The sequence below is a fragment of the Hymenobacter sp. J193 genome, assembly GCF_024700075.1.
Lineage (GTDB): Bacteria > Bacteroidota > Bacteroidia > Cytophagales > Hymenobacteraceae > Hymenobacter.
The window spans coordinates 1-115343 of sequence record NZ_JAJONE010000003.1 but is presented as its reverse complement, the minus strand read 5'-3'; the positions used below and the strand labels follow the sequence as shown (position 1 = coordinate 115343).

99 protein-coding genes and 1 pseudogene (1 of these 100 running past the window's edge) are annotated in these 115343 nt (G+C 55.4%); 45 read left to right on the top strand and 55 right to left on the bottom strand.

The features are described from left to right. Positions 1-8065 carry the 5' portion of a PKD domain-containing protein gene (locus LRS06_RS21950; RefSeq protein ID WP_257873623.1) on the bottom strand. Its footprint begins 3065 nt before the window's first position, so only the first 8065 of its 11130 coding nucleotides appear in the window; the start codon lies at positions 8063-8065; its stop codon lies off the left edge, out of view. Between the two features lie 334 nt (positions 8066-8399). Between LRS06_RS21950 and LRS06_RS21945 the strand changes: the two genes are divergently transcribed. Genes LRS06_RS21945 through LRS06_RS21930 form a run of 4 tightly spaced genes read left to right on the top strand, consistent with a single transcriptional unit; the run spans position 8400 to position 9548 of the window. After that, entirely contained in the window at positions 8400-8672 is a 273-nt protein-coding gene (locus LRS06_RS21945) for a transposase (RefSeq protein ID WP_257873543.1), read from the top strand. A 44-nt stretch (positions 8673-8716) separates the two neighbouring features. Further along, complete coding sequence (locus tag LRS06_RS21940) at positions 8717-9130, top strand: hypothetical protein (RefSeq protein WP_257873542.1); 414 nt, start codon at positions 8717-8719, stop codon at positions 9128-9130. A gap of 42 nt (positions 9131-9172) precedes the next feature. After that, the gene (locus LRS06_RS21935; RefSeq protein WP_257873541.1) at positions 9173-9337 is read left to right on the top strand and encodes a hypothetical protein; all 165 of its coding nucleotides are present in this window, start codon (positions 9173-9175) and stop codon (positions 9335-9337) included. Further along, positions 9312-9548, top strand: coding sequence for an integrase core domain-containing protein (locus LRS06_RS21930; RefSeq protein WP_257873540.1), 237 nt, complete (start codon positions 9312-9314; stop codon positions 9546-9548). The genes LRS06_RS21935 and LRS06_RS21930 overlap by 26 nt, the downstream gene beginning before the upstream one ends. Before the next feature lie 825 nt (positions 9549-10373). On the opposite strand, the gene LRS06_RS21925 is transcribed toward LRS06_RS21930, so the two are convergent. Together LRS06_RS21925 and LRS06_RS21920 are read right to left on the bottom strand one after the other, a co-directional pair. Continuing rightward, on the bottom strand, positions 10374-10709 hold the full coding sequence (locus LRS06_RS21925) for a hypothetical protein (protein ID WP_257873539.1): 336 nt from the start codon (positions 10707-10709) through the stop codon (positions 10374-10376). Positions 10710-11219: 510 nt separating this feature from the next. Then, a complete protein-coding gene (locus LRS06_RS21920; protein ID WP_257873538.1) occupies positions 11220-12350 on the bottom strand; it encodes a hypothetical protein in 1131 nt (376 codons plus the stop codon). 603 nt (positions 12351-12953) lie between these two features. Here LRS06_RS21920 and LRS06_RS21915 point away from each other — a divergent pair. The 7 genes from LRS06_RS21915 to LRS06_RS21885 all read left to right on the top strand — a co-directional run bounded on the left by LRS06_RS21915 (position 12954) and on the right by LRS06_RS21885 (position 20594). Next, positions 12954-13856 carry an Abi family protein gene (locus LRS06_RS21915; RefSeq protein ID WP_257873537.1) on the top strand — a complete coding sequence of 301 codons (903 nt, stop codon included), beginning with the start codon at positions 12954-12956 and terminating at the stop codon, positions 13854-13856. Between the two features lie 1536 nt (positions 13857-15392). After that, complete coding sequence (locus LRS06_RS21910) at positions 15393-15635, top strand: hypothetical protein (protein ID WP_257873536.1); 243 nt, start codon at positions 15393-15395, stop codon at positions 15633-15635. A 92-nt stretch (positions 15636-15727) separates the two neighbouring features. Then, positions 15728-16288, top strand: coding sequence for a hypothetical protein (locus tag LRS06_RS21905; RefSeq protein WP_257873535.1), 561 nt, complete (start codon positions 15728-15730; stop codon positions 16286-16288). Between the two features lie 368 nt (positions 16289-16656). Beyond that, the gene (locus tag LRS06_RS21900) at positions 16657-17538 is read left to right on the top strand and encodes a DUF2971 domain-containing protein (RefSeq protein WP_257873534.1); all 882 of its coding nucleotides are present in this window, start codon (positions 16657-16659) and stop codon (positions 17536-17538) included. Positions 17539-17901: 363 nt separating this feature from the next. Continuing rightward, positions 17902-18384: a hypothetical protein gene (locus LRS06_RS21895; RefSeq protein WP_257873533.1), complete on the top strand. Its 483-nt coding sequence runs from the start codon at positions 17902-17904 to the stop codon at positions 18382-18384. Between the two features lie 36 nt (positions 18385-18420). After that, complete coding sequence (locus LRS06_RS21890; protein WP_257873532.1) at positions 18421-18720, top strand: hypothetical protein; 300 nt, start codon at positions 18421-18423, stop codon at positions 18718-18720. A 134-nt stretch (positions 18721-18854) separates the two neighbouring features. Next, the gene (locus LRS06_RS21885) at positions 18855-20594 is read left to right on the top strand and encodes a DUF4942 domain-containing protein (RefSeq protein WP_257873531.1); all 1740 of its coding nucleotides are present in this window, start codon (positions 18855-18857) and stop codon (positions 20592-20594) included. A gap of 35 nt (positions 20595-20629) precedes the next feature. On the opposite strand, the gene LRS06_RS21880 is transcribed toward LRS06_RS21885, so the two are convergent. Continuing rightward, complete coding sequence (locus LRS06_RS21880) at positions 20630-21250, bottom strand: hypothetical protein (RefSeq protein WP_257873530.1); 621 nt, start codon at positions 21248-21250, stop codon at positions 20630-20632. A 332-nt stretch (positions 21251-21582) separates the two neighbouring features. Here LRS06_RS21880 and LRS06_RS21875 point away from each other — a divergent pair, with 332 nt between their 5' ends. From LRS06_RS21875 to LRS06_RS21830, 10 genes are all read left to right on the top strand, one after another. After that, positions 21583-22353: a hypothetical protein gene (locus tag LRS06_RS21875; RefSeq protein ID WP_257873529.1), complete on the top strand. Its 771-nt coding sequence runs from the start codon at positions 21583-21585 to the stop codon at positions 22351-22353. A 268-nt stretch (positions 22354-22621) separates the two neighbouring features. Beyond that, a complete protein-coding gene (locus LRS06_RS21870) occupies positions 22622-22969 on the top strand; it encodes a hypothetical protein (RefSeq protein ID WP_257873528.1) in 348 nt (115 codons plus the stop codon). A gap of 48 nt (positions 22970-23017) precedes the next feature. Continuing rightward, the gene (locus tag LRS06_RS21865) at positions 23018-23383 is read left to right on the top strand and encodes a hypothetical protein (RefSeq protein ID WP_257873527.1); all 366 of its coding nucleotides are present in this window, start codon (positions 23018-23020) and stop codon (positions 23381-23383) included. Positions 23384-23739: 356 nt separating this feature from the next. Continuing rightward, positions 23740-24165 (top strand): hypothetical protein, encoded by a 426-nt coding sequence (locus LRS06_RS21860; protein ID WP_257873526.1) that lies wholly within the window; start codon positions 23740-23742, stop codon positions 24163-24165. 27 nt (positions 24166-24192) lie between these two features. Then, positions 24193-25479: a DNA phosphorothioation system sulfurtransferase DndC gene (gene dndC, locus LRS06_RS21855; protein ID WP_257873525.1), complete on the top strand. Its 1287-nt coding sequence runs from the start codon at positions 24193-24195 to the stop codon at positions 25477-25479. Positions 25480-25514: 35 nt separating this feature from the next. Further along, the gene (locus tag LRS06_RS21850; RefSeq protein WP_257873524.1) at positions 25515-25814 is read left to right on the top strand and encodes a hypothetical protein; all 300 of its coding nucleotides are present in this window, start codon (positions 25515-25517) and stop codon (positions 25812-25814) included. A gap of 121 nt (positions 25815-25935) precedes the next feature. Beyond that, positions 25936-26178, top strand: a complete 243-nt coding sequence (locus LRS06_RS21845) for a hypothetical protein (RefSeq protein WP_257873523.1) — start codon at positions 25936-25938, stop codon at positions 26176-26178. Between the two features lie 10 nt (positions 26179-26188). After that, positions 26189-26356, top strand: a complete 168-nt coding sequence (locus LRS06_RS21840) for a hypothetical protein (RefSeq protein ID WP_257873522.1) — start codon at positions 26189-26191, stop codon at positions 26354-26356. Positions 26357-26631: 275 nt separating this feature from the next. Further along, a complete protein-coding gene (locus tag LRS06_RS21835; RefSeq protein ID WP_257873521.1) occupies positions 26632-27297 on the top strand; it encodes a hypothetical protein in 666 nt (221 codons plus the stop codon). 163 nt (positions 27298-27460) lie between these two features. Further along, positions 27461-27775, top strand: coding sequence for a helix-turn-helix domain-containing protein (locus LRS06_RS21830; RefSeq protein ID WP_257873520.1), 315 nt, complete (start codon positions 27461-27463; stop codon positions 27773-27775). Between the two features lie 105 nt (positions 27776-27880). On the opposite strand, the gene LRS06_RS21825 is transcribed toward LRS06_RS21830, so the two are convergent. Then, complete coding sequence (locus tag LRS06_RS21825; RefSeq protein ID WP_257873519.1) at positions 27881-30976, bottom strand: T9SS type A sorting domain-containing protein; 3096 nt, start codon at positions 30974-30976, stop codon at positions 27881-27883. 25 nt (positions 30977-31001) lie between these two features. Beyond that, on the bottom strand, positions 31002-31589 hold the full coding sequence (locus tag LRS06_RS21820) for a DUF6252 family protein (RefSeq protein WP_257873518.1): 588 nt from the start codon (positions 31587-31589) through the stop codon (positions 31002-31004). Between the two features lie 842 nt (positions 31590-32431). Between LRS06_RS21820 and LRS06_RS21815 the strand changes: the two genes are divergently transcribed. After that, positions 32432-35152, top strand: coding sequence for a TonB-dependent receptor (locus LRS06_RS21815; protein WP_257873517.1), 2721 nt, complete (start codon positions 32432-32434; stop codon positions 35150-35152). A gap of 13 nt (positions 35153-35165) precedes the next feature. Continuing rightward, on the top strand, positions 35166-37124 hold the full coding sequence (locus tag LRS06_RS21810; RefSeq protein ID WP_257873516.1) for a histidine kinase dimerization/phosphoacceptor domain -containing protein: 1959 nt from the start codon (positions 35166-35168) through the stop codon (positions 37122-37124). A gap of 594 nt (positions 37125-37718) precedes the next feature. Here LRS06_RS21810 and LRS06_RS21805 read toward each other — a convergent pair. The 5 genes from LRS06_RS21805 to LRS06_RS21785 all read right to left on the bottom strand — a co-directional run bounded on the left by LRS06_RS21805 (position 37719) and on the right by LRS06_RS21785 (position 42934). Then, positions 37719-38021 (bottom strand): hypothetical protein, encoded by a 303-nt coding sequence (locus tag LRS06_RS21805; RefSeq protein ID WP_257873515.1) that lies wholly within the window; start codon positions 38019-38021, stop codon positions 37719-37721. 284 nt (positions 38022-38305) lie between these two features. Next, entirely contained in the window at positions 38306-39073 is a 768-nt protein-coding gene (locus tag LRS06_RS21800) for a response regulator (RefSeq protein WP_257873514.1), read from the bottom strand. Positions 39074-39750: 677 nt separating this feature from the next. Continuing rightward, positions 39751-40584, bottom strand: coding sequence for a ParA family protein (locus LRS06_RS21795; RefSeq protein WP_257873513.1), 834 nt, complete (start codon positions 40582-40584; stop codon positions 39751-39753). 670 nt (positions 40585-41254) lie between these two features. Further along, complete coding sequence (locus tag LRS06_RS21790) at positions 41255-41926, bottom strand: replication initiation protein (protein WP_257873512.1); 672 nt, start codon at positions 41924-41926, stop codon at positions 41255-41257. Between the two features lie 885 nt (positions 41927-42811). Further along, positions 42812-42934, bottom strand: coding sequence for a hypothetical protein (locus tag LRS06_RS21785; RefSeq protein ID WP_257873511.1), 123 nt, complete (start codon positions 42932-42934; stop codon positions 42812-42814). Between the two features lie 1860 nt (positions 42935-44794). Between LRS06_RS21785 and LRS06_RS21780 the strand changes: the two genes are divergently transcribed. The 5 genes from LRS06_RS21780 to LRS06_RS21760 all read left to right on the top strand — a co-directional run bounded on the left by LRS06_RS21780 (position 44795) and on the right by LRS06_RS21760 (position 52218). After that, a complete protein-coding gene (locus LRS06_RS21780) occupies positions 44795-45586 on the top strand; it encodes a hypothetical protein (RefSeq protein ID WP_257873510.1) in 792 nt (263 codons plus the stop codon). A gap of 17 nt (positions 45587-45603) precedes the next feature. Continuing rightward, the gene (locus LRS06_RS21775) at positions 45604-47103 is read left to right on the top strand and encodes a DUF5712 family protein (RefSeq protein ID WP_257873509.1); all 1500 of its coding nucleotides are present in this window, start codon (positions 45604-45606) and stop codon (positions 47101-47103) included. Between the two features lie 78 nt (positions 47104-47181). Then, positions 47182-49887 carry a TraM recognition domain-containing protein gene (locus tag LRS06_RS21770; RefSeq protein ID WP_257873508.1) on the top strand — a complete coding sequence of 902 codons (2706 nt, stop codon included), beginning with the start codon at positions 47182-47184 and terminating at the stop codon, positions 49885-49887. Positions 49888-50373: 486 nt separating this feature from the next. Continuing rightward, entirely contained in the window at positions 50374-51000 is a 627-nt protein-coding gene (locus LRS06_RS21765) for a hypothetical protein (RefSeq protein WP_257873507.1), read from the top strand. Between the two features lie 186 nt (positions 51001-51186). Then, positions 51187-52218 carry a Fic family protein gene (locus LRS06_RS21760; RefSeq protein WP_257873506.1) on the top strand — a complete coding sequence of 344 codons (1032 nt, stop codon included), beginning with the start codon at positions 51187-51189 and terminating at the stop codon, positions 52216-52218. Between the two features lie 111 nt (positions 52219-52329). Here the strand turns inward: LRS06_RS21760 and LRS06_RS21755 are convergent, their stop codons facing one another. The 15 genes from LRS06_RS21755 to LRS06_RS21685 form a co-directional block, all read right to left on the bottom strand. Then, a complete protein-coding gene (locus LRS06_RS21755; RefSeq protein ID WP_257873505.1) occupies positions 52330-54858 on the bottom strand; it encodes a T9SS type A sorting domain-containing protein in 2529 nt (842 codons plus the stop codon). Between the two features lie 35 nt (positions 54859-54893). Continuing rightward, on the bottom strand, positions 54894-55193 hold the full coding sequence (locus tag LRS06_RS21750) for a hypothetical protein (RefSeq protein WP_257873504.1): 300 nt from the start codon (positions 55191-55193) through the stop codon (positions 54894-54896). 7 nt (positions 55194-55200) lie between these two features. Further along, entirely contained in the window at positions 55201-56211 is a 1011-nt protein-coding gene (locus LRS06_RS21745; RefSeq protein WP_257873503.1) for a hypothetical protein, read from the bottom strand. Positions 56212-56500: 289 nt separating this feature from the next. Continuing rightward, a complete protein-coding gene (locus tag LRS06_RS21740; protein ID WP_257873502.1) occupies positions 56501-57265 on the bottom strand; it encodes a helix-turn-helix domain-containing protein in 765 nt (254 codons plus the stop codon). Between the two features lie 225 nt (positions 57266-57490). After that, the gene (locus LRS06_RS21735) at positions 57491-58060 is read right to left on the bottom strand and encodes a hypothetical protein (protein ID WP_257873501.1); all 570 of its coding nucleotides are present in this window, start codon (positions 58058-58060) and stop codon (positions 57491-57493) included. Between the two features lie 57 nt (positions 58061-58117). Continuing rightward, a complete protein-coding gene (locus tag LRS06_RS21730; protein WP_196957331.1) occupies positions 58118-59023 on the bottom strand; it encodes a hypothetical protein in 906 nt (301 codons plus the stop codon). Between the two features lie 84 nt (positions 59024-59107). After that, positions 59108-60007: a conjugative transposon protein TraM gene (traM, locus tag LRS06_RS21725; protein WP_257873500.1), complete on the bottom strand. Its 900-nt coding sequence runs from the start codon at positions 60005-60007 to the stop codon at positions 59108-59110. Beyond that, a complete protein-coding gene (locus tag LRS06_RS21720) occupies positions 60004-60753 on the bottom strand; it encodes a hypothetical protein (RefSeq protein ID WP_257873499.1) in 750 nt (249 codons plus the stop codon). The genes traM and LRS06_RS21720 overlap by 4 nt, the downstream gene beginning before the upstream one ends. A gap of 6 nt (positions 60754-60759) precedes the next feature. Then, positions 60760-61911: a conjugative transposon protein TraN gene (locus LRS06_RS21715; protein WP_257873498.1), complete on the bottom strand. Its 1152-nt coding sequence runs from the start codon at positions 61909-61911 to the stop codon at positions 60760-60762. Positions 61912-61973: 62 nt separating this feature from the next. Then, a complete protein-coding gene (locus LRS06_RS21710) occupies positions 61974-62684 on the bottom strand; it encodes a hypothetical protein (RefSeq protein ID WP_196957334.1) in 711 nt (236 codons plus the stop codon). Positions 62685-62766: 82 nt separating this feature from the next. Continuing rightward, positions 62767-64356: a hypothetical protein gene (locus LRS06_RS21705; protein WP_257873497.1), complete on the bottom strand. Its 1590-nt coding sequence runs from the start codon at positions 64354-64356 to the stop codon at positions 62767-62769. 6 nt (positions 64357-64362) lie between these two features. After that, a complete protein-coding gene (locus LRS06_RS21700; RefSeq protein WP_257873496.1) occupies positions 64363-67002 on the bottom strand; it encodes a VirB4 family type IV secretion system protein in 2640 nt (879 codons plus the stop codon). Further along, complete coding sequence (locus tag LRS06_RS21695; protein ID WP_257873495.1) at positions 66962-67240, bottom strand: hypothetical protein; 279 nt, start codon at positions 67238-67240, stop codon at positions 66962-66964. The genes LRS06_RS21700 and LRS06_RS21695 overlap by 41 nt, the downstream gene beginning before the upstream one ends. Positions 67241-67346: 106 nt before the next feature. Next, the gene (locus LRS06_RS21690) at positions 67347-67790 is read right to left on the bottom strand and encodes a hypothetical protein (RefSeq protein WP_196957338.1); all 444 of its coding nucleotides are present in this window, start codon (positions 67788-67790) and stop codon (positions 67347-67349) included. Positions 67791-67858: 68 nt separating this feature from the next. Next, the gene (locus tag LRS06_RS21685; RefSeq protein ID WP_257873494.1) at positions 67859-68164 is read right to left on the bottom strand and encodes a hypothetical protein; all 306 of its coding nucleotides are present in this window, start codon (positions 68162-68164) and stop codon (positions 67859-67861) included. Between the two features lie 186 nt (positions 68165-68350). Here LRS06_RS21685 and LRS06_RS21680 point away from each other — a divergent pair, with 186 nt between their 5' ends. The 6 genes from LRS06_RS21680 (at position 68351) to LRS06_RS21655 (ending at position 74939) form a co-directional block, all read left to right on the top strand. Next, a complete protein-coding gene (locus LRS06_RS21680; RefSeq protein WP_257873493.1) occupies positions 68351-70462 on the top strand; it encodes a DUF3991 and toprim domain-containing protein in 2112 nt (703 codons plus the stop codon). Beyond that, positions 70444-70926, top strand: coding sequence for a hypothetical protein (locus LRS06_RS21675; RefSeq protein WP_257873492.1), 483 nt, complete (start codon positions 70444-70446; stop codon positions 70924-70926). Before LRS06_RS21680 ends, LRS06_RS21675 begins: the two co-directional genes overlap by 19 nt. Next, positions 70871-73336, top strand: coding sequence for a hypothetical protein (locus LRS06_RS21670; RefSeq protein WP_257873491.1), 2466 nt, complete (start codon positions 70871-70873; stop codon positions 73334-73336). Before LRS06_RS21675 ends, LRS06_RS21670 begins: the two co-directional genes overlap by 56 nt. Before the next feature lie 5 nt (positions 73337-73341). Next, complete coding sequence (locus tag LRS06_RS21665; protein WP_257873490.1) at positions 73342-73758, top strand: hypothetical protein; 417 nt, start codon at positions 73342-73344, stop codon at positions 73756-73758. Between the two features lie 42 nt (positions 73759-73800). Further along, positions 73801-74046, top strand: a complete 246-nt coding sequence (locus LRS06_RS21660; RefSeq protein ID WP_257873489.1) for a hypothetical protein — start codon at positions 73801-73803, stop codon at positions 74044-74046. Positions 74047-74285: 239 nt separating this feature from the next. Continuing rightward, positions 74286-74939, top strand: a complete 654-nt coding sequence (locus LRS06_RS21655) for an immunity 26/phosphotriesterase HocA family protein (protein WP_257873488.1) — start codon at positions 74286-74288, stop codon at positions 74937-74939. 784 nt (positions 74940-75723) lie between these two features. Here LRS06_RS21655 and LRS06_RS21650 read toward each other — a convergent pair. From LRS06_RS21650 to LRS06_RS21620, 7 genes are all read right to left on the bottom strand, one after another. Next, a complete protein-coding gene (locus LRS06_RS21650; RefSeq protein WP_257873487.1) occupies positions 75724-76623 on the bottom strand; it encodes an IS3 family transposase in 900 nt (299 codons plus the stop codon). Continuing rightward, positions 76620-76928, bottom strand: a complete 309-nt coding sequence (locus LRS06_RS21645; RefSeq protein WP_257873486.1) for a transposase — start codon at positions 76926-76928, stop codon at positions 76620-76622. Before LRS06_RS21645 ends, LRS06_RS21650 begins: the two co-directional genes overlap by 4 nt. 103 nt (positions 76929-77031) lie before the next feature. Then, positions 77032-77541, bottom strand: coding sequence for a hypothetical protein (locus tag LRS06_RS21640; protein ID WP_257873485.1), 510 nt, complete (start codon positions 77539-77541; stop codon positions 77032-77034). Positions 77542-77636: 95 nt separating this feature from the next. Further along, positions 77637-78845 carry a gliding motility-associated C-terminal domain-containing protein gene (locus tag LRS06_RS21635; protein WP_257873484.1) on the bottom strand — a complete coding sequence of 403 codons (1209 nt, stop codon included), beginning with the start codon at positions 78843-78845 and terminating at the stop codon, positions 77637-77639. A 467-nt stretch (positions 78846-79312) separates the two neighbouring features. Next, positions 79313-80185 (bottom strand): hypothetical protein, encoded by an 873-nt coding sequence (locus LRS06_RS21630; RefSeq protein ID WP_257873483.1) that lies wholly within the window; start codon positions 80183-80185, stop codon positions 79313-79315. 209 nt (positions 80186-80394) lie between these two features. Then, positions 80395-81294, bottom strand: coding sequence for an IS3 family transposase (locus LRS06_RS21625; protein ID WP_196956052.1), 900 nt, complete (start codon positions 81292-81294; stop codon positions 80395-80397). Next, positions 81291-81599: a transposase gene (locus LRS06_RS21620; protein ID WP_257873482.1), complete on the bottom strand. Its 309-nt coding sequence runs from the start codon at positions 81597-81599 to the stop codon at positions 81291-81293. Before LRS06_RS21620 ends, LRS06_RS21625 begins: the two co-directional genes overlap by 4 nt. 410 nt (positions 81600-82009) lie before the next feature. Between LRS06_RS21620 and LRS06_RS21615 the strand changes: the two genes are divergently transcribed. Then, on the top strand, positions 82010-82672 hold the full coding sequence (locus tag LRS06_RS21615; RefSeq protein WP_257873481.1) for a recombinase family protein: 663 nt from the start codon (positions 82010-82012) through the stop codon (positions 82670-82672). 187 nt (positions 82673-82859) lie between these two features. On the opposite strand, the gene LRS06_RS21610 is transcribed toward LRS06_RS21615, so the two are convergent. Both LRS06_RS21610 and LRS06_RS21605 read right to left on the bottom strand, forming a co-directional pair. Then, complete coding sequence (locus LRS06_RS21610; protein WP_257873480.1) at positions 82860-83786, bottom strand: Abi family protein; 927 nt, start codon at positions 83784-83786, stop codon at positions 82860-82862. Between the two features lie 270 nt (positions 83787-84056). Next, complete coding sequence (locus LRS06_RS21605; protein WP_257873479.1) at positions 84057-84920, bottom strand: nucleotide-binding protein; 864 nt, start codon at positions 84918-84920, stop codon at positions 84057-84059. A gap of 56 nt (positions 84921-84976) precedes the next feature. On the opposite strand from LRS06_RS21605, the gene LRS06_RS21600 reads away from it, so the two are divergent. The 3 genes from LRS06_RS21600 (at position 84977) to LRS06_RS21590 (ending at position 93232) form a co-directional block, all read left to right on the top strand. Then, positions 84977-88327 carry a type ISP restriction/modification enzyme gene (locus tag LRS06_RS21600; RefSeq protein ID WP_257873478.1) on the top strand — a complete coding sequence of 1117 codons (3351 nt, stop codon included), beginning with the start codon at positions 84977-84979 and terminating at the stop codon, positions 88325-88327. A 286-nt stretch (positions 88328-88613) separates the two neighbouring features. Beyond that, positions 88614-92237, top strand: coding sequence for an NACHT domain-containing NTPase (locus LRS06_RS21595; protein ID WP_257873477.1), 3624 nt, complete (start codon positions 88614-88616; stop codon positions 92235-92237). Positions 92238-92242: 5 nt separating this feature from the next. Then, positions 92243-93232, top strand: coding sequence for a hypothetical protein (locus LRS06_RS21590; RefSeq protein WP_257873476.1), 990 nt, complete (start codon positions 92243-92245; stop codon positions 93230-93232). 248 nt (positions 93233-93480) lie between these two features. Here LRS06_RS21590 and LRS06_RS21585 read toward each other — a convergent pair whose 3' ends face one another. The 3 genes from LRS06_RS21585 to LRS06_RS21575 all read right to left on the bottom strand — a co-directional run bounded on the left by LRS06_RS21585 (position 93481) and on the right by LRS06_RS21575 (position 95983). Beyond that, positions 93481-94068: a hypothetical protein gene (locus tag LRS06_RS21585; protein ID WP_257873475.1), complete on the bottom strand. Its 588-nt coding sequence runs from the start codon at positions 94066-94068 to the stop codon at positions 93481-93483. Between the two features lie 181 nt (positions 94069-94249). Continuing rightward, entirely contained in the window at positions 94250-95182 is a 933-nt protein-coding gene (locus LRS06_RS21580) for an IS3 family transposase (RefSeq protein WP_257873621.1), read from the bottom strand. A 438-nt stretch (positions 95183-95620) separates the two neighbouring features. After that, positions 95621-95983 carry a hypothetical protein gene (locus LRS06_RS21575; RefSeq protein ID WP_257873474.1) on the bottom strand — a complete coding sequence of 121 codons (363 nt, stop codon included), beginning with the start codon at positions 95981-95983 and terminating at the stop codon, positions 95621-95623. A 238-nt stretch (positions 95984-96221) separates the two neighbouring features. Between LRS06_RS21575 and LRS06_RS21570 the strand changes: the two genes are divergently transcribed. Further along, entirely contained in the window at positions 96222-97037 is an 816-nt protein-coding gene (locus tag LRS06_RS21570) for an IS5 family transposase (RefSeq protein ID WP_257873473.1), read from the top strand. A 29-nt stretch (positions 97038-97066) separates the two neighbouring features. Here LRS06_RS21570 and LRS06_RS21565 read toward each other — a convergent pair whose 3' ends face one another. The 11 genes and pseudogenes from LRS06_RS21565 to LRS06_RS21520 form a co-directional block, all read right to left on the bottom strand. Then, positions 97067-97540 (bottom strand): hypothetical protein, encoded by a 474-nt coding sequence (locus tag LRS06_RS21565; protein WP_257873472.1) that lies wholly within the window; start codon positions 97538-97540, stop codon positions 97067-97069. Between the two features lie 80 nt (positions 97541-97620). Continuing rightward, complete coding sequence (locus tag LRS06_RS21560) at positions 97621-98013, bottom strand: hypothetical protein (protein WP_257873471.1); 393 nt, start codon at positions 98011-98013, stop codon at positions 97621-97623. Between the two features lie 85 nt (positions 98014-98098). Beyond that, positions 98099-98452, bottom strand: coding sequence for a hypothetical protein (locus tag LRS06_RS21555; protein WP_257873470.1), 354 nt, complete (start codon positions 98450-98452; stop codon positions 98099-98101). A 351-nt stretch (positions 98453-98803) separates the two neighbouring features. Further along, positions 98804-99541, bottom strand: a complete 738-nt coding sequence (locus LRS06_RS21550) for a hypothetical protein (RefSeq protein ID WP_257873620.1) — start codon at positions 99539-99541, stop codon at positions 98804-98806. Further along, positions 99514-99984: a hypothetical protein gene (locus LRS06_RS21545; RefSeq protein ID WP_257873469.1), complete on the bottom strand. Its 471-nt coding sequence runs from the start codon at positions 99982-99984 to the stop codon at positions 99514-99516. Before LRS06_RS21545 ends, LRS06_RS21550 begins: the two co-directional genes overlap by 28 nt. Continuing rightward, positions 99960-100460: a hypothetical protein gene (locus tag LRS06_RS21540; protein WP_257873468.1), complete on the bottom strand. Its 501-nt coding sequence runs from the start codon at positions 100458-100460 to the stop codon at positions 99960-99962. The genes LRS06_RS21545 and LRS06_RS21540 overlap by 25 nt, the downstream gene beginning before the upstream one ends. Then, positions 100433-100582 carry a hypothetical protein gene (locus LRS06_RS25640; protein WP_374679457.1) on the bottom strand — a complete coding sequence of 50 codons (150 nt, stop codon included), beginning with the start codon at positions 100580-100582 and terminating at the stop codon, positions 100433-100435. Before LRS06_RS25640 ends, LRS06_RS21540 begins: the two co-directional genes overlap by 28 nt. A gap of 23 nt (positions 100583-100605) precedes the next feature. Beyond that, positions 100606-101373 (bottom strand): annotated as a pseudogene (locus LRS06_RS21535) (RCC1 domain-containing protein); the annotation flags it as partial. Positions 101374-101573: 200 nt separating this feature from the next. After that, entirely contained in the window at positions 101574-101939 is a 366-nt protein-coding gene (locus tag LRS06_RS21530; RefSeq protein WP_257873466.1) for a hypothetical protein, read from the bottom strand. Further along, positions 101921-102223: a recombinase family protein gene (locus LRS06_RS21525; RefSeq protein WP_257873465.1), complete on the bottom strand. Its 303-nt coding sequence runs from the start codon at positions 102221-102223 to the stop codon at positions 101921-101923. The genes LRS06_RS21530 and LRS06_RS21525 overlap by 19 nt, the downstream gene beginning before the upstream one ends. A gap of 270 nt (positions 102224-102493) precedes the next feature. Beyond that, positions 102494-102904 (bottom strand): DUF6331 family protein, encoded by a 411-nt coding sequence (locus LRS06_RS21520; RefSeq protein ID WP_257873464.1) that lies wholly within the window; start codon positions 102902-102904, stop codon positions 102494-102496. 564 nt (positions 102905-103468) lie between these two features. On the opposite strand from LRS06_RS21520, the gene LRS06_RS21515 reads away from it, so the two are divergent. From LRS06_RS21515 to LRS06_RS21490, 6 genes are all read left to right on the top strand, one after another. Further along, positions 103469-105721, top strand: a complete 2253-nt coding sequence (locus tag LRS06_RS21515; RefSeq protein ID WP_257873463.1) for a hypothetical protein — start codon at positions 103469-103471, stop codon at positions 105719-105721. 48 nt (positions 105722-105769) lie between these two features. Further along, entirely contained in the window at positions 105770-106009 is a 240-nt protein-coding gene (locus LRS06_RS21510; RefSeq protein WP_257873462.1) for a T9SS type A sorting domain-containing protein, read from the top strand. Between the two features lie 359 nt (positions 106010-106368). Continuing rightward, positions 106369-107661, top strand: coding sequence for a hypothetical protein (locus LRS06_RS21505; protein ID WP_257873461.1), 1293 nt, complete (start codon positions 106369-106371; stop codon positions 107659-107661). Positions 107662-108082: 421 nt separating this feature from the next. Continuing rightward, positions 108083-108649 (top strand): hypothetical protein, encoded by a 567-nt coding sequence (locus tag LRS06_RS21500; protein WP_257873460.1) that lies wholly within the window; start codon positions 108083-108085, stop codon positions 108647-108649. Between the two features lie 281 nt (positions 108650-108930). Next, the gene (locus LRS06_RS21495; RefSeq protein ID WP_257873459.1) at positions 108931-109323 is read left to right on the top strand and encodes a hypothetical protein; all 393 of its coding nucleotides are present in this window, start codon (positions 108931-108933) and stop codon (positions 109321-109323) included. Between the two features lie 782 nt (positions 109324-110105). Beyond that, on the top strand, positions 110106-110639 hold the full coding sequence (locus LRS06_RS21490; RefSeq protein ID WP_257873458.1) for a hypothetical protein: 534 nt from the start codon (positions 110106-110108) through the stop codon (positions 110637-110639). 84 nt (positions 110640-110723) lie between these two features. Here LRS06_RS21490 and LRS06_RS21485 read toward each other — a convergent pair whose 3' ends face one another. From LRS06_RS21485 to LRS06_RS21460, 6 genes are all read right to left on the bottom strand, one after another. Next, on the bottom strand, positions 110724-112070 hold the full coding sequence (locus LRS06_RS21485; protein ID WP_257873457.1) for a M20/M25/M40 family metallo-hydrolase: 1347 nt from the start codon (positions 112068-112070) through the stop codon (positions 110724-110726). A gap of 114 nt (positions 112071-112184) precedes the next feature. Next, complete coding sequence (locus LRS06_RS21480) at positions 112185-112415, bottom strand: hypothetical protein (RefSeq protein WP_257873456.1); 231 nt, start codon at positions 112413-112415, stop codon at positions 112185-112187. 116 nt (positions 112416-112531) lie between these two features. Next, entirely contained in the window at positions 112532-113209 is a 678-nt protein-coding gene (locus LRS06_RS21475; protein WP_257873455.1) for a hypothetical protein, read from the bottom strand. A gap of 96 nt (positions 113210-113305) precedes the next feature. Then, positions 113306-113923 (bottom strand): TonB-dependent receptor domain-containing protein, encoded by a 618-nt coding sequence (locus LRS06_RS21470; RefSeq protein ID WP_257873454.1) that lies wholly within the window; start codon positions 113921-113923, stop codon positions 113306-113308. Positions 113924-113993: 70 nt separating this feature from the next. Further along, positions 113994-114770 carry a hypothetical protein gene (locus LRS06_RS21465; protein WP_257873453.1) on the bottom strand — a complete coding sequence of 259 codons (777 nt, stop codon included), beginning with the start codon at positions 114768-114770 and terminating at the stop codon, positions 113994-113996. A 292-nt stretch (positions 114771-115062) separates the two neighbouring features. Then, positions 115063-115343: hypothetical protein (locus LRS06_RS21460; protein ID WP_257873452.1), on the bottom strand; the 281-nt coding region annotated here is incomplete at its 5' end.

The window sequence follows — 115343 nt, the reverse complement described above, 5'->3', positions numbered from 1 at the left end:
CGGTTACCGTCACCGTGTAGGTGCCTGGCGTCGAAATCACCACTTCCTGGTAGGGCTGCCCATCAGACCAGCGGTAGGACGTAAATCCATCATTAGCCTTCAGGGTTGTCTTCGATCCTTTTACAATGATAATGGTCCCGGTAGGCGTGGTCGTAACCACGGGGGCCGGATATACCGTCACCATCGTAGCACTGGTGGTGCTGCAGCCGGTGCTGCCAGTGGTCGTCAGCTCTACCTTATAAGTACCAGCTTTGGCATAAGTGTGCGTAGGATGCTGCGCCGTGGAGGTCTGGCCATCCCCAAACTTCCAGCTGTAGCTCATGGTACCCGAGCCAATGGTGCTGGTATTGGTAAACGTGATGCCCGAGCCGAAGCAGGAGTTGCTCGCCGTGAAGGCCGCCTGGGGCGTTTCAATTACCGTCACAGCTTTGCTAATAGCGCTGTAGCAACCTTCTTTGGAGTAAGCCCGCATCGTCACGGTGTAGGTACCGGACTTAGCATAAGCATGGATTGGGCTTTTCACCGAGGCGGAGTCCCCATCCCCAAACAACCACTCATACCGAGAAATGCTGCCTGTGCTGATGCTGGCCGAACCAGAGAACTTTACAGGCTGGTTTGCGCAGTCCGTTACGTAGGTGAAGTTCACACTGGGGCTCGGCTTCTTGTAGCGGTCAATGCGCAGTGTGTCGTTGTTGATGTTGTCATCGTTGGCATCCACCAGCCAGATCTTGAAGCTATACACCCCATCTGTACCCAAATCCTGAGGCTGCTTGAAGGTGTAAGCAATATCATTGTCTGTGCTACCCGGAATGACATCCGTATAGATGGTGCCTTTGTTGACCTGATAGGCCACCTTCAGATTGAGGAGTGGAATATCCCCGTACTGAGCAATGTTCACCGTCACCGGCTCACTGCTGCCCAGGTTGCAGTCCAGCGTTGGGCTTACCAGGCGGGTAATGCCGAAGTCTACCGTAAACTCATCCCCCCCTACGTCGGGTGCGGAACCGTTACGTAACTCTCCATCAATATCCAAGGTTATACCATCCGCCGGAATACCTGCACCGTTTATTTCACGTTGTAAAGGTCGTAGTTCGGTATTCGATTGATAAAAAGGATTTGATGATTTTGAGTTAGGGTCTGCTTTTGTTACCTGTTGCCAAGAGGAAAGGGTATTATAAGCCGTGCCGTTGAAGGATCCAAGTTTGCCGTTGGCGGCGAAGTAGTCGTTGTAATCCCAGTCCCAGATTTTTTTCTCAGGGGCATAGGCATAGACCGCTCGGCCGGTGCCGGTATTGGCAAAAATGTTGTTTTTAACTACCGCTTTGTTGGTGATGCCGAAGCTATAGTAACTGTAATGGTTGTAGGCTGTTCCTGTGCCGGTAACTAGCACGGAGTTAAAGAGAATACGCGTGTCATTGCCGTAGTTGGTGATGCCGCCGTCTGTGGCCTGAACGAAGTTGTTGGCTACCAGTCCATCAGCCGCCTCCAGGTTGATCCCATTGGTGGTGCCACTGATTCGGTTGGCCAGCAATTGAGCTTGGGTATGGGTCAGGTTATAATTGGCGTCCCGTGCCAGCAGATAGATGCCTGTGCCAGGCTGGTCATTGGTAGTGACAGCGGCTAGGGTGATGGTATTGTAGCGTACTAGGGTCTTGCTGTTATGGCGTAAGGTTAGATAAATACCGTTTTGTCCACTAACCTGGTTGCTGTCAATAATGGACTCACTGTTCGCTGCCAGGGCTAGATTCATGCCCGTGCCGGTTTGGCGGATTGTGTTGCCCACTAAATGTACATTGCTGGATGGGGCATATATTTGGTCATAATAAGGGTAGTCTCGTTGGATCTGAGCTGAATCAGCATGAACGCCGATGTGGCCTCCTGTGAGCGTATTATGTTCCATCCAGACACTGTCACTACCGGATATCTGCACATTGGCACTGCTATAATAGCTGTATCCCGAATACACAGGCTGGGTAAGCGTGTTTTTCTGCAGGGCGATGCGTTTGCTGGTAAGCACGCTCACCACTGTGCCGTAAGAGCTACTGTTCTTGAGCGTATTTGACACAAAGGTCACATCTTCGCTCTGCTCAATAGTTACAGGCAAAGAATACGAGCCTGTCGCAGGCGTCGTATTCTGCTCGACCTGGGCTGTACGTACCTTGCTCAGACGTAAGCTGCCTTGTAATTGGTTTTGCTGAACCATTAACCGCTTTCCGCTGATAGTCAGCGAGCCAGTAACTTTATTACGTCGCACGGTCAGCACGGAGTCGCGGTAGCTCAACGAGCCGAGGCTGGCATAGCCCAATATGTTGCTCTCCACCCGGGCGTAGTGCATCGGATAGTAAAGAGCTTGCCCAGTTGCTTGCTGATAATAAGCACCTCCATACATATATAATGAGCCAAGGTTGAGCTTGCGCACCGTGATGTAAGAGTTGCCACGAATCGTGAGACCATCTATACTTACGCGGGTACTGTCCCCGCTTTCGGACTCGAAGGTGAGTGTATTCACTTTCGAATTGCCAGCCACTGTATCTAACTGTACACTCTCCTTGTATAGGCCGTTACGCAGTCGAAAGGTTACCGCGCAGGTCTGCCCGGCTACATTCAAGGCTGTAACGGCTTCCTTAACCGTCGTAAAATCCGGGTTAGTGCCCCCCACTGTGTATATACCACACATGGGAGTAGCTAAATCCTTAACAATAATAGTGTCATTGGCAGCTTGGCAGGCTAGCTGCCCATTAGGCGTGTTAGCCCAGGCTTTCACAGAATAATATTTTCCGCCAACGAAATTGTAGCTTCCGATAGAAATAGTAGCATTAGCTGACCCCGTGAGTGAGCCGGTCCAAGAATAGGGCTTCTGTGTTACACCATTCACCTGCCACTGCACTACGGCCGAACTCATTGAAGTCGTGCTTTGGTTTTGCAGCACAACTTGGATATTCCGGTTACCAATGGGGAGTTGCTGTGGTAGATCTACAAAAGCGTTCAAGCCGACGTCAGGTGTGCATGGGGTATACTCTTGAGCACCAATGTCGGCAGCACTGCCCCGGGTTACTCCATCAATATCTTTAGGAAACTCAGTGAGAGATATGCCAGCGTTGCGCAGCAGAATCTGGCTGATGCCAGGCGCGGTTTTGCTGATAAAATATGGGTTCACGGCTTGGCTGTGTGCATCCATATTGGTTGCCTGCTGCCACTCCTTCAGCGTAGAGTAGGTTTTGTCGAACGTTCCAAGTTTACCACTAGCAGCAAAATAGTCGTTGAAGTCCCAATCCCAGGTTTTGTTTTGGGGAGCATAGACGTAGATAGCTTGGCCCGCACCGGTATTCGCGAACACATTATTCTTGACTACAGCTTTGTTGCTCACACCGTAGCTATAGTATGCTTGGTGATTGTAGGCGGTGCCTGCGCCGGTAACTAACACAGAGTTGAAGAGGATACGCGTATCGTTACCGTAGTTAGTAATACCGCCATTTGTGGCCTGCACGAAGTTGTTGGCCACTAGGCCGTCAGCTGCAGACAGCGTAATACCGGTGCTTGCGCCGCTGATTCTGTTAGCTAGTACTTGCGTTTGGGCACTAATTGGGTTATAATTTGTGTCTCGGGCACTAAGACTAATGCCAGTACCTGCCGAATAATTGGTGGTACTTTTTAGCTTAAGGGTATTATAACGCACCAACGCTTTACTGTTGTGCCTCAGGGAGAGTTCGATGCCACTTTGTCCACTTACCTGATTACTGTCAATGACGGCCCCGCTATTTTCCCAGAGGTTGAGGCTGATGGCGGTGCCACTGGCCGCCTGGGTAATGGTATTGTTCTTGACCACCAGCTGGCTGACACTGCGGTACGTGTTGCGATAAGTAGACGTTCCTGTTTCGCTGTCATACTCACTGCTAGCACTTACCACGGCGGAATCGGCCCGTACTCCATAGCCACCTCCAGCCATGGTGAGTTGGTTGCCTTCTATTCGTACCGTGTCACTGGCCGAGAGCTGCACGGCTGCCAAGTAGGAATAGTTGTTGTTGCTGCTGCCATCCTGGGGAGGGGGAACAACGGCATTGGCTACGGCCCGCGGGAAGACGTTATTGAGCAGCTCCACGCGCCGGCTGCCCGTCACGCCCACGCTGGTGGCGGCTGTTGTGTTGTTGGAGCGGTTCTTTACCAGGCTAACCCGTAAGCTTCTCTCCACTGCGACTCCCCGGTTGAGCTCATTGTCCTCCACGCGGGCATCTGCCGTCTCGCGCACGGTAAGTTCCTGGAGCACATTGCCTGTAATCTGCACATTGCGGGTTGAAATACGGGTGTAGTCGAAAGGGCTACTACTGCCGTAGTAATAGTTATTCGTGCCTACATAGAGAGTGCCCAGGGTATTCTTGGTGGCCACAATCTGGCGGCCACTTAGATAAGCCGATCCTGGATACGAGGTCGTGGTGCCACGCGTGCGCAGCAAGCTCAGCACCGAGTCGACCTGCAATGAGAGACTGCCATAGGTTGTTGCTGTACCTACCTGGCAGCTTTCTACCCGCAGATGGTGGGCGCTTTTCTTGGTGCCAAACTGATAAGCATTCGCATTCCCTACCGATAACTGCCCTACGCGCAGTTTGCGCACGGTCAGGTAGGCCGTGCCGTAGGCCGTTATTCCCTTCACTTGCACCCGGGTGCTATCCCCACTCTCGGATTCAAGGGTGATGGAGTTCGAGGCACTCGTGTTGCCGGCTACGGGTGATAGTGTGGCCGACTCATCATAAATGCCATTGCGCAGCCGCAGGGTCACGGCGCAGGTCTGTCCGCCCACGCTCAGCGCGGTCAGTGCTTCGCTCACGGTAGGGAAGTCTGGCGCTGTGCCCCCTACTGTGTATACCCCGCACATGGGCGCTGCCAAATCCTTAACAGTTATAGTATCGTTGGCTGTGCTGCAGGCCGGTTGCCCATTAGGGTGATTCGCCCACGCTTTAATCGTGTAGTAGCGCCCCCCACGAAACTCATAGTTGCCGACAGTCACCACCGCATTGGCTGCGCCAGCCAGCGAACCTCTCCAAGTATAGACAGGCTGCATTACACCGTTGACCTGCCAGTATACCGTGGCCGAAGTCATAGCTGTTAAGCTCTGGTTTTGTAGTAGCACCTGTATTGGCTTACTGCCAGTAGGCAGGGGATTTTGCAACCCAACAAATGCATCTAGTCCTACATCTGGAGTGCAGGGCGTATATACTTTGGCGCCCATGTCAGGCACTGCCGCGCGCGTTACCTCATCAATATCTTTTCCTAACCCAGCTACTGCTACACCAGAGGCACGCAGCGCAATGTGGTTTATGGACAGATCAGTGCGGGAGGTGAAGCGTGGGTTTACATTTTTGGAATGGGAGTCCAAGCTGCTGGTTTGTTGCCATGCAGCCAGAGTCGCTTGGGTATTGACTAACTTACCAGAAGCTGCGAAGTAGTCGTTGTAGTCCCAGTCCCATGCTCGCTGGGTGTCCAGGCTCACTGTGGCGGATACACCGGTTCCTGTGTTAACAAACAAGTTGTTCTTAACCGTGGCTGTATTTACACCTGAGCCACCGGAATAGGTGCTATAGTAGTTATTGGAAAAATTGAAGCTAGGCTCGCTACCAGTAACTAGCACCGAGTTAAAGATGATGCGATTATTGTTGCCAGTGCAGTTCAGACCAGTTCTTGATGCCTGCACGAAGTTGTTGGCAATGGTACCACTGTTATCAGTAATGCTCATGCCGCTACCAGCCCCGCTAATCCGGTTGTTTAGTACCTGGACTTGGCCACTTCCTGGTATCCAACTATATTGATTGAAGGGATTCTGGGACTGAATCAGCAGACCTGTTCCGGCATAAGGCGTGCTATCATAGTAACCGTAGCGTAAGGCCAAAATGCGTAAAGAATTGCCCTGGACTAGTGGACGAAGACTAGTTTTGGTAGTTGGCCGTAGATAAAGCTCAATGCCATTCTGCGCCGCGATGGAATTGTTTTGCACAATAACTCCGCTATTTTCCCAGAGGTTGAGGCTGATGGCGGTGCCACTGGCCGCCTGGGTAATGGTATTGTTCTTGACCACCAGCTGGCTGACACTGCGGTACGTGTTGCGATAAGTAGACGTTCCTGTTTCGCTGTCATACTCACTGCTAGCACTTACCACGGCGGAATCGGCCCGTACTCCATAGCCACCTCCAGCCATGGTGAGTTGGTTGCCTTCTATTCGTACCGTGTCACTGGCCGAGAGCTGCACGGCTGCCAAGTAGGAATAGTTGTTGTTGCTGCTGCCATCCTGGGGAGGGGGAACAACGGCATTGGCTACGGCCCGCGGGAAGACGTTATTGAGCAGCTCCACGCGCCGGCTGCCCGTCACGCCCACGCTGGTGGCGGCTGTTGTGTTGTTGGAGCGGTTCTTTACCAGGCTAACCCGTAAGCTTCTCTCCACTGCGACTCCCCGGTTGAGCTCATTGTCCTCCACGCGGGCATCTGCCGTCTCGCGCACGGTAAGTTCCTGGAGCACATTGCCTGTAATCTGCACATTGCGGGTTGAAATACGGGTGTAGTCGAAAGGGCTACTACTGCCGTAGTAATAGTTATTCGTGCCTACATAGAGAGTGCCCAGGGTATTCTTGGTGGCCACAATCTGGCGGCCACTTAGATAAGCCGATCCTGGATACGAGGTCGTGGTGCCACGCGTGCGCAGCAAGCTCAGCACCGAGTCGACCTGCAATGAGAGACTGCCATAGGTTGTTGCTGTACCTACCTGGCAGCTTTCTACCCGCAGATGGTGGGCGCTTTTCTTGGTGCCAAACTGATAAGCATTCGCATTCCCTACCGATAACTGCCCTACGCGCAGTTTGCGCACGGTCAGGTAGGCCGTGCCGTAGGCCGTTATTCCCTTCACTTGCACCCGGGTGCTATCCCCACTCTCGGATTCAAGGGTGATGGAGTTCGAGGCACTCGTGTTGCCGGCTACGGGTGATAGTGTGGCCGACTCATCATAAATGCCATTGCGCAGCCGCAGGGTCACGGCGCAGGTCTGTCCGCCCACGCTCAGCGCGGTCAGTGCTTCGCTCACGGTAGGGAAGTCTGGTGCTGTGCCCCCTACTGTGTATACCCCGCACATGGGGTCGTATGCATATAAGGTGGTCTTAATAGTATCATTAAATGCATTCGGATCAATCTTGCCATTAGGATTGCTCTGCCACACTTTTAGTTTGACAGGTTTACCCATAGGGAAGTTATAGCTACCAATTTGTATATCATTAGCCGATGCCCCGAGGGATAAAGCACCTGTCCAGTTATAATTTGGCTGTACTACATTATTTATTGCCCAGCCAATGGTGGTGTTAGTGAGAAGAGTAGCTCCAAAATTGGTTAATCTTATCTGGATAGGCCTTACACCTGATCTGAAAGGCATTGATGGTCCTTCTAGAGCACTAATACCGGCATCAAGTGACAAGGGAGCATATACTCTTATGTTATCAACCGCCCAATAGTGGGAGCTATTGCCCTCCCAGCGAAACCGTATTTTGGCGGCCGATGCTCCTCGCACATAGCTAGAAATATTATATACCTCACTTTGGGGATTAGCTGTGCTATCGGAATACGAAGCCACAAATTGCCAGATGAAACCGTTGTAGACTTCCACAGTCCCAGTACCGCCTTTGCCACCCGCAAAAAAATGGTCAAAGTACAGTATTGTATTTTGGCTTACAGAGGCATCAAAGAAGCGAGTCTCCAGTGTAGATGTCTCCTTTTTACCATCTGGAGAGTAATTTTCACTGTCAAAAATGGCGAAGCTGCCGGAGAAAGGGTAGTTGATATTCCGCCCTCCGGGGTTATCGAAGTGCCACTTATCGGTGGCAGGCCCGGAACCGGCACTGTTGAGCCAGCCGGTAGGCGGCGTAGTGCCCGAGGCGGAGGAAAAGTCTTCGTTCAGGATATAGGTCTGAGCAAAGGTGCGGCCCGTATCTCCCAGAATGAGAAACAAGCACAACAGCAAAGCCCGGTGCCAGGACCGGGTAGCAGTAAATTGACCAACAAAGGAATAATTAACCGCGCGTAGGGGTGTCACCATAGATAAAATGGCAAGTGGGATGAAACACAAGAAATTGCAAGAGGGCAGAGTACTATCTAGCCAGCTACTAGAAGATAATTAGCTACTCACTAATAGTATACTAGTACACGTAGGTATAGGACAATGACTATACAAAGCACAGTGTTTTATCTGACTTAAACAACTTCCTAAAGTTATATCTAACAAGTCTCTTTAACGCCGCAAGACTTTATGCAGGTGCTCAACCTGCTACCGCGTATCAGGCAGTAGTCGATAGCTCGACTTGCGGTACTGGACGGCATCTTGGGGTGGTCTAGCTGAAACGGACAGCGCGAAGTCTTAACTTCCGCTGCCCATGAACGAAAAATTGAATCCTAGTGGGTTGCTCACCACCCGCAAGAAATACACGCCCGCCTTTAAGGGCGAGTGCGTGCGCCAAGTGGCCGCCGGTGCTCGGCAAACGGACGTGGCCCGCGCCCAAGGCATTTCGCCGGCCTTGCTTGGCCGTTGGCAGCGCCAGGCGCTGGAACAGGCCGTGCCCAGCAGCGCGGAGCGCGACGAAGTCAAACGGATACGCGCCGAACTCAAGCGCGTGGAAATGGAGCGCGATATGTTAAAAAAGTCGTGACCAGTTGCCTGCTATAGACGTAGGATCTCCCAACCGCCTCAGTCATGAGCCGCTACGCGTTTGTTCAGGCCTGTACGGAGCCCTGGCCCGTGCAAGTGCTCTGCCGCGTGCTCGGCGTCAGCTGCGCTGGTTATTACCAGTGGCGGAGCCGTCCCCAGCCCACACCCGCCCCGTGGCAGGTGGCCGCACCCGCTGCCTTCACCCGCCACGCCCGGCGCTACGGCACCCGCCGTCTGCGGGCGGAATTGCGCGCCGTGGGGCGCTATGCGCTGCGCTCCTGGCTGCACCGGCACGGACTGCGGGCGCTGAGCACCCGTCCCCAACGGCCCCGCACGACCGTGGCTGCCCCCGCCACCGTGGTAGCCGAAAACCAGTTACTGGGCCAGCCGGCTCCCACCGCCCCGAACCAGGTCTGGGTCGGCGACATCACCTACTTGCCCCTGCTGGGCGGACGCTGATGCTACTTAGCCACTTGGCGTGATACCTGCTCGCGCCGGGTCGTGGGCTGGCACCTGGCCGCGCAGATGCCCACCGAACTCGTGTTGCTGGCCTTGGAACAAGCCTTGACGTTACGCCAACCCGCGCCGGGTTTGATTATTCACGCCGACCCCGGCAGCCAATATACCAGCGCCGCCTGCCGTGCCCAGCTTCAGTCGGCCCGGTAATCCGTACGACAACGCCCAGGCCGAAGCCGGCTGGAGCACGCTCAAAACCGAACTGTCGCCCGGTGGCAGCCCTTTTGCCTCCCTCGAAGAAGCTCGCCTCGAAGTAGCCCACTACCTCGATACGTACTTCAACCTGGACCGCCGTCACTCCGCTCTGGGCTATCGCGCGCCCCACCAATTCGAACACGACCTGAAAACCATCCTATCTTAGCTCACTGTCTGTTTTTACTGGACCACCCCAATCGGTAGCCTTTGAACTTTCGCTCTGCGTCTAAAATGTGTATCTCCTGGCCATCAGGAGTAAAAGCAAAGTCGCATTCAACGGCCATTGGAGAAGACCCTGTTAGAGATAAAGCTACCTAGCATCATCTAGCGCGAACAGTGCTATTTTAAAATCAGGCGGTTAGGCCAAATTTTTTCCTAAGACGCCCTCTCTCGCTGGCATAGTCCCACTCGACTAGCAGGAAATTCTTTGGCTGCAAGCCCACTTGCAAGCCTGCCTCCAACCATCGCGGCTGCGTAGCCCGGATTCGGTCTTTTTTTAGGCGTTTGAGTTCGGCAAACACAATGGTTTCGCCATTCCAACCCACTACATCCCAACACCCAGCGTAGCTGTTGCCGTTGGCCAACGCGATCTTTTCAGCAAGCCCTGAATCCTGAGGTCCGTGATTGGCTCCTGTTGCTGGCCGGCCAGCCCGGCATCGGCCCACGTCGTGAAGTGGTGAGGCGTCATCGCGCCGGCCCCGTAGGTTTCCACCCAAAGAATTTCCTGCCAGCCGGATAGCCGGACTAGCTCGTACACGCAGAGTTCCTCAAAAACCGGCCGGCCACCAAAGTCAATCAGCGGTTTGTTGCCGAAGGTGTTGTTGAGGGGGGCACCGGCCCACCGTCATAGCTGCAGTTCAACTTTTGGCACGGTCAGTTCCCGGCCCGCGCACATCAGGGCTTCCGTTGTAGTCGGCCTTAACAGGCTGGGATAAGTTAAGCTCATAGAAGGTGTCAGGATTTCGGTCAAACTATAAGTCCTTAGTGGAGTTTAGTCTTTACGCCAACGACGGGCGGGTCGGGGCTTTCCTACCCACATGCCATATTCCTTCCGCAAGAGCTGCAGCGCCTCCTGGTCAAACACCATGTCAAAGTAAGGGTCAAACTTCAGCAACCGACCAAGCAACACCGGTTTGTCGCCGGGAGCATCCTGCCGGTCGATGATGAGTGCCTCCACCGTCCGCGGTTCTAGGGTATTGTGCAGACCCAACGCAACGATTGCTAATCCCTCCTTGGTTTTGCCTAAAAACAGCGGGGTATTGAACCAGGTATTTTCCTCTGAGCGCGACTTACGGTAGTTGGGGTATGGCGTATCGAAGCTGGTCATAGAAGGGCAATAAGAAGGAAACGATGCTGTACTGTCCGGCTGGCTCCTTAAATTTACCATGCTCGTAGGAGCGCCCCGAAAGTCCGACGCGCTGTTATGGTGCGGCGGGCTTTCTTTTCCATTTTAGCTCAAGGCCTGCCGTGCCCAATAGGGAGCATTACTGCTGGGCTTATTCCGGTTACTTGGAACAAAAAGAGCCGCCCTTTCGAGCGGCTCTTTCAATCTGTTGGTACCTGCTGTTGCGCGTCTACCCCGCGTTTCAGTGGTATAACATGCCACAAGTATACTTCTGCCACTTTTACGCCTAGCAGGAGGGCCTAGCTCACCCTCAGCCGGTACACCGCTGGGCGGGATAATCACCACTTCGTAGCGGTCAGGGCTGTATTCGGCGAGATGCGGTTTTGGGCCGCTACCATGGTTTCCTCGGTACTGCTTACGCCCGATACGGTGGCATTAGAGCTTGGACCGGGACTATCAAAATACACTTTCATAATGGATGATAGAACTGATTTACTTCTGCACTGTGCGCCAGGTGTCATACCCCTCAAGCCGACGGTACTTAAGAATTGGCTTGCTCACTTCCCGCGCTGCAATCGGTATAAACTCACCGCAATCATTGTCATTGGAACCGCGGACCGTTATTTGGGCCATCACTTTTTGCTCTAAATACTGAAGCTCGTATTCTCCGTTTGGACGCTCAGCCAAAAGCCACTCAAAATTGACCATCCCTTTTACCTTCGATTGCAGTTCAGGAGCAGCGGTCGAGGTAACTTCCAAGCGAATACCTTTCTTCTTCACGATGAAGGATGCTACCATCGTTTCGGGCGAACTGGTTTTAGTAGCTGAGAATACCATCGTGGTAGAGGATTTCACGCTGAAGGTGTCCCGGCCTACGGCGATACGGCCAGGCCTAAACTTCAGCAGCGTTTCCAACGTGGATTCGTTGTAACCAGCATAGCTAGGGTTCTTCACAACTACTGCCCCGGTTTCATCGATCATCAGGAGAGCACTAAAGTGAGTGGCTTTAGTATTGGTGTAAAACGCTAGTAGGTCCTGAGGCTCGCCGGTGAAGTGATAGCAAGTGCTTAGGTCCGAAGATGGAAACACATAGCCGTTTTTAATCTGTTCCTCTAACTCTGCTTTTTGCGCTGCGCGGGCACTTACCAGCGCGCTTTGTCGCATTTTCTCCGCTGCAACCCTCTCCGTCGCAGTTAAGGTCGTGGTCGTAATGAACAGCGTTCGACGGACGTGAAGCTTTACGGTGGCTTCCCAATCATCATCATACTGAATCTGCTGACGGCTTACCATCTGGTCGGTATCAAGCTCCGATTTGAACACAACTAGGCGCGAGGTTCCACTGTGGTACGTGGTCTTGTCAGTAGTTGCTTCTATCCGCGTTATCGGCTTCACCACGTCGGGACGAGCTGCGCCCCGCTGCAGGGTAATGGAAAAGTTGGACTTGGAGATAACAATCTTACCACCGCCGTACTGTTGCCCCCCATTTCGATACAGTCCCATGCCGTTGCGCACGGGAACGCGCAAATCCAAAATATTCGAATTCCAGAGCATAATGGTGTAGGTGCGCTGAGCGGTTGCAACCAAAGGCAGCACCAAAGCGCAGATTAGTAGCAGTAGCTTCATAAAAGCAAAATCAGTGAGGGCAAGCCGGTAAAGCTAGTAGGTTCGAGTTGATAGAAAAAAGCGGGAAGCGTTACTGGACTACCTGGAAATAAGCAACCTGCGCTTGAAACGTAGCCGTCGGTAACTGCTAATCGGTAACTGCTAATACAATGAAAACATGTGGGCTGTCGGGGAAAACGGATTAGCTGAGTAGGTATGCTCAGGCTCAATAGCCCCCGCTACATCAAGCGGGGTGCCTCCCATTGTAAGGTCCGGTTTTTTAAGCCCACAATGTTGGTGTAAGTGAACTCCTACGTTTCACAAAATGGCTTCAAATCGACCCATCCAAACATTGCAAGTGGCCCTGCACGTAAGTTAGCGTATTTGCGTAGGGAGCCATCAAAAACAGGGGTTCTGGCACCATTAGCGCAATATCTTGTGAAAAATCCCTTTCTAAGGAGAATTTTTCACAAGATATTGCGTACATTTGTGTCATTAATCCTTCGCACGCCACTGACTCAAGCGCATCTGCGAAGCTATTTTTAACGACATCACGGCGCCTCTGGCTTAACTGCTAGGGGCGTTGCTGTTTCCTAACCTTTGGCCGCTGCCGCCTCTCGCTGCATGAACTACTACACGAAACAGCCCCAAACAAGCGAGGCGCTCATTCAACTACTTCAAAGCCGAGGCCTATTGATTCCGGACCACGCACGGGCCATTAAGTACTTGGAAAGCATCGGGTACTACCGTCTTAGCGGCTACATGTACCCCTTGCAGGTGCCCGGCAAGTTGCATCACTTTGTGGAAGGTACAAGTTTCGATGATGTTGTGTGCATGTACAAATTCGATAAGCGCCTGCGGGCAATCGTTATGGAGTATATGGAACGTATTGAAGTAGCCTTGAGGGCCAAATTGACTAACTATTATAGCGCGGTCCACGGCTTCTTTTGGTACGCCGATGCTTCCTTATTCAGTGATAAGTCGACAGCAACAGCTATCCTCTACGGCATTCAGGAAGACTTTAAGCTACCCAAAGAACAGTTTCTGAGGGCATTTAAAAACAATTACCCGAGGGAGCCACTCCCGCCGTCGCAGATGGCGTTGGAAACTTTGTCGCTGGGGGAGTTGGCCCGCTTGTACAAAGCGCTCACCACTGACCCCATAAAATTGCAAATCGCCTCGGATTTCCGCGTAGCCGCTTCCTCGCTGGAGACCTGGTTTGTTTGGTTAACCAATGTGCGCAACGTATGTGCGCACCACTCCCGGCTCTGGAACCGAAACATGTCCGCGCTACGCCCGAACATGCCTTCGCGCAAGGCCTATAAGTTTGCGGTATCGATGCCCGATGATGCCAACACGAATATGTACGGCGTCGTGGCGCTAATGCATCGGCTGCTTAAGTCCTTCAATCCGAACAACACTTTTGCCATCCAGGTCGAGGCGCTGATTCAACTCCATAGGGTGGACGCGACGCTCATGGGATTTCCGCCAGTTTGGCAAACCGCCGCGGTTTGGCACCACGAATAAGGTAAAACGGTGATAATAAACACGGACGTATTGTGAGGCACTGGCCTGATAAAACCTGTATATATTAGTAGTCCGGGGGTGATATACATCAAGGTGATGCCGTATAAGCCACTATGTTAATGATTCATCATGTGAGCGGCCGGTGCGCAAGCCAGCAGTTTCGCAAAAACGGCAATAGCTGCGGCCGGGCCAAGTACCAGTGCAGGTGTTGCGACCATCAAGGCTATTTTTAGCCAGCGACGCGGGCTCGGGCCACACGCTACGCCCAAGTGGAATGCTGCTGGCGGAACGCGTCTAGCAACGCGCGATTGTGCGTTTGACTGGTGTCTCGCGCATGACGGTGGCCAAGCTGGCAAAAAAAGTGCACACCACACTGCGCCTTCTGCCTCAGCCCAACTGGCCCTGCTTGCTAGAACTTGACGAGATGTGAACGTTTGTGGGACGTAAGCGGCGAAAATTCTGGCTAGGGCTGGCCGTATAGCGCCGCACTCGACGCATTGTCGCTTGGATGCTGGGCTGGCGTGGAACGGCTACGCCTTGCAGTTCACGTTAGAGCAGGAGCTGTGCAAAAGAATAGCGGCGTGATGCCTAGAAAAAATGGCTTATAAAAAGTGGTTTTAATATTGAAAAACGGCCCTCGGCGAAACCGGAGCCGTCTTTTGCCTATAATAAGCACCGAAAAAGGCCCAAATTACTCTACTGCAATGCTCATTTCCTTACCCATGCTGAGCACTGCGGCCGAATTATTCATGATGGGCAGCCTAACCAGCAGCACCCGCGGCGAGGCCAGCACAGGCCTGGGTATCGCCATCCGAGCCACCGGCAACGGACACAGTCTCGAACTGAATGGTCGAGCATTTCAGGCTGGAAGCCGACCCAGAGTCGGTGGCCCATACCTTGACACCTTGCTATATTAGCCTAACCAAGGCATTGCATCCAGGGCCTTTGAGGTGCGGCTACCAGGTAAAAATGCCCGCATCATCTTCTGCAATACCCTGGAAGAAGTTATCGCCGTGCTGGCCTCGCCGAGGAAGTAGCCTGCCTTACCCAAGCCATGCACTACGGGGCACTGGACGAGAAGCGCTGGCGGGGCTCCTTTGGCATCGTCGGCCAGTTGGCCTACTTGAGCAGCGGAAGGAAGCGGCCTGCCCCCCGCTTTGCCGTAGGCCAGACAATCAGCACCTTTTCTCCCCTAAGCGCCTACCAGGTCGAAGGTATTCAACTTTTATGCGATGTGTATAATCGGCGCGGGTTTGGGCCACTGGGCGAATGGCACTACCTGGTTGGCTGCCCACACAGTGCTTACCCAATAGCGGAAACTAACGCCGCCGCCGTGCCCCCTGACCTGCTCAAAGCCAGACCTAAGGCAGCTTGCTGACTCCCCTTTGCCGGCAGGGCACCAGGGAGTCAGGCCAGCTCAAATAAAAGACATAGCAACTAAATTTAGTTGCTATGTTTGAGGCGTGGCCGGTATTCAGCCTCCGCGTAAGCCGAAAAGCGAGTAGAGTAGGCATCTGTATTTTCTCTTTCGATACCATGAAAAAAAAATTCACAAACATCCTGCACTCTGTGCGCCAAAAGGGTAAAAAGGTAGCCGTGGTGGGCGCTTTGTCCGCCGGCATGATGGTGGCCGTAGCGCCAGCGAACAAGGCGGAGGCTAAGTGGTTTGGCACTGCCGTAGAGTGTGACGGCTTCGGCGACGCCCGCAGCGTAACCCGCTTCTTCGGCATTGCCATTTCCGAAGGCGGTACGGTTCCTAACTCGGCCATGTGCCAGTAACCATAGCCATTGTAGTAGTAAAAAAGGTCAATACCGGGTAGCGATGCCCGGTATTGCTTTTGTTTCCGACCTTGTAGGTTCACAAAGCTATTATGCTCGCAGCTCTGCTCCTTTTTAGCGGTTCGTTGCTTACCAGCAACCCCGACTCTATCAAGCCCATCGCCCCGCAAACCTTAGCTGGCGTAACTATTCGACCAGGTCAGGAAGTCACCGTTACGCCCTTTGGGGAGAAGGTTAAACCCCTACGTACGTACTACCTGATTGCAGGCACTAACATTGCCGTACAACTGCCGGCCAGCACCAGAGGTACCCTCCGTCGCATTCAGATCCAGCTGAAGCCAACGGACGTGCGCGCCGGGCGCCTGCGCGTGCAGCTGCTGGCCGCTCCGGAAGGAATTGTCAGCACAGTACCGGAAGAAGCCCAGCTACTGCCGGCACCGATTTACGTTACCCCACAACAGATTAAAGAAGCCCCTAAGGGCTTGCTGACGCTGGATGTAACGGAGTATAATATCCCTATGCCGAACGGCGGCGTTTTCGTCCTGGTAGAAGGGCTGGGCTCCCCCCAGGGCACCGAATTATGTGGCCATGACGATGCCAGCGAAAGGCTCGGGAGCTGCCACGGTCGTGACGGGTGGCGACGACGGCTATGAAACAACCAGGCTAACGGAGTGGGCAGAGCTGGAGCTGGCCACCTCCAACACCGAGCCCCGAACGTGGATAAAAGGTACCGACGGCCGCGGCTGGACGTTGCGCAAGCCTCGGGAGGACCCTAAGAAAGTAATCAACAGCCGCGTTTCCGTGGTAGTAGCAAAGGATTAAACTAGCCTGTAGAGCCTGACATTAGTCAATTGAATGAAAGCCCTCTGGCTGCGTAGCCAGGGGGCTTTCGATTTTAATCAGACATGACTTTCAAAGTTCCTCTCGCTGTTCCTCGCTCTGCCAGAACGTCCGAAACGGTTTTTGCCAGTAGGTTGGCTTTATAATAGCTCTGGCAGGATCACACCATTTCCTTTCATATATGAATCCGTTTGACCTTGAACAGCACATCCGAAACAACCGACGCCTGGACGTGCTCAAAAACTTCGAGCACAAAACGCTACAGGAGTTAAAGCCCGAGTATATCGATAACAACGTCTTGAACGTGGACCTGGACACGCCCATTTACCGGCTGTTCAACGAGGAGTACTTCTACCAGATGCTGGAGCAGCAGCAGCTGACGTTGGTGCGCACCAGCTGCTGGCAAGACCCCTTCGAGAATTTCCTGCTGGGCGCCCGGTGGGAGACGGTCAACGGTACGCCCATCAACGTGGCCTCGACCCGCGATCGGTACTACGGCCAGTGCTGGACGTTGCGAAAGGAATGCGACGGGATGTGGCGCAATTACCGAGGCGCCCGCAAGGACAAGGACGGACCGGAGCCATTCGCCTTCAAGGTAGCCACGACGGTGCGGAAGCTGATGGATCAATTCTACAACATTTCCGAGCAGTTTCACGAGTTGAGCTACTTCATGGGCAAAGTCCAGTACTGTACGGATGAGCAAATCCAGCAGTTCTTTTCCGAGCCCGAACACATGAACACGGCGGCGCACCAGGCAAACCTGCGGTACACCGAAACACTATTCATCAAACGCATGCCGTTCAGCTACGAAGAAGAAGTGCGGTTGATCTACAGCGACAACCTGGAAAGCACGCGGCACGCGGTTGACAAAGGAAAGTTGTACCCCGTGCTAATTGACGCCAACACGCTCTACGATTTCATTGAGTTGGACCCGTGGATGAAAGAGCCAGAGCGTGAAGCGGCGGAGGCAAGGATAAAAGCGGCGGGCTACGGCGGCCTCATAACCCAATCTGGTCTGTACACCAATCCCAACTTCGTTGTGAAACTGGCGGTAAACTTCTAGCCACCTCCATCCGGCAAAAGCCCTGGTCTGACAAGGCCGGGGCTTTTGGTTTTTCTAGAGGGCTGCAGGGCTGATAAAAAGCCTTTATATTGCATATAAATAGCAACAAAATAGGCCTTAAAGCGTTAAAATAGCACAACGCAAGCTTTCCTGAATGCCTCTTCACCACCCGCTCGACTTCATCCAGCCCGAGGAGCCGGGCATGATCAAATTTAACGGCACGCCCATCGGCGGATGCTTGGCGGACGCGGAGCAGGCCCTACGCGGCCGTTATGCGCTGGTCAGCTACGAGCGGCCGGACCAGCTGCGCCTCGTGCTGGAGGTGTGCCGGGGTTTCGTGCTCGACAATGGCGCCTTTAGCCAGTGGCGCAGAACGACGCCTACCTGGGCCGCTGGCCCCAGCACCTGCCGGGCGTGCCGGTGTACCACATGCACCAGTCCTTGGACCGGCTGTTGTGGCTGGCCCAGAACTACGAAACGGTAGCGCTCGGCGGTGGCATCGGTTACGAGGTGCTGAAAAGCCGGGGCTGGTGGCAGCGCATCCGAGAAATGATGGATGTGATAACCGACGAGCACGGCCGGCCACTGTGCCGGCTACACGGCCTGCGGATGCTCGACCCCAAGGTGTTCACCGTGCTGCCGCTTACTTCGGGTGACTCCACTAATGTGGCCCGCAACAGCGGCCAGGTAGCTTGGTTTACAGGCACCACTGCCAAAACGCGCGGCGACCGGGCCTGCCTGATTGCCGACCGCATCGAAGCCTATGATTCGGCCCGCAGCTGGCGCCGCAATGGCCGGCAGATCTCTTTGTTCGGTTCTTTCCCCAGCGTCGCGCAGGCGGCCTGATTTTGCCTCTTTTCTTCACTTCAACCCCACACCATTATGCGCCATTCACGCATTCCCCACGCCAGCTTTACCTACGAGTTCAGCTGTGACAACATTCTGCAGATCATCGACGAGGACCAGGGCAAGACTGTCACCAACGATATCGATTACGTGCTGAGCGAAATCAGCCGGGAAGAAAACCGCCCACTTAGCGGATGCACGGTGATATACCGCGACTCTATGGGCTTCTGGGACGGAGTAGCACTTACGGCTTCCGGACAATTCTCGAACTTCTACTCCGTGCGTGAAACCAACCAGGAAAAGGCCCTGCAGAAGGTGCGTGGTACTATTACGTGACAAGGGGCAGTAGGAGTAGAAATGCACAAAGGGGCCAAATGAGGCCCTTTTTGGTGGACAAATGGCAACATGCTACTCTCTTTAGCGTATATATTTAGCAACAAAGGCATCGTGCACTAATCCCCTTAGCACCTATGTTCAACGCTGAATTTTTCCCCTCGACACCGGCCGTAATCGAACGCATGTTGCAGCCGTGGCTGGCCCAGCCTCGCGACACCGCCCGCGGCATGCGGGGCTACCATCAGTCGGACCTACTGAAAATGACGGTTTGCGACTCCAGCGCCGGCAGCGGGGCAATTCTGGATTGGATTGATGAGCACCTGCGCCGCACCCATGACGGACATTGGAACAGCTACAGCAAGCACCTGTACGCGTGTGAAATCGACCAGGAATTAAAGGCCATGCTTCAGGGCAAAAACTACAAAGTCATTGCGGATGATTTCCTGGAGTACACCGGGGATCACCAATTCGACTTAATTGTCATGAATCCTCCCTTCAGCTGCGCCGATAAGCACATTCTGCACGCGTTCAAGACGGTAGCGCCCGGGGGCCACGTGGTTTCCATCCTGAACTCGGAAACGATCAATAACCCGTTCACCGAAACACGCCAGCTGCTGGCCAAGCTTATTGCGGACTACGGTACGGCCCCCGTCGAGGAGCTGGGGCAGGTATTCCTGGCGGAAGACGCCGAGCGCAAAACCGACGTGCACGTTTCCCTAATCCGTCTGCAGCGCCCAGCCGAACGCGACCCGCTCAATTTTGATTTCCACAGCCACCGTACGACCTACGACGGCCCGGACCTGAGCGAGGAAATGTTTAAGGATGCCGTAATGGTGAACGATGTAATCGGCAATATGATGGTCGGCTACGAGCAGGCAAAACAGGCCTTCGTAGAGTATATGCGGGCCCGCAGTGCCCTGCAGTTTTACGGTGCCGGGCTGGTGAACTATCAGCGGGATATTCTGGACGTGGCCAACGAGGCCCTTGCCAGCAGCGAAAACCAGCGGGCGAGGTACAATGAGTTCAGCGACAGTCTGAATCAAAGCGCCTGGCACGTGGTGCTGGACAAACTAAATATCCAGAAGTATATGACGCACCAGGTCCGGCAGGACTTCGCCAAATATGGTCGCGCGCAGGGCTACATGCAGTTCAATAAGGAGAACGTGGCTAGCTTGGTCGAGATGGTATTTGAGAATCGAGGTACCATCCTTGAAAAGGCCGTGGTAGCCGTGTTCGACATTTTTACCAGCTATTACAAGGAAAACCGTTGCCACGTGGAAGGCTGGAAAACCAATGACCGGTATAAGGTAAATCGCAAGATCATACTCCCGAGCTGGGTACGCTGGGACGACTGGAGCACACCGCGCGACCTGAAAACCTACGGCAGCCGCTTTGCCATGAACTACCATCTGTACGATCAATATAATGATATAGATAAAGTGCTCTGCTATTTAACCGGCGAGGACTATGATAAATGCTATACCATCCGCCAGGCCCTGGAAACGCGCTTTAACCGTCTAGGAAAGGTTTACCCCGGCGAACAGTTCGACAGCGAATGCGAAAGCCAGTTCTTTAACCTGCGCTTCTTTAAAAAGGGCACCCTGCACCTTGAATTCAAAGACGAAATGCTGTGGCAGGAATTCAATTTGCGGGCCTGCGCGGGTAAAATGTGGTTGCCGGAGCCGGAAATGAAGGCTTACCGTGAACGGAAACGCAGTCCGTTTGACCCGGCATCAGCCGAGGCCGAGCCCCTGCCGAAACTAAGGGCCCTCGAAGCCCCATCCAAAGAAACCGCCCCCGCTCAGGAGCAGCCAACCGTACGCCGGCTGGCCGGGCCGGGCGTGCAGCTTAATTGGCTGGACGCGGCGGCCTAGCGGGTGCAGGGCCACCGCATTGAGCGGTGGCCCTGTTAGAGGTCGGCGGCGCCGCCCTCGTTGGCGAGAGGCTTAACCACGTCCGCTGTGGCCACCTTATCACTTAATGTCAGGTAGCCGCGCTTACCTTCCTTGCCGTTTTCGTGATAGGACCCGACGACTTTTTCACCAATCCACCAGTACCAGCGGCCCGGTAGTCCAGGCCGTTTATCCAATACTGGTTCCCCATACAGCCCCATCGCTGCGTTGAGCAGCTTATCAGTGTTGTCGCCAAGGACAGTCAGCGTTACACGGGCCAACTTATCGTTATGGAAGCCATAGGTTATGGCGTGCAGCTCGGCAGTGCCTACCTGCAGCTTTTCCTTCCCAGGCTCTTTCTGGTAATCCTTAAGGGTTAAATTTTCCCGGCCGGGCAACTCGACCAGATCCGGAATGCTGGCGCGGTCCTGGCCGAAGCTCAGCTCCCGAAAACCGTTTTTCTCATCAATCATTGGGGTGACCACCAAGCTGCCGGCAGCGGGTCCGGTAGCGGCTTGCGTTTGGTCCGCTTCAGCAGAAGGGGAACTGCAGCCGGCAGCTGCTAATGATAAAAACAAGAGGTAGCATTTCATAGCCATGTTCAGGAAGTGCTGGAAGATGAGCGCGTGTGGATTCACAAATAAGCGGATATAATCTCGTGATATCAAAACACGGCAGGAGCAACAGGCCCGAAATACGCGCATGAGGCGTGTTTATTGTAGCTAATTGTCATCAATAGAACGGCGGCTCAGTAGTAGCGCCTGCCTCTAGGTGGGGATCAGTGTACCCAGGCCTTAGCGCAGGGCAGTACCAGATTTTCGGGCCAACAATCAATCGTGGGCAGCAGGGAGAAAAATGCTGTTTTAAGCAAAATGGACGGGTTTTTTGTTGCTGATTATTAGCTATAAAGGGCGCGCGAACGTAAAAGATACTACAACGCAAGCATCCTTAACCTTCACTTTGGACCGCCATGAATGTTCCTGCCCTCAGCCAGCCCGCTACCCTGATTTCCGAAACTAGCCAGCCAGAATCCCCCGTTGCCTGCCGCATCCGGGAGATACGTCAGTCGGCGCTGGCTATGCTGAGCCATGCCCTGCGCAGCCCACTAATTTCTGATAGCCAACGGGCGGTGGCCACGGCCAAGGCGGCCGGTTGCCACGATATCTGGCAGTTGATTAAATGGCACACTGCCGTAATCAAGTATGTGGCCGAGGTAAAGGCCGGGGTGCGACTCTCGCACCCCGAGCCTGAGCAGGCGCAAGAACCTGAGCCGGCACGAATCGAACCCCAAGTGCCAGAAGTGACAGCAGCAGGAACTGCCCAAAAGCAGGCCGTATTGCGGGGTGATGGCGGTGGCCAGGGCGGCCGTACCCGCCAGTACCGCCCGGCCCGGCGCATGTCGGCCGAGAAGTTAGTACGCCTGCGCGCTGCCAATCAGGCGCGGCGTGATGCAGTTGAACAGCGGCGAGTTCCGATGCCTATGTGGGCCGAGACGCCTCGCCTCACGGCGCTTCCCGGCGGATTGTGCTGGTCAGGGCAAGGTGAAGTGCCCGAAGTGGGCAAAGCGCTTATGGTAAGCCGCAACGGTGGCCTTAGCGGCAAAGCAACGGTGCGGGGCTATTTCCATGCTGAGGGCTTCCTGGGCCTCGTAGCCGACTTTGAGAATATACCCGCCAAGTACCAGCAAGCCCCACGCAGCCTATTCGTGTTTGGCCGTGATGTGCAGCCGATTGCTGCCTAAGCTATCCCGGAAAAGCCGCCCCGCAGCCAAGAGGCGGCTTTTCCTTTAGGGAGTACGCGACCTTGCAACCGGTCCCTGCAGGAGTTATCGGGAAACTAGCAAGCGGAATAAACCTAGACACCAGCCCGTAATGCCATTAATATTATGCGCATAAATAGTGTCTATTTGCAGCTAGGATTAATTGCTTAATTTACCGGCCATTGTTGTTAAAAAGCAACAACGAGGAGGGGTTAAATTGCGTATATTTAGCAACTAAACGCCGGGGCCAATGAAACGCCAACTTAACGATTTAACGCTTCACGCTCAGATTACGGCCCTTTTTGCCGAGGGTGAAACCGGGGTATGGCATCCGCATACGACGGTGGAGGAATTGATAAACGAGCAGTTGGCCTACAACCGTTGCCAGGAGGCCCCCGATGAGGAAGTTGCCGTACTGGAGCGATTGGTTACCTGGATGGGCGAACAGCTACACTTGGTGCAGCACCTGGCTGAGCGAAGCTCACCGGAGGCCCAGGCCGCTTATGCCGAGCAAATTGGGTGCCTCTACGATCAGGAACTATCCGCGATGCTGGCAACCGCCGAGGCCTGCGGCGGTAATGATCGGCTGCCCTGCTAGGCAGGGGTAGCCCAGCTTACATCTACTACTTTTTGACCCCTACTGCCCATGGCTACTCTCCTTCCGACCCCGGCCGAAGCCGCTGCCACGCTGCAGCAGGATACAAGTATGTTACAACGCACCCGGGAGCAGGCGCGCAATGCGGCCCTGCTGGCGGCTATGATGGCTTGCGGAGAGCAGGCCCGGGTGCTGAGCCGAGCACTTGCCGCCGTAGAAGAGCCCGTGGATTTGCCGACGCAGGTATACCTGATCGGCCGACTTTACCGTCATGTAGCTACTATCTATGCCGGCAGGCTTGATACCCCCACAATGCGACTGGAGCCCCACGGCATCCCGGCTAGTGAGGTATTCAAGGAACGGGGAGAGTTTCTGCACCTGGTCAGCCAGCAGCTGGCACTCGCTGTCGCCGCATGAGTAGCGGAGGGTTTGCCCTGAGCAATGAGCCTGAACTATCCGCATTGGATTGCGGCCGCTGCGGGGAACTGATGCTGCATCGAGTCATCGGTTTATCAGCGCATTATCCCTTGTGTATTCTATGGTACGTGGCGTGCGCTGAGTGTGGTTACGAAGCGCAGGCCTGGGAGGATAGGCCAGTACCGATTCGGTTTGAGGAAGAGCCGGCTGAAGCACCGGAGAAAGCCATTGAGGAAGATAAGTAAATACGCGCGCTGGGGCTTTTAACAAGGTTTTTGTTGCTTTATATAAACAAATAGGGGCGTATTTGCGTATATTTAGCAACAATATAACCACTTCAATTTACTTAGCCCCTTATGGTTCTCACCACACGTCCGTCCCGCCTCAGTATTGAAGCGGAGTTTTATACTCCGATTCCGCACGGCCAGGGTCAGCGGGTAGAATTCAACGCAGGCGCCGAGGCTGGTGGCCTGATGGTTCTGGGCTTTATTCTTCGCTGTGGAGCCTGCTACTATGTGGCCGGGCCTGACTGTGCCAACACTGAACAGGAGTTGCTGCGGGCCATCCAGGCAGGGAACGTTTCGTCGCTAGGCATCCGGGAAGCCCCGGCCACCAGGGTGCATTGCTTCGGTAGCTTGCTGAAGGCCGTGGAGGGCTTGTGCAGGCTAATTGATCTGGCCTATGGACCAGAGGGTGAACAGCTATTGGATGAGCAGGATGAGGAGGAAGAACCGTTCGACGCCTGCGCCAATCCTGAGGATTCTTCCTATGCTATGTGCTAAACACCTACCGCATCTACTTCACTACTTATGCCCCTGGACATTTCCTTTATTGAAGCCGAACTGCAGGATCAGTACCTGATCGACGACAACAACCGGCCGTGGATTCTCGGCTTCAGCGGCGGAAAGGATTCCACGCTCCTGCTGCAACTAGCCTGGCGCTCGATAGCCAAACTGCCGGAGGAGCTTCGCCACCGTCCCGTGTACATTGTCACGAATGACACCCGCGTAGAAAATCCCCGTGTAGCCAAGTTCGTGGAACAGCAGCTGCGCTGCATTGAGGCGGCGGCCCAGGCGGCCGGCTTGCCCTTCATTGTTCAGCGTACCCTGCCGGAGTTACAGGAGACGTTTTGGGCCAAGCTCATTGGGCTTGGTTACCCGGCACCGGATACGCGCTTTCGATGGTGTACGGACCGGCTGAAAATTTCCCCAACCACGCGCTTTATCCAAAGCAAAATCAGCTCCGCCGGCGAGGTCATTATCCTGCTGGGCACCCGCGAAGCCGAGAGCAGCAAACGGGCTCAGTCGATGCGAAAGCACGCCGTGAGGGGCCAGCGCCTGCGAAAGCACGTATTGCCGAATGCCGCCGTTTTTGCCCCTATACGCGACGTGTTGACGCCGGAGTTGTGGCAGTACCTGAGCCAGGTTTCGCCCCCGTGGGGCGGCTCGCACAAGGAGCTAATTACCCTTTACCGCAACGCATCCGTTGACGAGGACTGCCCGCTCGTTATCGACACGGAAACTGCCTCGTGCGGCAAAAGCCGGTTCGGCTGCTGGGTGTGCACCGTCGTGGCCCGGGATAAATCTATGGAAGGCCTGATTCAGAACGGCGAGGACTGGATGGAGCCGCTGGCCGAGCTGCGCAACTTCTTAATCGAAGCCCGCGACAACCCGGCCACCTACCGGCAGAAGGAGCTGCGGCGCGGCTACGTGCGCGAGGAGGCCTGGGGACCCTACTCGGCCAACACCCGCGCCGAGGTGCTGCGCCGGCTGCTGCAGGCCCAGTACACCATTCAGCAGGAAGTAGATGCGTCGATGAGCTTCATCAGCTACCAGGAGCTGATAACTATTCAAGCGCTCTGGCACCGCGACGGACTGTTTGAACACTCTGTTGCCAGCATCTATAACAGCATCTACCCGGTGGCCATGCGTGACGAAGGCCTGCTGCGCGAGGTATGCACCGACAACCCCGATCACTTCGACCTTATTACCCAAGCAATGGAGGTGCTGAAAACACAGAAGTTGCTGGGCCGCCGCCGCAACCACGTCACCGGCGTCGAAGCGGTGCTGGATAAATATCTGCGCAACCAAAAGTAGCCTCCATCCCCTACCTCTTAAATATACGCAGAGCCATGAGCAAGGAGCCCCGTTCCAGTACCTATTCCGTCGGCCAACAAGTTGAGGTGAAGCATTCAGGTGCCAAATACCATATGCGCAAAGGTGTTATTGCCACTAAAGTCGGTGGGGGAGTTTATGGCGTCCGCATGCTGGAGTGCTCGCGGCTCGTCAACTTACCGACCGGAGGCTCCCGGACCGACATTGACGGCGAGGAAACGAAAAACCTAAAGCTAGGTTCCCTGCAGCTGATCGCGGGAGGCCTGCAGAAAGTCAACGCTTCCGGTTGCGGTACGCAGGCCACGCTTTTTAGCTAAGGCATCAGGTCAGGGCAGTAGGGGAATGAAAGGCTATGGGGCCTTCCATTTCATTAGATATTTCCGGTAAAAGGGGCGTTTCCATCGTATAAAGTGGACAACGCACCCTTTTTAATACCCCATGGCCACCATCCTAACACATCCAGCCCTGTTGGCTGATGAACCCGAAAACATCCACATCGACGCCACCTTTACCTGCTACGGCCACACTGAACAAGTGCGCCTGGAGGTACCGGCGAACTTTTGGCAATTGAGCAGCGCCGACCGGGCCGAAATTATGGATGACGAGTACGACACCTGGTGTGATGGCGGCCGTGAGCCGTGGAGCATCGAGACCGAGGAGCCAGAGAAGGCAGCAGCATAAACCACCCTGGATGCGCCTCCTACCTACCCGAGCTGCCCTGACTGCCAGTGCCAGGGAAGCAAATGCACTGTTACGCCAGAATCCGGCGGCAATGAGCCAGGAAGAGGCACAACACCTGCTGGCCAGCGTCACGGCCTGCCTGCAGCAGCATGACAACGACCCGCTGCACATTGTGTAAGATAAGGGCTACGTCAAGACGCTGACGCCGGCAGCGGCCAAACGCAGCAAAGCCCTGGCCTGGCACGTGTACCACTGCCAGGACCGCCTACGGCGATTAGCTGACCCAACATATACCGTTGCGGGCTACACTGGCCGCAACTGCAATTAAAACATGGCCCCTTTTCTGTAGACATATAAAACCTTATTTAAACCCCCTTTATTGTTGCTATTTAGCAACAATAAAGGGGGTTTAAACGTTAATAGGCTATACAACGCAACCTTTTTACCTTCCTTATGTCCCACACTGCCCACCATACCGCCGAAGCTACTGCGCTGGCGGCGGCCGCTTTAAAAGGCACCGACGTTGCCTATCCCTTGTTTAGCCTGCACGCCCTGCAGATGCGTCCTTCGCCAGGCGTCGAATGGGTGGATTGTCCCGCTCGACTGTTCCTGCAGGATCGTGCCGGCGCCTGGATAGTTGCCCTCTGTGGCACAACCAGCCGCCTGTTTCACACCAGTACGTATGATCAATACTCCTTTAAGCTCGACGAGCAGGAGTTTGTGGACCGGTTTGAGTTGCTAGCTTATTTTCAAAACCAACGCCAGCAAATTCTCGCCTTGCTTGACCAAACAGGCGCCATTAAGTTGGGCCAGCACGGCGAGCTGGAAACCGTGACGCCGGAGTTAGGTCAAGCCCTGAGCTTAGACCAGATGCAACGGGTAGTCAGCGGGGTGATTGATATTCATAGTTGGGCCGGTGAGCACCAGGCCCATGCTTTAACAGATACCTCCCTGGTAATACACACGGATGGTAAGTACACGGGTAGTCCTATCAATGCACTGGCAACGTGCCTATGGTTCCTGGTGTATCCGCTGGGCGTGTACAGCAGTGGTGGCTACGGGAAGCCGGATTTTGTGGTGGGCGATGTCCTTCTGGTACGCGATACCCTGCTACGGTAAGGTATGCCGGCGCTGCCGCCCGGGCTCCGAGTAGGTAGTTCGGGCGGTCAAGCGCCTTTTTTAATTTATTGCTGCTTTTTATCAGCGATAAGAAATTTGTTGCGTATAATCGGCAACAAATTTTATACTTAGCGTCCTCTGAAAGCCTTAAGCGATTTAATGTATGGCACCTAACTCGACCAATTCCAAGAAACCTGCTGCGCAGTCAACAGCTGCTAAGAACGGCAAAAATGCGACGGCCGTTGGCAGAACCTTCGCGCAAATGCTGGACAATAAAAAGTTTACGTCGCGGGTTCTGCAAAAACAACTGCGCATGTCCTCGCGCACTGTAAACAATGCTAAAGTAGATCCTGGCGTGCTAAGCCTGGGGGACGTATTCCGACTGGCTGACTTAATGAAGGAACCCGTTGAGCTGCTCATGCAGGAACTGGTGGCCGAGATTAAGCAGCTGCCCGCTGAGCTACAGCCCGTGCAATGAGATTCTGCTTCCTGACCCTTACCTTCTACCCGCAAGGGATAAAACAAAAACCCCAGCTCACGCGGTAGTACGTGGGCTGGGGTTTTTTTGCGTGAGCGGGAAGCGTTAATGCTGCACGCTTAGATTGCGGTTGATGATCTGGCCGCCGCGGCGTATCTGCACATGATATAAGCCCGCCGGGAGCGTGGAGGTATCCACCGTAAGGGAGCCTTTCTTTGTGCTGGCCGATTGTACCTTCTTGCTGCGGTCATTATACACGTCTACCTGGTAGGCATGTGGGTTCTCTTCTTCCGGGCCGGCGACCTTCGCTGCGAACTGATCCGGGGATTCCGTCTCAGACAGCGTAGTAACCGTTAAATATTGCGTGGAGGGGTTAGGATAGACCTGAACGTTATACGGGTCGCACATCTTGCCTTCCGTAGGATCTGCGCTAATGTTTACCGAGCCGGCCGGCAGCAGCACCCCTGAACAGGTACTGGGGGCCGTTACCGACAGCGTGATATTATCATACCGGGGCGTAACGCTGGTCGAGGGCGACGTGGTGGTGTAGGTACTCGTCGTAACTGCACCGGTGCTCCCTGATACGATCCGTTTCGTCCAGTAGTATGGACCTGTAGTATTGCCCTCGGCCATAATTACTACTGGCGTCCAGGGGCATATACGAACCTGGTAATCGTCCCACTGTATCCGGGGCTGCAGGCCTGCCCCAGCCTCGATAACCTTCAGCTGGTAGGTTGTAGCAGGGCTTTCGTTTGCCCCCGCACGCTTGGCCACTACTGATACCAGGATGGTACCAGCTTGCCCCGTGCTACGGATACTCTGCACAATCCCGCCATTCGTTGCGGTCGTCGTTCCCGTGCTGGGAAATATTGCCGGGCCGCTTATGGTCCAGGTATAGGTTACATCTCCCAGGCGCGAACATTCGTCGAGCGATACATAGGCCACCTGATTAGGGCAAACCTGGGGAGGATTGGTAACCTTGAAACGGGGCGCCTGGGTCTGGCCGGTCAGCTCCCGCATTAGAAACATCTGCGCCGGGCCGTCCATGGTCACGTGCGCACCATTGGCATTGGTGTACGTGTAGTAGGAATCAAACGGAATCTCGTTGTTGCAAATCAGATTACGCGACGAAAGATTCGTGTTCGGGTCGGGCAACTGACTGATGCCGGTATAGTTGGTCAACGTACGATACTGATACCCCAGGGCGCTGACGGTAGGAATAAAGCAGTGATTCGGGCGCAACTGAGTAAAGCGGAATTCAACGCCCTTGATCTGTTTGCCATTCAGCGTACCGGTAGCAATCTGCTGTTGGGCGTCATAGGTGCCACCGGGCGCCAGGTCATAGTTTCGAGGGCCAGTCAGCCATACTTGGTAACGCTTAGCAATAGGCTTAGCAAGGGCAACTAGTACGCGCGCCTCCCCATTGAAGATGGTCGTCTTTACATTACTGGGACCTGCGAAGTACATATTCGCCGCGATCTGTGTACCGGGCGTGGTGCTGCGATAAAAGAACTGCCGCCGCTTGTTGCCTTTTTTCCGGGCTACGTCCAGCTCCATACCAGTTTGTCCGGGTAAGCCTATTTCCGTATTCAAAGCACCAGTACCATTGCCATTGGCTAGGGCAACCCGGCGTACCTGCGTTGGGTAGCCATAGCTGCCAGCCAACCCATTGCTCTGCAGATTACGGGTAAACGGCTCGTGCAGCGAGTAGCCAGTAGTCAGGTTTAAATGCTGATACACGAGCATCTGACGGGCCGCCACGGAGTTCAATCGGGACAAATTGTGTTCCGCGCTCTCAGATAGGCCTGAAAAGTACCGGATGAAAGCTTGGTCGCCCAGCGGAATATTTGCCCCTTGATGTGGCGCATCAAAGGAAATCCAGGTATCAACATTATGCTTCCAGTAAGCATTATTATACGTAGCCGAATTATTGGCATCAGCATAGTTTTTTTCCATCAGGGCCAAGGCGTAGCGAGAAATAACACCGCCCATAGAAGGACCAATTATCGTCACCTTTTCGCTGGGATTAGCCATCAGAGGCTTGATCTTGGATAACAGTTCAATCAGTACAAATGCATTACGCTCGATAAAGTCCGCGCCGCCATCCGTATCACCATAGGCAGAGGAACCGTTATAGGTGATGAGCCGTTTAGTCGTAGGGAAATTGAGAACAATTAGGTCACGGGGCTGTTTTGCACCATATAATGCTTCGCCAACAGGACTAAACTGAGTAAATATTTCTTGAATACCGCGTTTGTCAGAAGGATCAAATCCATCAATTATGATGGTGGGCTTACGCAGTTTAGAATCTACTTTACTATTGTCATTATAGAGAAAGCAGGTAACCTGGCCTTCTCCATAGGTTGAAAACCCTTTGTAGTCTGCCCAGGGTAACCCTTTTACGTTCTGCAGAGGCATTGCTACCGAGTTGTCACGCCGTAAGTACGTTGGTCGTACATAAATCTCTGACTTAGCTGATACAGTACGACTGTCGGAAAAGGTAATGAGATAACTTGCCGTGAGCAGACCGGGGGGTAATAGTATTGCGGAGGTCCCCCCAGGCGTAAGCGTCCGGGTGAAGCCGCCGACCGTCACCTGTACTGACCGAACGAACCGCTGGGTATTACCTAACAAGAAATTGGGCGGCAGGGTGAGCGTGACCTTCTGATTAACCGAATCGGCGAGCAGGGCAGCAATCGTCACCTGCTGCGTCTGATAGGGATTCCCCACCCCGTCAGCATACAGCCCATTAATCGTGATTATACTACCCTTTTCTTCCGCTAGCGTGTCCAGCACGCCAAACTGATAATCCAGCACGCCAATAGGCAGTTCGCCATAGCTTACTTTGGTCGCCGTTGCCGCCGTGCGGGCCATATTGGCGAACTCACTGCGGCTGATGGGAAATCCCGAGCTTTGATAGGCGGCCGAACGCAGTTCGAAATAGCTTTGAAAAATGTGCGAGGCTGACGAAGGGGTAGCTTGCGTAAACTCATTGAGAAGCGCTACCGCAGGCACACGATCATAGAGAATGCCCTTGGGAACACGCGACTTATCCAGTGGTGCCGTCAGGCTGTCTACCAGTTGCGTATACGATGAAACTTGGGGTTGGTCAGTCGCACCAATTGGCTCGGGTTTCGAACTCAACTGAGCATAGCTCAGCTGGGCCCCTAATAATAGGGGCAAAAGTAGAATTTTACGCATGATTAATTGAAGGAAATTAAGGAAATTATTCTGTGTACTTCACATCAAACCGCCCCTCTGTTACCTGCACAGTGGCTGAACCATTCCTTTCTTGGGCAGTGAACTCGAAGGTACCCGCGATAACATGGGCAACTGTATCGAGCCGTGTGATGACGATCTGTCCAAGGTGCTGGGGCCCTGTAAAAAGAGGGGTTGAAGGACTTGGAGCCTCATAGATGAAGCTGGCATAGGAAGGCGCTGTATTAGCCAATTCCGGGCGGGCAACCTGGTCGAGTACATATGATCCAGGCGCGCGGACATCCAGCACACTTAAGTGGACACTCGTATCGTACAGAGGCGAGTCTTTATCGGCCGACGAATAAGAAAGACTGAGAGTAAACTGGTGATTTTGGGAATCGCCGTTATAGTGAGCAACAATCGGGGGAGAAGTAAATAAATCTACGTTTACAGGTACCCAATTCGTACCATTCACTTTACAACCAGCCGTTTGAGCACCCGTCTGCGTCGCTGCTGGCAACTGGGGCTCGGGAAAGTACTCCTTACCGCAGCCAACTAGCAACGTGGCTACTAATACGGGAAGAAGAAAGCGGGATTGACGCGCAGTAGCAGGCATGGCGAAAGGAGTAGGTATATGAAAGCAGAAACCGTAGGAACCGAGAGAAGAAGTCACATACTTATCTTCAAAGCTATTAAATCTAATATCAATACAAAGCCAGATAGCAGCAATATTTAATTGCGTGTATTTTGATCATATGTTAAATAATACGTATTATGACGTTTCATTGTTGCTAAACAGCAACAAAATTTATCTTATGTAATACACTTTTCCCACGAGATAGTTGTTTGGTGGCCAAAATGTATAAGCTGGATTTCATCGACGAGCACCGCCAACTAGGCGGAGAAAATCAGCAGGGGCTGGCTTGTATCGTGGACGACCTCACGCAACTATCCGCCATGCCTGCAGGAACTATTGGGGCTGGCTACGAGGTGATGAGATTGAGTTATTGGGTGATGGTTACTTGCTGCGGCAAAGGTAGTATTAAATTAAGGTAACAAGATTATAAGATGATAAAATAAGAATAAACACTGACATTTATAGTCCCAAGCCATGTGTGTTCACGGTCTCCATGACAATAAAGTCCGCTCAAAAAGTCTCAATATCTTCTTTGACAGGCTGGGCCAAGGCCTGTTGCCGCTTGTACGAGGCAATGGAAGTCAAGGGAAAATTTCCCAGGATTGGGGACCATCAGCTCGATTATGGTGCGGCACGGGCTAATTAAAAATAAGAATTATTCTACATGACGGCTCGCGTTACACGGGCTGGAGCGAGTGCCGCATTGTAGCACGCCAGTTTACTTCCCTCCCCTGCCCAATCGGCAGGCAGTCCCAACTCCCCCTTCAGTGCCAGCTTCTTGGCGAATTAGCATGCAGTATTTGTCCTTATACTCGGTTGCAATGCTAGCAACCGGCCTAAGCCTGTTGTTGACCGACCAGGCCTTAGCCCAAACACGTTACATTGTCGAAGTAAAAGGAACCGTGTACACGGACGCCGGCGAACCCCTGCCCGATGCTACGGTATATCTGCAAGGAAGCGCCATTGGGAGTAACTCGGGAGCCGGCGGCACTTTCTCGCTGGAAATTCCGGCGACAGCTTTCCCCGCCGTGATCAAAGCTTCTTACATCGGCTACGAGACGAGTATCGACACCCTGCGTGAAGCTGATGCCAGCCAGCGCCTGGAAATTTTCCTCGCTCCCAGCCTGACGCTAATGAACGACGTGGTGGTATCGGCCTCACGGGTGGAGGAGAACATCCTGCGCGCGCCCGTCACGGTCGATAAGCTCAACGCCCAGCACCTGGCCCGCCTGAGCACGCCCGACCTGGTCATGGGCCTGGCCCGCCAGAAGGGCGTGGACGTGACCAGCTCGGGCCTGCTGATGGCCAGCGCCAGCACGCGCGGCTTCAGCGGGGCCACCTCCGAACGCCTGGTGCAGCTCGTGGACATGATGGACACGCAATCCCCGAGCCTGAACATCAACCCCGGCAACGCCCTGGGCCTGCCGGAAGTGGACATGGCCTCGGTGGAGGTGCTGCACGGCCCCTCCTCGGCCCTGTACGGGGCCAACGCCTTCAACGGCGTGGTGCTGACCACCTCGAAAGATCCGTTCCAGCACCCGGGCCTGAGCGTGCGCCTGCGCGGGGGCACGCGCAGCTACCTGGACGGGCAGCTGCGCTACGCCCGGCGCCTGGGCCAGCGCTGGGCCCTCAAGCTGACGGGCAGCTACGCCACGGGCCAGGAGTGGATTGCCGCTACCTACGACCCGCTCACGGCGGCCTACGCGCCGGGCAACAACGCCCAGGGCTCGGGCCTGGGCTACGACGCGGTGAACCGCTACGGGGACGTGGGCACCACGTTCGGCCCCACGGGCGGGGCGCTCAACGGCAAGACCGTGTTCATGCCCGGCTGGACCGAACGCGAAATCATCGCCGGCGATGATAAGGCCATGATGTGGAAGCTACTGCCATCGGTGCACTTTCTAGTGACTGATAAAATAAAAGCAATGGTGGAGTTCAAGCGCGCCCAGGGCACGACGGCCTACCAGTACACCAACCGCTACCGGTTTAAAAATATTGCTACGAATCAGTACCGGGCGGAGCTGAAAAGCGACCGCTGGTTTGTCCGAGCTTACCAGACCCAGGACTTCGGGGAAGATTCGTACGATTTGTCGTTTACCGGTACGTATATGCAAACGGCAGTTGACCCACGCACCGGGACGGCGAACAGGAGTTATGCCCAGCAATACTTCGGGGCCTATGCCCTGGCCTACAACACGTTTTTGGCCAACCCGGCCAACGCCGGCAACACGGCCGGGGCCGAGCAGGCCGCCCGCGCGCAGGCCGCCCCCTTCCAGCTCATGGCCGGCTCTCCCGAATTCAATGCACTCCGTAAACAAATTATTACGGATGAAATGCCCGGCAGAGGGACTCAGCTCAATCCAAGCTCCTTTTTAAGTGACCTGAGCACACAGTACGAGTGGCGCTCACCGGTTGCGAATGGGGTAATTGGTGGGGGATATCGCCAATACCGGCTGGGTTCTAACGGTCAGCTCTTCTCTGATCAGGATGGCAAGCGCATTATCAACGATGAGTATGGCATCTTTACGCAGCTCACAAAATCGGCCTGGAAGGATAAGCTAAAGTTTATGGGTGCAGCCCGCCTCGATGGGTTTCAGAACTTCCCGCAGCTCTTCTCACCCCGGGTTGCCATGATTTATTCCGCCGGCAAACAGGAACAGCATACCTTCCGGGCCAGTTTCGGGCAGGCTTTTCGTTCGCCAACCCAGCAGGGCCAGTACCTGCAACTGGATTTGCAGCGGCTTATTTTGCTGGGCAACGTGAATAAGGGCTTTCAGGGCTACAGCACGGAAATTGAAGGGGTGTTGCCAACAATCCTTTCTTCACAAACTCCGGCAGAGGCTACTTTACAGGCCTACGAAGTCAACATCAATAACCTAAAGCCGGAGCGCGTGGCCACGTGGGAAATCGGCTACAAAGGGCAGCCGGCCGCCAAGCTGACAGTAGACGCGAACTTTTACATCAGTAATTACCGGGACTTCATCCGGCAGGTGAGATTTATTGGTAATGTAGACGGGAGCCGTCCAACGCCGGCGCAGCTGGCGGCGGCGGCCACCGGGGCGCGGCCGCTGCAGACCGGGCCGACGCGCGTGATCCAGGTGCAGGCCAACGCGGCCCAGCAGGTGCACGCCTCCGGCAGCATGGCCTCGCTGACCTACACGCCCCGCAAGCAGCTGAACCTGACGGGCAACTACACGCTCAGCCTGCTGGAGCGCAAGCGCCTGGCCGAGCGTTTCCAGGCCTACTACAACACGCCCCGCCACAAGTTCAACCTGGGCGCTTACGGGGAAGTGGGCAAGGCCTTCAACTACTCGCTCAACTACCGCTGGGCCGAAGGCCATCTGTATGAGTCCCCGTTCGCCACCGGCCAGCTCGAAAATTATTCGACCCTTGATGCCGATCTAGGCTTTCGGCTGCCGAAGCAGCATACACTACTACAGGTCGGAGGTACCAATCTGCTTAACTCGCGGAACATACAAGTGTACGGGGGGCCGCAGATCGGCCGGCTTGTTTACCTTGGCCTGACCGTAGAGGTAAAATAACTATTCTGTGAATATGAAAGATTTTACCGTGACAACGGTTGTCTCACCCTATGCCCTTCTCTTTACCAGTTGTTTTCTGCTTTGCCTGCCGCTGCTTGCGCAGCCAAGTCACCTGGATTCGGGTGATTTGATTGAGCAGGTGCATTCTTCCGAATCTACCCCCTCCCCTCCTGTCACCAGCCTCAGGAATGCGCAGCATGTGCAGCAGCTAAACAAAACAGCTATGCTCATGGTGAATAAAAGCGGCCTGGCTGCCGGCCGGCAGCATGCAGGCAAAGCCCTGCAGTATGCCCGCAAAGTAAAGGACATTCCCGGCGAGCTGGACGCGCTACGGTTATCCGGCTTACTGGCCAGTGAGGATGGTGATTTAGGCGCCGCGATGCAGTACTATACAGTCGGGCTGAAAAAGGCCCGAAACTATAGCTACACGCAGGATTATTGGTCGTTTTACAATAGCATGGGGGCAACGGCCACCGATATGGGGAACCACAAGTATGCCGGCAAGCTGCTGCATGATGCCCTGCAGAGTTATAAACGCTATCCGCCCCTGAGCAAAGATTCAGCAGTAGTCGCGGCATCGATCTGTTCAAATCTGGCGACCTGCTATTCACGTCTGGGCAATCATGGCAAAGCCTTGGCCTATGGACGTCGGGCGATTGCGACGCTGGCGCCTGTTCAGTACCGGGCGAGTGTCACCAAGCTGGTGGCAGGCTTGCTGGAAATGAAATCAGTTCATTACGCGGCCAGGGACTCCGCGCAGCGTCGGCTGCAAGCGGCGACAGCCATCCATCACCGCCAGAACAATGTGCTGGGCGAGGCGCACACGCTACTAGATCTGGCGGACTTCAACTTCAAACTGGGTAACCTGGCCACTGCTAACCGCCTGGCACTGGAGACAAATGAGCTGGCCCGCCGGATCAAGTCGGTTGGAATCCAACGTTCGGCCCTGCAGCTGCTCAGTCAGATAACCGTAGCGAAAGGCAACTTCCGGGACGCAGTTATGTATCGCGACCAGCTGGCGGCCTTGAATTCGACCATATTCACTATTGAAACTGCTCGTTCCCTGGGGCAGCAACGGGCCTCACTGGAAGCCCGGCAGCGGGAACATGACCGGATGCGGATTCAAAAGCTTACACAGGCCAACCTGGAAAACCGGAAGCTAAGTAATACCCAGCGTTACTGGATGATGATCATGTTGGGGTCATTACTGGTGGCCATCATCTGTATCGTAATCGTTACGTTGTATTACCGGAAGCTCAAAGAGCGGAATACCTCCCTCAGTCTGGCAAATGAGGAAATTCAGCGGCAGGCGGAGGAGAACCAGCGGCAGGCGGATGAAAACCACCGTCAGGCGGAGGAGAATCAGCGGCAGGCGGCAGAAAAACAGGTGTTGCTGCAGGAACTACACCACCGGGTAAAGAATAACCTTCAAATTATTAGCACCCTGCTGTCCTGGCAACAGGAAGTGGAGCCAGAGTTGGCCAGCGCTTTGGAAGCCAGCCAGGCCCGGATTCTGAGTATGGCGCTGGTCCATGAGCAGTTGTATGCGACCGACAACCTGGCGGAAGTACAGCTGGATGCTTATCTGACCAAACTTCTCGACACACTGCATACTTCCTACAACTCGACACAGAAGCCGATCATCATAACGAAAACACTGGCCCCGTTGATCATGACGGTCAAGGAAGCAATACCCTTCGGCCTGTTGGTAAACGAGCTGGTTACGAACTCCTACAAACATGCCTTCGCTGGGCGGGCAAGTGGGCGCGTGCACGTCGAATTAAGTGGACAGGGGGCCTCATTTCAACTTTTGGTTGCTGACGATGGCTTGGGCTTACATAACAGCAACAAGGTTCCTACGGCCTCACTGGGTACGCAGCTGATTGCCAGCCTTGCCAAGCAGCTCAAAGCTATCCTGGAGGTCGAATCTGACTGCCAGACCGGTACCCGGTGCACCCTTGCGCGGGCGTAGTTGGATAAAAGGGCTAACCGAAGATTGGAGTAAGAACCAATAGCGAAAAGACCCCTCTGGATGCAGAGGGGTCTTTTTTTGTGCATCAGCTATTCAGCATTGTGTACACTCGAAACACTAGATCAGCTAGAATGACAATTAGCTGAAGTATGACGAGGAGCTGCTTCGCCTTGAAGGGCTTATCATGAGCCATGATACGGTAGGTATGCGCAGACACTACGTGCCTGCTGTTATTCATCCTTACATCTCATGGTGATCTGGATACTCCGTTATGAGCGAGGTCACCTCTGCTCAATCCACTGGCAGCTTTTCAGCTTTATCCCCACGGTGGGACGCGACACAAAGGAGTTTGGTTTTGAGCAAAACACCAAGCATTCAGGAGAATCTTTTTTACGCTCGGTTACTGATGCCTGGGAAATTTCCTCGGCCGTGGCTGTTGGGCTGTCTGGGCCATTCTCGCCAGCAGTATCCCCCAAGCACATAATGCCCCTCACGGCAGCGCGATGGCTAGCTGCAAAAACCATCAGGGGGCATGAACCGCTGGTAAGGTTCATGCCCCCTGATGGGTTAGTTATAGGCTGCCAGACTCGCTGACTAACTTTTGGGAACAACTATATACCAGCAGATATCCTTATCGTTCCACTTCATCTGGGCAGACGGTACTACTTCCTGTACCTTCAGGAGGAGTTGCTGTACCAGCTGCTCATCGGTAGCCGGTACCAGGCGCCGTTTCGGCTTTTTCGTAATCAGTGGGTGGCTGATGCAAATGAATTTGCCAATCTCCTCCTCGCGCGCTTCACTGGTGCGCACGTTTACCGAAACTTCGGCCCCTTTCTTTTTGCGTAGGTCCGATAAGACGATGAGGGTACAGGCGGCGTGTTTAGCACCCTCTACCATAACTTCCTTAACAGGCGACAGGTCGAACCGCAGAAATAGGGCGGGGGAGTTGGGGTCGAGGCGATAAGTAGCTGGTTCATAAACGGTGGAGGGAAGTAGAGGACGGTGCCTTCTGCTCAGCACCTAGTTGATCTGAGCGGAAGGCAAGACAAATGTGCCATCCTTATTCCACCCGCACCAGGAATTATGATGAGTCAACCAGAATTAGCGGTTGAGTTGCATTAAGAAGCGATTGAAATGCAAGCTATCTAGAATCATCAGCCGATATATGGCATGAATTATATCTATCCAAGGAAATTTAGACGCGCTTTTAGCTCGTTTTTGTACGTGCGGCTAACAGCAATATTTTCCTTGCCCACGATAACGACGCTTTCCTCCAGGCCTTCCACAAAATTCAGATTGATGATAAAGCACCGGTGCGGCCGGATAAAGTACGCCGGCAGCCGCGGCAGTAAGTCTGTTAGGGTAGAGTTGAACATATACCGGCCAGTAGTCGTCACCAGCAGCATATAGTTGCCCTTTGTTTCAAAGTAGTGGATGTCGGCCAGGTTAACTTTTTTATAGCTGGTGTTGCTGTTCAGCATGCGCACCATCAGTGGATCTTGTAGCTGACCATTAGGTAAGGTTGAGGCCGTTTGGTCTGCTGGCAAGAAGTGCGGCGTGCTCGAATGAAGTACGGGGGGCTGGTTGGCTTTGGACAAGGCCAGGGAGACCGTCACGCGAAGCATATCATCGGTATACGGTTTCGTGATGAAGCCACTATGATTCACCAACGTAGCACGCTTCAAGGTTTGCTCGTCTGTACTGGCTGTCAAAAACACGACTGGAGTACCAAACTGCCGGCGCACCTGCAGGGCCGTCGCAATGCCGTCGCATTCCCCCTCGATGTTTATGTCCATGAGAACCAGATCCACTAGTTCGGTGCCTAATACCCCAATGGCATCGTCACTATTATCCACCGGTTCGAGCGGCATGTGGCCCAGACGCTTCAGCGTGCGGACAATGCCCTGAGCAATCATTATTTCATCTTCGACAATCAGGATGCGAGCCATATTGAGCGGTGGGTGATGTGGGACTCCTGGTTTGCTGGCCATGCAGAGCTACAGCCAGGTCCAGGCATATTCAACTCAGGCGTGGATGGTTACTTCTAGGCAGTTCAGGGCAAGGCTGCCTGTTGAGCCTTGCCCTGCCCGCTATTGTTACTTCTGAAGTTCAGGTGGACTTGTCGGAGCCAACCCCTCTCCTCCCCTATCGGGTAGGTTTCTTATCGGGCTTTGGCTTCGCAAGTAATGCTGCAGGCAATGTCTGGTGGCGACGAAAGAAGTCTGCCAGCATAAAGTCCACCAGGTCTTGTTTGAGCACGTGGCGGGGAGCATCCTCCATCATGCTATCAATCTTTTGCACGTACTCGGACTTCACCTTTACTGTCAAATGCTCTAAAGGCTCGGCGGACGGCTTGGGTCCCCTTTTTTTCCTACTGCCCCAATTGGAGTAGCAGCGGCTGGGCGAGCAGAGCTGGACTCGGCGCCCGGGACTTTTCTAGCGGGTGTGGTAGTTGGTTGCGGGGAGGAAGCAGTTGCTACTGGTTCAGCTGGGAGAGGTACGCTTTCCGATTCCTCTGGCTCACTACTGGCGGGAGGAAAGAAAACCCGTTTAGGTTTTGTACTGGGTTCATTCGCCGTGGGTGTTTCAGCGGCTGCTTTGTCATTCGTGGCCATAGTGTAAGGTCTTAGCGAACTGCTTCTACAAGTTTGGTCGTCAGGGCATAGTAATCATCCTTCACCCTGGATAAGGTGGCGACGTCATGAATAATGCGACCCTCCTCCTGAGCGGCTTCTACCATCCGATCTTCCCGCACATAGCCCAATACTTTATCCCGGCCAAACTGCTCGGTGACTAACTGCTCAATTTTATTGACCGCATTTTCGTGCGGTTTGTGGCGGATTTTGGGGTTATAGCGCATAATACCAACTCCTGCGAACTGCAGATTTGGATTAACTGAGTCCCGTACATCTTCAACCGCCTCGAAAATGTTCTTGATTCCATCGTAACTGAATGTGGCGGCCAGAGACGTTACAAGGAAGTAGTCAGCAGCAGCTAGGGCTAGATAAGTGAACAAGGACATTTGCGGAGGGCAATCCAGTAGCACGTAGTCATAGTGGGGGCGCAGGGGACGGATAGCTTTCCGTAAGAGCTGGGGCATTTCAGGCTTTTTGCTTAGCCCTTTCTCATACTGTTCCATGATGTAGGACGCCGGCACAAAATGCAGCGTTTTATCCATGAGGTCCGGGTTGGTAGAGGAGTAGGCCAGAACAGCATCTGCCAGCGTAGTCGAACCGGACAATACATCCCCGATATGCAGTTCAATGGCTTCGAGGGCACCGGGCTCCTTACCAATAAGATGCTTGGTCAGGTTGGCCTGCGGGTCAAGATCGATAAGGAGTACTCGATGACCAAGCTCAGCGAGCTGAGCACCCAGAGCAACAGTCGTAGTAGTTTTACAAACTCCTCCTTTGTTGTTGGTAATGGCAATGACCCGGCAGACGTGGGTTTCTTGACTCATGGCAGAAGTGGGTTAATGTGATTTGCGTTGTGTACAGGGTAAACTTAGTACACTGAGATTACAAACACAACTTTATTTACTATTATTACTTAGTATACTAAGTTTACCAATTTTACTAAGTAATCACTATAGACCTAGTTTACCTAATGGACTAGGTAATCTTGTATTACTTTAATAATGCGGTAATCGCAGGACAGCTGGTTGACCAACTAGAACAGGAAGCAACCAGTAGGCAGGTGAACAGGAGCTGCCAAGGGTAGATGAGGAGTAGCAGCAACTGCTACCAGCTGCTAGCTATGCCCCGCTACAAGAGAGAGAATATACTTAGTAAAGTAAGATTACTAAGTATACCCAGTTTACTTAGTAATCTTTTTCGACGTCTTCCTCTTGGTATCAACCAGGCCTAGGATTGCCAAGAGCAGGCCGGCAGGGTTTGAGGTAGCCTTTACTTTATTCAGTTTTAGGTCGTGGGCAAACTTGTTTACCTGACGAATCATATCAGGGCTGGATAATATTTGAAGCCGTAATTTCTGATCCACAATATGAAACCCATCCAGTGTCCGATAAGCATTATCCAGCTGAGCCTGGTTTATACCTTCTGGTGGCGTTGATACACCGGGTTCTGGCGAATTACTTGCCAACGCCCTTGGCTTTTGCTTTACAGTAAAACCTACCGATTTAATGGCGCGGCCTTTTTTGCGGTAATTAGTGAAATCTCTAAATCAGTTACTTCATTGATTGCTTTAATGGAAGGGGCAAGAACCCGCGCATTAAAATCACCGAAGTTTGGATACCCCTCCACACGTTCTTTTTCATCCCATATTCCTAGGATTCCCTTTAACTCCAAAATATCGTAGATGGGAGTAGCATCTTTGTCTTTCCATTGAGAGCAGAGGGGATAAATCTTTTTCGCATATATGCTATTCAATTTCAGAGACGCGGCAATCTCATAAGAAGTGAAATTGTTTTTTAAATCAAATAAATAGGGGAGGATGGTAGAGGACAAGGTCATCTCGATAATGCCTTCACCTTCCAGATAGGCTACTTTCTGAAACATCCAGATCTGCTCGTAGCGGTTCCCGTTTTTTACTTTGAAGACACGGGAGCCCATATCTTCCGTGGCTTCCTGCAGGTAGGTGTAGTTGTGCTCGTTGCCAGTAGCTTTATCCAGCTCCTTGACGGGAAGCAGGTAGACCAGGTCATCCTGCGAGTTGCGAAGCTTCGAGAGCAAAAAAATCATCAGGTCCATCTGCAGCTTGGTGTAGCTGTAGTGCGCGGTGGTTAGCACATTGTGTTGGCGGACCTGGTTAGGACTTGCAGTAAACAGGGGAAGGTCAGACATGGTGGCGGGAAGTAAGAAGAGCGCTGATAATCTGGGGCAAGATACGAACTATTGCAAATATTTTCTTTTGTCATAGTTCACGGATGAAATGTCATAGTTTGACGGATGAAATGTCATAGTTCACCAGTTTGCAACTAGAACTAATTGCATTAACAGTTCAACCTCAGCATGATATACCAGCAGAAAGGCCGATAAATCCTAAATTGAAGCCAGGAGACGCCATTGATTCGCTGCTGCAGGGCCCGTCGAGCAGAACTCAAAAGCCTGAAAAGCGCGACGGATGAAATGTCATAGTTCAGGATTGCTTATTATGACTGTTGATAACTCATGTCATAGTTCACGGATGAAATGTCTATAGGTCATGGACCAGACGTCATAGTTCACGGATGAAATGTCATAGTTCACGGATGAGATGCCTATAGTTCACGGATGAAATGTCATAGTTCGACCTTCCATATTATTAATAATCAATACCTTACAAGCCCCTACAAATAAGACAAATACTTACAAATCTCACAAAGTTGTGTTTCGCGCAAGAGAAAAGCTTTCAAAGGGGGGAAAACACCAGCGGAGCAAAGCGAAGCGAACAAAACAAACGGCGCCAGAACAGATTAGGGGATTGCACTATTTTAATATTATCTATAACTATACATAACTGATAAAGAAGCGAATTATCAGCCATGCGACATACTGGCCAGGACGCCGGATAATGAAATGCTCAGGAAGGCTCGTTTTCTTCGTCAGGCTGAATAATCACAGCTATCCGTACACAAGGGGACGCAGCTGAGTAGATCGTGCAATAGAGGGCAGGAAAACGCGCAAAAAGAATGCCCGGCTCTGCCATAGGCAAAACCGGGCTTAAGGGAGCATCAGTGGACCCAGGAGTTAGATCACCACCTGATCGGGAAAGATTATGCCCTTTTTCTTCATGCGCTCCAGCAATTCCCGAACGGCCTGGTCTACCAGATCCTGCTGCGAGCGTCGTTGGCCATCCTGGGTTTCGAGCATGAGAGCAGCGTAGCGGATACCCCAATCGTGGTTCTGAGTTAGACGGTAGGCTGGGCCGACTCGTTCAACTGCAGCTGGAGCTGAAGGAGTAGCCTGCTTCTTTCGGGATGTCGGGTTTGTACGGGCAGATGTGTCAGCAGGTGCGCTCACAGGTGCGTGCGCGTCGGTAGAGGCTGCCGTGTCGGTAGATGTTTGGGCGGAAGTTGACTCGGGGGCAGAATCTGGGTTATCCATGACAGTGAGAACTTAGAGACTAACGAAATGAGGAAGTAGGTCAGGAAGACGGGGCCAAGGTAAGGCAAAAATTGAATCTGATGGTCCAGGGCTACTAGTGCCTTTAAGTGTATGCGACCAGGAGTACATACGTCCGCGTGCGCATATGAGGACATGCGAGTGATTTATCGGAAGAGTAGTAAGTACAAAATTAGAGAGTGATAACAAGCTCCAAAGCAGGATAGGAATGAAAGTCTATAAAAGTACAAACCGGATAATTTGGGATATGCGGATTTAGACTAAAATGTACTTGCATAAAATCTGTGTTTATGCTGCTTGTTCAATATGTGATGTATATGCTAATTCCGAAAAACCAACTCTACTGATTTAGCTCAAGCTACGGTCGCAGGTACGCACACACACATACACGCACGCGCATGTATACCCACGCAAGCGCGCAGGCATGCACGTGAGGTGATTTGAATGAAGAAGACTACTATTCGAAGATCGGGTAGTGGTGTCGAGTTACTTAACTGCTATGACATATCCAGAGATCCTACGAATTACACAGAGGTAGTATAAGCCACACTGAGGCGACCCACTGAAAGCTGGAAATCCATTTTGTGCTAACCTAGTAAAGATCCTATATACCCTGATCCCAATGAATTTGATAGAGTATGCTTTTCAGAATAAGCAAGGCGCAGCTTCTGGAGGAACGAGCCATGTGCGGTCACACGCGTACATGTGCTAAGGCAAAGGCACGTACACGCTGAATCTCATACACGCGCAAAATTGACTAAGGCAGGAATAATGAATATTTCACCGTTAGCGACCGCTAGGTACTGCACTCTGATGGCCAATAGAAGATCGACATCGGGTGAGATTCACAGCAATAGCCAGCAGCTGGGATTGAGTAAAACCGCAACTATGACATTTCATCCGTGAACTATGACACCAGATCCGTCAGTCACTGCTGGGTCAGATGAGATTCGTACTCCTACTCACACGTACCTGGACGCGAGCATGAGAGAGAAGAGTGGGCGTACAGATGCACGAAACGATAGTCGAGCAGATTAGAAGTAACCGGACAGTAATGATGCTGCTTATACCTGGCCCGGTAGAGCCGGCAAACAGCACACCAGCTCATGGTGCAGCAAGGAGCAGCTGCAGGTACTAAGGCCACTAGGGAACCAAGAACAGTGCTGAGGGGAAATTGGCCAAAATCAGGTACCCTGGAGATAGATGATCTAGGACCAGTAGCGCAGTCACGAGTAGTAAGTGAGCAGACGACTGGAGCACTTTCCTGGGAATAGCAAACTAATAGGTTTTATAAGCCATTTGGAGGTCGTCACGCAAGTAACATTAGCCCGCAAATAGTCGCTTAGCAGAAGCGCTAACGATAGTTAGCAAGAGGGGCATCACATACTCCACGCTAAAGCGATGGTAGTCAGTGATTTAGAACGAAAATCAGAGATTTTCTGTTAACAAAAGCCATTAAATAACTGATAGCGTAGCTGTTACGTGTTAACACCTACCCGAATTTTTGGTCATACTCTGGCCATATTGTATGATATTAAATTTAATTGCATACTTTTCACCTGCAATTTACTCAAAATCAGCGTACATAAAGTTAAACCTTTGTCCTTTATGGCAGAAGAAACGGCAAAAGAAACCACTCTCCCAGACGCCGCCAAAAAAGCCAAGAAACGTCGCACCTCTGGAGGACGTCGGCACATTACCGTGAGCGTAGAAGCGCATCGGTTACTGCTGGAAAGCGCGGCGGAGTTTGGCGTCACGGCGGCCGAATACGGCTCGTCGTGCATCCGCTATTTTGCCGAGCGGGGACTGGACCCGATGAAGAATCAGGAGCGCGAAGGCATTGCCATTCAACGTCGGTTAGGGGAAGTGGAGGAGCTGGTCGTCAAGCTCGGTAACCGACTCTTTGGCTGGTTGACCCAGCACGAAAAGAACGTGAACCGCTCGGCCGAGTACTTGCACCGGGACCTGTTTGGCTTCCTGCGCGGTCACGAAAAGAGCTTGTTTTCGTACCTCGAAACGCAGGCCAGCCACGTGCATGAACACCTCAGCGACCAGGAGGAACTGTTCCTGCTGCCGCTTATGCGGGAGCTGTTATTGACCAACGTGGAGGCCCTATACGGACGGCGCCTGGGCGAGCAGATCATGCTGAAAGTGCTGGGCCGGGACCTGAGCGAGTACCCCAGTAAGCACCAGGAATTCAACCAGCGCCGGGATGCCGACATGAAGCAACGCCTCGATGCGTTCATCAGCAAACTCATTCCGCCGCTACCAGCGGGCAAGAACGCACCCCCACTCACGCCGGTGCCAGAACGGCCGAATCTAACCGGTAAAGCAGACCCGAAAGCGGCGAAGGCGGCTGTCGAAACAGAGCCCAAGACACCTTCGCCAGAGACGTTTTAGGCATCTACTACGCCCCCATGTACATCTTTATTATCAACCCGGCTATTCACGGAAAGAAGGCATATACCAATAAAGGAAGCGCCAGGCGCGTAACGAACTATCTGGAGAAAGAAGCAAAAGCAACAGGCGAGCAAGCCATCTTTTTCAATGCAGACCGGACCGATATAAGCGGCAATGAAGCCGTACAGCTCATCGATACCAACCGTAAAGGGTTGCGCAAAGAGGAGGATAAGTTTCATTCTATTGTGATCAGTCCCAGTGCCCAGGAGCTGGAACATATCGGCCACGATCCGCAAAAGTTACAGGCCTATACGGCCCGGGTAATGCAGGAATATGCCGCCAATTTCAGCACCAAATCAGGGCAGCCCCTGAGCGAAAAAGACCTGGTGTGGGTAGCGACGCAGCATAACGAACGCAAGCATCGGGGCCACGACGGCGCCCCCAGCGGACAAATAAAAGAAGGGCCACAGACCCATATTCATATTACAGTTTCGGCTCGGGACAAAGAGCAAAAAGTTACCCTGAACCCTTGGGGGAGTGCAGCGCGCTTCAACCGCGTCACGTTTATGGCCAAAGGAAATGTGGCCTTCGAGGACCAGTTTGATCCCCTAAAACAGGTCAGTCGCGAGGGTCATTTGGCCGCTGGAGCCAGAGGAAACGAGGAGCAGCAGGGACCCACACGCGGGCGGCGCGGGCGACAAACGGCTGAGGAAATGGCCGACTCCATCCGGCGTAAAGCCGCCGCGAAGGACGGCAGAAGTGGCCCCAATGGAGCCGGGAAGCAGGGGGAAAAGATCACCCGAACAGGGGATGATCTGCGCGATAAGCAGCTATTCAACCAGGTGGATAAGGTGAATAAACAACTCCCGGCTGACCGGCAGTTGATGCATAACAACGTGCTCGAAGCCGCGCGAAAACTGGACTACAGCAAGGCTTTTTATGGCCGGCTAGGCCAGCTGGGCAGGGAGGCCCAGAAGCAGCGGTACCACGATCTGCCCTATGAGTTTTTGCGTACTGGCAAAGATGCCAAGACGGCCGCCAATACCATTGCCGAGAACCAGCAGCGGGATAAGCGGCTCCTGGAGCAAGTCGAACGGCTGAATAAAAAGCTCCCCGATAAGGAACAGTTAGTGCATCATGTGGTGCTGCAAATGGCCCGGGAGCAGGACTACAGCAAGGCTTTTTATGGGCGCTTAAACCGCATTGGCCGGGAGGCTCAGGGGCCCAAACACATCCGCGAGCCGTATGAATTTCTGCGAACCGGGCGTGTTCCCCGAGCAGAGAACAAGTTAGATTCTGACCAGCGAACTTCTCCTGCCTTACCTAGATCACCTTCGCTCGGGGGACAACTACCGGGGCATACTCCCCCTGTTTACGCGCGTGCTGGTGCCAGAACAGCGCGATCATACCAGCCCTCAACTGCCCAAACTGCAGCCGGAATAGGTCATGATTTAGGACGTGCTCTAAGCACTCAGGGCTATACGCAGGACGTGCGGGGTGACGAAGAGCGCGATTAAATTTAATTGCATAGAGGTTGAATTTTGGTAGCTTTCGGGGGCATTCTCAAAAAGCTAATCCACCAACATCCACATTATATGTCCACTGCACCCAGTACACCGACTGCCAGGCCCCCAGGTAGCGGTGGCAATGCGTCGCTTATCGGTTTGGTTCTACTGCTCCTCTTATTAGGCGGGGAGTACTACGTTCTTACAGACCGGGATAAGCCTAAGGCTAAGGCCACAACATCAGCGGCGGCCGCAAAGAAAGCCGCCAAACCAGCAGCCCCTAATCCACCTAAGCCAATTAAACCTGAGCCTGGTGCTCCAATAGATATTTTTGGTGCCGTTAGCGGCAGTGACAGCAGCGGAGACCCTATGGAAGGCATGGGCAATAAGGTGGCCGATATTGGTGGCCAAGCCGTCGATATGCAGGTGGGCCTAGCAGCCCGTGCTATTCTAATCATGGTATCTATTGCACTGATCTTCGTGCAGACTCCTGCACCGCCTAAAATTGGGGCTCCCCGGAAGATCCCACGTAAACCAAAAGATGTGGAAATGCCTGTCGTGATACTATGCGCGGTACTGGCGTTTGGAAGCGTCATGCTGCTTCTGATGGGCTATTGCCACGGCGAATTGCTTACGACTGGTTATCCTATCGCTAGTGCCCTGGTACTGGGCTGTGGCTTTATCGCTGGCCAGCTGCGAGCTGCAACCAAGCACATCGGTGGCCGGCTGCAGGCGGAAAAGGTGCGACGAGATACTGAGTATGGCATTGTGCTGCAAGCCGAAGGAAACCAGTTCGTGAACGTACCAAATCCATTCCGTGGAACACTAGTTTTAGGTGGGGCCGGAGCAGGTAAAACGTTTTCAATTGGCGAGCCATTTTTGGAGCAATTCGTCAAGAAAGGTATGTGCGGATTGATATATGATTTTAAATTTCCAGTATTAGCTAGTGCTGCACAGAAATCCTTGATTTATGCCGGTGAATTAGAAAAACCATTACTGCACCGCGTCATCAATTTTATTGATATGGAGCGTACGGAAAAAATTAATCCTTTACGCCCACAGGATATGCCTATGCCCGCATATGCAATGGAGTATGCTAAAACAATTCTTAATAACTTAAATCCTGGCGGCGCAAAAGGAGGTGATAATTTCTTTGAACTAAGCGCCGAAGCTTACTTGACGGGTATTATCTGGTTCTTAAAGAATAATTTTCCTGCCTTATGCACAGTACCGCATGTTGTAGCTATTGCAGTATATGAGGATTTTACGCACGTGCTGAGTATGTTAAAAACCGATCCCAGAAGTCAGGCCTTGGTGCAAAGTATTATTACTGCTGTTGAACAAAAGGCGGAAAAACAAGTAGCTGGCATTATTTCCTCTTTACAGATTGCCCTGGCTAGATTAGCTACGCCAGAAATTAGCTGGGTGCTTTCTCCAGACGAAGCCCGGGGTGAAGGTTTCTCGCTTGATCTGAACAACCCTGCAAACCCCACTATCCTGACCATCGGTAATGATCCTACCCTAGCTCGGACCTTTTCCCCCGTTATCAGCTGCATCATAGCGGTAGCCCTGAAGCTGATGAATCAGCAGAATAAACACCCTTCATTTGTTCTTATCGATGAGGGCGCAACCATCTATGTCCCCGGTCTGGAGGTGATTCCAGCCACGGCCCGAAGCAACAAAGTCGCCATGCTGTACATGACGCAGGACGTGGCACAGATGGTTGATGCCTATGGAAAAGACAAAACGCAGGTACTAATCAGCAACCTTAATAATCAGTTTTTCGGCAAGATTAATTCGGCGGAAACAGCCAAACTGGTCTCTGACATGGTCGGCAAAGAGGATGTGGAAATGGTTTCCGTCTCTGCTGGCAAAAGTATGGGAGGTGGGAAGGTAGGGGGCGGGCGTAACGTGAGCCAGAGTGTGAGTGTGCAGGAGCGCCAAGTCGTACGCGTGCAGGATGCCTATACGCTGCAACAAGGGGAGTTCATCGGCCAAACTGTGGAAACACCTATGAGCTTCTTTCAGGCCCAGATACAGCGAGAAATTGAGCCAGGAGATTTCCCCATCCAACCTATTTCGGTTTTTGAAGATGCTGAAGGCGTAGTGACGCCGCAAATAGAGCGGGAGTTGAAGGCTGACCGTCAGCAGGCAGAGCGGCGCTTGCAGGAATTGGCCCGTACGCGTGAGCAAGTAGAAGACAACTTGAGCCGACAGTTTGATATGCAGCGCGCAGCAGCCAAGAAACGGCTACTGGAACGCCAGCACATCCAAGTGAAGCAGCAGGCGGCAGAAGTCGTTGCTGGTTCCCAGAATCCGGGTGAGGAAAGTGCGGAAGGGTCACCTGTTCCAACGGAACCGAGCAGCACACCTCCAGTAGCCAACACGACAGCTGCTGCCGTCGATTTAAGGGCTGAAGTCGAAGCTGCCAAAGCCGTGGCTGAGCAAAGCCGGCAGGAGCACTTAACCAAGGATACATCGCCGGTAGGAACATTGGCCGCTGCTTCTAAAAGAACCAATGAGGCACCTTCACGCGCAGAACCATCGCGGGAGGAGCGCCTACGTGATCAACAAGTGAAAGCGCAGAAAGCTCAACTGGAGCGATTACAAAAGGCGGAAAACAAGCCTTCTGATAGCCCAATGCAACGGATGATTGAGGCAAACCACCAGAAAATATACCGCGAGGTGACGGAGCTTATTGCCGGCATTGATCCAGCTACCCGGTTACCTCGCTTCCCCAATACGCTACGGCCCAAAAACCAGGTCCCCACGCCAGCTGACCTTGGCGAATACTAAATGCGTGAGACGTCCCTCTTCGACTTGCTACAACAGCACCCGGTAATTTGCGCGAAGCCCTTCTGCCAGTGGGCGGCTATTGACATGACCCATCCCTCAAAAGGGCAGATTAAGCGTTTACGCCACGCCCTACGCGAACTGCTCGGGCAGCTCACGACACTGCAGCGGGTAACTAAGGGTGGTAATTATGACGGCCTGGCAGGCTTTATTCTACGGGCGGATATAAACGCCCGCGGGTTGCTGGGTGAGCAGTATGCCGCTGCCTATGATTGGCTCCGCATACAGTGGCGGCAGCCATACCCTCCACCTGCCGTAGTGCACGCATGGAAGGTAGGCCTTGGCCAGCTGATCCACTGGGTCCGGTACTATAGCAGACCCCAGCATGATTTAGTCTTGTCGCCGCAAGGCCTGGCTCTGCAGCAGGTCGCCTAATGATGGTGGGTAGTAACCCCTTAACTGACACTTTCACTTTAAATAACTGAACGAATGAACTTCTACCGAAGTCCCGATAGCGATGCCTCAGATGGGGCGCCATCGTACGCTCGCTTGGCAGCTCGCCTGAGATTACTGCCTTCCTACGCCCATCCGAATTCTCAAGCTTTACTGGATAAGTTAGAGCAGGGAGAGATTGATTCTGAAGAATGCCTTCATGAGCTAACGCAGGATGTGATAAAGCGTACGGAGCACGCTCAGGAGCACGCCCGTCAACTTCAACTGCACGATACGGAGCAGCAGCGGCAGCAGCAGGAACAGCGAATGCGCGTTGATGAGGAAATTGCCAGTAATGCTACCACCGACGAGCCTACCATTGTCAATGCCGATGTTGATGCGGAAGATAGCCCCACGTCGGCTGACGATGCGCAAGCCAGCACCGCGCAGGCCTTTTCCCCTACTGCCCCACCTGCATCCACTGGAAAAGGTAGCTCTGGTGGTACCAATGGCATAGCACAAACACCGGGCAATTCCGCTATCAGTGAACTGGGGTGGAGTAGCAGTAATAATGAAGTGGATACTGCGGGGGTATTTGATTCAGGTGCCTTTGATGCCGGCACATCAGGCCAACACGGTTCCCTTGATGAGGATGACGAACGGGATGAGCGATTTGAGGACTGACCTGCCCATGAAGAAAATCACCAGGATTCAGAAAGGAGAGCGGAGGGCTAATAGTGTGGACTTACTGCACGACGGCCCTGAGTTGCCACGCGGGGAGAAACTAAGCCACAAACGCGCCGGGCGACAACTCAAATCACAAACCCCATCATCATCGGCCGAGTCGAACGCCGACCAATCTACTGTCATATGAATTACGGTTTTGGCAGCGGTGATATACCGCCGAACAAACTAGGTATTACTGATCCCGAAGTGATGCGATCAGCACAGCAGGTAACGACTGACTTCAGAACCGGAGAAATCCGGGAGGGACTAAAAGTAGTTCGAGGAAATTTCGATGCGGACCATTTCCGCAAGATACATGAGTACACCATGCAGGACGTGTATCCCTGGGCTGGTCAAACGCGACAGGATCTAAAGGACAATGCCCACCAGGATGTATCGCGCAATCGGCAGAGTATGGCTACTAACGAGCCGCTGGCATTCGAGGAAGCAGGTAAAGTGAATACGCGGCTTAACGCTATCAGTGCCGACCTACAGAAGGAAAATTGGCTAAAAGGGTTAGATAAAGGTGAGTTCGTAAAGAGGCTGGCTACGTACTACGATCAATATTACCAGGTAGCTCCGTTCCGAGCCGGCAATGATGCGGTTCTCAATATTGTCACAGAGCAGATTGGTAAGCAGGCGGGTTACGAGATACAACTTGAAAATGAACCAGGCGTCAAATTGGCGGCTGACAAGACCTTAGCTAAAGATGTTTCTAAAGGCGACCGGAGTGAATTGGAGAATGCTCTAAATGCCGTAACAAGACCTGCGCCAGGGCCAGAGGCGGAATTAGCCCGGCGCCCAAGCCTACGAGAGAACGAAGTTCCCATCACCCGGGAGCGACACGAAAGTGTACAAACCCGTGAACTGAATCAGGCCGGTGTATTTATTCAGGACCATCTTAGCGGGCGGGTGGGGGGGAAAGACACTTACGACCTACTACGTCAGACGCAAAAGGAAATCAGCAGCGGTCAGATTAACAGCCAGAACCTGGAAGTGGCTCGACACATAAGCAACTCCTTACGAGGTCAGGGGATTGATCCCTACCTTGACCGCTTTGAGAAAGCAACCGCTGAATTGGCTGAGCTGAAGGGCTACTATGTCGAGCGCCCGACACAGGAGCAAAGCGTTTCCCGCACAAGCTTGGCACCCAGCCGTAGTGAGCAGGAACGGTAAATTCAACTACTCCTTGCCTCCATATGTGGGGGTACAAACAAAGAGAGCCGGCTGCGCAGCCGGCTCTCTTTGTTTATTGTAAAGGAAAAGAACAGCAAAGGCTACCACACGCTACTCTATCACTAACCGGGCGACATGACGCCCAACAGAGGTTTGAACTTCAATTAGGTAGACGCCCGGAGGGTAGTGAGCCAGCGACCACCTCAATTCGACAAGAGGAGAGGCCTGCAGCTGCCTATGGTGCAGCAACTGGCCGGTGAGGGTCCGAATATAAACCAGGACCTGACCGGCCTGATGATCCAGGCCGGTTAAGTGCAGGGAGGCTTGCTTGCCGGCGTGCGCCGGATTCGGCCAAACCTTCAGCTGCAGGGGCTGCCGAGCCGGCTGCAACGTGATACTTTCAGAGTAGATAGCCGCGCCATCCTGATCTACCTGGTGCAGGCGGTAATAGGTCAACTGCTCCAGTGGGTGAGGGTCCACCAGGCGGTAAGCACGTTGCTGCGTCGAGGTGCCGGCCGCGAGTTGGCGCCCGACCGGTACAAAGTGGAGTCCATCCAGACTTCGCTCTACACTAAAGTACGCGCTGTTCTTTTCCTGGGCGGTACTCCAGTTGAGGGTTGCGCGGTTCGCTTCACTTACTTGGCCAGATAAGCGGAGCAGTTCAACCGGTAATGGTTTGCCGGGCGAAATAAGAATAGTATTGGAATACAGCCATTGGCCATCCCGGTGGTACATCTCGACCTTGAAGTAGGTAGGTACGGTAATGGCGGATAACTGCCGCGTCAACGCAACACGGCTCACCGAACTGTCTTGCGCAATGGGTATACCCGGGCCGAGAGGTAGAAACTGGGTGTTGTCCTGGGACGCAAAAATCCGGAAGTGCTCAGCATGATAGTGGCCACCTACGGTCCAGGTCAAAGTAGGGACGTCGTTGATTAGTTCACCTTGCAGAACCGGCTCCATCCTAGCGGCACGGAAGGCCATTGGCAAACTTCCCGTGTACTTTGGTAGGCCGTTGCCATCCAACACATACTCGAAAATGGCAAGCTCGTAGACGTGTCCGATAGTGAGGTTGCGCAGGTATACTATCGTATCAGCACCACTGCTAGAGTAGGTACTCCTGGAGAGGATGTATGTTTTATCTCCTACGCGAGCAGCAGGGCTAAAGTCATTATTCAGTTTTTGGTTATACAGAATTCCGTCTACTGGCTCATACAGGGCTTGCTGCCCTTCGCGCACTTCCTGAGCAAACACCACGTAGTGCGACCCGGTGCCGGGCTTCCAGCTTACCTGGGTCAGGCCTTGATTGTAGGAAAAGGGCACAGAGTAGTTTACCCGTAGGTCAGACGGTGCCACAGGCTCTGGTTCCGGGTACGTTTTAACCAGGGTATAGGCCGGTGCCTGGCTGAGTAGATAGGTAGGTAAACCACGCTGGTCTACATTGTACTCATATACTGCCAGCTGGTAGTACGTATCAGGTTCCAGGTTAGAAACCGTCACGCTGCTGTCCTGCCCGGCGTACACCACGAAGGTACCGGGCTGCGTTTGACTGCCCTGGCCAAAGGCAGTAGCGCCCTGGTAAAGCGTGTTTTGCTGGGGAAGCATCAGCCCATTGCTGAAGGCAATTTGATTAATAACGACAAGGCGCCGTACGCCATTGCCGTTGGTCCACCGTACCCGGGCGGTCGTAGTGGTTGTATCACTCTGAGCTGCGCTCGAAGCCGCTACCAGCGGTTCCGTAGTGCTGCAGCGGGGAACGGTGAAATAAGCCGTGTCCACGGGCGCAGCGTAGCCTGGATTCGTAAACATATTGCCCCCGGTTCCATCCCGCTCGGTCTGGTATTCATAGGCAACGAACTTATACCGTTCTCCAGGGATCAGGCCGTACAGAGTGGCCGTCGAGTCGGGACCCAGATACATCGCGTAGGTATCCGGGGCCACCGCCTGGCCCTGCCCGTAGAGATAATTGGGGAAGTAGAATTGACCGGGTTGGGGCTCGGTACTCAGGCTGACCCTATCGGCCCCGCTGGGTAGTCGTTGAATTACAAACAGCCGGCCATCACCGTTACCTGGGATACACGTCAGTTGCGCAGTTGAGCAATCTACAATCGAAGCCGACGCCCCCGATGCCCCAAGGCTCGGCGGCGTAGATGAGGAGCAGTCAGGAGTAGTAAAGTAGAGAGTTGCCGTCGTGACCAACGGGCTATATACCGGGCCGGATGCAGCGTCAAGGGAAGTAGAATCGTAATAGGCAAACACGTCGGCTCGGTATTCGGTATTAGCCTGCAGCCCGCTGATGGTAGTAGCTTGGCCACTATCGGCATATACGACAAACTGACCCGGTGCCAACTGTTGCCCGGCCCCAAAATAGGAGCTGGAAATGTAGGTAATACCTTGTTCAGGCTCCGGCATTGCGTTAGTAGCCGAAACGGCCTGCAAAACAAGCAGGCTACGTTTGCCATGATAGCCACTGGAGGGCGATGCAGTCGCTGAGGTCCAGGCAATAGTCACCTGGTTGCAACTGGGAGGTGAGGTAACCGGTAGATGGAGGGCCGTGTCAGGTGGCGGTACTACTGCGTAGGCCGAGTAGGAGCAGCAAAGAAAAAGCAGCAGCCCCCAGGCTTTGAGAATGATGTTCATGGTAAGACAGGAAAAGAAGAGAGGAAGCCGCAGCACTAACCACGAAACAGGCTGAAACTGAAGGCCGAGGCGAGTAGTGTGGTACCGGCCATGATCAGGGCCACCGCAACCAGGTTCCGCAGGTTGCGGCGCAACAACGTGCGGCGCTGCCGGCGGCCGCGCAGGCGGGCAGCGTGTGGCCTCAATGCGCAGGGCCGCATAGCGGCATAATTCGGAGCAGGCGGAGCCGTAGCAAGCGGCTGATACACCCATTGATGTACCCGACGCACAAGCATCGAGCAGCCACCGGCCAGTACTACCGGGGTGAAAACAGAGCGAGAAGAGAGGTGATTCATGAGGCGGCTAGTAGTAGAGATAGGGAAGCCACAGCTCACTCAGATTCACCGGCAACAGCGGCGCCGGCAGCAGCTGGATATGCTCACGGGTTTCGTTCAGGTACTTGCGCCCCGAACGGTAGGTCAGGCCAAGCAGCAGCACCACGGCCGCGGCGATGGGTAGGGTCATCGAGCTGATGGTCGTCAGCATAGAGCCGGCCAGCAGCAGCAGCAGCGCTACGAAGGCGCCCAGTACCAGCAGGACCGGCAGATACAGCAGCTGCCACGGGCGGCGGGCCAGGTTTCGTGCTACCGCTACCGAGTTGGGACGCAAACGGGCGGGGCGGGCCAGCCAAGCCTGCGCAACCGACTGCCGGTAGGAGGAGAGACGCCGGAACAGCAGGCCTCCAAACCCCATCGCGCCGAGCAGGGGCAGCAGAAAAAGGGGCCATAAGGCAGGGCTTGGACCGGCGTTGTAGATATACACTACCATGGACACTGCCCCAGCCAATAGCAGGGGCGTTGACTGGAGCAACCAACGAAGCATAGAGGGCTGGACTACTTTCCCAGTCGCGGGCGATTGCCAACCGGCATCCAAGTCCGGAAGGAACACCTGGGCGGATTCCTTGCCCATGGCCAGCAGACGTAAGTGTGATAACCGGCGCTGGCGAAGCCACGTGGCTGCTTCCAGGTCTTCGGCAGGTTGCGGTGCGCACAGAACCTGCGCGTGCAGCGCGTCGAAGGCGGCGGCTTCATCCGGCGTGGTCTGGAGCACCAGGTCAGGCACGAGCTGGTCTCGGCCAGTTAGTAGCAGCAAACTGGTCGAGATGCCCGCCGCACGTAGCGTCTCGATGACCTGCGCGACGCTGATGCCTACCAGACCCCGCGTTTCCGGTTGCTGCCTGAGCAGGCCCAGGGCCACGACTTCCGCTAGGTCAAGACTTATAAGCGGAGCTGGTAACAGTTGATCCTGCCAACTCCAGTGGCAGGAGGGAAGTAGGCCCGAGGAGTCGGTGCCAGCGGTTAGGGTAGAGTGCATTTCCATACTGGCGGAGCTGAAAGCGTGAAGGGTGAGAGAAGCGTAGGCATAAATGATTTGGGGAAAATGTGAACGCAATTAATTCTAGTTGCAAGTAAGTTATTTCAAGGCGATAATGCGATTAATTATAGTTGCATTAGGGCGCAAAAAAACGGCCTGTGAATACAGGCCGTTGGCGTAACAGAGGGTAGAGGGCTACAGACGAGATAAACCCCTAAGGGCTAAAAATCCCGAAGTTGGTGCTATATGTGAACCGTAGTGGCCACAATTGGTAGCGAGGAAAAGGCACCTATAGCGTAGTGACAATTTCAGTGAAGGGATCGTATCCAGTAAGTGAAAAGGCGCCGATGTAGCCATCCAGGGCGCCGGCTTTGAGAATGAGCCTTTCCAAGGCCTCATGCTCATCCATACCATCGGGAATATCGCGCTCCGCCAGCTGCACGGATGTTTCAGTACGGTCGGGCATCTCCAAGCCGATATGAAAGACAACGAAGTATTCCTGCTCATCCACTTCGGGTTCAGGTTCCGTAAGGCCCGCTGCGCGGGCCTGCTTGAACAACTGGTACCGCTGTTTCCACTCCGAGGAATTGACCAGGTCTTGTTCAAAAAGGGTGGACATTCCCAAGTTATATAGCATCAAATCAGCTACGTGTTGGGGGCCGTAGGCGTAAAGGCGGCCTCCTAAAGGCGTGTCCTCATAGGTATTGCGGCTGGCGAACCCTTTTATTGCCAGTAATGCCAATTGCGCCGGCGTCAGATCATCATAGGCTACAACTTTCAGCTTGTCCCAGGATAGATGGTGATAAGTCATTTCCAGCATCATATCAATGTCGGTCCAGGCTGTGCTTGCCGGCTCAGGCATTCCCTGTAGCAGCTGGCTAACGGGCACGTGCAGAAACTTCGCAATGCGCTGCAGCATCTCCACGGCCATACCGGTTTTCCCATTCTCCAGCTTATTGAACGCCGGGCGGCTCATGCACAGATGATCGGCAATCTGTTGCTGAGTAATTCCTTGTTTCTGGCGTAGCAGCCGCACTTGACGATGTGGATTCATAGTTTCAGTCGTTTTGCCAAAGCAACGGCTTCCGGCGCAGCCATGCCAGTATGTTCTTTCTTTTCACCCCCGGCAACGGAAGTCCTGCAGGAGGCAATAGCTTGCCTCTGGCCGATACCTGTATTAATACCCATGAAATGTAAAAAGCCCCTTGACCAATAGGCCAAGGGGCTTTTTCATCAGTACCGTTAAGCTATTGCATAGCTCAGTAAAGGTACCCGTTTCTTAGCGAAAATGGAAGCGTATCCCCCCGCCGTAATAGCGCGGCCAGCTAGTGACGGGAGGGCGAAAGGCCAGGTATCCCTGCGATGCCTGGCCCGACAACGAAACCCAGTTAGTCAGGTACACATCAGCCGTAACTCCAATTTCCGGCCCGGCCGAGAACCCTTGTGTTACTTCCCGGTGGCCGCCGCTGGCCTCTGTTAATGATTGAGTCATTCGGTCGTAGCGCCCGTGCAGCTGCAGCGGCAGGTGCACGTACACGGCCTCCCCCAAGCGGAATAGCTTTGGTGCGATTCCTAAGCCTAAGTCATACCCGTAGTAGGGGGTATTGAGGCCCGTTTTTGGGTGATCTTCCCGACCGGATTCGCGTAGGGCTACCACGTCGAAGCGGACTTTATCGGACAGGAAGCGCGAGTAACCGAATCGGTAGTAAGTGCCTTCCGAGGCCTTGCCATACTGCAGAGTAAGGCTGTTAAGATGCTTGACCTCGCGCTGAGCATGGGCAGCCATCGGCCGCACCAGGCCCAATATGCAAACCGCGCCGAAAAGGGCGACGCGCAGAAGTGGGTTCATAGATGTAGAGTTAGTACCTGAGAGTAAAAGAGTCACTAGGTTCGTTGAAGCACAGCGTTAGAAGCTGGAGTGCTGCGTCTCCAGCATGCCCTGCATCGAGGCGACAAACACCTGCTCCGACACGGCCTGCTCCGTGGCCAGCTGCGTCGGGCCCTTTACAGCCGAGGCCGCGAGCAACGATTCAGCTTTTTCCCGGTATTCCTGGGCCTTCGCCATGTTATCCGCTGCGCGGGCATGAGCCAGCACCCGTTCCCCATCCGTCATCGAGAACTTGTTGGGCGTGTTCAGCCCGTCCTGCAGCTCCACGGCCTGGGCGGACATTTCATCCGCCATTTTCTTGTAGCGGAAAGCCATCGCCACTTTCTCCTGCTGGCTGCTGTTTTCCAGGGCCAGCGTGTTCAGCACCGCCAGTTCCTTTTGCTCCTGCATCTCCAGTACGTTCCGCCGAGTGCCTGACGTGCTCGATACGACGTTGAACATCTCCTTCACCTGTACGGCATCAGCATCGGTGGCCGAGGCCAACCGTTGCCCGAAGCTGGAGCCCTGGCCCAGGGAAGGCAAAGCCTGGCCCAGCTTGATGTTGGCCAGGTTGGTTACCAGCGTTTTCAGGTCCCGCATATTGGATATTTTCAGGTCCTTGATGGCAACTACCTTTTTCAGGTCTTCCCGGATCTGCCGCTGCAGCGACAGTCCGTCCTCCGTCAGCGAGCGGACTTCGCCGGTAATGTCACGGATGCGCCCGGATATATCCTTGGTTACGCCGGCAATGCTTCTGGCATCCTGGATGATTTTGTAGTTTTCAACTGTTTTAACCCAGTCACGGGCCTTTTTGGCGAACTCGGCAACCTGGGTCGCGATGTGCGGCAAGTCGGTAGTCAGCCATTGCGCCGCCGCTGGGCGCGGGGTAACGGCCAGCGCCGTCCCGAAGCAAAGTGCGACTACTGCTTTCTTAAAGTTTTTCATGGGTAGAAAGGTTAGGTGAACAAAAAACGGCCCCTCGCCGGCCAGCTGACGGAGCACTCACGGGCCGCCTAGAGTAACGCCGGGCTAACCAGGAGAAGAGCAGCAAAAAGAGGAGTTACCGCCTAGGAGCTTCAGGCGTCGCGTAGGCGGGGGGCAGGTTGTCATAGCCAGGCTGCCCAGGGTAGCCCCCTGACCAACGCCCTGCATCAGCGGGCTTTGCATCGGGTTGCCATCCTGGCCCATCGGACCCGAAGTTTGCGTCAGGCCGCCTTGCTGGTAAGCGCTGGCAATTTTTCCGGGGCGGGTAAGCAGTACCGGGTAGCCATCGGGCAGTGTCACGTCGCGCAGGCGCACGCCACCACGCGGCAAACGCCCCAGCATGGTGACGCCGGCACGCCCGGCGATACCCTTCCAGGAGTTGGCGGCCTGCGTGGTTTGCATGATGGCCGTGCTGATTTCCTGTGAGCCCGTCTGCATCATGGAACTGCCCAGCCCTTCCTGGCCCTGGGGCTTCACCCGTTTAGCCGGGTCGATCATGATGCCTGGCATGTAACTGTAGTTGTATACCTCAACGCCCACCTTGTACTGCCCGAGCCGATCAATGGTGAGCGTGACCCGATTGCTCTCCACCGTAGCCAAGGCGGAGAAAATCATGTTGCGAGGAAAGGTTACTCCCCCAAAAGTGGCTTCCTCGGAAAGTCGAAGCATAACCACCGAGCCGGTGCGAACCACCTGGGTACCCTGAATACTGCAGCGGTAGAAAATATCGGGCAGGATCATTTCCTCCTCAGCCGGATTAGCGTTGCTGCCCCGGTAGCGAACGGTATTAAACCCATCCATACCAGGTATGTAGGCCATCTCGGCCCGGCGCATGTCAGCCTCGCTGACTTGCTGCTGCTGGCTGGCCAGCAGCGGCCGGTATCGGCGCCCGGTCATGCGCTCGTAGTTATCGTGCACGCCCTTGGGCAGGTTCTGGAGCATCATGTTAATCTCATCATTCGTCTCGAAGGGCGTCCCATCCTTATCCCGGGTTGGCCGGGGGAATAGGCGCTTGCCTGATTCAGGTTGCCCGTGGACGTGGCCGACCATTGCGCCCGCCGCGGAGCAGCGCCATTGTTAAGCGGCACCCGCTGACGCGAAGCGGTCTGCTGGCTGTATTGTCCCGTGGAGGGGTCACGGCGGGTTTCCTGCACTTGCTCCGTGTTGGCCGCCCGCGCCGCATCGGCCATTCGGGCCCGGTTGGCGGCTTGTTCGGCCGGAGTCAGTTGCGGCTCAGTAGGCCGGGCCGGCGCCGTTTGTCCGCTGGTAAGCAGATCCTCCGGGGCTAATTCTTCCTGCTGGGCGGGCCGGGCGTTTTCAGCCATTGCCTGATCGACCGCCGCGAGGGGTTCTTTTGTATCGGGCGGCGAAGGCGACTGAGTAAGCGCATCCATTTGCTCCGTCGAGGCAGCGGCCGTAGGCGACTGCACGGCGGCCTCGCTTTCCAGGGAAAACCAAATTGCGGCCACACCGCCCACAATTAGGACGACCAATGCAATAAGAACCGTAAGCTTGTTGTCGAGCAGCTTCTGGCCCCAGTCTACCTTTGCTTTCTCTGGCTTTTCCGCCGCCGCAGGTGCGGCAGCGGCTGCTTCCGGTGCAGGGGTCGGGCTTTCAACTTCCGGGGCCGGCACCGGTGGGGGAGTAGGCTGTCCCCCGCCGATGGGGGTCATGTCTTCGATCGAATTCATACCTGCTTATTGAATGAACGTTGGAGCCGTATTGATCACGTGGCTGGGCACGCGCAGCTGGATAGCCCGCGCTCCACTTAACTCACGCAGGCCGACCGCCAGGTGACCCTCATTAGTGGCCGCGTACAACGGCACAGCATAGTAGATATAGCCGGTAGAGTTGCCTTTCACTCGCTGATTGGGATGCCCGCCAGCCGGCATCATCGGGCGCCGGGCCTCATTGCGTTTTTTCCCCAGGAATCGGCGTTTGTCATTCTCTACCAGGGTGAAATCGGCAAAATCTACCTGGTAGTCGATACTGCTGTTATTAACCAGCTTGAAGCGCATGTACGTGAACTGCTTGTCATTGCGCACATTGGTCAGGGAGAACGACAGGCGGTTGTCTACCATGGCCACGCTATGGATTTCATCCCTGTATTGATCAAGGCGGCGCAGCAAGGCGTTGATGCGGGCTTTCTTGCTCGCGGCCCGGTCCATGGCCAGCTCGTTGTCGGGTCCGACCCCGGTAGAGGTTTCCTGCAGGACCGCGCCAGTGCCGGTCTGCAAACCTCCATCCGTGGATTGTACGTCGCCGCTCAGATCTACCTGTACATCCCCGACAATAGCATCCGGGCTGCCGAGCAGGTCCGCTCCAGTAAGCGCCGCCGGGGCCGGGGGCGGGTTCAATGCTCCCGGCTTCGTGAAATCATACAACGTCAGCACCGGGCGCTTGACGGTGACCAGCCGGCCAATCCAGTACTTGCTGCCATGCCGGACCATAATCGGCGTAGGAGCTGAGGCGTTTTTGCGACCCCGGATAAAGACCGAGTTAGCCTCAATCTTCACCAGGTAGTTATCCATCATGCCGACATCCACCAGTGACACCGTACCGGGAAACACGAGGTACGTCGTTGAACTGTCCGAAACGGCAATGTCCAAAGCCGTAGCAGTAGCACCAGGCGGGGTGGGCGGCGGGGGAGGGGCAAGGCGCTGCATAGTGAAATGCTGACCTTCGGAGGTATAGCCGCCCGTGTGCATACCCGCGGGGCCTGCTGCAGGCGCCGCCGATGATGAGGGCGAGTAAACGGAAAGCTGGGCCGGCAGCGGCTGCGCGCGACGCTGCGCGTGAACGGCGGGAGCTGCAAGTAATCCCAGACCGAGCAGGATATAAAGTTTCACGAGAGTGACCGTAAAGAGTGAGTGATGGCCCCGGGGCTCTCAGGCCCCGGGGGAGCAATGGCTTATTGAGCAGCCTCTTTCTGGGCTGCTTCCGCTTCGGCTTTGGCCTGCTGAAGCAAGGCATCGTCGCGGTCCTTCTGCGCCTGCAGCACCCGTTTCTCCTTCTCAGAGGCCTCCGGATTGTAGGGAATGTAGTCGAACCGGGTAATCATAATCCCGAACGGATTGAAGTTGCTGCGGTGAGTGTTCGTCAGCTCGAAGCTCATGCCCATCGGCAGCGACTTGCTTTGGCGGTCACCGATAAAGGCTTTCTGCCGGATGTAGAGTCTGCCTTTCACGGGCAGAGAGTTTGTATCAAGCACGATGCTATCCACGGTGGCCGTGGTCCGGGCGCCGAACTTGATGTAGTTGTCGAGCACGGCTCCTTTCTTGAAGCCATCGTACAAGCGGCGACCGCCCATGTCGTCGATAAGCGGAAGGGCCGTGTTCAAATTGTTTTTGAACGTGTACTGGTCGTGGCCAAACATATTCAGCGCGAACGTGCGGACCAGGTTGCGCATCTCATACTGCGTATGATCTTCGGGCGAATCGGCCAGTGCCATTTGCGTCGTACCACTGTTACCGACCACATACACCCGCTGGCCAACGATGCCATAGGCGTGAAACACCAGGGAGCCGGCCACCAGTATAGTCAAAATGGCAAGGGCAACGGCCGCCAGCGCCACCAGACGCATGGAGGTGTAGGTTTGATTTAAGTCTTTAATAGAATCCATTTTGTGTTGAGTAAGGGTGCCTGGAGCCTTTCTTCCCGAATGCCCAGGTTACCAGGGGTGAAAAGAGAATGAGTGAGAGCGGCTAGAAGGAGCCGCCGGAACCGCTATGGCCTAGGCCAGGGGCAATCATCGTTGGGGGCTGAGGCTTGCCGCCCCCTGGGCCGCTAGTGACATCGACGGCGCCGGTACCATCGTCGGAACCACCCTGGGAGCGATTTCCGCCCGTGGAGGAAGGAGCCGAAAGTGTCGGCGGCGCTGGCAGCGCCGCCTGCGCCGAGGAGCCAGCGCCGGCGGATGGCGGAGCAGCCCCCACCTGACCCGTACCGAAGGCTGTGCCCCGTAAGGTGTTGCTGCTGCCCAGGTTGACAATGTGGTTTGGTGCACCTGGGTTGGAGGGCGCCGCGGCTCCCCAAGCCCCGGCCGATCCGCCCGGTGACGAAGACGGTGCACCAAGTGCAGCCAAGGGCGGAGAGTAGCCAGCGTTGGCGTAGCTGTTCGCCGTGCGGGCCGAACCACTCACGGCCCCCGCGCCGGGCATCATTGGGGCAACCCCCATTGAGGCGCTACCAGCGGCGGCCCCAGCGGCTGCGCCGCCTCCGCCCCCGCCAAACCCACCAAAACCACCCATCGCCGTATTGATGGCCCCACCGGCCCCTCGCAGGTCGTTGGCCATAGCCCCGGCCATTGTTGAAACGCCGTTGCCGGCAGCACCGACGGCGCTGCCCACGGCCTTGCCGGCACCCATAGCTGCGCGGGAGGCAACCAGGCCAGCTGCTGCCCCGACGAAGCTCTGAGCTGCAGAGGAACCTACAATGAGCGAGGTCATGTAGGGCACCATCAGGTACATGACAATAAAAATAATGCAGGCTACCTGGTACTGTCCATCGGAGGCGTAGGCGGCAAAGTATTGATCGACGGTGGTAATCTTAGAAGCCGCCAACGCCGCCATTGCAGCCGAATACTGCGCGAACAGCTTATTTATGATGGCGAACGTCACCGTCCACAAGTTCACACTCAGAAACGACTGAAACCAGGACTTCATCAACCCTCCCCAGCCAGGCAGCATGGAGAGGGTGAATGCTATGGGGCCGACCACGAATAGAAAACCTGCCAGGAAAGCCTGGATAAACAGCATGCAAACCTGAATCAGCTGAGCAATGGTACCCGTGGCCAGCTCCAGGAGCCACTGGCGCATCGAGAACCCTGATATAGAGCCGGCAATGGAGGCTATTTCATTGGCCAGACCGGAGATAACCGAGGGCTGATCCTGCGTGCCGTTTGCCACTGATCCCGGCGTCGGCGGGGCCGGGGCACCAGGTGGCTGAGGCTTCAGGCTTTCCAGCGTCGCATAAGCTTGGGCTTGTGCCCCGTTACCCGTCACGGCCCGCGAGATCCAGTAAATTGAATCACCGACTTTTGGCATAAGGGTCCGATAGGAAAGCAGAAAGCCGGCGATGAACAGGATTTTGAATAATGGGGCCAAGTCAATCTGCAGCGACTGCCCGCTTAGATACCCCCGGCCAATCGTGGTGACTAGCGTAATCGTCATCATGATGGGCACCACGGAGGAAACCAACAGCACTATGACGTTGCGGGTCATGTCGTACGCAGCCTGGGAGATCTGAACATTCAGGTCCCCGCCGATGCCCGAAAGAAGTAGGGTAAGGAGCATAGCAGGTTATTTTGAGGTGGAGGAAACGAACTCATCCACAGCGAAATCAAGGCGCTGCTCAATGATGGTGGAGTATTCCGGCAAGCCATCCGGGCCGATCTTCGGCCGGCCGGTTTGCGGGTCAAGCACGGCCACCGGCAGGCGGCGCTGGTAATGGGTTACCAGGCTGTTAAGCAGGTTGCGATCGGCCGCCCGCGAGCTGAGAATAGCGTTCAGCGCCGGGGCCGCTTCCAAGGTGTAAATCTTGGCGACGGGACCCTGCTTGATGAGGAACTGCCGCCAGCCCTCCCCGGACTGAATAGAGCGGATCAGGCTCATTTCGTGCGAAGTAAAGCCCATTGGCTTTTCTAGGCGCTCCAAACTGGCCTCGTTGGTGTGGCGCAGGATAATTTTCGTGGCCGAGTTGTCGATGAGCGTGTAGCCAATCGGGGATTCCACGATTTCCTTTATCCCCTGGGTGATGATACCGATGGAGCCATTCGTTTTGCGAATGGTGCGGTACATGTTCACGATAAAGTCCTCCAGGGCTCCGCTCAGCATCGACCAGGCTTCATCCATCAGGATATACTTCACGTCATGCGGGAACTTGCGGAACAGATCCAGCGACAATTCCGTGATAAGCATTGCCACTACCGGGTAGAGCGTCGGGTCGGCCTTCACGCGCAGCATATCAAAGCAGATCAGCCGGTAGTCCGACAGATCCACGTCGAGCTTCGCGTTCAGCACCTTGGCGTAACGCCCCCCTTCCACATATTCACCCAGTACCAGAAAAAACTCGTCCATCTGGATGTAGGCCGAGTCCTTGCGGTATTGCTCCCGCTGCTTGAGTAGGTACGGGTCCAGCTTCTCCAGCTCAGCTGCGTCCAGTCGCACGGTCATGCGCTCGTGGTAGTCCTGCACGAAGTTGTAGAAGCTCTGCATGCCAGGGTAATTCTCATCGTGGTGGCCGAGCTTGTCGTCCTTGTTGAGCGTGGCATAGTAGTCCTGCAGAAAGCGGGAGAGAATCGCGCGCTCGGATTTAGTCAGCACGCCGTCTTTGCCCGACTTCCACAGCGCCGCCAGCAGGGCCAGGTGGAAATTGAGCTTTTCATCGGTGTACAGCCACTTATTTTCCGCATCGCGCGGCACAAAGAAGGGCGCGAACTCAATTGGATTGGCCGGGTCGTATTCGAAGTAGGACTTATCGAAATCCGGTCCGTTAAGTGACTGACAGGTATTGCGGTAAGAGCCGCCCACGTCGATAATGATCTGCCGCGCGCCGTTCTCATACCGCTGGGCAATGAAATTGCCCATAGTATAGCTCTTGCCCGAGCCGGAGGGGCCAATCGTGATGCTGTTCTGGTTATCCTGGGTGACATCAAACAGGTTGATGCGAACCAGGTTGCGGAAGCGGTCGCAGATGTATTCCCCCGTGCGGGCGGACTTAAAGGTTGTGGTCCAATGCACGTAGCAGGCCGCCCGGTCCGTGGTCGTCGGCAGCCAGCGGTCTGGTACCTGATACCCGTTGCAGGGCAGGGCCGCGAAGAAGAGGGGCAGCGTTAGGAAATTCTCTACGGCCGCTTCTGAGCTGAACATGGAGCGCATGGCAGCGGCGGCCTTCTCCACGTTTTCTTTCCGCAACGCATCCTGCGTTTCCCAGGTCAGAAGGCTGACGTGGAGCTTGCAAAGCTGTTTGCCCTCGGCCCGCACTTCGGCCGAGAAGGCGTCAATTTCCGCTACACGCAAGTGATTATCCTGCGTGGCCAGCTTGGAGAGCGATTTATTGATGGTCTTGTCGCGGTCCAGGGTTTCCAGCTCCGCTTTCGTGTCAACCACCTGGATAGACTGGGTCAGGATGTGCGGGATTGCCAGAAAATGGGTGAGCGGGTACAGCATGGGGGAAGTCACCCCATAGTTGTTGCGCACGCAGGGAAACATCTGCAGGCCCTGGCCCGTCAGGCTCACGCAGGAAACTTTTTGCTCCCCGACGGCGAGCGTACCCACTTCGTTGTACAACTCCCGTTCGTAATGCTGGGGCTGTCGGTCAAAGTCCAGGTTCAGGAACTGCAGGTAGAGGGCGCGGATCTGGTGCTCATCCATCCGCTCCAGCGTAATATCCGGTATGCCCCGCATGGCCTGAATAAACTCCTGGGTATACTGGTCGGCCAGCGCCAGCGTCTGGGTAACCGACTCGAAGGGGTTATCCGGTAGCTTCTGATCCACATTGTTGATCAATGCGTTCAGGGCCGAAACCGGGCGCGGAGGCTTTTCCTTTTTGCCGCTGGGTTTACCACTTGACTTGGACGACACCGGGGCGAAGCTCAGAAATAGGTAAGGCGAATGGTAGAGCACCATACGGTTGCCGAAATACTGGCCCATGCGGCTGCTGAAGTACTGGCCTGGCGCTGGCGGATGGACATAGGGCCGGTCATAGTACACATCGGTTTTCTGCACGACCGTGCCGGGCGGCAGCACCTTCAGCGCCGCCTGGAACGCGACGTGGCAGGCCGTATACTGGTCGGGGTCCCACAGCTCCATCTCCACGGGAGTAAGCTTGAAAGCCACTCCAACCCGACCGTCTTTCAGGACTAGCTTATGATTGTCGTAGAGATATACCGGGAGGGCATCACTTAGCCCGCCCTGCTTTACCTTTTTGCTTTTGAACATGGTGAATGCCTATGGTGAGGCGTTTAGGTTGGCGTAGATGGTAGCTGGCGTAGCCCATCAGAAAGCCGGGGGGGCGGTGCTTATTCAGGTATCGCAGCGTGAAAAACAGGCCCACCGCCGTTAGAATCAGGATCAGGTAGATGAGCGGATTAATCGTAGTGCCCATGCTGAGCAGGGCCAGGAGCATCCCGCCACCGATGACAAGGCCAAAAACAAGGCCCAGGCTCTGGATATCCATTCCGAGAACCTGGGCCGGCCTTTCAATGCTTTTGTAGGAGCGCATCGAACGTGCTTATGAAAAAGAAGAGAAGTAGGGCGGCGCAGGTGCCGCCCTACTGCGTTCATTATTCCACGTTACCGCCGCCACCGCTGTTGCCGGTGTTGCCCACGATTTGAGATTTGAGGGAGTTGAAGCCCCAGAAGAGCAACACGCCGCCGGCCAGCCACATCATGCTGGTCATGGCGTCCGGCTCGCCACCGATGAACTTCTTGGCGGTTTTAACCAGGCCGATCATCAGGAACACGGCGAAGATGCCCTGCGCGATAAGCAGCACCGTGGCCTTGAAGGAAGTCAGCGTGGAGCTGACGCCGCCAGTCTGGGCATTCACTTGCCCGATGAAGCCACCCAGTACCATCAGGGTGCCATAAATGCGGCGGTCCCACTTGGTCATGTTGTGTGACTGGAAATGCGCCTTGTTAAAAGCGACGGTTGCATCAGCCACCACGGTGGCGGTAGCTCCCTGTGCCCGGTTCCAGGCCTCAGTGATTTTGCTTAGAACGTTGTTCATGGTAATTGGGAAAAAATGAAAAAATGTGAGAAAGGGTAAATGGTGAAAAAAAGGAGGTGAAATGGAGGCTAGGCCTCCGGTAAAGGCTGGTTCTTCAGCTGCTGCCACAGGGTCCACTTGGACTGCTGCTCCAGGTACTCAGCATACTTGTCAGGCTGCTTGGTGGGATTAGGGGGAAGCTCTGGCTCAAGCCGGTACGTGGTGCGTGGCAGCGACTCATGATTCTGCCCGGGGGCAGGTGGTTTGAGAGCCGCCAAACGCTTATTCTGTTCCCGTTTGTGGGCTGCTCGCTGCATGCGGTTGATCACCACATACACCAGGATACCCATGCCGGAAAGCCACCCGGCGAGAATCAGATAAAGGGAAGGGTTCACGGCTTTACGCGATTAACTTTGATTGCATTTCGCTGCCAAAGATGCGAAAAAACCGAATCAAAAAAGACTTTGCGCAATTTTTTCTAATCGCAGTACAGCAATTAAGATTAATTGCGTGGTAAAGGAGGCTTCATTGCGTAGTATTGTCTACTTAATGTCCATTTTCCTTCTTCATCCCAACTGCCCATGAACTCACCAACGGGGGGCCGCCCGCGGCCAAACGACGACTCGGAGCTGGAACGCTTCAAAGACCAAATACCTATCGTGCCCCTGGCCACCGGCCGCTATGGGTATGACATTACCGACAAGGCCCGTAACGACTCCTGGCATAAGCTGGAGAAGGGAGGGGAAATCCTGATTGTCAGCAAAAAGGATGGGCGTGACGTGTATATGAACGCCCACGACACGAAGGACAGCGGCTCGGTAGTAGACTTTGTAAAGACCCGGGATGGTCTGAACCTAGGCCAGACGCGGCAGCAGCTGCGTCAGTACCTGGGAGAGGGCGGCCCGGAGCAGGATCGGCAGCAGCTGGCCCTGCGGCCGGAACCGACGCGCACGCGCCAGGCCGAGCGCGGGCCAGATGCCTCCCTACCGGAGGACCCCCGTGAACGGCGAGATGAGTTGCTGAAGCGGACTCTGGGCGTACAGCCGGCCCTGACGGATAAAAGCTACCTGCGTGAGCGGGGCCTGAGCGACGAGACGATCAACGCCCCGGCCTTTCAGGGGCGCGTGTTTACCGGCCAGAACGGCCCGCATAAGAACACGGTGTTCCCGCTGCTCAATGAAGGTGGGTTTTCGTCCTACGAGGAGCGCAACCACAATTTCAAGTCACAGATGCCCGGACCCCGCGACGGCATCTGGGTCAGCCACCCTACGCAGGGCAAGGGGAGCGCCGTAGAGCGTATCGTCATCGGGGAAAGCCCAATTGACGCCATGAGCAAGTACCAGCTGGAGCAGCCAGGCGGATCAGGGCCAAGTACCATGTACATCACCAGCAGCGGCACCGTCTCGCAGCGGCAGGTGGAGTTGATGCAAAAGGTCATCGACCGGCAGCAGCCGAAAGAGGTGGTGCTGGCCAACGATAACGATGCGGCCGGGGTGCGCTTCAACCTTAACTACATGAACGACTTCCGGGCACCGCGGCAAAACGTGGCCCTGGAAACAGGTAGTGAAACGCCCGAGCAGCAGCGCGGCAACGTTACTTGGCGGGCCCAGCGCGGGGGCGAGTATCACACGGATTTGAAAGTCACCTTTGAAACCGAGCGCCAGCGCGAGGGGAGGGCGGCCGTGGCCAGCCTGCAGGAAAAGGTTGACGGCTGGCGCAAGGAAGGGGGAGAGCAAGCCGCGTCGCTGGAAGTGGTCCGCATGGGCAGCGACCAGACTGTAGCCCGCGTGACGGTGACCAACGACCAACTGCCACAGCTGCGCGGTTTGGTGCAGGAGCTGCACGCCCAGCGTGAAGCGGGCATGCCGGAAGCGCAGCGTACACCGCCTGGGTTTTTTAAGTGGGAAGCGGCCCTGAGTAAGGATTATAACCAGGACCTGACCGATCAGCAAACGGAACAGCGGATGCAGCGCGCCCGCGAGCAGGCCGGATTCGACAAAGGGGTGACTGCCCAGCAGGCTAGCGTTTCGCCCATCGAGCGCCCCTTGATGCTGGAGATTGTCGAACAAGGCCAGCGGCAGAATGGGGGCGGAGCAGCCGGCCAGATTGAGCAGGACCTTCGTAAGGCTGGCCTATCAATCCTTGACCGGAAACAGGAAATTGACCAAGCCAGCGGTGTGCGCACCACGCACCTGCAGGCGCAGTACCTGGTGACCGACCCCGATCCACAACGCAAGGCAATCAGCACCCAGCTGGAAATTATCAGCCGCGCCCCCGGCGTCACGCTGACCGAAACCGAGGCGCACGCGCAGGAGCGTCGGCAGCTAACAAACGCCCCTGCCGTTAAGCCAGTAGAGCTGCCGGAGCGCCAGTTGGCCGAAAGTAAAGCGGTTTTCAGCGCAGCTACGAAGGAGTTAAGCAAAGGCCTCGAAGAGCAAGGAATTCCCCTGCAGGCGGCCCGATTAAGCGAAATAAGCCGGAATGTACTGGAGCGGGATATTATGCCTTTGCGGGGCCTTGACCGCGAAAACCTGAATGGGGCGATAGCGATAGCGGAGAAATTGCCAGCCCTGCAGGAAAAAGGGCAGCCAGGGCCGTTGGTGCTAGCCGTGCAGCAGGCGGACAAGTCAATGCATGAGCGCTACCAGACGGTTCAGGAACTAGGGGAAGTGGTGTGCAGCGAGGCGCTGTAATCGTACTCGATGAAAAAGCCGGGGGAGAAAACCGGGCGGTACCGGTATGGAAAGATCTGAAAGCGGAAGGCGCCGGCGTGGGCAACATCGTGCAGCGCGAAGTTGCTCCAGGAATCATGGAGCGACGGATAGATTTCAAATACGATCCGGCACCCGGCCAGGCGGCTGCAGGCGTAGAAGCCGTACTGCGGGCTGCTGAGCGCAGTCCCGGCGTGATGGTCGAGGAGCCCGCGCAGGCCCGGCAGGTGCGCCAGGCGGGGGCCGCCGTATTCAGCCAGGAAGAACAGGCTGCCGGCAGGGCGGTAAACTCGCTGCGCCCAACGTATCCATCCAGCAGTACCGAATGGGTAACCTACGCCGTGACCAGCGCGGCTCCAAGTGGCAGCCCCGAGCTGCGGGAGCAGGCCGATGTGGTGCGAAAAGCGGGGGGTTATCGTGCCGTTGGCGGGGCAGAGCCAGGGTGAGCAGACGCAGCTGGTTAGCTTTCATTTACAGGACCCCCGCCTGGGCGCCATCAGCGAAGCTACCCGGCAAATGAGTGAAAATGGCGGCAACCGCTACGATGTGGAACGCCGCGTAAGCGTTGGGGAAGCCGGTGGGTGGGCTGCTGGCCTGGTCCGCCTGACAGAGGCCCAGGACGCGGCTACGCGTACCCCACAGATCCTGGATGATCTGCGCGCTAATGGCGTCCTCATTCAGGGGCAGCAGCGCGTCGAAGCGCCGGCGGGCTTCGTGCGCGAGGAGCTACGCATTGCTTATCAAACGGAGCAGAATCCCCTGGGCATCGGAAACGTGCTGGATGCGCTCAAACGCAGCCCCGGGGTAGAGCTGGAAGAAGGAGCCCGGCAGCAGCAGGCCCGCGAAGCCCTGGCCAACGCTGAACGGGAGCGACAGGCGGAGCTACGCCGGCAGCAGGCCGAGCAGGAAACGGCTCGGCAGCAAGCGGAGCGGGAGCGGCAGGCTAACACACCGGAGGCCCAGCGCGCTCGGGAGGAAGCCGACCGGCAGTTGACTTCGGGGCTACTAGCCGCAGCGGCCGCGCAGCAGCGCCAGCAGCCGGGAGGAGGTATGCACCCCATGGAAGGCCTGGACCAAATTTTCCGGGAAAAAGCAATGGAGGGAGCCGGAACTAAAGCCCCAAGCTACGAGGAAGTGCCGCGCAGTATGCACACGCCCGATGCTTCGCATCCGGTTCGTTTTGTGCAGTTGGAGGCTGGTAGTGGTGCGGAAAATGCGCAGCGTCTGCAGGAATCAGTGCGGCAGTTGGAGCGGGCCGGCGCGACCCCCAGCCCGCTGCAGCAGGAGCCGGGCAGTGGCGTACAGACGGCGATGGTCGCCTACCGCCTGGACCAGACGGAGCTGCCGCAGATCCACCGGCTTTTGTCGGAAACGCAGAAGGAGGGCCAGCTTCGCGTCAATGAGCAACCCGGCCTGTCAGCCGAGCGCCTGCTGGAGTTGGAGCGGCGGGGACAGCCGGAAGTAGGGGCGTCAAAAGCGCCAGCATTCGACCTGGCCACCGAGCAGCAGCGCTCCCCGGCCGTGGAGCACCCTTACCGCTATGCCGAAATCAATATGTCGGCAGCCGGCCACAACGAGGATAAGTTGCGGGTGATGCGCAAGGACTTTGAGCAAGCCGGGGCGTCTGTTACGGCCGTGGAACCACACCGCGACCTAGCCGGCCGCGAGCAGCTGCGCATCATGGTGGGCTACCGCATCGACCAGCCCGAGCTACCCCAGATACAGGAGCAGCTACGGGCCGCGCAGCAAGCCGATACAGTACTCTACAAGGAACGGGGTGGCCAGGCCATGGAACGTAGCTGGGAGTTGGAGCGGCGCCAGCGCGAACCCGGCGTTTCCCTGAACTTCGCCCCGGAGGCAATCCACCCCAAGGACCCAGGCCGCGAGGCCGCCGTTGCCGGGCAACAGGGCACTGGTCCAGCCAGCGTGGGGCAACAAAGCCGCGATTACTATCCGGCGGAAGGCTGGAAAACGCAGGTATTGCGGGACCGGCGCGATGATGAGCTGGCACCGGTGGCGGCGCAATTGGTAAAAGTAGGAGCGCAGGTAGGCGGTACCCTGCCCGATGGGGCTGGTGGCCGCGAAATGGTCGTCAGCTACCATCCCGCCGCCGTGCCGCAGGACAAAGTGCTGGAGGTAATAGAAACCCACCGCGCGGCCCGCGAGGTAACCGGGCCACAGCAGGCAAGCACCCCGGTCCCAGGCGCTGAGCGGGCCGTAGAGGCAGCCCCCGCCGTGCGCACCCCGGAACGGGCCAATGAACCCGCGCCAGCACCTCAGCCGGCCGTGGCCACGACGACCAGCGTGAGCGAGCAGCCGTTCCGGACAGTCGGCATCAGTATCGTTGAGGAAGGCCTGCAGCAACGCGCCCAGCAGCTGCGTCAGGATCTGCAGCAACAGGGGGCCATCGTCAGCGAGTTGCAAAAGCGCGAGAGCGGGCAGGACCTGAGCCGCCAGCATTTCACGGCGAGCTATCCGCTGGGCCCACAGAGCGCCGGCATAGCCCAGACTTTGGAAACAGCAGGCCGCCAACCCGGAATTAACCTGGAGGAATCCATGACGCAGCAGCGGGAGCGGCAACGCCTGTACGGGGGTGAAGTACCGGCCATCAGTGGCACAACGGTTGCGGCTGCATCGGCCTACGCGGCCGGCCCGCCCCATGGCCCGGGCAATTGGCGGCAAGGGGTGGTGCTGGTAAGCGACACGGAGGAGGAGCGCACGCGCTCGGCCACCGTGCGCGAGGCCCTGCAGAAAGCCGGGGCGCAAGTCGGGGCAGGGGGGAACGGAGCGACGGTGTTCCCGGTACTGCCATCCGCTATTCCTACCAAACCCAGCAGGAGCAGCTGGAGCGCGTAAACAAAGTGCTTGATACGGCCGCGAAGAGCGAAGGCATCGAGGTAAAGGAACAGAAGCCCCAGCAGCCGGGGCCGGAGCTGGAAACGCGCACCGGCAAGTTCAACCAGGCCGTGATTTCAATTGATGATACGCCCGAGAAGGGCAAGGCCCGCGCCGAGACCATCGGCGGCGAGCTGAGTAAGGGAGGGGCCATCGTCGGCGAGGCCAAAGTAGTCGGCAACCACGTCGAGATGCCGGTGAGCTACCATACCAAAACGCCCAACATCCAGCACATCAACGACACCTTGGACAAGGCCGCCAACAGCAGTGGTATCCAGGTGAAGGAAAATGGGGAAGACCGGGGCGCCCGCCTGCAGGGCGCGCGTGACGTAGCCCGGGAATCGGGTGGTGGGTCCACGTTGATGGAGCGTGAACGAAGCTAGCCCTTACTGCTGCTGCATTTTTTCACTTATTCCTGCACCCTGATGAATACATATGACATGTTTGTGCTGCTGGGCTGGGGCCTGTTGCTGGGCGGCATACCCACGGCTGGCTATTACCTCTACCAGTATGGCCGCGCCCTGATGGAACGGCGGCGAAACCTGCCTTTCGACCCCTTCACCCGCCAGGAACGGGCGGCATTATGGAGGCAGGAGATAGACTTCCGCTTTTTCTGCACCGCGTTGGCCTTGTTTGGGCTGATGCTCTGCAACTGGCTGGCAAAATCCTAACCGGGCGCACTGCCATAGCACGAGAAAAAGGCCGTTGGATAAGCTGTGGGCTCCAGCGGCCTTTTTCCCAGTTGCCCTTTCACTTAGTTCACCTATGAATTGGCTGATAATTTCAGTCTAGTCTTAATAAGTCCGTTTACGATTATTCATACTTATCATAAAACGACTTCTCGGACAGCCTCAATAAGTAGCCTTATGTTTGGCTTCTATTTATCATAAATTGACTACTAAAAGACAATATGGCGAAACGGCTTAAGTCTGGGCACATTTTACGGATACCACTATACCACAACTGGGGCTTCGCTTACGCGAAATATGTTAATGTCATTGGTGTACAAGGCAACCAGTCCTATCCAGACCTCATCAAGATTTTTGATTACCGTTCGTTGGTCGATGAACCTATTGACGCGGCTCTCCTGCATACCTACCTGATGCAACCCATCCTACTTGCAGGCCGGCTCCCCACCCTTAGGCATGGATTCTGGTCTATCGTAGGAGCATTGCCACTACTGCCTGAGGATGACGAGTTACCTGATTTGCGGGTTGACGAATCGACTATTGCGGACCGTATGGTGATTTATCAGCAACCCCGGCCTGGTGCCACACTCTATACCAAAAACTTGGAGTTACGTCCTCAATTTGAAACGTCTCTCGCCAATGTTGAGCATTTAGAATTTTTAGGTGCTCGAGGGTCAGGCCTGATTGAAATCAGTGCTACCATGTCGTTCATGCTCCAAGACGGGGTCTATCCTGGCGACTTTTTTGACTTAGATGACCCAACTTACAAGTATGAGTACGGGCTTCTCAAGTCTCGTCCCCTAGCTAACTCTCTTCCTCAAGAATTATATGGACGCGCCCGCCAGCCTAACCAACCAGGATACGTGCCCCTTTAGTAGTAAACAGTACTTTTTCCGTGCTGAGCGCTTCTAGAAAGCGACTCCCTTATCTGAATTTTATCTCTTAACATAAAGTAAGGTATACCCAGGGCCTCGGAAAAGTGGTAAATTTTGGCTTGGTTAAGCGGGCGTAAACGTTTAGTATTTTTCGGTTACGATACCTCTCTATTATGCCCGTCGCTACTCAGCCGCCTCCTATTCGTCACAGACTAACTGCTTACCGAAAGACAAGGATAGAATTCGCCGCCCTGGGACTGCTCCTAGCGTGTTCGCCCGTGAGGCGTGCTCCTTCGAATCCGTATCCCCTCGCGCGCGCTGTTCGCCTAACAGTGCCTGCAACGCGCCTCGTCACGCAGGGCGATTCCATCTCTCTTTCCTTTCGCTTTACGAATGCGTCGACTGACACGGTCTGCTTCAATCCCAGGGCCCTGGTGTACCTGCGCCGCCGACCACAGGGCTACCATTCGGCGATAATGTGGTTGGACTCGACCAGCCTTCGGCCTGCGCGGCCGCTCGTCGCGTTGCTGCCAGGCGATACCCTTTCCGTGCCCCGATCCTTCCCACTTGATACGACGCTGTTATCGGCTCCAGAGACGCCGTGGATGGTGTTCTCGCTGCATCCCTGTCCTACTGCGCGACCTGCCTCGAATCGGCAATGGTGTGGTACCTTGGCCATCGATTCAGTGATACTCGTTCGACCTCAGCACGGGGGGAGGTAGGCAGCCCACGCAGGACAGTGCTCACTCTGCCCTTTCAATAGGGTACGCCTGAGGTGGTCCGATTACGCTGGACAGTTTAGGGCACTAAGTTGAAGGAGCTGTTGATGAGCGTGATACGGTGTCTGATAATCAATGCTGGAGTGTAGGCGCTCGTGATTGTAGTAGTCAAAATAGTCGGCTACGCTGGCTTGCGCGTCCGCTAAATCGGCAAAAACGGGCCGCTCTCGGACTTCGAGTACTTCGGTTTTGAGGCGTGACCAGAGGCTTTCGGCCTGCGCGTTGTCATAGCAGTCGCCGCGGCGGCTCTGCGAGCGCACTGCCTCGTGGTCGCGTAGCAACTGTCGGTAGGCGTTGCCGCAGTACTGCCCGCCTCGGTCAGAGTGGACGACGAGGCCTGGCGTGGGCGGCTGCGCCCAAAAAGCGCGCTGCAAGGCGCTGGTAATCAATTCTTCGGGCATAGAGGCGCCCACTTGCCAGCCCACCACCTGTTTGCTGACCATATCTTGGTAAGCGCACAGGTAGGCCCAGTCGCCGTTGGCCAGGGGAAGGTACGTGATGTCGCTGACCCAGACCCGATTGGCCTGCGTAGGCTTGGGCTGGTCGAGCAGCCGGTTGGGGGCGCACCGCAGCCCGTGGGTGGAGTCGGTCGTGCGCGGGGTGAAGGCCTTGGGTTGCAGCGCCTTCAGTCCCCGCCGGCGCATCGCCGTGCGGAGCCGCTGCCGCCCGACGCGGTAGCCCTTGCGGCGCAGTTCAACGCGCAGTCGACGCGTACCATAGCAGCGTTTATGCACCCCAAATGCCTTAACCAACGCCGTTTCCCAAGCGGGCTCTGACTGATTTACTACTTGCTGCTGAGCTTGTTGCCATGCGTAATAGCCACTGACAGGTACTTGCACCAACTGGCAGAGCAGGCGCACGGAGTGGTGCCCCCGCTGCGCTTCGATAAAGCGGTAACGGCTCATTGGTTGGGTGTCTGTGAGAAGATGGCAATGGCTTTTTTTAAAATTTCCAACTCCTGCGCCTGCCGCCGATTGGCGGCGCGCAGTTGGCGCAACTCCGCCGCCGTGGCCGGGTCGAGCTCCGCCCCACGGGCCGCCGCCACGGGGGTAAGGGCTTCTTTCTGCCACTTGTAAATACGTTTGGGGTCGATGTTGAGGGCACGCGCCGCAGCCTGGGTCGAGCGGCTTTCACTGGCTAGGCGCAGGGCCTCGGCGCGGAAGGCGGCATCGTAGCGCCGACGTTTAGTGGGTTGAGGACGGTCTTTCATGACGTGCGAAAGTTAAGACCCTATTCTGTCCAGATTTACCCGACCACCTCAAGTACAATAAGTAGAAAAGGTACTGGGACATCAGTCCCAGTACCTTTTCTACTTATTGTACTGTATAGGTCAAGTTAAATTTCCCGTTGGTTAAGGCAACTGAGCGGGTGTTACTGCCCGGACTGCAGACGGTGCCGCTGAATGTTCCACTAATGGTTTTGCGTTGACTGTCGAACGCGATGATCTCAACCATCCGGTTCTGGGAAGAGCAGTTACGCGGATCAAAGTACAAGGCTCGGTTATTCACCATTTCTGTATAATACGGCCCATCTGCAGAAGCCGGATCGGTGATGGTGAAGCGGCCAGTGCGGCTGTTGAAGTCAGTCAACCGCACGACGACGCGTGAGCCATTCGTCGCATTAAAGGTGACCAATAACTCTTTAGAGGCGGGTCGAACGACTGCGGTAGCTGTGGCTGCTGTACTATCAAATGGTTTCCCCTCTACATCGACGGTAGCGGTATTAGCTGGGATAGACGGCTGCGCCTGTTCTTTTGATTTACTGCCACATTGTTGAAGCGAAAGGACGCTCAGTAAAAGCGGCACGGCATAATGCGTTTTCATGGAGGGGTAGTTAGGTAGTTAAGCAATAAAGGTAAACGGTTGTTAGCATCTTTTTTAGAGCGTGCTTAAGCAAACCTGATTTAGACACCGCTGACTCAGTAGGCAATCGTAATATACCCCTTATACTGCCGCTGATTGGAGTATTCAATCAGGTAGAAGTACACACCACCTGGCAAGCCACTGCCATCCCAACGGAAATCCCGCTGAGTGGAATTGTATACCTGCTTGCCCCAACGGTTGAATACCTTGATACCTGCGAACCGTTGAGTACAGTAGTCCGGTGGCAAGTCAGGTAATTCAAAGGCATCATTCAGTCCATCATTGTTTGGCGTGAAGATATTGGGAGGTGTAAAGGCTATTGCCTCTGGGTTTTGCACTTCAAAGCGCACGGTCCTACGTTGAGGCTGTGGGTTACACGTCGTTTCCTGCAACTCAAAGAGAACCTCGTAGCCATGTGGCGCTGTCACCGTACAACTCGCATTCCACCGGAATATTCCAGTAGCTCGCCCTTGCCCATTGTGAGGCTCGAAGCTCATCCCAGCAGCCGCCAGCTCAAATCCTACGCCACGTGCCGTGAGCACTAGGGCGTTCTTATCAACATCAGTTCCTTCGATCTTCGCCTCTAGTACAGAACCGGGCAATTGCTGTAGTGGAAGAGGCGTTGTACTCCCGGCAAACAGAGACGAAGTCAGCTGTGGAGCGCTATTAGGGTTGACAATTTGAATAGCCACCCGTAGGATACTGGTTTTTGGCTCGCCACAAGGGGCATCTTTAGCCGTGAACTCAAATTCATACAAGGATTTACCTTCTTGCGGGCAAGGTACCCGCCAAGTGAAATGCCCTTGCTGTACATTGCCAGTAGTCGTCTGCGTAAGCTCGGCCGCAACGCTGGTAGCCGTAAACCCTATCCCTGCCATTGACAGAGAGAGCAAATCGTTGTTCGGATCCGTAGCTCGCAGATCAAACGACACCAGCTCTCCCGGTTGCGCTCGCAGCGGCGTTGTGCCGGCGTTAGCCGTTATCTCTGGTGGCTTGTTGCTAAGGTCAATTCGGATCGGAATAGTAAGGCTCGCCGTTTGCGCTCGATCACAGGCGGTTGAGGCTGCCGTAAAGGTAAACTCATAGAGCAGGTTGCTCGCTGAAGGGCAAGGTACTACCCATCGAAAGGTTCCGCGGTTTTCACCAGCCGCTCTATTCTGGCTGAGCTGTGCGCCTACATCTTGTGGCCGGAATCCTTGTCCTTGCATAGCCAGGCTAACGGTATCCTGATCAGCATCCGTGCCCAGCAGCGCGAATTGCAGCACTTGGCCGGGCTGCACTACGAGTGGACGATTCGAATCGGCAGTAGTGGTTAGCACAGGGGGAGCATTGTGGTTCTCAACCTCAATAGTCACCAGGATACTATCCGCTTGTGGACGGTCACAGGGGGCATCAGCACCCACAAAGGCAAATGTGTAGCTCCCTACCGCGGAGCAGGGTATACGCCACCGGAAGCTCCCGCGGACCTCATGGCCAGTCCGCGTTTGTGATAGCGCCGCACCTACGGCACTGGCCTGAAACCCCTGTCCATGCATAGACAAGGTAAAAGCATCCCGATTCGGATCACGGACGTTTACGTCGAAGGTTATCAGTTCACCCGGCTGAGCCCGTAAGGGAGCAGGCGCGGTAGTGCTCAGTACAGGTGCGGAGTTGGGCACCATTGTAGAAATGAACGCTACCTGCACGGTATCGCGTCGAGGTAAACTGCAGCCATTATCGGCTACAATAACATCTAGCAGGTACACCTTCCCCCAGTATCTATACACGTTGGAAAACACAGCTGAGAGACGAGGGTATCAGGGGCATTCGGGGCATGTACGGTTCCCTGTTTCAGCGTCAAGGAAGGCAATGTGCCTTTGAAGTTCACGGGGCGCAGCGAAATGGTAAGCTGTGTAGCCGTATCAGGATCGGTGAAGCGCAGGCTTAGGCAGCGGTCTGCACCGGCTGACAGGCGCAAGGTGTCTTTACCCGGCTGATACTGCTTTCGCAAGTCGGGTAAGTGGACCGTTAGCGCAGGGGTTTGATTGGGAGGGCAATTGAGGACTTTCAATTGAAAATCCCGTCGAACTTCCCCAAGTTTGATGCCCTGGCGGTATTCTGAGCAGCGAACACTAAAAACGAACAGGCCTAGTTGGGCAGGCCGCACGGTTAGCCGTCCGGAATGCTGGTCGATACCTAAAGCGGGAGCCCCCTTTATCTGGGTGTCGGTAGCATAACCGGGTAACCAACGAATGGGGGAATAGGGTGCCGGGGAAGGCGTTTCAGGCTTGCCATCCGCATCGGTTGCGTGCCCGTTCAGCGGTGTAACCATATCATACACCAGAGAGTCTCCATCCGCATCCTGACCGCCAAAATCGAAGTAGAATAGCTCCTGTATACAGGCATAATCACTGAGGGGCGGAAAGATTTGGGGCGTGGAATTAAGCAGCGGTTGTCCGTTGCGCACCACGGGCGGAAACTCCAAATAAAAGGTTTGCCCCGCGCCTCCTGGCTCCTCAATGTTGTTAATCGTTCCGTTACGGCAACAGCGCTCTACGGCGACATAGTATCCAGCTGCATTTGTATAAGTGGCAGCGGGTAATTCTATCAACAGCGTATAGACCAAGCGGCGGGTGCGCAAGGAGGGGCTCTCGCACGCTGGATTGGTGTAAGCGACAAACGTGCTGCTAGTAAGTGGTAAACTCACCCGCTGCATAAGCTGATTGTTACCCTTCGCAAAGATTCCAGCCGTGAGCTCATCATCCAGCGCGCCTAGACTGCCATTGACATCATCAAAATATAAGTTCAGCGTAAGTCGGTACTGAGGTGGTCCAGTTAGGCTGGACAGTTTAGGGCACTAAATTGAAGAAGCTGTTGGTGAGCGTGATACGGCGTCTGGTAGTCAATGCTGGAGTGCAGGCGCTCATGATTGTAATAGTCAAAATAGTCGGCGACGCTGGTCTGCGCGTCGGCCAGGTCAGCAAAAACGGGCCGCTCACGGACTTCCAGGACCTCCGTTTTGAGGCGCGACCACAGACTTTCGGCCTGGGCGTTGTCGTAGCAGTCGCCGCGGCGGCTTTGCGAGCGCAGGGCCTGGTGGTCGTGCAGTAGTTGGCGGTAGGCGTTGCCGCAGTACTGCCCGCCACGGTCCGAGTGGACGAGCAAGCCGGGTGTGGGCGGCTGGGACCAAAAAGCCCGTTGTAAGGCGCTGGTCACCAGTTCCTCGGGCATGGTGGCTCCGACCCGCCAGCCGACTACCTGCTTGCTGGCCATGTCTTGAAAAGCGCACAGGTAAGCCCACTCGCCGTTGGCCAAGGGCAGGTAGGTGATGTCGCTGACCCAGACCCGGTTGGCCTGCGTGGGTTTGGGCTGGTCCAGCAGTCGGTTCGGCGCGCACCGCAGCCCGTGGGTCGAATCGGTGGTGCGCGGCGTAAAGGCTTTCGGCTGGAGCGCGTGCAGGCCCCGGCGGCGCATGGCCGCCCGCAGGCGCTGACGCCCCACCCGGTGCCCGTTTTTGCGCAGCGCTACCTGGAGGCGGCGCGTGCCATAACAGCGCTTGTGAACCCCGAAGACCTTGACCAGCGCCGTTTCCCAGGCCGGCTCCGGCCGAGTTACAACCTGTTGTTGAGCCCGTTGCCACGCATAGTAGCCGCTGGCCGGCACTTCCACCAGCTGGCAGAGTAGCCGCACCGGGTGCTGGTCCCGCTGCGCCTCGATGAAACGGTAGCGGCTCATTGGTCCGGTGTCTGTGAGAAGATGGCAATGGCTTTTTTTAAAATTTCCAGTTCCTGCGCCTGCCGCCGATTGGCGGCCCGCAGTTGGCGCAATTCGGCGGCGGTGGCCGGGTCCAGTTCCGCCCCACGAGCGGCGGCCACTGGGGTCAGCGCTTCCTTCTGCCACTTATAAATGCGTTTAGGGTCAATACCCAGGGCGCGTGCCGCGGCCTGGGTCGAGCGGCTTTCACTGGCCAGGCGCAGGGCCTCGGCCCGGAAGGCGGCATCGTAGCGCCGGCGTTTGCTAGGTTGGGGGCTGTCTTTCATGACGTTCGAAAGATAAGGCCCTATTCTGTCCACATTTACCCGACCACCTCATACGTACTGCCCGTTTGGTGCTGCAAGTCCAGCTCACCGCCAACGATATGCGTAGCACTAGCCGATTGTGCCAGTAGCAAAATAAGAATACACCACCCGAGTATCCGACCAATCGTTAAACGAGGTACAACCTGGATCATAGACAACTAAACGCATAAAATCTTAGCCGGCTCAAGATACTACTTCCTAATGGTGAGAGCACCTTTTAGCAACCTGATGTAGTCAAGCGATAGTTTGTTGTCAGGTATCGCATACCTAATTCTTCTTTTCTTGCGTTTTGTCACATATCTTAAACGGACGTTTAACAAATGTGACAAACTGCTATCTTGCGCTTTTTCCACTCCTTTATATAAGGTGTCATGACGCGCTACGTCGCCTACTTCCGCGTGAGCACCGCCCGCCAGGGCCAGTCTGGCCTCGGGCTCGAAGCCCAGCAGGCCGCGGTAAGGACCTTCGTCGGCACGGAGGCGAGCATCGTGGCGGAGTACGTGGAAATCGAGAGCGGCCGTAAGAACGCGCGACCCCAGCTGCAGGCCGCTATTGCATACGCCAAGCAGGAAGGCGCCGTGCTGCTCGTGGCCAAGCTCGACCGGCTGGCGCGCAACGTAGCCTTCCTCGCAACACTCATGGAAAGCCACGTGCGCTTCAAGGCCGTGGACCTGCCGGCCGCCGACGAGTTTACCCTGCACATCCTGGCGGCTGTGGCCCAGAAAGAAGCGACGGCCATTTCCACTAGAACGCGCGATGCCTTGGCCGCCAAGAAGGCGCGCGGATTTCAGCTTGGTACGCCAGCTAATCTAACCGCTGCCTCGCGGGAGAAGGCGCTGGTGTCGCTGCAGCGCAATGCGCAGACCAATCTGAGTAACCGGCAGGCCGCACAACTCGCCGTGTTGTTGCGGGCCACGGGCGTAACGTTGCGGGAGATTGCCGCGCGGCTTAATGAATCGGGCTATCGGACGCGGCGGGGAAAGGCATTTCACCCCATGGGCGTAAAGCGCCTACTGCCGAACTTGGATAAGTAAGTACCTGATTTGCTATAGCAAATCAGGTACTTACTTATAGATTACAAGCCACTTTTAACTAACTGTTTGAGTGTCTTACTACTGCCTTCTTTATGTAATCGGCCGCCAGCGTGATTAAGGGATCGCAATATGGCAAGGGACCCGATGACCGTTATAGGTGAGTGCTTGACATCATTTGGTGCTGTTGCTATTGTGCAATAACCGGTGGGATACTCCAGATAGGCTCCTGCTGCCAATTGACGGGAAAACCCATGGCGGAGGGATCTACGTTGGGGTGAATAGCAAATAGCCCCTGCAAACGGAGGCCCAGGCCAAACTCGGGTGAGATGGTGAAAAGCAAGTGATTCATGCAGCACAACGCAGCATAAAGTTTATTCTGTACTAGCTGTGGGATGGGAGCATAATACAACTCAGGCCTGGGCCGCTTGATACGCTTAGGCGCTGCGGCAATGGTGCGGTTCCACAACCGGGCATGGTGGGCGCATACGTTGCGCACCTGCGTGATACTTTGCAGCCAGCCCGAGAGATACTTCTGTGGTGGGACCATAAAGTAAGCAGCAATTTCATCCCGACCCGACAGCTCCTTGCGGATGTTGCCATATAAGCGGGAAAGGGTGCCTAATGTAACGATTTCCAAGGTTTTCCAGGCCGGTGGGCGGCGGACGTCAGTGCCGTAGCGGGCCTTGTGGTCGAGGATGAATTCTTCGTGGGAGCGAGATAACTCGGCGTCGATGGAAGCCAGGGCCTCGGCGTGATCGTCTGAGCTGGTGAAAAGGGTGACATCCTCGAACCACCAAGGCGTGTGATTCATGGACATGGTGTAGATAAGTTGAGTGCGAATGCTGACCTCTATGCGTTCGATAATATCGAAGACCAAGACGCGTAGCTTTTGATCGAATCGGTACAATTCCAGCGCAGTTTCGAAGCGGCTGCCTATCTTGTAGATATGTAGCGACTTGTCTGACTGAAACGGAAGCAAGTAGCCAGCCAGACGATAGTAACTGATGTTACTGAGGTGACGAATAGCCGCTACTTCATCGTCAATGGCAAGACCTCGTTGGCGCAGTAGCGCAATTTGGTCAATGATGGAAACAGCTTGCTTGTTATAGTCCATAGTTTATCGGAATAGTCCAAACTTTGAAATAGGGACAAAAAAAGACTCGCCCTGGTACGCTGTTCTGACGAGAAGCGTGGCGAGTACTGTTAAAACAAAGGTACGACAAATTCAGGAATTAGGCCAATCATAACGCTATCAACTGTGCTATTATGCTCATGCAATAAATGCAAATCATGATTTTAGATTGTTACAAAGCCAATAAACATGCTACCTCGTTGGCGTGATTACGGGTAACACCGTAGTTAAAAAAGCCTAATACAACTGAGTCTACAACTTTTTTAAGACAGCGGGATCAATGTAAAACCCGACGCCGGACAGCTCATTGGCAAGGCGACGCTTCCATGCGCCGGCCTTGTCATAGGTTTCGTAGACAACGCCATGGAAGTCGCTAGGTTGCTCGAGGCCGGAACCGGCAACGAGTACAAAGACGTTTTTGCGGCCGAGCAGGGCAACGAAGTAGCCAAGCTCAAGTACAACGTTCTGGCGGGCACGGGGCGAAAGCTTGGGTGCAGTTTTGCCAACGCGGATGCCGCCCAAATCGTCGGGACTGAAAAGGACGACGGCGTAGCCACAGGCACGAGCTTCGCGGTCAAACTTTTCGATAATGGTTTGGCCCTCATTGATTTCCTCAAAGAGAACGATACCATCAATGCCGAAGCGGTTGAGGGTTGCTTGAGCATCTTTGCGCATGGCGTCGTCGCGGCCATGGACAATGAATACTTTGCGGCTCTCGTCGTCGACAGCTTTGAGAACGCGCAGGAGACTGGTGCGGGCTGTGCGCAAGGTGGTCATGTCAACGAGCGAGTGACTGAAGGCATTACCCGTAACTTTCAACTTTTCGGCCAGCTCCACCAATTTCTTTTGATGACTGCCACCACGCACTAGCTTGGCCTTACCCACCAGCCCGACCGCGGTAGTAGCAGTCGCGGCCAGAGCTTTTTGAAGGGCTTCGTCCTGACCGTATTGACGGCCATACCGGTCCTTGGCATCAGGTAGCACAATGGCTCCTATTTTTTCACGCAGGAGTTGTAGCTTTTTGCGGTCCATCAGGGAAAGAATGATGACTTCTGCCTTGCAGGCAGCGAGTAAAACTACTAAAATTGAGAAAAGGCGCTTGGCAAATAGAATCAATTGAATTGTAATCTACCTAGTTTGCACGCCTATCTACCATTGCTCAAATTATTGGTATGCCCCAACCTTTACTAACTCGCTATCTCCGTGACCTTTATTTTATTCACCAAACAGGAGGTGGCACTGAGGAAACATCGTTTTACGGGCCATTGGAGAACCTGCTCAATGCAATAGGTGAAACGTTGCGTCAGCCCGTACGATCGGTATTTCAACTCCAAGACTTAGGAGCTGGTAGACCGGATTTCGGATTATTTGCGGTGCCGTCGGGGCGTTCTTCGCGACCGTTGCGGATGACTGGGCAGCAGCCTGAACGCGGCGCTGGGGAGGTGAAAGGACCAGGTGCGTCGCTAAAGCCGTTATTGGAAGGCAAACAGGTTTCAAAGTATTGGCAGCATTATGGGCAGGTGTTGGTGACAAACCTGCGGCACTTTGCTTTCTTGGGTAAGAATGAATTCAACCAGCTGATGGTGCTGGATACACTAGAGTTGGCACCTGACGAAGTAAGCTTTTGGAGCCTGTGCGCGCAACCTGAGATATTATCGGCGGAGCAGGCTGATGCGGCAGAGCAGTTCTTAGCGCGGTGCATGCTGCATGGCGCTCCGTTGGACCAACCTCGGGAACTAGCGTGGCTGCTGGCCTCCTTCGCTCGGGAGGCACGAGACCGGCTCAGCGGGGTGGACCTGCACGAACTGGTCCCGTTGATAACCGCCTTGGAGCAGAGCTTGGGGGCACGATTCGATGGACCAAAAGGCGTACGCTTCTTGCACGCTACCATCGTTCAAACCCTGTTTTATGGGGTATTCTCGGCATGGGTGTTATGGCATCGGGAGCAGCCGGACCGCAAGGATGAATTCGATTGGCGCACCACGGCCCATTACCTTCAAATACCGGTCTTGCAAGTGTTGTTTGAGCACATTGGCGCATCGTCCAGTGTGGACCGCTTGAAAATGCGGGACTTGATGACCCGTACTGGGCGCACGTTGTGCCGAGTACGAAGGGACAGGTTTTTCAACCGATTTGCTGACAGCACAGCCATTCAATATTTCTACGAGCCGTTCCTGGAAGCGTACGACCCGCAATTGCGGAAGGAAATGGGCGTGTGGTATACACCGCCCGAACTAGCTTCTTACATGATAGCGAAGGTAGACCAGATGCTCAAAGAGAAATTGGGCATCGAAGAAGGCCTAGCAGATGAGCGAGTAGTGGTTTTGGACCCATGCTGTGGGACGGGAACGTATTTGGTGGAGGTACTGCGTTTCGTGGGTAGGCGGCTACTGCAAACGCATGGCGCCTTAGCCGGAGCAATGCTGCGAGAGGCTGCAACTCGTCGCCTGTTTGGTTTTGAGATTTTGACAGCTCCGTTTGTAGTAGCCCACTTACAATTAGGGCTGGCCCTGCGGGCGGCAGGTGCCCCACTAGGGGATGGCCAGAAGGCTGCTATTTACCTAACCAACGCGCTGACCGGGTGGGACCCTGCTGAGCATGAAAAGCAGTTGGTCATTTTGCCCGCGCTGGCCCAAGAAGCGGAGCAGGCGCGGCATGTGAAACGAGAAGAGCAGATTATGGTAATTCTGGGAAATCCGCCTTACGATGGGGTCTCTGGATTGGCCATTTCGGAGGAACGCCGCCTAACCGATGCTTACCGCAACCCAGCCCGGACGGTTCAGCCGCAGGGACAAGGGCTCAACGATTTGTATATCCGATTCTTTCGCATTGCGGAACGCCAAATCGCCGAGCGGTCAGGGCGCGGATTGGTTTGCTACGTGTCGAATAACTCGTGGCTAGATGGATTAAGCCACCCCGGACTACGGGAGCGGTTGTTGACGGCGTTCGACCTAATTTATATAGACAACCTGCATGGCGATAAGTATCGAACAGGAAAGACCTACGACGGTAAGCCTGACCCAAGCGTGTTCAGCTCAAAGGCCAACCGGGAAGGTATCCAAGTGGGTACCGCTGTGGCTACATTGGTGCGCACAAGAGCAACAGCGGGGACGGAGAATATAGCCTATCGGGATATCCGCGGCTCCGATAAACTGAAGCAGCTGGAGCTATTGGCAGCACCTGCCGACGACTTGAGCAGCATAGGACGACCGGATGTACCTTACCAGCGTGTGACGCCCGTTGCTGAATTAGGGCTTACATTTTTGCCCCGAACAGTGCGCGCTGGCTATCTGGATAATCCCACATTGCCAGAGCTTTTCCCAGTGTCCTTTCCCGGTATTAAAACTAGCCGAGACGAAGCCTTAGTAGACGGTGATAAAGCCCGACTAGAGTCACGCATGCGTGCCTACTTCAATGCAGCGTTATCGAATGAGGAATTGACAAAACTAGTGCCTCGCCTGATGGAATCTGCTACGGGTTTTAATGCAGTTCAAACGCGACATACTCTGCTCAATCACGGCTATGAATCCGGCCAGATAATCCCTTATCTATACCGGCCATTCGATTTGCGTTGGCTGTATTGGAATCCGCATACCAAACTCTTGGATAGAGAAAGAGCGGATTACCAACGCAATCTGGCTCATGGCACAGTATGGCTGGAAGCAATGCAGGCAAGCCGCAAAGCCTACTCACCTTCGAATTTCACTACCGTTGCTGGCAGTTTGCACGTCAATGAGCGTGGCACCAACTTTTTCCCGTTGTTTAACACGCCACAGGTGGCTGACTCAGAGCCTGTCTACAATCTTTCTAAGCTGGCCTGGAAATACTTGTATAAAACGGGGGAAGCGCCAGAGTCATTGTTTTACCACGCGTTAGCAGTGATGCATGCCCCTGCATACCAAGCGCACAACGCTGGCGCATTGCAGCAGGATTGGCCTCGGCTGCCATTGCCACCGGATCCGGCAGTATTGTCTGGTAGTGCTATGCTGGGCCGCAAACTGGCGGCCTTGCTTAACGTGGCCGCACCGGTGAAGGGCGTTACGCAGGGTACGCTGGCATCAGAACTGATCTCCATAGCTATGCCTCGGCACTATGATGGCGTGCGACAGTTGGATGCAAATGCGGAACATTTTGAAGTGAAAGCCCGCTGGGGATACCTTGGCCATAAAGGGCAAGTCATGCCAGGCCCTGGCTTACTGAGTACGCCGCGCGTTGCGGAGGAATTCAGAGCGGCGGAGTGGGGAATTCAAACAGTTAACGTGCATCTTAACGAGGATGTGTATTGGGCCAACGTGCCGATGGGGGTATGGAATTACAATATAGGCGGGTACCAAGTGCTCAAAAAATGGCTTAGCTACCGCAGCTATGAGGTGTTGGGCCGCTCGCTACAGCTTCAGGAAGTAATGGAGTTTACGCATATAGCGCGTAGGATTGCAGCGTTGCTGCTGCTCTACCCTGCGCTGAACTCTAACTATGAGGCTATGCTGTCGCCGATAGAAGAAGCTGTATTAGTTGCGGTATGAAAGCGCTCAATTTTCAGTTAAAGCAGATCACCGAGTACGGCTGTAGTAGGGCTCTGCTTTGGCTTATTGTGCGGTAATTCTTATTAACAGTGTTACACACGGCATCGGGCAAGACGTATAAGTTCTTACTATTCGTTGCAACATACTACGAACGTGCGTTTATATAATGATACAAATAGTTCTGACTTGGAAGTGAGCTAGAAAGAGATTCATTCGGTGAGCCCATAACGGTTTATTATCTTGATCTTCATATCAAGCACTTCGATATGAGTAACACATAATATCCATGTCACGCGCAGGAGGGTCGGCCACTTTATCCGGAGTAGAGTATCAGGTACTGTACACGGCTTTTCGCTTCGCAGAAGCTATTACCGAAGACGATATCATTTTTTTGCGGCCCGAAGCACACCACGTCGAGCTCCCAACGCCAGCTGACGGTTTGCCTAATCCAGCAGCACTGCAGAGGTCTGCAGTGGATGACTTGCTAATTACCCATCGCAGCAAGCCTAGTGAATACATTAGCTTAAAGTACCGGGACAGCAATGGTAGTTGGGATGCAAAGCAACTCAGAGACCGCAAAATACTCCATGACTTTTTCAGCCAACACCAGCAGGACAGCACTGCGCGGCTGCTGCTGATATCCCAATCTCCAGTAAACCGTGACTTAGATGACTGTGTAGAAAGGGTCAATACTTCTGAGCTGGCCAACTTGGAAGCCGACTTAGCAGGAGGACCTTACCAGGTTTTTAAAGCAATCGAAACGTATCTGAAACAGGAATTTGCTAGCGCTAATCCCTCCCGTAGCGATACTCTTCGATTCCTCCGGCAAGTGGAGCTTTATGCTTTTCCTGTTCCATTGCTCTCTGAGAATCTGCTATTACGGTTGCAGCCCCATGTCGCTGACGCTACTGCTGCTAAGAATAGCCTTACTGCACTAGCCCTCCGTGCGGGTGCTGCTCAATTAAGGCTCACGCCTGACCTCATCCGGCAGGAACTGATTCAGCAGGGCCAACCACTCATTCTACCACCCGCTGTTGCGGATGTAATGGCACAGCTACGGCAGGCTAGTTCGTCGCTTACCAGTGAGCCCTACACCATTGGCCACCTGCCCGCGCATCACATCACCCGCCCAGAGGTTGCCGAGCTCCTCTCTTGGGTATTGAACCCTTTGTCACCTCCCCAACCGGGCGAGTCGGCAGCTAGCCGAAAAAGCAAGATTCTGATTGGTGGCGCAGGGGTAGGTAAAACTGTATTGGCGCGCGCCCTTTGCCTCGCATTGCAGCACGAAAATGTACCGGTACTAGGCCTTAAGGCGGACCGGGTAAAGGGCAGTACCAAAGGCGAACTGCTGAGCCAGATTCAGCGTGACGGCTTGCACCACCCCCTCAAACAGGCTCTCACGGCGGCAGCCTCCACCGAGCGGCCGGCAGTCGTCATCATCGACCAGCTCGATGCCTTGTCCATGTGCCTGTCCACTGACCACGGACAATTGAAGAGCTACACGGAGTTGCTTTCCGAGCTGTATGTTTTGCCAAACATCCGGTTTGTCTTTTCATGCCGCACCTTCGACCTACAGCACGATGTCGATTTAGCGCCTTTCCGTCAGGCGCAACGGGTCGAGGTTCCCTTGCTCAGTCTCAGCCAAGTGGAAGAAGCCTTGCAGGTCACCCAAGCAGCCCCCAATTTAGGTGGCCTTTCAGTCGTCCTGCAGGAACTGTTGCGAGTTCCCTTGCATCTGGCTATCTATTGTGCATTAGATGATGCGGCTCGGAGCCAAAAGCCCATTACCAGTTTGCAGGGGCTTTACGGCCGGCTATTCGACGACTTCTTGGTGCGTCGTAACCGTCTGCCCGAAGGGATGGCGTCAACTCGAGTCAAGAATTATTTGACAAGTCTTGCGGTAGCCATGCATACAGGCCAAACATTAACCCTGCCCAAATTTAACTACCGGGAACAGGATGTAGAGGTATTTGAGTACCTGTGCAGCCGCGGCGTTTTAGTTACCACCGGCGCGTCTAACCAGCACGTTGCCCTTTTTCACCAGTCCTTTTTCGAATACTTATTTGCCCGTCAATTTGCATTTTCTGGCCAGCCCCTTGCTGATTTCGTGCTTAGCTCGGGTCAAGGCTTGTTTCAACGCTCGCTGATTCAACAAGTATTGGTGTATTTGCGGGGCGTCGGGTCTCCTGAATATTTGCAAGCACTGCAGCAGCTTCTTGGCTCGCCGGCCTGTCGCTTCCACATCAGACTGTTATTGGCCCAACAGGTTGCCTCGCAGCAGGAGCCCACTGCCGAAGAGCTCACCATTGTGCAGGAGCTTATCCTGAGCGATGAGACACTACGGGTAGCTTTTTTGGAAGCTATTCGGGCGCGGCCGTGGCTTACGTGGCTGGTTTCTCCTACCATATTCCAGTTGCTGTTGCCTGAGTCAATAGCGCCGGAGGATACAGCCATTGGCCGGGCGCTGTTCTGGCGGCTTACCAACCACGCCCCCGATTTGGCGTTGGAGCAGGTTGACGCACTCCCAAACAACATTCATAAGACGGCGTGGATAGCTGCAGTGCTTCCCTACGCTAAAGCGCGTGAGCATCGGCTGTTTGTCCCATTGTTTGAACAGTTGTTCACTATAGAAGAAGTGCCGCAGAATCAACAATTCATCTTCTGGCGGCTGTTGCAAAAGGCGGCCATCTATCTACCAGAATGGACGGCGAACAAGGTGTACGAGCAGTTGGTTGATTGGCCTGATTCCTCCCGTGCCCATGTTGAACACGAGGCTTACTTTCAGGCCGAAGTTTTCAAAAACCTTTATAAAACGGCTCCAACTGTATGTTTTGACCTTTGTAGCCAGTTGCTCCGGGATTGGATTAAGAAAGCGAACAACTACCGGGAACCACACTATCGGAACTGGAAAAGCAAGTATACTCTTCTGCCCCCGCCATACTTTCTGGAACGGGATTCGGCAGACAAAGAGGAACCACATAATGCGCCGGATGCCGTCCAGTATTACGTGTGGAAATACTTGGTTGAGCAGAGTAGTGAATTCACTGCCAAAGACTGCCAAACCGTTGTGAAATGGTTGAATAGTCGCACTAAAACACTCGTTAGCGCCGCATTGGCAGCGGTAGCCGCAAATCTGCCCCCTTTCACTAACGCGCTGGTTGCACTATTTGTCAAGCCCGGTTGGTTAGCGGAAGCAGCCCATCGTGAAATAGGCTACCAAGTGCTCACTATTTTCTCAATGGTGTGGGATGCAGCCTCGCCTGACCAACGCCGGTTGCTGGTAGCCGTCCTGACTAGCCGAACGACCTTGGTTGACGAGGAGGTTTACGTGCACGATGGTCAGCGCAAAGCCTATAGCCGATTTGGCCAGGCAACGCTACGTTACCTGTTGGCACTGACCCCACCCAGATTTGCTGCTTTCCCGGAATTAGTGCGGCTATACCAAGAACTATTACGCAAGTGGGGAAATATTCCCAATGAAATGACTGGTATGGGAATCAAGGTGACCCATGGTTACCCTTCTCCTGCAGAAAACTGGAAAATAGACGCTGTCACGGCCAATGATTGGCTCAAAGCACTGCGAAAATACCGCGACAAAGACCGCCCGTTCCACAGTGAAGAAGGAACGTACGAAGGATTGATACAGCAGCTTTCTGGTTTGGTAAAAGAAGCGCCAGCTCGCTGGAAATCAGTTCTCCAATATCTGGTCGAGCATAAAGACAGGAGTGTTGCTACCCTGTTGCCCGTCTTCGGTGATGTAGCCCTCGAACTGGCTCAGCCGCTGGTTGACCTGGCTTTCCAGCTTGAGTTGTTGACACACGAAGAAGTTCGACGTATTCGCCGGAATGTCCGCGTTGATGCCGACGGCAAAAGCGGAAAGCCGACCCGGAAGATATTCGTGCAGACTTGATGCGGGTGCGCGACAATCTTACTACGCCGCCAACTGTTTCAGGTGATAAAGTAGAATTGACAACCTATGCCTTAAACTCACCAGGTGGCAATGCTATTTTTAATCTGCTGCAAGAAAAGCTTCCTGACGAGGTTATTTCTGAGGTTTTAGATACGCTGCAACTGGTGGCTGCGGAAGGCTCCCGGTATGTTCGGGCTGGTGCCGCCTATCATGTAGCCATGCTACTGAATACCCAGGTGCCACCTAAAGACATTGTGGCGCTTTTTGTAGGTCTGATAGGCGGTGATTTTGAACTGATGGAACCAGGGATGTGGTCGTTGCAGTACTTAGTTTGGCGCGATTATGATGCCATTCTTATTCTTTGTCAGCAGGCTATCGGCGAAGAAAAAGCCCATAAGCCCATTACCAATATTCTGACGGTGATGTGGGCCAATAACAAGCCTGGAGCTTATGAGGTGCTGATTGAGCTATGGGCTATCAACCCCGATATGCGCGCGGCTTCGCTCAAGATGTTGACTAACGGATATGACGACTGGCCGGATAAGCAAGTCTTCTTTGAGGCCTTTGAGATGTTTCTCGTGCCAGCACCGACAGAAAAGCTTCGGCGGGCGTACGACTCCATTTTTATTCACTTTCCTCCGGCCGATTTTGAAAGAATAGCACCGTTACTCCCGCGCTATCTAATCAACTGTGCAGCCGATTTTGACAGGGACCATTTCCTTGTTGACTACTTAGCCAAAAGCGTTAAGAACCATCCGGTTGAGTGTATTGATGCCTTAAATACGCTGTTTTCACAGATTCCAGTTTCCCGAGGTTATTGGCCAGCTAGTAGAGCACTGGAAGTTTTGATAGAGGCGTATATCTCACTTCCACATCACCTTGCTGACGATGCCGATAGCAAGGCTGCTCTTGACTTGTTTGATAAACTATTGGCCCGCCCTGATTGCCGTGAAGAGCTAGACAAGACGCTAGAACAGGTGCAAAGTGCCCGCTAATCAAACAGAAGACACTAGATTGAGTGCCGACAATGAATGATTACCTATACTAAGTTGAAGCTTACATCATCGAAACTTCTGTCCCCTATAGAGTCATCTGACACCTTACTTCAATGACCGTTTAACAAATGTGACAAAGTGAAATAGTCGAAGGCATTAGCACAAATACCACCGTTTTCTTGGCCTACTCGGCCAGCAAGCACTGCCTATTGCTGCCCTCTGGCCTCAGCGGGATACAGCTCGGTCGTTCAACGCCACTCAAACCAAACGACTAACCGCTGGTGCTTCGAGGCTTCATCCAATGTTTTCATTAACTGAAACAACAGGCTCCACCCAAGAGGCCACGCCAACTCCTGTTCCGCCTCAGGATGGTCCTGCCAGTGGATGGCTGCTATTTCATCATAGGAAAGAAAGGTATAGCCCCACATGCTCATTTGGGTGGCATCGTTGCCTAACGATTCTTGGACCCCTTGGGCCGTCCACCACGCCAGGTTTGGCGGAAATCCCCGGCGGTGCGCCAGCGGCACCGGCAAGCCACGGGCAGTGGCTGGCGGCACGGTCTGTTTCGATTCGCCAAATAACACATCGCACACGTCACCGGTGAGCAAGTTTAAGCTACTGAGGTCGAGGCATGTGAACCACACGTAATCCTGTTCCAGGTACCCCTCGTACCCATTCGCTATTTCAAGAAATCCGCAAATGTCTACTCCCATCGTTTTCGTGCTGTAGCCATAAAATAAGTATCGTGCCGTGGCGCTTGAAGAATGCTCTTGCTGAAATAAGAAAGCCAAAATACGGCGGTAAAGTGGAGCAAACGCTGCATTAGAGGAGTTCACGAAACTCATCCACCGGAAAGGGTTTTCTGTACTTAGCTAATTGAACCAGTTTATTGAACTCGACCGCTCCCAAGGCGCAGGTTTCAAGGGACTATCAGAGCCCTTTTGGAGCGGTTCACTCAAAGGAGCGTTAGCGCTTACGTTGAAGTATCTTTGTCTTGTCCTGAAATAAGTTGACCGTTTAATGGTAGTCCGGGTCTGCGTTGACCGTTTCGGTGGTAGTCCTAAAATTACTTTCCTTTGGCTCGTTTGCAACGGGTGGTTTGTAGTAGTTTTTCCAGCGCCGCTCTAACGGTCCCCAGCTGCGATGTGCTTCATCAGGGCTTTGGTAGTTGCAACTCAGATGGGGGCGTTTATAGTTGTAGAGAAACACGGCTCGTTCAAGGTGTTGCTGCGCTTCATCCAGCGAACGTACCGGCTGGTGACTTAAATACTCCTGCTTGAGGATGCCATTAATACGTTCAGCCACGGGGTTTTCCAGCGGGTCGGAGTTCTCGGTCATGCTCACCTGCACGTGCCACGCGGCCAACGGGGCCAGGTATTCCTGGCTGCAGTACTGAATGCCGCGGTCGCTGTGATGAATCAGGTGGCGGCCGGCCCGCTTGCTGATTTGGCGCAGGGCCATTTCCAGCGCGCACCGACAGTGGACCGTGGCCAGCGTTTCGGCTACAGCGAAGCCCATGATGCGGTGCGAGTAGGCATCGGTGAGCAGCGAGATATACAGGCAGCCGGCTTCAGTAAACCAGTACGTGATGTCCGCCACCCAGACCTGATTGGGCCGTAAGGGCGTCAGGTTCTTAATCAGGTTCGGATACTTGCGGAATTTATGCCGGGAAAAGGTGGTGATGGCCTTGCGCTTGCGCCGCCGAATCAGCAGGTTATTAGCGGCCAGCAAGTCAAAGAGGGCATCCCGGCCCAACTTGATGCCTTGGGTCATAAACTGCTCTTGCAGCAGATAGTACAGCTTTTTACCGCCCATGCGCGGGTGGTCCTCCCGCACTTTGGCGACCAAGTCCAGGACGTACTGTTCGCGTTCCTCGCTGGTGAATTGTCGGTTTTGGTGCTGGTAGTAAGCCTGGCGGCTGAACCCAAGTACCCCGCTGACCCGCCGCAGGCAAAAGTGCGGGCAGCTGACTCGCAGGAGCTGGACTACTTGGTAGCGGACTTTTTTCGATGCTCAGGCCCAGCTCCTGCTCGGCCACCCGGATGACGTTTTTGTAATAGAGCACCTGTAACTCGGCTTGTTCGAGCTGTTTCTGTAACTGCTTGACCTGGCCGGTCAGCGCATCGGCGTGCTGCACCACTTGCTCGACGAGCGTCGTAGGTGGCTTTTTCGCGGTGTTTTCCATGGCTTCGGTACGGGCCAGTTCTTCTTGCCGGACACGTTCCACCCATTTGGTAACGGTCGAGCGGGTGAGCACCTGGTATTTGCTCATCGCCGACTCAATGGTGTGGCGACCAAAGGTGATTTCTTCGACCATCTGGCGCATTTTTAACTCGTGCGCCTGCTTGCGTAACAGAAATAAGTGTTCCATCTGCGGGGGATTGATGGTCAACTCATTTTAGGACAAGACATCTTCAGCGAATCTACTGCTTGTTGGTAAGACAGCAGGGCGTGCTGGTTCCTTCCATAATAGGCTATTTCCCACGGTTCTTTGCAGGTGTAGCAGTAGCGCAAATCCATGGTAACCCATTTGAATATAAATAAGTCGCTCTCACGCTTGATGCCACTGAGGTAATCTACTTCTACTCTTTTCTGGACGTGCCCCAATCCGTAAACTTTGTCGCCCGAAAAGTGCACTTCGCCATTTGAGCGACTATAATGGCTTTGCCAGCCGGTTTCAACTACTGGTATGCCCAACGTCATTCTGTTGTCGTTGTACGCGTGTCCATACATTTTCAGCCGAAGCGTCATTCCACACATGAGCAAGAGCATGAGCATGGGTATAGCACCTAGTGGGAGCAAGCTTATAAGTTTTTTCATTGTGTCGGCCTACAAGGCATGCTGACGAAGTGCTGTGGTTCGTGTACTAAATGCTAAAGCAGCCGATCAGCAAGCAGATGAACGGCTAATGAAACGGTCCGAATAGTGATACGAGCATTTAGATTAGCGCTTAGACGGTGTTATGGACTTGTGAGCGAAATTAGCGGGTATGGAAATTACCCGCCGCGCTTACCCCAGCGACGTAACCGACGACGAATGGGGCTTTTTATTGCCTTACCTGTTGCTGGTGCGGGAAGATGCTGCCCAGCGACAATACCCGCTGCGTGAGCTGTTTAACGCGTTGCGCTACGTCGTGCGCACGGGCTGCACCTGGCGCTACTTGCCCCATGATTTGCCGCCCTGGGCCACGTGCTACCAGCAGTGGGCCCGCTGGCGCGACGCCCGTGTGTTTGAGGCCCTTACCGACGACCTGCGCCAGGTGCTGCGCTTGAACGAGGCCCGGCCCGCCGACCCGAGCGCCGTGATTTTTGATTCGCGTACGCTGCAGAGCACGCCCGAAAGCGGGCACCGGGCGGGCTACGACGGCGCCAAACGGCGCAAGGGCAGCAAGGTGCACGTGGCCGTCGACACGCTCGGGCACCTGCTGGCGGCTGTGGTCACACCGGCCAACGAGCAGGACCGGGCGCAGGTGGGTGTGCTGGCCGAAGAAGTGCAAGTAGCATCGGGGCAAAGCGTTACGCTGGCCTACGCCGACCAGGGGTATACGGGGGAAGCGCCCGCGCAGGCCGCCGAACAGCACGGCATCGAGCTGCACGTGGTCAAACTCGACCAAGCCAAACGCGGCTTCGTGCTCTTGCCCCGCCGCTGGGTCGTCGAGCGCAGCCTAAGCTGGAGCGCCCGCTACAAGCGCCTGGCCCGTGACTACGAGCGGCTGGCCGTCAGTTTGCAACAACTCCACTACCTGGCCTTCGCGGGGCTCATGTTGGCCAAAGCCGCTGGCCTTAATTTGCTCGCAAGTGCATAACACCGTCTAGGTGCCGTATCCCGCGCGTTTTACTCTTGGAATTGAAATGCAATGGGCCCCGTACCCAAGCTGTCGGTCAACCGCTGGAACTGAGCGCTGGTGAGCGGTTTGCTGATTAAGGCCCCAATGGCGGGGTCCCCAGCGTCGGTGCTGCGGTCGTTGCGCACCGCAAACCAATAATACTGACGCCCAGATTGGATGAACACGTAGCCGGCTTGGTAGCCCACCCGGGAAACGTCTTGAAAGCGGTCAAAGTCTACGCCATTAGGCCCCCGGTAAAAGAGGCTATAGCCGGACGCCGACGGGTCACGGGCGACGTAATACGGGCCGTAGATGGGGGTTTCCCGCGTGAAGAGGTCCGTGCAAGCCGACAAGCTGCTGCCGGACACGCACAGCAGCCACCCCAGGGCATATCGAGCAGCGACCAAGCGGTAGTCAGTGGAATACCATTTCAACAAAGGCATGGCATAAGCTACTTCGCGTAGGTTCAAGATAACGATCATTTCAGGTAAAGGAGGCTTTTAGGAATAGGTATTTGCCGTAACCGTGCCCTTCATCCGGAGGAACATTCTAGTTCGATCCTTTACCAGCTTGCATAAAAGATGCTTTCACCCTCGATGAAGTTTTCAATAAAGTTCTTTTGGAAGTTTTGCTGCAACGCCTCTAAGGTGCTTATGTGGTCATCTTTAAGGTATTCGTATGCCTTTTTTACACTTAGTAAGTCGAAATACGGTCTTCCATTCTGAAAGTCTTTATAGAACAGGCTGCTCATGCCTTTACGCTGGTATCCTTTCTCCATGACGTATAAAACTGTCATGGTCACTTTCGCTTCTTCATCGTGTACCTCTGCTAATAGCGCTTTATGTTTTTCTATAAACGCTGGCGAAATACTCAGTTCCTCTACGGGAAAGTACTCTAGTTGCTCAACCGCGTGCGTCTTGGCAATAGGGACAACATGACTTACATCTAAGCCCATAGCTGATAGTAGCTGAAAGAGTGTGCGGCGGCTTGGGGCTAACAAACTGGTTCAGGGAAACGGAGGAGCCCTAAACGCGTCTGGTTCAGACGAAGGAGAATAGAAAAGGCAGCAGGCCGTAGGAGAGCATGCCCAGCAAGGCGTAGCCGGCTCTCACCGTTCCTACATCACCTTGATAAGCTGACCAGTAGCTCCGAGGATGCCGGCGAAAGTAGAGCACAGTTGCTCCGGCTGCGATGCCGCTTAGCCCCATGTACACAAGGCCTGTCATACGCGGCACATACGCCGGGCCTACTTGCTGGAGCAGTACCAAATACAGCCCGACAATCGCAAAGTGCAGCCAGAGCCACAAGCCACCATGCGCAGTGACAAGCCGCAGATAGGGGGACTGCTGTTTGGAAGCAAGGTTATAAAAACAGCGAAACAGAAAGTCCATCACACATCACATAAAGAGAACTAGCCAGGGTTTGACTCTTCAAGCCAAAATCAGCTGTTGGGTTAAATAAACGGTGGTTTGAGCAGCCTCTAACTTCATGATTGGGCCTAGTACTGCTAGCGGTACGAACGAAAAAAGCCTAATGGTTTTTAGCAAGTCTCATCTCTCAATCGTCAGACTTCCGTTGACTTTGCAGCTAGGGCAGCATAGCGCAATATGTCGAAAAAAGCCGCCCCACCCGGAACGGCTTTTTTAGAAGAAATGCCGCTCTATTTTCTTTAAAACGGCTTCGCCTGAACTTGGGTGGCTATTTGGGTGTCTAGCCTAACCGAACGGGACTGTGACGAGTAGCTTTTACTCCCTCACCACCTTCACCTGGGCGGGGCGGCCGTCAATGACCAGGCGCACGATGTAGAGGCCGGCGGGCCAGCTCGTCAGCTCGGGCACAACCAGCTTGGCGGGGCCAGCCGGGGCGCTGATCAGCCGGCGCAACAGCACGCGGCCGGTGATGTCGGTCAGGGTCAGAGGCGCAGACACCAGTGGGGTGGCCAGGGTGAAGTCCAGCGTGAGAACAGCCCCGCTGCCCAACGGCACAGGGGCTGCCCGTAAGCCGCCAGTGCGGGCCGAGAAAGCGGGCAGGCTCAAGGGCAGCGAACCGTCACCGCCTTCGATGAGGAGTGGGTCCGTGCTGAGGGAAGGTTCGCCGAGCTGTTCGCTTGAATTGTTGCCCCAGGCCCAGAGGGTGCCGTCAGTGCGCACGGCTACGGTATGATACAGGCCCGTCGCCGCGTTTGCCCAGTTCGTGGCCGTGCCCACCTGTACGGGCGCGCGACGGTCGACACCGGTACCATCGCCGAGTTCGCTGTTGCCGTTGTAGCCCCAGGCCCAGAGGGTGCCGTCAGTGCGTAGGGCCATCGTGTGCCTGGGGCCCACCGCCGCGCTCTTCCAGGTGGTAGCCGTGCCTACTTGCACAGGGACTATGCGCATGTTGGCTGTAGTGCCGTAGCCGAGTTGACCGTCGTCGTTATAGCCCCAGGTCCAGAGTGTGCCGTCTTTCCGAATAGCTAAGGTATGAGAACCGCCCGCCGCCACGCTCGCCCAGTTCGTGTCCGTGCCCACTGCACGGGCACGTGGCGGTTGACTTTGGTACCGTCGCCGAGCTGGCCGTTTTCGTTCTGGCCCCAAGCCCAGAGTGTGCCGTCAGTGCGCACGGCTACGGTATGAAAACCGCCTGCCGCCACACTCGCCCAGTTCGTGTCTGTGCCCACTTGCATGGAGGTCATATGGGCGGTATTGGTGCCGTCGCCGAGCTGGCCGTCATAGTTGCTGCCCCAGGCCCAGAGAGTACCGTCGGTGCGCAAGGCCACGGTGTGGCCAACGCCCGCCGCTACGCTCGTCCAGGTGGCCGTGCCCACTTGCACAGGCACGCGCTGGTTGACTTTGGTACCGTCGCCGAATTGCCCGCCTTCGTTCAGGCCCCAGGCCCAGAGTGTGCCATCTTGCCGAATGGCTAAGGTGTAATACCTGGCCGCCACCACGCTCGCCCAGGAAGTGGCCGTACCCACTGCACGGGGGTGCTGCGGCCGGTGATTGGCACACCGGTGCCGAGCTCACCATTTCCGTTGTAGCCCCAGGCCCAGAGTGCGCCATCTTGCTGGATGGCCCTGGTTTGATACTGGGCCGCCGAAACGCTGGCCCAGTTGGTGGCCGTGCCAATGCGGGCCGGGAACATTTGGCGACCGGGTACCAACTGCGTACTGCCTACCTGGCCTTCGCCGTTGCTGCCCCAGGCCCAGAGCGAACCGTCGGTGCGCTTGGCCACGGTGTGCCAATCGCCCGCCGCAACGCTCGTCCAGTTGGTATCGGTGCCCACTTGCACGGGCACGCGGCGGTTGTCGGTGACGCCGTTACCGCGCGGGCCGCTGCCGATTTGGCCGTTGTCGTTGCTACCCCAGGCCCAGAGCGTGCCGTCTTTGCGCACGGCTACGGTGTGGTTAATGCCTGCTGCCACACGCGCCCAGTTGGTGGCCTTGCCCACTGCACGGGGGCCGTGCGTCGGGTGATGGTGGAGCCGTCGCCGACCTGATCGCTGAAGTTGCTGCCCCAGGCCCAAAGCGTGCCGTCGGTACGCACAGCTGCGGTGTGCAAGTTGCCTGCTGCCACGCTGGCCCAGGTGGTGGCTGTACCCACTGTGTGGGGGTTAAACGGTTGTCAATGGTACCGTTGCCGAGCTGGCCGTAGTCGTTCACCCCCCAGGTCCAGAGTGTGCCGTCAGTGCGCAGAGCTACGGTGTGCAAGTCGCCCACTGCTACGCTGGCCCAGTTAGTGGCCGTGCCTACTTGCCCAGGCACGCGGCGGGTGTTAGGGTAATCCGTGGAGGTGCCGTTGCCGAGCTGGCCGTGGTGGTTCAACCCCCAGGTCCAGAGCGTGCCGTCGGTACGCACAGCTACGGTGTAGCCAGGACCCGCCGCCACGCTGGCCCAGTTGGTATCGTTGCCCACTTGCACGGGAGTGCTACGATCAGTGATGGTGCCGTCGCCGAGTTCACTGAAGGTGTTTCTGCCCCAGGCCCAGAGCGTACCGTCGGTGCGCACGGCTATAGTGTGGGCATTGCTCGTCGACACACTGGCCCAGTTGGTATCGTTGCCCACTTGCACGGGAGTGCTACGATCAGCGAAGGTGCCGTCGCCGAGCTGGCCGTAGGTGTTGTCTCCCCAGGCCCAGAGCGTGCCGTCGGCGTGGATGCTGAAGGTGTGCTCACCACCGGCGGCACATTGCTGGGCCTGGGCCGGCGCGGCGAAGGCCAGCAGCCCCAGCAGTAGCGCGGATAGCCACCGGCCGCGTATCAGCAAGAGAGTCAAGAGCGAAGTCGGCCCAGAAAGGCGCGAGGCGGCCTGCGGGGCCACCAAGGAAGGATAGTGCATGTAAGCAACAGGGAGTGCCACGTCCCGGGGAAAGGCTGAGACGAGCGCGTTGCCGCTGGTAGTCCCGTATACTTAACTAAGATCGAATAAGCCGACCAAGATACTGCTTCTCAGGGTTCTTGTTGCAAAGGACCGTCAAGAACAGCTTCATGGCGTCCGTGTGATAGCAGGTCGAATACCACTAATAAGTCCTCAGTTGATCAACCCGTAGAAGAAGTGGTGTAGTCTGCCGTTTGCGACAAAGGTGACTCTACCTTTAAATACTTATGGACCGTACCCACCGGCACTTGCACGGCGGCGCTGATCTTGCGGACGCTTAGTCCCTCCTGCTGCAACTGCTGGATCCGGGCCACGAGTTCACGCGCCAAGGCCCGGCGGCCGTGCACGTACACCTCGCCTTGTTCGGCCGCCTTCTGCCGCTTCCGCGCTAGGCCCGAGCTCACGTTCTCGCTCAGCCGCTGCGAGTAGTAGCCGGCGGCCCAGGCAATCATGGCCTTCATCAAGTCCTTCATCGGGCCGGTGGTGTTGAGCAGCGGCTCGGCGTAGCTCAGAAGCTTACCCCGCACTGCTCCAGCAGGGAGGTGTGCTCAAATACCTTCTCGATGCCCTCGCGGCTGAAGCGGCTCAAGTCCCACACGCGCACCAGGTCGAACTTGCGCTTCTGCGCATCGCGCATCAGCTCCTGAAAGGCTTTGCGGCTCTCGCTCCTGCGGCCCGAGTCCTGATCCACGTATTCCTTGTAGACCACGTCGCCGGCGCGCTCAGCCTCCCGGCGCAGCACCAGCAGCTGATTCTCCGGATCCTGGTCCTTGTCGGCGGTGGACACGCGGGCGTAAAGCGCTACTCTCATTCCCTGAAGATAGGTGTTCAGATTACCTGTCCGAAAACACCCCTGAAAAACCGCGTTTTCGAGGGCGTAAGGGCAGCCGCGAAAACCGTTCAGAAAAGACCTGTGGCTGTTGCAGAACTCGTCAAGCAGTGTCAAATCGGTTTGTGCTAATCCCAATGCAGGTGCAAAAGGCCCGTTTATGCGCATTGCGGGCTCGCTTCAAGCTCTACACCGCCGGTTGGGCAAGTCAAACCGGGGTTCTGCAACAGCCACACCTCTAATCTGAACAGCTTAGCTGGCTCCTTCGCCAGTCAGTATCGAGAGCAGATGCTTCTGTAATTGCAGGAATGAAGCCCGCGCAAAAAGCTGGTTTAAGCGATGGTGGCAGACAATCGGTTTATCACTCTGGTAAACGGCTTTCTCCATCTGACGAAGCTCCTCCACAACTTCTTGTTTGTTCAGCCCCTGGGCCGCTTTGAGGATGTTGTTCGGCCACCAATCGAAGGCGTACACGCCGCAACACTGTGCTACGCAATCGACTTCCAACTGATTCCAAAAAATATCCAGAGAGGTCAATGCCAACGCACCCGCTTCGGTCGCTTCCGGACGGCCCAATTCTAACATAGCGTCGCTTAATGGATCGAAATCCATCAGGTTAATCGATTCACTAGTACCGATCCGGAGAGAATCTTGCTTGGGCATAGTATTTAGGAAAAGTGAGAGTCAGTACATGTAGCAACTAAAGAGATAAACTATTAAGCTACCAATACTAATGGAACACCTCTTACTAGTAGGTTCAGCGAAACGGTGATAAAGTAGCGACCTGTTTCCGATAAAGTCTAATAGGGCCACGCTAGCGGTTTCTACTTTAGCTACAAGCATCGTCCAATAACCGACCGTGGCTGCTGCAGAGACTCGCTGCAGGTCTGTTGAGTGAGGGTTCAGCGAGCTGAACCAAGCTTCAAAGACTCACGAAGAGGCTTTTATAGGCCCCCTAGGCGTTTGCATATATGGTTATTATGCTACCCCATGACTTCTGCAACAGCCACGACCGTTTTTTGGATGGTAATTACTGGGCTAGATGGGCCGACAGCGGGCTCTACTTAGAACTAAGCAAAAGGCCATAGCTTGCTTGAACGACCCTTTTGTAAGAAGAACCCTTTAAGCCTTATCTTGAGCAGCTTATTCGATTGCAGTTACGGGACCCTTAGCAGCAACGCGCGTGTCTCTGCCTTTCCCCGGGACGTGGCACTCCCCATTCCTTAGATGCACTATCCTTCCTTGGTGGCCCCGCCGGCCGCCTCACGCCTTTTCTTGCCGACTTCGCTGCTGACTTCCTTGCTTACGCGCGGCCGGTGGGCGGGCCAGTGGCTGCCCGCGCTGCTGCTGGGGCTGCTAGTCCTCGCCGCTCCGGCTCAGGCCCAGCAATTTGCCGCCGGCGATGGACACACCCTCATCATCCACGCCAACGGTGCGCTCTGGGCCTGGGGCAACAACCGCCAAGGCCAGCTCGGCGATGGTACCAACACCAATCGCCGCTTCCCTATGCAGGTGGGCACTGGTACCACCTGGGCGAGCGTGGCGGGTGGCGAGTGGCACACCGTGGCCGTGCGCACGGACGGCACACTCTGGACCTGGGGCTACAACAAAAGCGGCCAGCTCGGCGACGGCGCCACCACCCAGCGCATGGTCCCCGTGCAGGTGGGCACTGGTACCACCTGGGCCAGCGGGTCGGCGGGCAACGACCACACCGTGGCCGTGCGCACGGATGGCACGCTCTGGGCCTGGGGCAAGAACAACTCCGGCCAAGTAGGCGACGGCACCATCACCGATCGCAGCGCGCCCGTACAAGTGGGCACGGCCACCAACTGGAAGAGCGTGGCGGCGGGCAACGACTATACCGTGGCCGTGCGCACGGACGGCACGCTCTGGGCCTGGGGTAACAACAACTCCGGCCAGCTCGGCTTGGGCGACAACACCCGGCGCAGCACGCCTGTGCAAGTGGGCACCGCCACCAACTGGGCCAGTGTGTCGGCAGGCAACGACCACACCTTGGCCATCCGGCAAGATGGCACGCTCTGGGCCTGGGGCAAGAACAACTCCGGCCAAGTAGGCGACGGCGCCAGCGGCACCGACCACAGCGAACCCGTGCAAGTGGGCGCCGACACCAACTGGGCCATTGTGGCAGCAGGCGGGTCGCACACGGTGGCCGTGCGCACCGACGGCACGCTCTGGGCCTGGGGCAACAACTACGAAGGCCAGCTTGGCGACGGCACCACTACCGACCGCAGCGCGCCCGTACAAGTGGGCACGGCCACTACCTGGAAGAGCGTGGCAGCGAGCACCAGCCACACCCTAGCCGTGCGCACCGACGGCGCACTCTGGGCCTGGGGCAGCAATAGCAACGGCCAAGTAGGCAGTACGCAACTGCTGCCCGGGGTCCAGCCCGTTCCGGCGCGCATTAGCACGGCCACCACCTGGGCGAGCGTGTCGGCGAGCGAGCGGCACACCGTGGCGATGCGCACGGACGGCACGCTCTGGGCCTGGGGCAACAACACCTTCGGCCAACTCGGTGATGGCACCACTGCCGGCCACAGTGCCCCCGTACAAGTGGGCATCCATATTAACTGGGCCAGTGTGTCGGCGGGCAGAGGCCACAACGTGGCTGTGCGCACCGACGGTACCCTCTGGACCTGGGGCGACGGCATTACCACCGACCAGCGCTACACCCCCGTGCAAGTAGGCACGGCCACCACCTGGAAGAGCGTGGCGGCAGGCAGGTTGCACAGCGTGGCCGTGCGCACGGACGGCACGCTCTGGGCCTGGGGCGACAACCGACAAGGCCAGCTCGGCGATGGCACCACTACCCTGCGCACGGTCCCCGTGCAGGTGGGCACCGATACCAACTGGCAGAGTGTGGCGGCGGGCAACAACCACACCCTGGCCGTGCGCAAGGACGGCACCCTCTGGGCCTGGGGTAACAATGAAAGAGGCCAGCTCGGCGGCGGTACCACCACGGAATACCGTAACAGCCCCGTGCAAGTAGGCACGGCCACCACCTGGAAGAGCGTGGCGGCGGGCAACGACTACAGCGTGGCCGTACGCACCAATGGCACGCTCTGGGCCTGGGGCAGCAACGAAAGAGGCCAGCTCGGCGATGGCACCTTCACTAACCGCAGCGTGCCTGTGCAAGTGGGTACCGCCACCACCTGGGCAGGCGTGGAGGCGGGCTATTTGCACAATGTGGCGCTACGCACCGACGGCACGCTCTGGGCCTGGGGCAACAACGCCGACGGCCAGCTCGGCGATGGCACTAGCGGCACCGTCAGCAGCGCGCCCATACAAGTGGGCAGCGATACCAACTGGAAGAGTGTGGCGGCGGGCAACGAATACAGCGTAGGTGTGCGCAAGGACGGTACACTCTGGGCCTGGGGCAGCAACAGCTTTGGCCAGCTCGGCCTACCCTTTTCAGCGCCGAACCGCTCCTCATCGAAGGCGGCGACGGTTCGCTTCCTTTGAGCCTGCCCAGCTTTCTCGGCCCGTGCCACTGGCCTGAGGGCAGCCCCTGTGCCACTGGGCAGCGGAGCCATCCTCACGTTGAACTTCACCCTGACTGCCCCGCTGGTGGCCGCGCCCCTGACCCTGACCGACGTCACCGGCCGCGTGCTGCTGCGTCGGCTGGTCAGCGCCCCGGCTGGCCCTGCCACGCTGGTCGTGCCCGAGCTGGCTGGTCGCCCCGCCGGCCTCTACATCGTGCGCCTGGTCATCGACGGCCGTCCCGCCCAGGTGAAGGTGGTGAAGCAGTAAAGCTACTCGTCACCGTTCCATATGGGTAGGCCAGCTACCCAAATTAAGGTAAAGTCATTGTAACGCGAATAGAGTTAGTTTTCTACTGAAAAAGCCGTTCCGGGTGGGGCGGCTTTTTTGGCTAGTGCCGGTAGCGACCCCGACCCAACCGGGAAGATAAAGGTGGCTCACTTTCTTGGGGCCAAATAAACTGACAACGGGTCCTTCCCAGAACTTGTCTGAAAGACCATACCTTGCTTAAACTATCCTATTTCTGAACTCAGCCCTAAGCACAGTCCGCTTTCCCTCACTACCGAACATAAAATACCACCCATCTCTATTCACGAACGATGACTAAAATCCTACTTTACTTATTCCTGTTGCTTGCATTTATTACCACCTCCTGCGAATCCGTTGAGCAAGAGCCTGCCCCACCGCTTACCACCAGTATTGCCCTGCAAGTTCCTCAGCTAGCAAATGATAGTACCGCCGTGCTCACCTGGTCGGCGCTCAATAACCCCGACCTGAAGGAGTACCATATCAAGCGATGGGAAATCCTCAACGATCCCGACGCTGATACCTTCGCCGTGCGCCCCGCCACCCTTGTCGAACCTACCGTTTCCTACCTCGACGCCACCATCCCCTACTCGGACGATGTCCTCTACCAGGTCGTTGGCGTGCTGGCTTCAGGCCAAACCATCGAGAGCAATACCGTTACTTTCCACCGTCCCAACGTCCACATTGCGCGCGCCCATATCCGCGATGTGCTTTTCGACGAAACCACCCGCATGCTGTACTTCGTTGGCCCCACAGGCACCGTTAGCCAGTACAGCCTGGATGGGCATCAGATGATCAAAACCATCGAAGTGGGCATGGGGGTCAACTATGGCAGCTTGAGTACATTCCAGGGCCGACGGGAGCTCTATTTGCCATTCGACGATGGCATCGTCCTGATTTACGACGCGTCCACCCTCACCCAGGTCGATAGGCTGCGGGTTTACACTATTCCTACTCCCCACGGCCTGAGTTCTGTGCTGGCCAGCAATGGCCAGCTCTACATCAGTACGACGCGCTACATCGGTCCCACCATGCGCGTCTACGACCGGGCCACCAAGGCTCAGCTGCCTTACGAGGACAGCCGCGATGGGCACAACCAGCATCTTTACTTGGTTCCCGGCTCCAGCAGCGAGGTGCTGGGTATGGGCATGTCTACTTACCCCATGCCCCACACCTACTATAGCTTCACGCCAACCGGCAACTTCCTAGGCTCTCAGCGCAACAGCTCCCACCGCCTCCACACCTCTGATGGCCGTGTTTTCGCCTTTTTCCCCGATGGGCAGCACTACATCACTGGGGCTTACGGCGACATTTATCACAAAACGACTACGCATCAGGCCAGCCTGCCGAACCTGTCCACTATCTACACCTGCTACGGCCCCGACGCCGCCACCCAAACCCTCTACGCCGGTACCACCGACCGCCGCCTCTACGCCTTCAACCTGCAAGCCCCCTACTCCCTAAAGCGGCAAATCAAAACCCGCTTTTACCCCTTCAAAATCTTCAAAGACCCCGCCGGCGGTTTTATCCTCCTCAGCATTGACACCCCCGTCAACGACTTCTTCGCTTCCACCTACTTCTACGACGCCAAAGTCCTTATCGAGCACCTCGACTAAGTGCTCGTGCCTTCACGCAAACGCCCCGGGCAGTAACCTGCTGGGAGCGCTCGCACGGACCCTATAAGATATAATTAGTCTCTTGCTATAGGAATCATCACTAATCCTGTATCACGTGTAGGTTCAACAGGAGAGATAGCTTGATTCGTTACTGCTGATGGCGGGATTGCTAATAATCCCAATGTAAAAAGTCAAGCTGATGTAGATCAGCTACATTATGGAGGTGATCATACTGGCTCAACCGTTCCTGCTTTTTATGCAATGCTACCTGCCTACCAAATCAGCGCAGCCAATATAAATTCTTTGGGAATCGCCTTATACCTAGCATTATGTCAAGAAAGGATTCCGTGAAGCGCCTCCGCGCAAGTGAAGAAGTAGCTCTCGCTTTTGTACACTTCCTGGCCTTGCGTAGCTTCACGACATGATGGAGCAATTCAGTGCGCTGTATCCTACCGGCACCGTTCGCTATAGCCAAACCACCTACTTAGAGTTGACTACCGCCGTAGAGGTCCACCGCATTGATTTTCACCGCAAGGTAGCCGCTACTCTCAAGCGAGGTACTGGCGGACCGGTAAGCTATCACGGCGAGCACCCCGCTCTAACCTATTACAATGGTCCCCTCGCGGCCCTGACCGTTCGGGCACCTAAAGGGTTGCCTGTCGGTTTTCTAGCAGCCTTTTACAAGCGCTTTGTGACCCTAGCGGTGGAGTGGCAGGCGTTCCTTCCTCTGTGGAGTGGGGTACAACGCAACCAGCAGTGGTTAGGCGAATACTTACAGCAAGGCCACCAGCACACGTTCTACCTCCCCACCGAAGTGACCCATGAGCTTCAAGCACTCTGTTGGTTATTTGAGGTGGAAGCATCCTACAGGGAATGGCAGGAACTGCTACAATCACGATACTTCGTACCGGAACCGTTGAGGATTGCTCCCCCTTTCAAAGCGTTGTTCATAGGGCAGAACTATGTCATCGCCCGCGACTTTTTGTAAGTACCCTGCGGTAGTAGACCTCATGTCCGATACGTCCAATTACGTTAAGCGATAATTCTGTCAACAGGCATTCGTTGGCAAAACCATTGTCAGGGTGTGGTGTCATCTGAAAAGACCCGACTTTAGGTTGAACGCAAGAATATCTGCAAGAAGTAAAGTATTAAAATGGAGAACATTTAGATTTATTTCGGCATATTTCGCCCGCCATTGTTTGCGATTAGCAGTAATGGCAATATTGCTTTTTCACCATAAAAGGACAGGTGCCTTTCCTGCTTCCACTCATGCCGACCGCACGCACTATCTACGACGAACCCCAAGGCTGGCAGCACCTCCAGACTTGGTTTGAACGCAATGACGACCCTAAACGACCCTGGAATGTTTCGGCCATCAGCCGGCACGTGCGTCTGCCTCAGGCAGTAGTCCGAGCCCTGCTGAAAGGTCCGAAAGGGGCCTTTGGTATGAGCCGAACGGCCTTTACCGTCCAGCGGCTTCGCTTGTTTCAGCGCATGTTCCGCACCTACGGCTACCGGGTTTCGGTAGCGGAAGAGCTAGGCACGGATGGTAACTGCCGCGGCTATGTAGCAACGAGTGGCATCCAATTGGCGCCTTATGCCTTTACGGGGCCGCCGGAACTACGAAGCGCTCGGGCTGACGACGACGAAGACGATGGCTAACGCTCGGCAACAGCCCATTTGCAAACCCTGGCCTGACGGCCGGGGTTTTTTGCTTTAGATGGGTCTTTCTACATTTGGGCGTTGCCCAATGTCTTCATTCTTGCCGCTTCACAACCTGAACAAGCCGTTTTTCATGCCTAAACCTTCAGTAGAGTTCCCAGGCCAGGCCGTGCCCATTGCGCCGAATGCCCGCACGTTTGCTGAAATGGTAGATTCCAAAAAAAGCACCGGTACGCACTATCACGGATCGATTGGGCATGACGTTTCGCACCTATCTGAAGCGGCGCAAAGATCCAGCAGGGCTGAGTTTGGCGGAGGTATTTCGGTTGGCAGACTGGCTGGCGGAGGCACCCGAAAAAGTGCTGGCGGAGCTGATGATGCATACCGTCCTGGACTCCACTTTTGGGCCCGGGCATTACGCGCCATCCGAACGGAATTGACCGGACAGGGACAAAATAGGGGCTACTTTTCTTACCCGATTAAAAAGTAGAATTAATACTTTGTGTATTATCTATTAAAATATTATGATATGCCGATTATTGTTGCTATACTCATACTGCCAACCTGTTTTGGCTAATTTTATAAAACTGACTTGGAACCCATGAAGACCAATTCTCTCGGTTACTTAACCTTAACTTGTCTTCAACTGGTATTGATTTCAGCTAGTTTGATGAGCTGTAATCAGAACGATAAAGTATACGATACCCTCCACCCTATAGAGGGAAAACAAAAGCGCTCCTTTAAAATTTACTGATAAGCAGCTTACGAAATTGACTTCGGCATTGGCTATTGCTGAAAATTCTATTAATGACTCTCTATTTAGGAGGATTCTCATTGCTCAATCAACTGCTGGAGTCTATGAATGGGATCATGATCGGTTAGAGGAGGTTCCTGAACAACATCATAAAGATCCTGTTACCTTCTTCCTTTCTGAGTTTCGGTCGCGCGGCTTGCCGACGGTAAAGCAGTTTGTTGCTAAAGACGGCTATACTGACGACGATGTCACAGGAAGCACAGTAGCTTGTTCAGAAAAAATCAACTTCAATGTTGACAATTTAGACAGGACCTCTCGCACCCCTACTTATGTTGCAGGCACTATAGTGCATGAAAGAGTGCATAGTTTTTGTTATCAGCATAGAACTAATGATTCAAGTGAAGATTTCAACTTATGTGATTTCGCATATCATGCAGGACATTTAGCCATCGTTATAGCTCAGTACAGAGACAATAACTCACAACCCATTACCAAGCCGTCAATAGAAATATGTGCTTCGCTTGTCAAACGTCTTAAAGATGAAAAAATTATAATAAGGTAGCTTTTGATGAGGCCTGCCATCTTGCACTTTGCAAGAAAAAGGGAAGCCTGCTCCAGGCTTCCCTTTTTGTCCTCGTGCCGACTATTATAACGCCCGCAGAATGCCGGCGAAATAACAATACGTCTGCGTGAAGCTGGCAACGGAGACGCATTCGTTTTCACCGTGCATCCCCTGAGGGTCAGTAGTGGGGGAAAAGCGGTATATATCCGTCGTAAGGGGCTGAAAGTGCCGGGCATCGGACTGGGCAACGAACAGAAAGGGCGTGGTAACCACTCCCGGCACCAGTTGGTGCAGCTGCTGGTCAATGAGGCGGTAGCCCAGCGTTTCCGTCGAAGCCGCCGCCGTCGGTTCCGAGACCGGGCCCACGGGCCGGACCTGAACGCGCTGATCCGGCAACCAGGCCCGCACCTGCGCCAGCGTGCCGGCGGCCGTAGTGGTTGGCAGTAACCGTAAATTCACTATGGCTGAGGCCGAAGCCGGGATGACGTTATCCTTCATACCCGCCTGGAGAACAGTGGGCGCAATCGTCGTGCGGACCGCTGCTGCGCCGGCAGCCGTTGCACGGTAGGCGCGCAGAATAAGCGGCCGCAACAGCCATTGATTGGCAAAGGCTACCCGTTGGCCGAAGGGCAGGTGAGGCCCGACGTGGGTGGCAAAGTCCTGCATGGCCGGGGTCAGCTGGGCGGCAAACTCCTGCTGCTGGAGCGAGGCCACGGCCCCGGCTACCAACCCGACAGCCGACTCTTTTTCCGGCATGGCCGCATGCCCACCGGCAAGGCTGGCGCTCAGCTGCAGGGAGAGATAGCCTTTCTCGGCAGTGCCAATCAACGCAACCGGGCGACCAACCATGCCCGGAACCTTTCTGCGCGTGATGTAGCCGCCTTCATCCAGTACGAAGGCCGGGCGGATGCCCCGCCGCTGCAGCAGCTGCGCTACCTGGCGCGCGCCGTGCATACCGCCAACTTCCTCATCGTGGCCCAGCACCAGAAAAACGGTGCGCCGGGGCTGCTGGCCACGCAGAAGGGCACTTTCTACGGCTTCCAGCAGCGCCACCGCATTAGCCTTGTTATCCGTTGTGCCACGCCCCCAGATGGTATCATGAGCCTGTACGGCCCCAAACGGCGGGTATTTCCAGCGGGGCAGCGTGGCCGTATCTACCGGGACCACATCATAGTGCGCCAGCACAATAACTGGCGCGGCGGAAGGCTCCTGGCCGGCCCACTCATAGCAAAGCGAATAACCGCCGACAACCTGGCGGCGCAGTGTCCGATGCAGTAGCGGGTACGTGCGCTGCAGCAATCGGTGAAAGCCCAAAAACTGGGACGTATCCGCCACGTTGCCCGAACGATAGGATTCCGTGCGGAGCCGCACGGCTGCCTGCAGGTGCTCAACGGCGGCGGCCGGCAGCTTGGCCACGACCGGGTTTTTCACTGGTGCCGGCGGGGAAATTGGCGTAAACCGAAGGGTTCTAAACAGGACCACGGCCCCGAGTAGGGCCGTGGCTACCAAAAGGACAAGAAGAATAGAGCGAAGCATGGGCGCAAGTTACATGAAGCGGCGTAGGGTGCTGCTGACGGCCCCGCGGTTGAAGCGGCGCCGGAAACCGGGTATCGGCTGAAGCACAATATGTAGGGTCTCTCCTTGGCCGATCAGCAGCTGCTGGGCGTAGTAGCCTTCGAAGACAACAACCACGGCGCCATTGCCAGTGGCCGGTACCGGCAGGCAAAATCTGCCCAGGGAATCCGTAATGCGTTCCTGGGGAAACAGCCCCCGCAAGGCACGGAGACGCCGGAAAGCGGGTTTGTCATTTCGTCGGTTACAGAACCAGTCAGCCATCGACGAGCCGGCCGCTCAGCGCTGGGATAGAGGCCGGCCGGGGCGGCACTGCTGCTTCAGTAGGGCATTCCAGCCCAACGCCGGCAAGCCAGAGACGGGCGAGTAAGGAACCGAGATGATAGGGTAACATCTGGAGGGCAGGGTAAATAACACTCAGGGGTTGTAGTGGAAACGACCGTCGAGCTGGGCAGCACGGGCGTAGGCTCCACGACGGCTGCCGGCGCAGTTGGTGCGATGGGGGTCGGCGCCGGAATCGGGTGCAGAACGGCGATGTAGCGATATGCCCCCTTCTTGCCACTGTAGAGCGTTAGGCTGTAGATAGCTGTTTCATATCGCTCACCCTTACCCTCAGGCAGTAAACGGGTGTAGGCTCCAATTTTCATCCGCTTCAGTTCCCGCCGCAGTGGCTCGAAGTTGCGCGCCAGCTGAGTTTTGAATAGCACGTCCGTTAGATTGCCCGGCATTGGCCGGAGGCTAAGCCAGAATTCAGGCGTATCACCATCCAGACTATCCGTAGCCATTAGCTCGGTTGTCCAGAAAACTTCGGGAGACATATCCACGTGGCCTTGGTAGGTCCAACCAACCGGCAGCAGCACGGTGGTCATTTTTGCCAGTGGCAAGCCCTGTGGAAGCGTGCTGAGCTTATGCAATTGTTCCAACGGTAGCGATTGCCCCTGAGCCGTTGCAGTTGCCATACCTGCTAGGATGGCTAACCAAATGCGCAAGTGTTTCATGGTCGAGGGTATAATGGTACTGGCCCGGCGAGTGGGTACCCGCCGGGCCAGTACCGGCTAGAAGTTATTTCAGCTCAACGGTTAGGCCCAGATAGGCTAACCGGCTAATCTGAGGGCCGCCGTAGACCTGTATGTTGGTCGTGTTGGCCAGGTTAAGCCCCCGGCCTGGACCGTCGTATGATACTTGCTCAGGTGGTAACCAACCTGCGCATCGAGGGAGGAGTAGGCCTTCAGCTCACCGGCAGCAAACGGCGACTCAAATAAATGGCCTTCGGCCCAGCGGTAGTTGAGCGAGTAGTTGAAGGCCTTGCCTACTTCCCCGTAAGCGCCCAGGTTGAACTTGTGCCGGGGCGTGTTGTGGTACGCTTGGAAGCGCTCAGGCAGGCGCTTGCGCTCCAGCAAACTGAGCGTGTAGTTGCCCGTCAGGTTCAGCTGCTTGCGGGGCGTGTAAGTCAGCGAGGCCATGCTGCCGGAGGCGTGCACCTGCTGGGCCGCGTTGGCCTGCACCTGGATCACGCGCGTCGGGCCGGTCTGCAGCGGCCGCGCCCCGGTGGCCGCCGCCGCCAGCTGCGCCGGCGTCGGACGGCTCCCGTCTATATTGGAAATCAAGCGCACTTGGCCAATGAAGTCCTGATAGCTCGACCGGTAATAGTTCAGATCAAGCACGACATTTGGCACGACCAGCCCCTTGTAGCCGATTTCCCACGTGGCCACAGCTCCGGTTTGAGCCGGTCAGCATTCAAGGCGTAGGTGTCCAGCGTTTCCTGGGCCGTAGCAGGATTGCTCAGTATAGAGCCAAGGGAGCCGGCAACGGCGGTGCTATAGCCCTGGAAGCCATTGCTGATGTTGCCCAGCAGCAAAACCGGGAAAGATCCAGGCTCAGGTACTGGCCTTGCTGGGTTGGAGTCCGGTAGGCCTGGGTTATAACTGGCCCGCAGGGTTGTGCGTCTTCGCCTTGTCGAAGGCAAACACAGCCGAGCCCCGAGGGCGAAAACACCGGCCTAAAGTTTTTGCTGTCATCGACCCGCCCGGCAGCCGTGAGTTTCAGGCGGTTCTGCAGCAGCTCTTTCGAAAGTTGGAGGTATGCTCCAAACTCATCGTTGATGATGCGCTTGCCGTCCTGATCAGAGAAGAGCATGCCATCAGAACCCAGCCGGTACTGGCGGGAGGCACCGCCGACAACCGCGTTCACCAGCTTTGATTGATAATCGTACTGCCCCGATACATCGTTGAGCAGTGAGCTGGGGTTGATGCGGGAGCCCACGCCAGGCGTTGCGTCATTCACTACCCGCAGGCGGGCCTCATTAAACTCGGGGAGCCGGCCGTAAGCTGGAAGGGGGCGGCCTGCGCGCGGGCGGCCTGCTCGGCCCCGGCCGTGTTGCCGGCGTTGGCCGGAGTTGGCCAAAAGCGTGTTGTAGGCCAGGGCATAGGCCCCGAAGTACTGCTGGGCGTAGCTCAGCCCAGCTTCGCTGCGAGGGTCCTTCTGGGTTTGGATGAAGCTGCCGGTGAAGGGCAAATCATAGGAGTTCTTGCCGAAATCCTGGGTCTGGTAGGCCAGCACAAACCAGCGGTCACTTTTCAGCTCCGCCCGGAATTGATTTGTTGCAAAGTTGGATAGACAGTAGCGGTTGGTAAACTGGTAAGCCGTCGTGCCCTGGGCCCCGCTTGAACTCCACCATTGCTTTCACCTTGTCCGTCACCAAAAATGAAGGGGAAGGGACTATGCGGTAAAGCATGGCCTTGTCATCGCCGTCGATGATTTCGCATTCGGTCCAGCCGGGCATGATACACAGTCTTGCCGTTGAGCGCCCCGCCCGTGGGGCCGCAAGTGGTGCCCACGTCCCCGTAGCGGTTCACCGCGTCGTAGCCAGGCCCGAGCCCTGGGCGTTGTTGCCAGGCGCGTAGGCCGCCGTGAGCAGGTCGTAGGTGGCGGCAATCCCTCCTGGCCCGTGGCGTAGCTGCCCGTCAGCGAGGGCCCAGCGCTGGCTTAGGCGCGGGCGTAGCGCAGCTGCCCGTCCAGGTAGCTGCGCGTGCCCCCTTTGCAGGCTTACGCTGAACCCAGGTGCTGGAACGATCTTTCGAGGGTGGTCAGCACCACGCCGTTGAAGGCGTTGGCCCGTACAGGGCCGAGGAG

Excerpts from the sequence above, each read along its gene's own strand:
- LRS06_RS21925 (WP_257873539.1), bottom strand. The coding sequence starts at position 10,709 with ATGACCAGCTTCGATACGCCATACCCCAACTACCGTAAGTCGCGCTCA.
- LRS06_RS21475 (WP_257873455.1), bottom strand. The coding sequence starts at position 113,209 with ATGAAACACTTGCGCATTTGGTTAGCCATCCTAGCAGGTATGGCAACT.
- LRS06_RS21710 (WP_196957334.1), bottom strand. The coding sequence starts at position 62,684 with ATGGATTCTATTAAAGACTTAAATCAAACCTACACCTCCATGCGTCTG.
- LRS06_RS21805 (WP_257873515.1), bottom strand. The coding sequence starts at position 38,021 with ATGGTAGAGGGTGCTAAACACGCCGCCTGTACCCTCATCGTCTTATCG.
- LRS06_RS21945 (WP_257873543.1), top strand. The coding sequence starts at position 8,400 with ATGAACGAAAAATTGAATCCTAGTGGGTTGCTCACCACCCGCAAGAAA.
- LRS06_RS21940 (WP_257873542.1), top strand. The coding sequence starts at position 8,717 with ATGAGCCGCTACGCGTTTGTTCAGGCCTGTACGGAGCCCTGGCCCGTG.
- LRS06_RS21825 (WP_257873519.1), bottom strand. The coding sequence starts at position 30,976 with ATGCGTAAAATTCTACTTTTGCCCCTATTATTAGGGGCCCAGCTGAGC.
- LRS06_RS21640 (WP_257873485.1), bottom strand. The coding sequence starts at position 77,541 with ATGAAAACGCATTATGCCGTGCCGCTTTTACTGAGCGTCCTTTCGCTT.
- LRS06_RS21760 (WP_257873506.1), top strand. The coding sequence starts at position 51,187 with ATGAATTACGGTTTTGGCAGCGGTGATATACCGCCGAACAAACTAGGT.
- dndC (WP_257873525.1), top strand. The coding sequence starts at position 24,193 with ATGCCCCTGGACATTTCCTTTATTGAAGCCGAACTGCAGGATCAGTAC.
- LRS06_RS21780 (WP_257873510.1), top strand. The coding sequence starts at position 44,795 with ATGGCAGAAGAAACGGCAAAAGAAACCACTCTCCCAGACGCCGCCAAA.
- LRS06_RS21705 (WP_257873497.1), bottom strand. The coding sequence starts at position 64,356 with ATGCTCCTTACCCTACTTCTTTCGGGCATCGGCGGGGACCTGAATGTT.
- LRS06_RS21850 (WP_257873524.1), top strand. The coding sequence starts at position 25,515 with ATGAGCAAGGAGCCCCGTTCCAGTACCTATTCCGTCGGCCAACAAGTT.
- LRS06_RS21625 (WP_196956052.1), bottom strand. The coding sequence starts at position 81,294 with ATGAGCCGCTACCGTTTCATCGAGGCGCAGCGGGACCAGCACCCGGTG.
- LRS06_RS21755 (WP_257873505.1), bottom strand. The coding sequence starts at position 54,858 with ATGAACATCATTCTCAAAGCCTGGGGGCTGCTGCTTTTTCTTTGCTGC.
- LRS06_RS21655 (WP_257873488.1), top strand. The coding sequence starts at position 74,286 with ATGGCGAAACGGCTTAAGTCTGGGCACATTTTACGGATACCACTATAC.
- LRS06_RS21870 (WP_257873528.1), top strand. The coding sequence starts at position 22,622 with ATGAAACGCCAACTTAACGATTTAACGCTTCACGCTCAGATTACGGCC.
- LRS06_RS21645 (WP_257873486.1), bottom strand. The coding sequence starts at position 76,928 with ATGAAAGACCGTCCTCAACCCACTAAACGTCGGCGCTACGATGCCGCC.
- LRS06_RS21920 (WP_257873538.1), bottom strand. The coding sequence starts at position 12,350 with ATGAAGCTACTGCTACTAATCTGCGCTTTGGTGCTGCCTTTGGTTGCA.
- LRS06_RS21615 (WP_257873481.1), top strand. The coding sequence starts at position 82,010 with ATGACGCGCTACGTCGCCTACTTCCGCGTGAGCACCGCCCGCCAGGGC.
- LRS06_RS21720 (WP_257873499.1), bottom strand. The coding sequence starts at position 60,753 with ATGAATTCGATCGAAGACATGACCCCCATCGGCGGGGGACAGCCTACT.
- LRS06_RS21650 (WP_257873487.1), bottom strand. The coding sequence starts at position 76,623 with ATGAGCCGTTACCGCTTTATCGAAGCGCAGCGGGGGCACCACTCCGTG.
- LRS06_RS21810 (WP_257873516.1), top strand. The coding sequence starts at position 35,166 with ATGAAAGATTTTACCGTGACAACGGTTGTCTCACCCTATGCCCTTCTC.
- LRS06_RS21835 (WP_257873521.1), top strand. The coding sequence starts at position 26,632 with ATGTCCCACACTGCCCACCATACCGCCGAAGCTACTGCGCTGGCGGCG.
- LRS06_RS21830 (WP_257873520.1), top strand. The coding sequence starts at position 27,461 with ATGGCACCTAACTCGACCAATTCCAAGAAACCTGCTGCGCAGTCAACA.
- LRS06_RS21840 (WP_257873522.1), top strand. The coding sequence starts at position 26,189 with ATGCGCCTCCTACCTACCCGAGCTGCCCTGACTGCCAGTGCCAGGGAA.
- LRS06_RS21865 (WP_257873527.1), top strand. The coding sequence starts at position 23,018 with ATGGCTACTCTCCTTCCGACCCCGGCCGAAGCCGCTGCCACGCTGCAG.
- LRS06_RS21500 (WP_257873460.1), top strand. The coding sequence starts at position 108,083 with ATGATGGAGCAATTCAGTGCGCTGTATCCTACCGGCACCGTTCGCTAT.
- LRS06_RS21820 (WP_257873518.1), bottom strand. The coding sequence starts at position 31,589 with ATGCCTGCTACTGCGCGTCAATCCCGCTTTCTTCTTCCCGTATTAGTA.
- LRS06_RS21525 (WP_257873465.1), bottom strand. The coding sequence starts at position 102,223 with ATGAGAGTAGCGCTTTACGCCCGCGTGTCCACCGCCGACAAGGACCAG.
- LRS06_RS21770 (WP_257873508.1), top strand. The coding sequence starts at position 47,182 with ATGTCCACTGCACCCAGTACACCGACTGCCAGGCCCCCAGGTAGCGGT.
- LRS06_RS21565 (WP_257873472.1), bottom strand. The coding sequence starts at position 97,540 with ATGATCGTTATCTTGAACCTACGCGAAGTAGCTTATGCCATGCCTTTG.
- LRS06_RS21765 (WP_257873507.1), top strand. The coding sequence starts at position 50,374 with ATGAACTTCTACCGAAGTCCCGATAGCGATGCCTCAGATGGGGCGCCA.
- LRS06_RS21795 (WP_257873513.1), bottom strand. The coding sequence starts at position 40,584 with ATGAGTCAAGAAACCCACGTCTGCCGGGTCATTGCCATTACCAACAAC.
- LRS06_RS21610 (WP_257873480.1), bottom strand. The coding sequence starts at position 83,786 with ATGGACTATAACAAGCAAGCTGTTTCCATCATTGACCAAATTGCGCTA.
- traM (WP_257873500.1), bottom strand. The coding sequence starts at position 60,007 with ATGATGCTCCAGAACCTGCCCAAGGGCGTGCACGATAACTACGAGCGC.
- LRS06_RS21910 (WP_257873536.1), top strand. The coding sequence starts at position 15,393 with ATGAAAAAAAAATTCACAAACATCCTGCACTCTGTGCGCCAAAAGGGT.
- LRS06_RS21745 (WP_257873503.1), bottom strand. The coding sequence starts at position 56,211 with ATGCACTCTACCCTAACCGCTGGCACCGACTCCTCGGGCCTACTTCCC.
- LRS06_RS21575 (WP_257873474.1), bottom strand. The coding sequence starts at position 95,983 with ATGACGCTTCGGCTGAAAATGTATGGACACGCGTACAACGACAACAGA.
- LRS06_RS21905 (WP_257873535.1), top strand. The coding sequence starts at position 15,728 with ATGCTCGCAGCTCTGCTCCTTTTTAGCGGTTCGTTGCTTACCAGCAAC.
- LRS06_RS21600 (WP_257873478.1), top strand. The coding sequence starts at position 84,977 with ATGCCCCAACCTTTACTAACTCGCTATCTCCGTGACCTTTATTTTATT.
- LRS06_RS21900 (WP_257873534.1), top strand. The coding sequence starts at position 16,657 with ATGAATCCGTTTGACCTTGAACAGCACATCCGAAACAACCGACGCCTG.
- LRS06_RS21785 (WP_257873511.1), bottom strand. The coding sequence starts at position 42,934 with ATGCTCGAAACCCAGGATGGCCAACGACGCTCGCAGCAGGATCTGGTA.
- LRS06_RS21695 (WP_257873495.1), bottom strand. The coding sequence starts at position 67,240 with ATGGATATCCAGAGCCTGGGCCTTGTTTTTGGCCTTGTCATCGGTGGC.
- LRS06_RS21570 (WP_257873473.1), top strand. The coding sequence starts at position 96,222 with ATGGAAATTACCCGCCGCGCTTACCCCAGCGACGTAACCGACGACGAA.
- LRS06_RS21735 (WP_257873501.1), bottom strand. The coding sequence starts at position 58,060 with ATGAACCCACTTCTGCGCGTCGCCCTTTTCGGCGCGGTTTGCATATTG.
- LRS06_RS21495 (WP_257873459.1), top strand. The coding sequence starts at position 108,931 with ATGCCGACCGCACGCACTATCTACGACGAACCCCAAGGCTGGCAGCAC.
- LRS06_RS21750 (WP_257873504.1), bottom strand. The coding sequence starts at position 55,193 with ATGAATCACCTCTCTTCTCGCTCTGTTTTCACCCCGGTAGTACTGGCC.
- LRS06_RS21875 (WP_257873529.1), top strand. The coding sequence starts at position 21,583 with ATGAATGTTCCTGCCCTCAGCCAGCCCGCTACCCTGATTTCCGAAACT.
- LRS06_RS21790 (WP_257873512.1), bottom strand. The coding sequence starts at position 41,926 with ATGTCTGACCTTCCCCTGTTTACTGCAAGTCCTAACCAGGTCCGCCAA.
- LRS06_RS21775 (WP_257873509.1), top strand. The coding sequence starts at position 45,604 with ATGTACATCTTTATTATCAACCCGGCTATTCACGGAAAGAAGGCATAT.
- LRS06_RS21915 (WP_257873537.1), top strand. The coding sequence starts at position 12,954 with ATGAACTACTACACGAAACAGCCCCAAACAAGCGAGGCGCTCATTCAA.
- LRS06_RS21885 (WP_257873531.1), top strand. The coding sequence starts at position 18,855 with ATGTTCAACGCTGAATTTTTCCCCTCGACACCGGCCGTAATCGAACGC.
- LRS06_RS21730 (WP_196957331.1), bottom strand. The coding sequence starts at position 59,023 with ATGAAAAACTTTAAGAAAGCAGTAGTCGCACTTTGCTTCGGGACGGCG.
- LRS06_RS21860 (WP_257873526.1), top strand. The coding sequence starts at position 23,740 with ATGGTTCTCACCACACGTCCGTCCCGCCTCAGTATTGAAGCGGAGTTT.
- LRS06_RS21740 (WP_257873502.1), bottom strand. The coding sequence starts at position 57,265 with ATGAATCCACATCGTCAAGTGCGGCTGCTACGCCAGAAACAAGGAATT.
- LRS06_RS21845 (WP_257873523.1), top strand. The coding sequence starts at position 25,936 with ATGGCCACCATCCTAACACATCCAGCCCTGTTGGCTGATGAACCCGAA.
- LRS06_RS21520 (WP_257873464.1), bottom strand. The coding sequence starts at position 102,904 with ATGCCCAAGCAAGATTCTCTCCGGATCGGTACTAGTGAATCGATTAAC.
- LRS06_RS21670 (WP_257873491.1), top strand. The coding sequence starts at position 70,871 with ATGTGGTGCGAAAAGCGGGGGGTTATCGTGCCGTTGGCGGGGCAGAGC.
- LRS06_RS21815 (WP_257873517.1), top strand. The coding sequence starts at position 32,432 with ATGCTAGCAACCGGCCTAAGCCTGTTGTTGACCGACCAGGCCTTAGCC.
- LRS06_RS21690 (WP_196957338.1), bottom strand. The coding sequence starts at position 67,790 with ATGAACAACGTTCTAAGCAAAATCACTGAGGCCTGGAACCGGGCACAG.
- LRS06_RS21595 (WP_257873477.1), top strand. The coding sequence starts at position 88,614 with ATGTCACGCGCAGGAGGGTCGGCCACTTTATCCGGAGTAGAGTATCAG.
- LRS06_RS21680 (WP_257873493.1), top strand. The coding sequence starts at position 68,351 with ATGAACTCACCAACGGGGGGCCGCCCGCGGCCAAACGACGACTCGGAG.
- LRS06_RS21890 (WP_257873532.1), top strand. The coding sequence starts at position 18,421 with ATGCGCCATTCACGCATTCCCCACGCCAGCTTTACCTACGAGTTCAGC.
- LRS06_RS21620 (WP_257873482.1), bottom strand. The coding sequence starts at position 81,599 with ATGAAAGACAGCCCCCAACCTAGCAAACGCCGGCGCTACGATGCCGCC.
- LRS06_RS21560 (WP_257873471.1), bottom strand. The coding sequence starts at position 98,013 with ATGGGCTTAGATGTAAGTCATGTTGTCCCTATTGCCAAGACGCACGCG.
- LRS06_RS21660 (WP_257873489.1), top strand. The coding sequence starts at position 73,801 with ATGAATACATATGACATGTTTGTGCTGCTGGGCTGGGGCCTGTTGCTG.
- LRS06_RS21700 (WP_257873496.1), bottom strand. The coding sequence starts at position 67,002 with ATGTTCAAAAGCAAAAAGGTAAAGCAGGGCGGGCTAAGTGATGCCCTC.
- LRS06_RS21800 (WP_257873514.1), bottom strand. The coding sequence starts at position 39,073 with ATGGCTCGCATCCTGATTGTCGAAGATGAAATAATGATTGCTCAGGGC.
- LRS06_RS21515 (WP_257873463.1), top strand. The coding sequence starts at position 103,469 with ATGCACTATCCTTCCTTGGTGGCCCCGCCGGCCGCCTCACGCCTTTTC.